Genomic DNA, 115085 nt, shown 5'->3' with positions numbered 1-115085 from the left:
TCATCGACGGCTTCTGGTTCGGCCTGTCGAAGCGCTCCTGGCAGTTCAGCTGAGAGCCCGCCCCACGGCATACCGGCTGGTGACGGGCGCCCACGCCGACCTGTCGCTTCGGCGTCGCTGACCCCGGAGCAGTCGGGAACTCACCGGTAACCCCCTCCGTTCTCATCGTGTGGGGCCCCACACTCGCGACCGCGGCTCGGAACCTCCCCTGACTTCGAGCCGTGGTCGCCCCTTCAGGGAGTCCCCGGGACCGGCCCCCTGACTCCGGCCCCGGGGTCGTCCTGAGACCGGGTCGGGGACAACCCCGAGGGCACCCCGGAACCTCGGTGGAACCGTGTGAATGCCTACCCCGTCCCACGCGCGCGGCACGTAGAGTGGCCGTACGCCAGCGGGCGCGACACCGGACCCCAGCAACTCACCCCGGGGCCCCGTCGCCGCGCCGACGCATCCCTTATGCCGCTGTGCGCGTGAGGACTTCGGTCGCGTCGCCGACGTGGCCGGCTCAGAGGGAAGGACCCCGTTCGAGATGACCGACCAGCCCGCCGCCCAGGCCGCCCAGGCCGCGCAGGTGCAGCAGCTCGCGCCGCCGACTGCTGACGCCTTCATCCTCACGGCCCCGGCCCCCTCGGCGCCCGTCGCCGAGACCGCCGCCCCCAAGATGGCACCGGCCGTGCCCGAGGCCGCCCTGCCCGGCCTCGACGCCAAGGTCGACACCTACCTCGACTCGCTCCTCAAGGCGGCCTCGCGCTCGCCCGAGTGGGAGGCCAAGGCGACCGACGTGCGCATGATGGGCAACGACGAGGTGAAGTTCGCCGCCGAGAGCAGCAACCGCATGCTCCAGATGCCGGTCAAGGCGCTCAACGAGGGCGGCCTGTCGGGCAACTCCAAGGTGGGCAAGACCCTGCTCGACCTGCGCGAGACCGTCGAGGACCTCGACCCCGGTCAGGCCACCGGCGCGAAGAAGTTCCTCGGCATGATCCCCTTCGGCGACAAGGTCACCGACTACTTCCGCAAGTACCAGTCGGCGCAGAGCCACCTCGACGGCATCCTCCACGCGCTCCAGTCCGGCCAGGACGAGCTCGTCAAGGACAACGTCGCGCTCAACCTCGAGAAGAAGACCCTGTGGGAGTCGATGGGCCGGCTCAACCAGTACGTCTACGTCGCCGAGCGGCTCGACGCCAAGCTGGCCGCCCAGGTCGCGACGCTCGAGGCGACCGACCCCGAGAAGGCGAAGGCGCTGCGCGAGGACGTCCTCTTCTACGTGCGCCAGAAGCACCAGGACCTGCTGACCCAGCTCGCGGTGTCGATCCAGAACTACCTCGCGATCGACATCATCATCAAGAACAACATCGAGCTCATCAAGGGCGTCGACCGGGCGACGACGACGACGGTGTCGGCGCTGCGCACCGCCGTCATCGTCGCGCAGGCCCTCAACAACCAGCAGCTCGTCCTCGACCAGATCACGGCGCTCAACACGACGACCTCGGGCATCATCGAGCGCACGTCCGAGGCGCTCAAGCAGAACTCCGCCCGCATCCAGGAGCAGTCGGCGAGCGCGACGCTGTCGATCGAGTCGCTCCAGAAGGCCTTCGCCAACATCTACGAGACGATGGACACCATCGACCAGTTCAAGGTGCGAGCCCTCGACAACATGGCCGCGACGATCGGCACCCTCGAGACCGAGGTGGCCAAGTCGCGCACCTACCTCGAGCGGGTCGCCACGCAGGACGCGCGCCGCGCCGACAACGTCGCCCCCGGCCTGCTCGACCTCGGCACCGGTCGGTGAGGGGGCGGGTCGCCGACGGGGCGGCCGCTCGGCGAGGATGGACGGGTGCGGCACGGACGCCGGCAACACACCCGGTCCGGCACCAGAAGTAGAGGGGAATCGACGTGGGGATCCGGTCGTGGTTCGGGTTGGACAAGCCCGAGGCACCGGAGCCGCCGCGCCCCGGCCCGCCGACGACCGAGCAGCTGCTCGGCGCCCTCGACGCGATCGAGCAGCAGGCCCGTGACGGCAAGGTCCCCGGCGTCGTGCTCTCCCGGCTGCTGCGGGTGACCGGCATCGTGCGCCAGACCCTCCCCCGCCTCACCACCCTCGGCATCGGCAGCGCCCAGGGGTTCAGCGTCATGGCGACCGCCACCGACTACCTGCCGGTCGCGATCGGCAACTACCTGCGCCTGCCCCGCGACTGGGCCGACAGCCGGCCGATCGCCGGCGGCAAGAGCTCGGTCATGCTGCTCGTCGACCAGCTCGACCTGCTCGGCACGACGATGGACAAGGTGTACGACGCCGTGTGCCGCGCCGACGCCGAGGCGATCATCGTGCACGGGGCGTTCCTCGAGCAGAAGTTCGGGCAGGCCTCGAGGGGAGGGGTGCTCGGGCTCGGGCCCGACGCCGTGCAGGCCGCGCCACCCCCTTCCAGCGCATCCGCCAGCACGCCGACCAGCACCGCCACCGCCACACCCATTAGCCCCTCTCCCCTCGCCCCGCCGGAGTGACGCATGAGCCGACCGACGAGTTCTGACCGATGAGCGCCAGGTCCCGCCTCGCCGAGAGCCTCGACGACCTCAGCGACATCGCCGCCGAGGCCGGGCTCGACCCCGCTGCCGCGCGCGACGAGGGCCTCCGGGTCGCCGCCGCCCTCGCCGAGTCGGTGCCCGGCGCGGCGACGGAGTGGGCCCGCGTGGCGCACCCCGGCGTCACCGACCTCCGCCGGGTCAACGAGGCGTTCTTCGACGCGGCCTCGAGCGCGCGGCGCTGGCGCGGCGCCCCGACCGACCTGCTCGAGGCCCTCGTCGCGTCGCGCAGCGGCCTCGCGGTCGAGTACGCCGAGGCCCTCACTGAGGTCGCCTCGTCGGCGGTCATGCTCGGCACCGCCCCGATCTGGGTCATCGCCAACGCCTCCGTCGCCTCTGCGGCCTACCTCGACGCGGCCCAGGGCGGAGTGCTCCACTCCGCCCCGCTGGGTGGAGGGTTCTCCGGGGGCCTGCTCGACGGCATACGCCCGCTGCCCGCGGGAGCACTCGGGCTGCCCGACGTGCTGCGCCCGAACCTCCCCAGCCTGCTCGACCCTTCACTGGACCCACGGGTGGATCCGCCTGCAGCGCAGGGCGATCCGCCCGCTCCCGGCGCCCAGGCCACCGCTGGCGGCGCCACCCCCGCTCCCGAGCCCGAGAAGCCGGCCGAGCCCGAGAAGTCCGTCGAGGAGCTGCTCGCCGAGCTCGACGCGATGATCGGGCTGGCGCGGGTCAAGAAGGAGATCCACCGCCAGGTCGCGCTGCTGACCGTCGAGAAGATGCGCACCCACGCGGGCCTCAAGGCGCCGCGGATGAGCCGGCACCTGATCTTCGTCGGCAACCCCGGCACCGGAAAGACGACCGTCGCGCGGCTCATCGGCTCCATCTACCGGGCGCTCGAGCTGCTCCCGCAGGGCCAGCTCGTCGAGGTCGACCGCAGCGAGCTCGTCGCCGGCTACGTCGGGCAGACCGCGATGAAGACGGCCGAGGTCTGCGCGCGGGCCACGGGCGGTGTGCTCTTCATCGACGAGGCCTACGCCCTGACCGGCGACCAGTACGCCGAGGAGGCGGTCAACACCCTCGTCAAGGAGATGGAGGACCGCCGCGAGGAGCTCGTCGTCATCGTCGCCGGCTACCCCGACCCGATGGTCCGCTTCATCGGCCAGAACCCCGGCCTGGCAAGCCGGTTCACGACGACGATCGAGTTCGACGACTACACCGACGAGGAGCTGCTCGCCATCCTCGACTCGATCGCGGCCGGCTCCGACTACGAGCTGACGCCCGAGGCGCGCACCCGCGTGGGCCACATCCTCCAGGCCACCCCGCGCACCTCGGCCTTCGGCAACGGCCGCTTCTCGCGCAACCTCTTCGAGCAGGCGGTCGGGCGGCACGCGTGGCGGCTCAAGGACGCCACGGAACCCACCCGCGACGACCTGCGTCTGCTCACTGCCGACGACTTCACGGAGCAGCCCGACGAGCCCGTCGAGACCGAGGTGCTCGAACCGCCCGACGAGTCGGATCCGGTGCCGCTCAGGGCAGACCCTGATAGCCCGGAGCCGGCCGATGGGGCAGGCTCGGACGAGCAGACCGCCACGAGCGAGGACACGCGATGACGAGCGCACCGACGAGCCGACCGACGACGAACATCCCCGTCGCGATCCCCGCAGGCGCGCCGTCGGGCGCCCCGGCCCCCGGCACCGGTCCGCGCACGATCGCGGGCAGCATCCCGGGTGCCCGCTCGATCGCCTCGCGCCTGCTGCACGGCACCCCGGGCCGGATGCGCCTCTACATGGCCCTCGGCGTCGTCGCGGCCATCGTGCTCGGAGCCGTCAGCGCCAACGCGCTGCTCTCGTCGCAGGCCGCCGTCGAGCGGGCCGCCAACAACACCGCGCAGGTCGTGCGGGCCCAGTCGATCCACGTCGACCTGCTGCGTGCCGACGCCGTCGCGACCAACGCCTTCCTCATCGGCGGGCTCGAGACGCCGGAGTCTCGCACGCGCTACCAGGACGCCATGTCGCGCGTCGCGACCGGCGTCGCCGAGGCCGCGGCCGCCCAGCCCGCCGACGGCGCCGCCCTCGGCGCCCTCTCGCAGCAGGTGCAGACGTATGCCGCCCTCGTCGAGCAGGCCCGCACCAACAACCGCCTCGGTCTGCCCGTCGGTGCGCAGTACCTCACGCAGGCGAGCGCCGGACTGCGGGCAGACGCCATCCCCATCATCGACGCGGTCGTCGCGGCCAACGAGCAGCGGGCCCGCGACGAGTTCGACCGGAGCAACTCGAGCCTCCAGCTCGCGGTCGGGCTGCTCGCCCTCATCGGGATCGTCGCGATCGCCGTCTGGCTCGCCAGGCGCACGCACCGCTACCTCAACGGGCGCCTGACCGGTGCCATCGTGCTGCTCCTCGTCGCCCTCGTCTTCACCCTCGTGCAGGTGGCCGGGGTCGGGTCGGCCACGCGAGCCGTCGCCGACGGGGACTTCGGGCAGACGGTGACGCTGGCCGAGGCGACGACGAGCGCCAACGACGCCCGAGCCAACGAGAGCCTCACCCTCATCCGACGCGGCTCGGGCCAGGCCAACGAGAAGTCGTGGCAGGCCGACGACACCGCTGTGCGTGCTGCGCTCGCCGAGGTCACAGATTCGTCGCCCCTGACTTCGCAGTGGAGCGACTACGCCACGGTGCACGCAGAGGTGCGCCAGCTCGACGATAACGGTCAGTGGGACAAGGCGGTCGCGATGTCGACCGACCCCAGCATGAAGGGGTCCGACGGCACCTTCACGGCTTTCGACACCGCCGTGACCCAGGCGCGCGACGCAGCCGGCAAGGCCGCCGTCGAGCGCCTCGACGGCCTGGCGCGCACGGCACCGATCGCGGCCCTCGCCGTCGCCCTGGCAGCCCTGCTGGCCGCCTGGCTCGTCGTGCGTGGCATCGGACAGCGGATCGAGGAGTACCGATGAGCACCCGTCACGCCGGCACGGCCATTTCCACGGACAGGGCCAAGCGCCCGCCCCTTGCCAGGCCGCGCCACCGCGCACGCCTCCGCCTCGCGGGCGTCCTCGCTGCTCTGTGCGTCAGCGCGCTGGGCGCCTGCTCGAGCGTCACCTACGAGCCCACGGCACTGCCCACCAAGGTGACGCCGAAGCCGAGCCCGTCGACGTCCGGCACCCCCGCGCCGGCCTGCTCCAACGCGACCCAGTCCTACGACCCGCTCGGCAGCATCCCCACCCGGAGCGAGATCAGCGACGCGAAGGTCAACAAGATCCTCAAGCGCGGCTACCTCATCGTCGGGGTCTCCGCCGACACCTACCTCTTCGGCGCCCGCGACCCCTTCACGTCCCAGATCACCGGCTTCGACATCGACATGGCCAAGGCCGTCGCGACGAGCCTCTTCGGCAGCCCCAAGCTCCAGCCGCGTGTCATCACCGCCGCCGAGCGATTTCCGCTGCTTCAGGACGGCTCGCTCGACATGGTCGCCCGCAACATGACGATGACGTGCGACCGGTGGACGAAGATCGGCTTCTCCGCCGAGTACTACCGCGCCGGCCAGAAGGTGCTCATCTCCAAGAGCCTCCTCAAGACGAACAAGGATGCGGCGTCGTGGGGTCTCGCCGACCTCACGGGCAAGCGCGTCTGCGCCCCGACCGGCACGACGTCGCTGACCAAGCTGCAGAGCGTCGAGGGCCCGATCCCCGTCACGGCCTCGAACCACACCGGGTGCCTCGTCCTGCTCCAGCAGGGCAAGGTCGACGCCATCACCGGCGACGACATCGTGCTCGCCGGGCTGGCTGCCCAGGACCCCAACACGCTCATCACGAGCGCCAAGGCGATCACCGTCGAGCCCTACGGTCTCGGCTTCAACAAGGACGACGTCTACCTCATCCGCTACGTCAACCGGGCGCTCGCCGACCTCGTCGCCGACGGGCAGTGGAAGGCGATCTACAACCGCTGGCTCGCCGAGCGGATCGGCCCGGCCCCCGCTCCCCCGACCCCCGTCTACGGGCGCTGATGACGGCCGCCCCCCAGAGCACTCCCGACCAGCCCGGCGTCGCAGCCCCGACGGCGCCCGGCGCGCTCGGCGTGCCCGTCCAGGCGGGCGAGGCGCAGACCTATCTCAACGCCCTGCGGCTCTGGGTCGCCCAGCGCCGGGCCGACCTCGGTGAGGTCGACCGTGCACTGCTGCGCCTCTCGCCGGCCGAGCAGTCGTCGATCACGACCGACCTCACCGTCGCCCTGACCTTCTGGAAGGCGGTCAGCGACCGCCTGACGCTCCTCGAGACGACCTTCGACGGCGGCCGGGTCGGCCCCAAGGAGGCCGAGCGGCTCTCGACCCTCATCCACGGCCGGCTCGACTCGAACACCTCCGAGCACCTCTCGCTCCCCTCGAGCGGGTCGCTCGCGGTGAGCCTGCCCGAGGCCTGCCGGCTGCTCGACTCCCTGACCCGCACGCTCCAGGCCCGCGCGTCGCTGGCGCCGGGGGCCGCCGAGGCGTCGCAGCGCATCACCGTGGCCCGGGCCGGGGTCGAGCGCATCCGCGACCAGCTGCCGCTCGTGCCACTGGGGACGCAGCGGGACGAGGCCGCCGACAAGCTCGCGCGCCTCGACCGGCGCATCGAGGACCTGCTCTCGCGGGCCCGGCGCGGCGCCGACGTCGGCGGGGTCATCGGGCCCCTCGAGATCGACATCGCCGTGCTCGAGCGCGACCTCATCGTCGCGGCCGCCGAGCGTGCCTCGGCCGCCCGCAGCCGGGTGCGCACCCAGCAGCAGATCGAGGAGCTCGACGCACGTGCCGCCGCGATCCGCGCCCTCGAGCGCGCCTGCGTCGAGGCGATCACGCCCGCGCCCCACCTCGCCATCCCCAACGTGCGCGCGCTGGGACCGGTGCCGCAGGCGGCAGCCGAGCTCGCGGCATACCGCGACCGGCTCGAAAGGGTGTCGCGGGCGCTCGACCTCGCCCATGAGCGGTATGCCGCCGGGCTGGCCGAGCGCGACGAGGTCGTCGGGCTCGCGGGCGCGCTGTCGGCGATGGCCGCGTCGGCGCGCGTGCCTGCCGAGCTGGAGCCCGACCTCACCGACCTGCGCCGCAGGCTCGACCAGACGCTCGCGCAGGCACCCCTGCCTCTCGTGCGGGCCCGCGCCCTCGCGGCCGCCTACCAGTCCTATCTCGACGTCGCCACGCGTTCCACGCCCCGCCCCCAGAAGGGTCGCCCATGAAGTGCACCCAGCCCGGCTGCTCCGGCACCATCGTCGACGGCTACTGCGACGTCTGCGGCATGGCCGCCAGCACCGCGTCGACCGGCACGGCGGCGAGCGCCGCTTTCGCCGGACCGGCAGCGACCGCCGACCCGCCGTCGATCGCCACGGCAGCCCACCCCGCCGCCCGCGTGACGGCAGGGCCGAGCATCCCCGAGGGCGGCGCGTGCCTCCAGCCCGGCTGCACCGGCACGATCGACGCCGGCTACTGCAACGTCTGCGGCACCCCGGCCGACCAGCAGGCCCCCGCGGCTCTCGCGACCAACGGATCGGCCGGCGACCCGGGCGACGCGCCCGGAGCCGGGCCGGAGCTCTCCACGCGCTCCTCTGCGTCGAGCAACCTCGCGTCGGCGGCGATGGGCTCCAAGCGCGCCCGTGAGCTCGGCTCGGTCGCGACCCGCCGCACCGGCGGCTCGCAGCGACTGCGCTCCGCCCGCCTCGGCGGTGGCATCACGACCGTGCGCCCCGCCCCCGAGATCGACGCCGCCAAGGCGCTGCTCGCCAACCCGTCGGTCCCGGAGAACAAGCGCTTCTGCCCCAAGTGCGGCGAGCCGGTCGGGCGCGGGCGCGACGGCAAGCCCGGGCGCTCGACGGGCTTCTGCGCCAAGTGCCGCTTCCCGTTCTCGTTCGACCCGAAGCTGCAGCCGGGCGAGCTCGTCGCCGGGCAGTACGAGGTCGCGGGGTGCCTCGCGCACGGCGGCCTCGGCTGGATCTACCTCGCCCGCGACAAGAACGTCTCCGACCGCTGGGTCGTCCTCAAGGGCCTGCTCAACTCGGCCGACCCCGACGCGCTCGCGGCTGCGATCGCCGAGCAGCGCTTCCTCGCCCAGGTGAGCCACCCGAGCATCGTCGAGATCTACAACTTCGTCACCCACGACGACGCGGGCTACATCGTCATGGAGTACGTCGGCGGCACCTCGCTCAAGTCGATCCTCAAGCAGCGGATGCAGCACACCGGCCGCTACGACCCGCTGCCCGTCGACCAGGCGCTCGCGTACATCCTCGAGATCCTGCCCGCCTTCCAGTACCTCCACGACCTCGGACTCGTCTACTGCGACTTCAAGCCCGACAACATCATCCAGGTCGGCGACGAGGTCAAGCTCATCGACCTCGGTGGCGTGCGGCGCAGCGACGACGACGACTCGGCGATCTTCGGCACGGTCGGCTACCAGGCCCCCGAGGTGGCCGAGCTCGGTGTCTCGGTGGCGTCCGACATCTACACGATCGGGCGCACCCTCGTCGTGCTGACGATGGAGTTCCGCGGCTACCAGACGACCTACCTCAACGTCCTGCCGGCGCAGGACACCGTGCCGGTGTTCCAGCGCTACGACTCCTTCTACAGGCTCGTCGCCAAGGCCTGCGCGCCGAACCGCGACGACCGCTTCGTCTCCGCCGACGAGCTGCGCTCGCAGATGGTCGGCGTGCTGCGCGAGGTCGTCGCCCTCGACCAGGGCTCGGGCGCCGCCGCGACGACCGTCTCCTCGCTCCTGTTCGACGTGCCGACACCGGGCACCGAGCCCGACGACTGGCGCAACCTGCCCTCGCTGCGGCGCGACCCGCACGACGCGATGGTCGGGTGGCTCCAGACCGTCAACGGCACCCCGGCCGAGCGCCTCGAGCGCCTCATGACGCCACCGAAGAACTCGACCGAGGTGCTGCTCGAGCGGGCGCGCACCGCGCTCGACGCCGGCAAGCGCGACATCGCCGAGGCCACCGCGAGCGAGCTGCTCCGCGCCGACCCGTGGGAGTGGCGAGCCGTCTGGATCCAGGGGCTCGCCGCCCTCGAGCGCGGCGACGCCCGCGGCGCCCAGGCGTCGTTCAACGCCGTCTACGGTCAGGTGCCCGGCGAGCTCGCACCCAAGCTCGCCCTCGCCCACGCGTGCGAGAAGGCTGGTGACGAGGCCGTGGCCGAGAACCTCTACATCGCCTGCGCCCGCACCGACGCGACCTACGTGCCGATGGCGGCCTTCGGCCTCGCCCGCATCCGCGCCGCCCGCCGCGACGTCGACGGTGCGGTCGCGGCTTACCGCCTCGTGCCGGCCCAGTCGAGCGCCTTCCGCACGGCGCGAGCGGGTCTCGCCGAGCTGCTGACCCGCTCGAACCGCGGGCTGCCCGACCTCGCCGAGGCGATGCGCACGCTCGAGGACACCTCGCTCACGGCGCGGCGCAAGGCCGAGGTGACGACCCTCATCTACCGCGAGGCCCTCGCGACCGTCGAGTCGAGCGGCAACAAGGCCGACGTGCGCATCGGCGAGCACAAGGCGACGCCGACGAGCCTTCGCCTCGGCCTCGAGGAATCGCTCCGCGAGCTCGCCAAGCGCACCCCCGAGCTCGGCGAGCGAGTGTCGCTCGTCGACGAAGCCAACGCCATCCGACCCTGGAGCCTCTGGTGACCGACACCCCGACGGGCGCGCCTGCGTCCGCCCCGCTGCCCGCCGCCGCCTCCGAGGCGACCCAGCCCGGCGAGCGCAGCTGCCCGGTGTGCGGCGCGGCCAATCCCGCCGAGGCGAGCTTCTGCGAGGCGTGCGGCAACGACCTCAACGCGCCCGGAGCCACGCTGCCCCCGTCCGGGCTGCCGCAGGCGAGCCTCTTCCCGCAGGCGGTCGCCCCCGCCGGTATGCCGTCCGGCGGGCCTTCTCCGGCGGCCGCGGGCGGGCCGGTGGCACAGGCGGGTGCGGCCGGTCAGGCAGGACAGGCCGCTCCTGTCTCGCACGACGGCGCGGGGGCAGCTGCTGACGGACTGGTCGCGGTCGCGACGCCGCAGACCGCCCCGGCGGGCGAGGAGTCGCCGCTCGACGTCGGGTGGACCGGCCCGGTGCCGTCGGCGGCCGTCGGCGGCGCAGACGCGGGCGATGACACGCTGTGCCAGGCCTGCGGGCTCGGCCACATCGTCGACGGCTACTGCGACCACTGTGGCACGCCGCCCCCGGACCCGCGTTTCCACGTCACGGACGCAGCGGCCACCTGGGTCGGTGGCGTCTGCGACATCGGCAAACGGCATACGCGGAACGAGGACGCCATGGCGTTGCGAGCCGCCGAGCCGGCCGGGTCACGCGCGGTGCTCGTCGTCTGTGACGGCGTCTCGATGGCGACGGACTCCCACATCGCATCGCTCGCGGCCGCCCAGGCGGCACGGGGCGTGCTCGACCAGCCGTTCCCCAAGGGCGCCGGAACCCCCGACGCCTGGGCCGCGGCGGCGGGCCGGGCGCTCACCCTCGCGGTCCACGAGGCGAACGCCGCGGTGAGCGTCACCGTCGACGACGACGTGCCCAACCCGCCGTCGTGCACCTTCGCGGCCGCCGTCGTCGAGGACGGCATCATCGTCGCGGGCAACGTCGGCGACAGCCGCGTCTACTGGTTCCCCGACGCCGACGCCGAGCCCGCGGCCCAGCTCGGGCGTGACGACTCCTTCGCCCAGGAGGAGATGACCAACGGCGTGTCGCGGGTCGCGGCGGAGTCGGGCCCGCACGCGCACTCCATCACCCGCTGGCTCGGCAAGGACTCGCCCGACGACCTGACGCCGCACCTGACGACCCTGACCCCGACGAGCGGCTGGCTCATGGTCTGCTCCGACGGCCTGTGGAACTACTGCTCAGAGGCCGAGGACCTGCGGAACCTGTTGCGCGAGAGGGCAGCCCGCGTCGGCGAGGAGCCCGTGGTGCTCGCCCAGTCGCTCGTCGACTTCGCCAACGAGCAGGGGGGCCGCGACAACATCACGGTTGCTCTTGCGAGACTGGCTGGACAAGGATCGAATGACACGCACGGGGCTGCCGAGACGGCCGCCCCCGAGGAAGGGGCTCCGATCAATGGCTGACTTCACCGCTGAGGTGTTCCAGAACGAGTTCCTGCCCGATGGCGGCACCGACCTGCACGCCATCGTCCGCGTGACCTCGACCGGCGCCTCGGCTGCGGGCTCGGGCACGGCTCCGATCGCCCCGGGCTCCGCGGCGGAGGTCATCCTCATCGACACGTCCGGCTCGATGGGCCGGCGCGGGGTCCAGGCCGCCGGCGAGGCGGCCAAGGCGGCGCTCGCCGAGATCACCGACGGCACGCTCTTCTCGATCGTCTCGGGCAACGGCACCGCGCAGATCATCTACCCCTACAGCCACCAGGGCGCGCTCGTGCCGATGTCGTCGCACACGCGCGGCGAGGCCACGCGCGCGATCGAGGGGCTGCGTGCCCAAGGCGGCACGGCGATGGGCACGTGGCTGACGCTGGCGCGCCAGATCTTCGCGACGGTCCCACACGTGACGAAGCGGCACGCGATCCTGCTCACCGACGGCGTCAACGAGGGCGAGACGCCGCAGTCGCTGGCCGCCGCGGTGCAGAGCTGCATCGGCGTCTTCCAGTGCGACTGCCGCGGTGTCGGCGATCAGTGGCGGGTCGAGGAGGTGCGCGGCATCGCGTCGGCGCTGCTCGGCACCGTCGACCTCATCCCGGCGCCGGAGGAGATGGCGGCGGAGTTCGAGGCGATGATGCGCGCATCGATGGCACGCGGCGTCGCGAACGCCGAGCTGCGCGTCTGGGTGCCGCAGGGCGCCGAGCTGCTCTTCGTCAAGCAGGTGTCACCGACCCTCGAGGACCTCTCGAGCCGGCGCACCGAGGTCAACCCGCTGACCGGGGCCTACCCGACCGGCGCCTGGTCCGACGAGAGCCGCGACTACCACGTCGCCGTGCGCCTGCCCGCCCGCACGCTGGGGCAGGAGCAGCTGGCGGCGCGGGTGCAGATCACGCTCGGCGGCGAGCCGGTCACGCAGGCTCTCGTCAAGGCCCGGTGGAGCAACGACGAGGCCCTGACGACGCGCATCGATCCCGCGGTGGCCGCCTACACCGGGCAGGCCGAGCTCGCGCAGATGATCCAGGACGGCCTCGCCGCCAAGGCGTCCGGCCAGGACGAGGTCGCGACGGCCAAGCTGGGCCGCGCGGTCCAGCTCGCGAGCGCCACCGGCAACGAGGAGATGACGACGCGCCTGCGCAAGGTCGTCGAGATCGACGACGCTGACACCGGCACGGTGCGCCTCAAGAAGGGGGTCACCAAGATCGACGAGATGTCGCTCGACACGGCCTCGACGAAGACGAGCCGGGTGCGCCGGTGAGTGCGGTCTGCCCCAACGGGCACACGTCGGAGTCCGAGGACTACTGCGACACCTGTGGCTCCCCCATCGACCTGTCGGCGCAGCCCGCTGCGTCGCCCGTCGGGGTGTCTGGGACGGCTGGGACGTCTGGGACGGCTGGACCGGCGGTGCCGTCCGGCTCCGCGACCGCGTCCGGGGCTGCGGCCGGCTCTCCGTCCGGGTCATCGCTCGACCTCGAGCCGCCGCCCGGCTCCGGGGCTGCTGGTGGGGCTGCCGGTGCGGCCGAGGGTGGCGGCGGCGCCGCGGGTGCGGCCGCCGGGCCCACGACCCTCGAGTGCCCCAACTGCCACACCGAGAACGCCGACGGCGCCCTCTTCTGCGAGGCCTGCGGCTACGACTTCACGACCGGCGCGATGCCGCGCGACCCCTCGGCTCCGAGCGACGAGGGCGAGGCGTCCGACGGTGCGGGTGCGTCGGGGTCGGCGGGCGCGGCGGGTGCGGCCGGCGGCGGAGGGCCGTCGACCACCTTCGAGTGGCTGGCCGAGGTCTGGATCGACCCGGACTGGTACAAGACCCAGGAGGCCGAGGACCCCTGCCCCTCCCCGGGCCTGCCGGTCATCGTGCCCCTGCGCAGCAAGAGCGTCCTGCTCGGCCGCGTCTCGACGAGCCGCAACACCCACCCCGAGCTCGACCTGTCGTCCGACCCCGGCGTCAGCCGCCGTCACGCCCAGCTCACGACCGACGGCTCGCGCTGGTTCGTCGAGGACCTCGGCTCGTCCAACGGCACCTATGTCGCCCCCGCGGCGGGACCGCTGCCCGAGAAGGCGATCGCCGTCGGGCCGCGCACCGAGCTGAGCGACGACGACCGGCTCTACGTCGGGGCGTGGACCCGCATCGTCGTGCGCAAGGCGACCCCTGACGAGGTCGAGGCCTACGCCTGAGCCCGCTCCGGTTTGACGCTCGCCGGCACCTACGGATGGCTGGGCCTTTGGGCGGCGGGTGGTCGGGAGCGGCGTGGAGCGTCGGCGCCTGTCCCAGCCCATCGTTTCCTGCCGTATGCCGTTGGCGCCGCCGATGCCGCTCCCGATCACCCGGCGCCCTCCCGAACACCCTCCCCAACGCACGGCACCCGCTCAACGGCATACGGACCGCCACGACCACGGGTGTTGGTGCTCGGCTGAGCATGCGGTGGGTCAGGGGTGACAAGTCGTGGCGGTCCGTCGGTTCGCTGCACCTCGATGATCACAACTTGAACTCCACCTGAAGCCTGACGACAGGGTCGGGCAGCGCCCCCTAGGGTGACGGGTGTGAGCGAACGGCCGCCCCTCCACACCGCCGTCGACCTCCCCCAGATCATCGTCGTCACCGGCGTCATGGCAGCGGGCAAGTCGACGGTCTCCCAGCTGCTCGCCGAGCGGTTCTCGCGTGCCGTGCACCTGCGCGGCGACGAGTTCCGGCGGGTGGTCGTGCGCGGACGCGTCGACATGTCGCCCTACGGCGACCCGGAGGCCGAGCGCCAGCTCGCCCTGCGCCACACGATCACGGCACACTCTGCCAACCTCTATGCCGAGGCCGGCTTCACGGTCGTCGTTCAGGACCTCTTCGTCGGTGCGACGCTCCAGCCCTTCCTCGACCAGCTGCGCGCGCGTCCCCTCAGCCTCGTCATGCTCGCCCCCGATGTCGGAACCGTCATGCAGCGCGAGGCCGAGCGCGTCAAGGTCGGCTACGGCGACCTGTGGTCGATCCGCGACTTCGACCACAAGGTGCGCACCGAGACGCCCCACATCGGCCTGTGGCTCGACAGCTCGCAGCAGACACCCGACGAGACCGTCGAGGAGATCGTCGCGCGGCTCGCCGAGGCGAGGATCGCCTGACCGTGGCACACGGCACGACCTTGCACCCCACCCTCAGCATCGGGCAGGTCGCCGAGCGCACGGGCGTCGCGACGTCGGCCCTGCGCTACTGGGAGGAGCTCGGCCTCATCACCTCGGATCGCACGACCGGCAACCAGCGCCGCTACGACCGCGCCACCATCCGCCGGGTGTCGTTCATCCGCGCGGCCCAACGCGTCGGCCTGTCCCTCGACGAGATCGCCACGGCCCTCGCGAGGCTCCCGCAGTCACGCACGCCGACGGCCGGCGACTGGGCACGGCTCTCGCGATCCTGGCGGCGTCGCCTCGACGAGCAGATCCACAGCATCGAGCGGCTACGCGACCAGCTCGACTCGTGCATCGGGTGCGGCTGCCTCAGCCTGCGCACCTGCGCCCTCAGCAACCCCGACGACACCCTAGCCGCGCGCGGGCCGGGCCCCGTCCTCCTCGAGCCCTGAGCGGCTCTCTTACCGACCTCCCACCGACTTCCCACCGACGCCGTATGCCGCGTGGCCCGAAGTGTCCTGATTGGTCGAACCTGCCCCGCCCGGCTCGGGAGAGGAGGAGCATGAGACCCACACCGTTGGGGGCGGGGCGATGGGGTTCTACAGGGGAGGGGCGATGGCTGGACACCGCGTACCGGTCGGGCGGCGAGTCCTCCACCGGGCAGCCGCATCGCTCCTGCTCGCGGTGCTGTGGTTCGCGTGGACCCCGGTACGCGGGGCCAGCGCCTCGGCTGCGGACGCCACCGGGGTGGCGTGCGCCGTCGCGCAGGTCTTGGTCGAGGACGGGCTCCCTCAACGAGCCCTGCGGGTCATAGCCCAGGCACGGCTGACACCACCTCTCGACGGTTCGGCGTGTGCAGAGGCCTTCGCCAAGGCCAATGCGGCGGTCCAGGCCTCGCTCGCGAAGTCCGCTGCGGCCAAGAAGTCGCTCGACAAGGGCAAGTACGAAGCTGCCAAGGCAACCGCCACCGAGGCGCTGGCCAGCGACCGCGAGAACACCGCTGCGACAACCGTGCACACCTCCGCGCAGGCGGCGATCGACGGTCACCTGGGCGAGTCGGGGCCTCAGACACTGCTCGACCAGTGGGACTCCTTCTTCGAGAGCCAGCTGAAGCCGCTGGCCGCCCTGCTGGTCCCGTTCCTCGGCGTCCTCGCGGTCCTGCTGGTGCTCGCCCGGCTCCTCGTCCTGGCTCCGCGTCGGTGGAGGCCGTTGGATGACCTGTCCGCGCGCTCCACGCGAGGCTGGGTTCTCGTGACCGGGCTGGCGGGGTTGCTGACGGGCGCAGGCCTTCTCTCGATCAGCCTGTCCGATGTGGCCGAGCTGCCGCTGACGCCGGTGGACGGTGGAGTCGTCTTCGGCCTCGCGATTGTCGTTGGCGCGCTCGCCGTCTTCATCGCCGGCCCGATGCTCCGAGACCCACGAGGTGCCGACGATGAGGCGAGACGATTCCCTTCGCTACCCGTGCTCATCGGCGCCGGGGCAGTGCTCGTGGCTGCCGCCGCGGTCGCCCTGGTCCTCACCGCCACGACCGGGACGCAGCTGTCGGCCGAAGGTGACGCTGCGGGAGTCCTCGCGGTAGGCATCCTCACGTCGTGCCTCGGCGCGACCCTGCTCGCGTGGTGGCTGGCGACGCGGATCAGGCTGACGGTCTCCGTGACCGGACCGGAGGACAAGGCAAGTGCTGCCGACGTGGGCGCTGTCGTCGCGCTGCTCGGTGAGCTCGGCGCGGAGAAGCCACAAGGCCTCGAGGTGCCACGGGGGGCCGATGTCACCGCCCTCGAGGGTGCCTTCGCCGACCTCCCCGACAACGCGGTGCTCAAGGCCCTGAAGTCCTTCATTCGCGGCGTCTCAGGGGTGACCCCGTGGTCGGTGGCACTCGAGGGCCCTGCCGAGCAACGGGCGATCTCGATCTCTCGCAACGGTCGCTCCGTCCGATCCGCGCTCATCTGCCCCGACCAGATCCTTCCACCTGCTCCGCGGGAGGACGCCGGCGGCCAGCCGGCCAAGGCCGCGGCATCCGCGAGCAGCACCGGCAGCGTTGCCGCGCAGGTCGGTCCAGATCCGGGCATCACCTTCTCCGCATCGTTCGTCCTCGCGACGCTGGCACGCGACCACCCGAGCATGGCGCAGGGGCTCGCAGGTGCGACGGACTGGCGCAGCATCGGCCTGCAGTTCCTCGGAACCGTTCCCGGTCTACCGATCGAGCAGAAGCGGGCCCGGCTGGCGCTGGCGGTCGACGCCGACCCGGCCAACCTCTCGGCGGCGCTCGCCTACCGCCACGCACTCGACCGCAGCTCGACGTCCTACGACGACCTCGTTGCGTACCGCGACTGGTTGCTCCGCTTCGACGAGACCCTTGCAGACGCCGAAGGCACCTCCCACCTGGGCCTGCGCCTCCGCGCGAGGTACACCCGGGCGGTCATCGCACTCAATGCGGTGTATGCACCTGATGGTGCATTAGGGGCGGCCCGGACGCTTGCCCAGGAGTTGGTGCGCAGCGCGCTGGACTCGCTTGAGAACCTCCAGACCGAGACCACGACGGATGCCGATCTGCAGGGTTTGAACAAGCAGTTCGCCCATGATGTGACAGGCATCCGCTACCTCGTCGGCCTCGATGCCGAACGCCCCGAGCCCACAAGTCTCTTCGGGATGTACAACCTCGCCTGCACCTTGGCCTCCCGCAATGACGTCGTCTGGACACCCACCGTGGTCAACCTGGATGACGACGAGGACGCGGTCGTCCTCCTGCGACGCGCCAGCGGAATGCCGGATCTGCGGGACTGGATGAACGACGACCCACAGCTTGATGCCTTCCGGAAGCGTGAGGGCTACCGCCGCGCCTTCCTCAAGGCTCCCCGGACCGACCTATTGGCGGTGGAACCGCTGTCCACCTTCGCCGCTGCCCTCAAGGCCAACGGTCTGGTGCAACCGCGCATCATCGCGTCCACGGACCGGCGGGAGCTGGCTCTCGTGCTCGGGACCACGACGGGCGTCGCAGACCACCTCGTCGACGTGTGCACGCTCCACGAGAGCCTGCAGACCACGCTGCTCGTGCCCGGGGACCCCGACGCACCGGCCAGCCGGCCACTCGCCCGGTGGGCGGTGGAGATAGTGGCCGAGCTCGAGAAGCGCGGGCTTGCGTCGACACCCGCCCTGCGCCGCTGCACGTCCGAGGAGCAGGAGGATGTGGCGTCCACAGTGGCAGAAGCCGTCCTGCTCCGGTGCTCGCCGACAAAGGACGACGACGTCGCCGCGCTGGACCTGAACCTGCCCACCTACCTGCAGGAGTGGATCGTCCTCGTCACGGCGATCGCATGACTTCCCCCCGTCGGCCAACTCGGCACGTCGGGCCTGACCAACCCCGCCTCGACGGGCACGTGGTCGTCGTCACCGGCGGCAGCACGGGGCTCGGCTACTTCACGTCCGAGCACCTCGCCCGGCTCGGCGCGTCAGTCATCATCGCGGCGCGCGACGCCGACCGCGCGGAGAGCGCGAGGCGCAGCATCGAGCTGCACGTCCCGGGCGCGCAGGTCCAGCACGTGCCCCTCGACCTCGCGCACCTCGACTCGGTGCACGATGCCGGAGAGCGGCTGGCCGCCCTGCCGCGCATCGACGCCCTCGTCGCCAACGCCGCCGTCGTCGCACTCCCCGACTGGTCGAAGCCGAGGGCGGAGCGGGGTCACCGCGCACTGACGACCGCCGACGGCCTCGAGCTGCACTGGGGCACCAACCATCTCGGCCACTTCGCCCTCATCGCTCACCTGCTGCCCGCCCTGATCGCATCGGGCGGCCGGGTCGTCCATGTCGGGAGCGTCATCCACTCGCGCGTGCGCCAGCCGGCCGACTCCGTACCCCGACCGGACGAGGCGCAGTCCGACCTTGCGAAGTACGCCCGCTCCAAGCTCGCCGTCATGACGTTCGGCTTCGAGCTCGCTCGCCGCCTCGAGGCTCAGCGCAGTAGGAGTGCACAGCGCGCGAGCTCGGTCGTCGCCCACCCCGGCACGGCCGTCGACACGCTGTCGCCGGCCCGCGCGATCGCGGTGAACCAGCCCGCCGTCAACCCGGTCACGCGCACGCTCGTTCGCTCCTTCGCGCACGGAAAGCACCGTGGCGCAATGCCGCTCGTCACCGCAGCCGCGTCTCCGGAGGCCCGCAACGGTGACTACTGGGGCCCGTCGGGCTGGCAGCAGCTGCGGGGTCGGCCCGCCCGGCTCAGCCCGCACGCCGCTGCGCTGGACGCCGAGGTCGCCGGCCGGCTCATCACGCGGTCAGAGGAGCTGGCGGGCATCCGTCTGCCCCTCTGACCGCAGCGCTTTCCGAGGCGCGCCCGGGTCAGGGCGCGCGGTCCGCGGGGTCGGCGGGCACCGCGGCGTCAGGGGCCGGCGCGCCCGAGCCGCCGGTCGGGCCAGGCGCCCCACCACCGACTCCAGCCATCTCCGGTATGCCGTCCGGCGGGCTCCCAGCACCGTCCTCACGCACCGACGGGGGGCCTCCCGCAGCCGCGCCCTGCACGCCGAACTCCTCGTCGAGGTCAGCTGCAGCGCCGGCGAACTGGGCGGCATACAGCGTCGCGTAAGCGCCTCCGCGGGCGAGCAGCTCGGCGTGCGAGCCCTGCTCGACGATGCGGCCCTCCTCCATGACGAGGATGAGGTCGGCGTCGCGGATGGTCGAGAGGCGGTGCGCGATGACGAAGCTCGTGCGGTCTGACCGGAGCGCCGCCATGGCGTGCTGCACGAGCAGCTCGGTGCGGGTGTCGACCGAGCTCGTCGCCTCGTCGAGGATGAGCAGCGCGGGGTCGGAGAGGAACGCGCGGGCGATGGTGATGAGCTGCTTCTCGCCGGCGGAGATGTTGGACGCCTCGTCGTCGAGCACCGTGTCGTAGCCGTCGGGCAGCGAGTGCACGAAGCGGTCGACGTAGGTGGCCCGGGCGGCCTCGAGCACCTCTGCGTCGGTGGCCCCCGGGCGGCCGTAGGCGATGTTGTCGCGGATCGTCCCGCCGAAGAGCCACGTGTCCTGGAGCACCATGCCGATGCGCGCGCGCAGGTCGTGACGCGTCAGCTCGCGGATGTCGACGCCGTCGAGGGTGATGCGGCCCGAGCTCAGCTCGTAGAACCGCATGATGAGGTTGACGAGCGTCGTCTTGCCGGCACCGGTCGGACCGACGATGGCGACCGTCTGCCCCGGGCTGACCGACAGGTCGAGGTGCTCGATGAGCGGCTTCTCGGGGGTGTAGGAGAAGGACACGTCCTCGAAGGCCACAGCACCGTGGGGGTCCTCGATGCGCGCGGGCTCGGCGACGTCGGCCTCCTGCTCCGGGGCGTCGAGCACCTCGAAGACCCGCTCCGCCGACGCGACACCGGACTGCAGCACGTTCGCCATGGAGGCGACCTGGGTCAGCGGCTGGGTGAACTGGCGGGAGTACTGGATGAAGGCCTGCACGTCGCCGAGGCTCATCGTGCCGCTCGCGACCCGAAGGCCGCCGACCACGGCGATGGCGACGTAGTTGAGGTTCCCGACGAACATCATGACCGGCATGATGAGGCCGCTGATGAACTGCGCCCCGAACGCGGCTCCGAAGAGCTCGTCGTTCTTGACCTTGAAGTCGTCGGCGGTCTCCTGCTGGCGGCCGTAGACCTTGACGAGGCCGTGACCGGTGAAGGTCTCCTCGACGATGCCGTTGAGCTCACCGGTGTTGCGCCACTGCTGGACGAAGAGCTTCTGAGAGCGCTTCGCGATGAGCGTCGTCACGATGATCGAGATCGGGATGCTGACGAGGGCGATGAGCGCGAGCGACCACGAGATCCAGAACATGATGCCGAGCACGGCGACGACGGTGAGCAGCGAGTTGAGCAGCTGCGAGAGCGTCTGCTGCAGCGACTGCCCGACGTTGTCGATGTCGTTGGTGACCCGGCTGAGGATCTCGCCGCGCGGCTGGTTGTCGAAGTAGGGCAGCGGCAGCCGGTTGAGCTTGGCCTCGACCTCCTGGCGCAGGTCGAACATCGTCTGCTGGAGCACGCCCTGCAGGATCCAGCCCTGGACCCACATGAGGAAGGACGCCGCGACGAAGAGGCTCATGACGAGCAGCAGGACGCTCGCGAGCGCGCTGAAGTCGATGCCCTGCCCCGGCACGAAGTTGACGTTGCTCAGCAGGTCGGCGAGCTGGTCCTGCCCCTTGGCCCGAAGGCCCTCGATGACCTGCGTCTTGCTGGCGCCGGCAGGCATCTGCCCACCGACGACCCCGGCGAAGATGAGGTCGGTGGCGCGGCCGAGGATCTTGGGGCCGATCGAGCTGAGTGCGACACTGACGACGGCGAAGACGAGGACGACGACGACCTTGACGCGGTGCGGCCGCAGCCGCCCGAGCAGTCGCTTGGCCGACGGCCCGAAGTCGAGCGACTTCTCGGCCGGCTGGCCCATCGTCATGTGCGGCGGGCCGCCACGACGGGCCGGGCCGCGACGCGCCTCGGCTGCCTTCTCCTCCGCTGTCTTGACTCCCTCGGACATCAGGCTGCCACCTCCGCGCTGCGCTGCGACTCGACGATCTCCTGGTAGGTCTCACAGGTGTCGAGCAGCTCTTCGTGTGTGCCCTGGCCGACGATGCGGCCGTCCTCGAGCACGATGACGTGGTCGGCGTCGACGATCGTCGAGACCCGCTGGGCGACGATGACGACGGTGCTGTTGGCCGTGGCCGGGCGCAGGGCCCGGCGCAGCCGCGCATCGGTCGACAGGTCGAGCGCCGAGAACGAGTCGTCGAAGAGGTAGATGTCCGGCCGCTTGACGATGGCCCGGGCGATCGCGAGTCGCTGCCGCTGACCGCCGGAGACGTTGGTGCCGCCCTGGGCGATCGGGGCCTCGAGGCCACCCATCGCCTGGACGAACTCCTGCGCCTGCGCGATGCGCAGGGCGTCCCACAGCTCGGCGTCGGTCGCCTCGGAGTCGCCGTAGCGAAGGTTGCTGGCGACGGTGCCGCTGAAGAGGTAGGGCTTCTGCGGCACGAGCCCGATCCGGCTCCACAGGTCGTCGAGCGCGACGTCGCGCACATCGACGCCGCCGACGGAGACGACCCCGCTCGAGGCGTCGAAGAGGCGCGGCACGAGGCCCAGCAGTGTCGTCTTGCCGGCACCGGTCGAGCCGATGATCGCCGTCATGCGTCCCGGCGCGGCCTCGAAGGTCACGTCGTGCAGCACTGCGGACTCGGCGCCGGGGTAGTGGAAGTCGACCGCCGTGAAGGCCAGACCGGCCGCGCCGACGGGCAGTCGCGCGGGGCGGGCCGGCTCGACGACGGTGGTCTCGGTGTCGAGCACCTCCTCGAGACGCCCGGCCGAGACCGACGCGCGGGGGATCATCGTCGCCATGAAGGTCGCCATCATGACGGCCATGAGGATCTGTACGAGGTAGGACAGGAAGGCCGTCAGCTCGCCGATCTGCATGTCACCCGTCGCGATGCGGTGGGCTCCGAACCACATGACGGCGACCGTCGACAGGTTGAAGATGAGCATGACGATCGGGAAGACGAGCGCCATGAGCCGTCCGACCCTCAGGCCGGCGTTCGTCAGCTGACCGTTGGCCTCGGCGAACCGAGCCTCCTCGTGCTCCTCGCGGACGAAGGCCCGCACGACGCGGATGCCGGTGATCTGCTCGCGCATGACCCGGTTCACCCCGTCGAGCGAGGTCTGCATGCGGCCGAACCAGGGCACCATCCGCGAGATGACGAGCCCGACGCAGAGGCCGAGCAGCGGCACGGCGACCGCGACGAGCCACGACAGCCCGACGTCCTCGCGCAGCGCCATGATGATGCCGCCGACCATCATGATCGGCGTCGTGACGAGCAGGGTGAAGGCCATGAACGTCACCATCTGCACCTGGGTGACGTCGTTCGTGTTGCGCGAGATGAGGGTCGGCGCCCCGAAGCGGGTGACCTCCTGCGCCGAGAAGCCCACGACCGTGCCGAAGACGTTGCCACGGATGTCGCGCCCCATCCCCATGGCCACCTTGGCCGCGAGGTAGGTCGCGACGACGGCCGCGGAGATCTGCACGAGGCTGACGGCGAGCATGATCGCGCCGTGGCTGATGATGAAGCCGGTGTCGCCCTTGGCGACCCCTTCGTCGATGATCTGCCCGTTGAGGCTGGGCAGGTAGAGCGAGGCCATCGTGCTGACGAACTGCGCCAGCACGATGAACACGATCTGGCCCTGGTAGGGGCGCAGATGGGTGCGCAGCAACCGCATCAGCATGAGGGCGCCTTTCGTCGGGTGAACGTGAGCGAGGCTAGGGACTCACGTGGGGTGAGGGTCAACTGGTTTGTCGCGCGCGGGCTCGTCATGACGGCCTCCGGTCGCGGGCGTATGCCGTCCGGTCGGGCAGCGGCGTCGCGAGCCCTCGCGGGTCGCCACCGAGCTGCTCGTAGAGCTCCGCGATGCCGAGCCCGGACTCCGCGGTGCGCGGCCGGCAGACGAGACCGAAGAGCACCGTGTCGACGATCTCCTCGGGGCTCAGCACCTGGCCGTCGGCGATGCCGGGGTGGCTGCCGGAGAAGGTGAGCAGGCGCAGCCGGTGCACGAGGTCGGCCGCGGGCACGACGAGGTGGTCCTCGTCGTGGACGAGCAGAGCGTGGATCGAGTCGAGCAGCGGCTGGTGGGCGGCGGCGTGGTCGTCGTCGTGCTGGTCGTCGTGGCCGAGCTCGCTGCGCAGGTGCCGCCCGGCCTCGTAGCAGGCGAGGTGCGGCCCGCGGTTGGGCGGCTCGGTGAGCCCGAGGGCGGCCATGAGGCCGAAGACCTCGGTGAAGCGCGCCTGCATGATGCGGGTGAAGTCGACGAGCCGTTCACGCAGCGAACCCTCGGGGTCGATGGAGGTGATCCGTCGCCGCACCGGCGCGGGGCAGAAGGCCGCCTGCACGGCCTCGCGCTCCAGGGCCTCCTTGGTCGCGAAGACGCGGAAGATCGTGCCCTCCGCGACGCCGGCCTCCTGCGCGATTTCGCTCGTCGTCGGCTTGCGCCCCTCGCGGTGCGCGAGCTCGACGAAGACGTCGACGAGGGCGTCGCGCCGGTCGTCGCGGCTCATGGGGGCGGCCCGGCCGGAGCGTTCGCGGCGCTCCACAGGGTCGGTTCGGGTCGGCACGCCCTCCATCATGAATGAGTGAGCGCTCACTCACAACTCCCTTGTCGAACCAGCCCACCTCACCTCCTCCTCGCCCACCCCCGATTCGAGGTGATCCTGACCCCCACGTCCCTGCCGCCATCACCTCGAATCAGGGACAAGGCCCCGCCCGTTCGAGGTGATCCTGACCCCCACGTCCCTGCCAGCATCACCTCGAAGCAGGGACAAGGCCCCGCCGGTTCGAGGTGATCCTGGCACCCACGTGGCCCCCGGCATCACCTCGAATCGGGGGTGGGTGCGGGCGTGCGGGCGTGCGGGGCTACTGGAGGAGGCCGTCGGCGACGAGGTCGCGCAGCTGGGGCACGATCTCGGCGCGCACCTCACCCTCATCGAGCCCGAGCAGCCCCGCGATCGCGTCCAGTGCCGCCCGCGCCGTGAGCGTGCCGTCGGCCACGCCGAGGTATGCCGCGAGCACCGTCCCAGCGCGGACCACCCGTCGCAGCCCTCCGCCCTGACGCACGAGGATGACGCTCGGGTCGTCGGCGCCGGGTCGGCCGTGCCGCTCCTCGGTGACGTCGGGGGCGCACGACCATGCGACGGCGAGCACCTCGTCGTCGGAGTGCTCGGCGAGCCAGGTGCGCGCTCGCAGCCCGGCATCGACGGCCGGCCCCATCGGTGCGGCCACGGCACCGGGCGCCTCGTCGAGCGACCGCCACGTCGCACGGTCGGTCTCGGGTCGTTGCAGGGTGACGACGCCGAAGCCGACCGTCTCGACGCCGCGCGAGGCGAAGTCGGCCAGCCAGGCGGCATACATCCTCGAGTGCTCGGGGCTCCCCGGGAGCGAGCCGCCGTCACGCGACCACAGCTCGGCGTACTCCGCCGGGTCCTGCGAGTCGCGCTGCACGACCCAGGCGTCGAGGGCGACGCCGTCGCGGGCCTGCTCGTCGAGCCAGTCGGACCAGACGTCGCGCCAGGTACGACCGGCCGGCACCTCCCAGTTGCCGAGGAACTGGGCGACCCCGCCGGGCTCGAGCACGCTGCCGACCTGGCGCACGAGGGCGCGCACGATCGCGTCGCCTGCCCGGCCGCCGTCACGGTACTCGTAGAGCGGCACGTCGTCGGTGCGCGGGGTGATGACGAAGGGCGGGTTGCTCACGACGAGCGAGAACGACTCTCCCGCAACGGGTTCGAGCAGGTCACCCTGTCTGAGGTCGAGGTCGACGCCCGCGAGCGCAGCGGTGAAGGCGGCAAACGCGAGGGCTCGCTCGGAGATGTCGGTGGCGACGATGCTGTCGCAGTGCGACGACAGGTGCAGCGCCTGCACCCCGCTCCCGACGCCGAGGTCGAGAGCCCGGCGGGCTGGGCGTCGGATCGTCCACGAGGCCAGCGTCGTCGACGCTCCGCCGATGCCGAGCACGTGATCCTCAGGCAGCGCCTGGCCCGTCGACACCTCGGAGAGGTCGGAGGCGACCCACCACTCGTGTGCGTCGTCGGCATACGGCCGCAGGTCGCACGTGGCACTGCCCCAGCCGTCGGCGGGCTCGGCGGGCTCGCCCGCTCCGCCGCCCGCCACGAGGCCGAGCGCGCGTGCCCCGTCGAGGCCGAGCGTGGGCAGCGCGGATGCGAGGGCCCGAGTCGGCACCGGCCGCCCGAGCGTGAAGAGGCGGATGAGCACTCCGCAGGCGTCCTGCGCCCCGTCAGTCGCGAGGAGGGCCGGCAGAGCCTGCTCGCGGTGCAGCGCAGCCGAGGCGACCGGACCGAGGCGCTCGGCGACCCCGTCGAGGGTGAAGTCGGCAGCCGTCAGGTCGGCGCGCAACAGGGCGATGAGCCCGGCGTCGACGACCGGCGTGGTGCGTGCGCTCACGGCGTCAGATCCTTCGGGCGGAGAGGACGACGGGGCGCAGGCCGGGCGGCGCTCAGGACGTCTCGGCCGGCGTCACACCGGCAGCGAGGGCGCTCGCGACGTCGGGGTGGATCTCGAACACCTTGTCGAGGCCCGTGATCGCGAAGACCTTGAGCACGCGGTCGTCGGTGCCGACGAGGCGCATGGAGCCGCCGCGCGTGCGAGCGAGCTTGAGCCGTCCGACGAGCACGCCGAGGCCGGTCGAGTCGAGGAAGCTGACGTCGGTGAGGTCGACGACGAGGTCGGTGCGACCCGCCTGGATCTGCTCGTCGAGCTTCTCGCGGACCAGCGGCGCCGTGTAGACGTCGATCTCACCACCGAGATGGACCACGGTGCGATCGCCGTGGTCGGCTCGGCTGATCGAGAGATCCACCTGTCGTCCCTTCGTTTGCCCACGTGTCTGCTGGAGGTGCCTGCAGAGCCGGCCTGCTCGGATCGAGCGCAGGGGGCTCTGGAGGAGCCGTCCTTGGCCTGAACCGCGGGGTAACATGCCCCGCTCGACGGTTACCGTACCCCGACGGCATACGGTTGCTCCACATGGAATGCTCGGCCCGCTCCACCCGCGTCACGGCCACCGCGCCGGCGGCCGTGATGGATGGTGCGCAGGGGGCGGGAGGCACCCTGCGAGGCGGGACGTCCGACCCGCACGCACTGCTCCGCACCCTCGTCGGCGAGCACCCGGAGCGCCTCGTCCACGTCCACGAGGTGCCCGCGCGCTCTGCCGTCCACGCCGACTGGCCGACGTGGGTCGACCCGACGCTCCTCGGGGCGCTGCTGGGGTCGGGGATCGAGCGGCCGTGGGCCCACCAGGTCGAGGTCGCCGAGGCGGCGCACGCGGGGCGCCATGTCGTCGTCAGCACGGGCACCGCGTCGGGCAAGAGCCTCGGCTACCTGCTGCCCATCCTCAGCGACCTCGTCGCCGGCGCCTCGGCGCCCAACGGCCGCGGCGCGACGGCGCTCTACCTCTCCCCCACCAAGGCTCTGGCCGCCGACCAGCTGAGCCGCGTCGCGGGCCTCGCCCTGCCCGGCGTGCGCCCGGCGACCTACGACGGCGACACCCCGACCGACGAGCGCCGCTGGATCCGCGACCACGCGAACCTCGTGCTGACCAACCCCGACCTGCTCCACCACTCCCTCCTGCCGCGGCACGACCGGTGGAGCTCGTTCCTGCGGGCGCTGCGCTACGTCGTCATCGACGAGTGCCACGTCTACAAGGGCGTCTTCGGCGCCCACATCGCGGCCGTCCTGCGCCGGCTGCGCCGCATCGCCGCCCGCTACAAGGCCAGCCCCACCTTCGTCTTCGCATCGGCCACCGTGGCCGAGCCCGAGGCCCACGCGAGCCGCCTCCTCGGTATGCCGGTCAGCGCGGTCACGCGTGACGGATCCCCCCGCGCCCCAATGACGTTCGCGCTCTGGGAGCCCCCGCTCGTGCGAGGTGAGGACGGTGAACCACGCCGCGTCAGCACGATCACCGAGACCGGCGAGCTGCTCGCGGGGTGCGTGCGCGAGCAGGTGCAGACCGTCGCGTTCGCCCGCTCGCGTGCCGGCGTCGAGGTCGTCGCGTCGATCGCCAGGGAGCGGGTGCCGGTGACCGCGGAAGCCGGCATCGCGGCATACCGCGGCGGCTACCTGCCCGAGGAGCGGCGCGAGCTCGAGCGGGCGCTGCGCAGCAAGGAGCTGCTGGGGCTCGCCGCCACGAACGCGCTCGAGCTCGGCGTCGACGTCAGCGGCCTCGACGCGGTGCTGCTTGCCGGCTGGCCGGGCACGCTGTCATCGCTGTGGCAGCAAGCCGGTCGCGCGGGCCGGTCCGGAGGGCGCTCGCTCGCCGTCTTCGTCGCCGCCGACGACCCGCTCGACACGTTCCTCGTGCACCACCCCGAGGCGATCTTCGGGCGCGGCGTCGAGGCGACGGTCGTCGACCCCGACAACCCCCACGTGCTGGCGCCGCACCTCGCCGCGGCTGCAGCGGAGCTGCCGCTCACCGAGGCCGACCTCGAGCTCTTCGGGGGCCAGACCCGGAGGCTGCTCGAGGCCCTCGTCGCGCGCGGGATCCTGCGCCACCGGCCGCGCGGGTGGTTCTGGGCACGCGAGGACCGGCCCGCCGACCACCTCTCGCTGCGCGGCGCCGGCGAGCCGGTGCGCATCATCGAGACCCGCACCGGGCGCGTCGTCGGCACGGTCGACGAGTCCTCGGCCCACGCGCAGGTCCACACGGGCGCGGTGCACCTGCACCAGGGGCAGACCTGGGTCGTGACCGAGCTCGACCTCGACGACCACGCGGCCTTCGCCGTGCGCGGTGACCCCGGCTGGACGACGCAGGCCCAGTCGGTCAGCGACTTCGACATCGGCCGCGAGCTCGAGCACGAGCAGTGGGGGCCGCTGCGCTGCTCCTTCGGCCAGGTGACGGTGCGCGGCCAGGTCGTGTCGTTCCTGCGTCGCCTGCCGGGCGGCGAGGTCATCGGCGAGCACCCCCTCGACCTGCCCGAGCGCACCCTCGCCACGCGCGCCGTGTGGTGGACGATGCCCGTCGCGGAGCTCGCGGCGGCCGGGGTGGACGAGGCCGGCATACCGGGGGCGGCGCACGCGGCCGAGCACGCGGCGATCGGGATGCTGCCCCTCTTCGCCACTGCCGACCGGTGGGACATCGGCGGCGTCTCGACGGCCATGCACCCTGACACGGGCCTGCCGACGATCCTCATCTACGACGGGCACCCGGGCGGCGCGGGCTTCGCCGAGCGTGGCTTCCGGCGGGTGCGCGAGTGGCTCGGCGCGACGCGAGCGGCGATCGCGGCCTGCGAGTGCGCGGCGGGCTGCCCCTCGTGCATCCAGTCGCCGAAGTGCGGCAACGGCAACGAGCCGCTCGACAAGGCCGGCGCGATCGCGCTGCTCGACCTCACCCTGCGCCATGCTGGGGCGAGCCGGGACGCGGAAGGGAGCTCGTCGTGACGCACCGCAGCAGACCCCCCAGCCGTCGACAGAGCGATCCGCCTACGGGGCGACGCCCCACCCCTGATCGAGAGAGCGATTCGTCGGCCGAACCGGCAACCGAGCCCCCCGATCGAGAGAGCGATCCGCCCGCGCGGCGACGCCGCGACGTGGTGGCCGAGCTGCGAGAGCAGGCCGAGCGTGCGATCCGCCGGGAGCGCGCGGCACGGTCGGCGCCCGAGGTCGTCGTGCGCGGCACGCTCCAGCGGGCCGCGGTCGAGACGCGCCCGCTCGTCCTCGCCGCCGACGACGGCACGACATGGGAGCTGCTCTTCCCGCCGAGCTGGCAGGTCGAGGTGCAGGAGGGCGCCCGCGTGACGGTCCACGGCGACCGGGCGACAGACGTCAGGACGACGACGATGGTGGGGCCGCTGCTCCGGGTCCGCACGCTGTCGACTGACTGACCGACCGACGGGCTGGCCGAGTGGTTGGCCCGCCGACCGGACCAGCCGGCCCGGCGATGGCGCTGTGGCGGGCACTCGTCGGCCCACACTCTGAGACATAAGCGTGCGTTATTTGACCAGTAACGCCATGCTATTCAAAACTCCCAGTCATCCGATAGGAGAGCAGCCGCTCGCCCCGGACGACCGGCACCCGCCGGCCCCCGCCCGACGTCCTCGAAGTCACCGAGATCCAGGAGCCCACCATGCGACGCCCCCTCATCGCCCTCACCGCCGTAGCCGCCTCGGGGACCCTCGCCCTGTCGGCGTGCGCCGGCGGCTCGAGCGACGTCGTCGCCCAGCCCGGCTCCACCGCCGCGGGAGCGGCAGCGACGAGCACCGTCAACCTCTACGCGTATGCCGTCCCGAAGGTCGCCTTCGACGTGCTGATCCCCGCCTTCCAGAAGACCGACGCCGGCAAGGGAGTGCAGTTCCAGCAGAGCTACGGCGCCTCGGGCGACCAGAGCCGCAAGGTCGCCGCCGGCGCCGAGGCCGACTTCGTCAACTTCTCGGTCGAGCCCGACGTCACGCGCCTCGTCGACGCCGGCCTCGTCGATGCGAACTGGAATGCCAATGAGCACAAGGGAATTCCCTTCGGCTCGGTCGTGACCATCGTCGTGCGCAAGGGCAACCCCAAGGGCATCAAGGACTGGGACGACCTGCTCAAGCCCGGTGTCGAGGTCGTCACGCCCAACCCGTTCTCATCGGGCTCGGCGAAGTGGAACCTCCTCGCGCCGTATGCCGCGAAGAGCGACGGCGGCACCAACAAGGCCGCCGGTCTCGCCTACATCACCTCCCTCGTCAAGGACCACGTCAAGGTCCAGCCGAAGTCGGGCCGCGAGGCCACCGAGACGTTCCTGCAGGGCAGCGGCGACGTGCTGCTCAGCTACGAGAACGAGGCGCTCTTCATCGAGAAGAACGGCGACCCGGTCGAGCACGTCACCCCGCCGCAGACGTTCAAGATCGAGAACCCGGCCGCCGTCCTCAAGGGCAGCAAGAGCCTGGCTGCCGCCACGGCGTTCAACACCTACCTCTACACGCCCGAGGCACAGAAGCTCATCGCCGAGGCCGGCTTCCGCCCGGTCGACGCGACCGTCGCAGCCGAGTACACCTCGAAGTTCCCGGCGCCGGCGAAGCTGTGGACCATCGCCGACCTCGGCGGCTGGAAGTCGGTCGACGGCAGCCTCTTCAAGAAGGACGTCGGTGACATCGCCAAGATCTACGACCAGGCGACGCAGTGACCTCGAACGCCATCGACAGCAGGGGGGCCGAGCACTCGGCCTCCCCGCTGTCGCGTCCGGGGTCGAGCGGCCGCGACGCGTCCGAGACGACCACTGACGGCGCCGGTGAGGGCGGGCGCTCCCGAGGGTCCGCAACCCCCGGCACCACGCCGAAGCGCAGACGCGTCGGCACCGTGCGCCCGCTCGGCATCGGCATCGTCACGCTCTGGCTGAGCGTCATCGTCCTGCTCCCCCTCGCGGCGCTCACCGTCGCTGCCTTCTCGGAGGGCTGGGCCGGCTTCTGGGACGCGGTCACCGCGCCGGCAGCCATCGCCGCCCTCTGGGTGACCGTGCTCGTGTCGGCGATCGTCGCCGTCGTCAACGCCGTCACCGGCACGCTCATCGCGTGGGTCCTCGTGCGCGACGACTTCCGGGGCAAGCGCTTCGTCAACGCCATCATCGACCTGCCCTTCGCGCTGCCGACGATCGTGGCGAGCATCGTGCTGCTCTCGCTCTACGGCCCGAACAGCCCGATCGACGTGCACCTCAACGCCACTCGGTGGGGCCTCATCGTCGCGCTGCTCTTCGTCACGCTGCCCTTCGTCGTGAGGTCGGTGCAGCCCGTGCTCATCGAGGCCGACCGCGAGGTCGAGGAGGCGGCAGCCTCGCTCGGGGCGTCGAGCTGGACGACCTTCCGGCGCGTCGTCCTGCCCACCCTGGCCCCCGCCATCCTCAGCGGCACGGGCCTGGCCTTCGCCCGGGCGATCGGCGAGTACGGCTCGGTCGTGCTCATCGGCGGCAACATCCCCCGCGAGACGCAGGTCGCCTCGCAGTACATCCAGCAGCAGATCGAGATCGACCGACCGGTCAACGCCGCCGCGGTGTCGGTGGCGCTGCTCGCCATCGCCTTCGCGACGTTGCTCGTGCTGCGGGTCGTCGCGAGCCGCACGCAACGCCGAGAGGAGCGTGACGCATGAGAGTCGGCACCGGCACCCGCATCACCCTTCGCGTCGTCGCGCTCGGCTACCTCTTCGTCCTCGTCGCCGTGCCGATCGGGGTCATCCTCTGGCGCGCCTTCGAGCCGGGCCTCGCGACCTTCATCGCCTCGATCAGCACGCCGGCCGCGATCTCCGCGCTCAACCTGTCGCTGCTCATCATCGCGATCGTCGTGCCGCTCAACGTCGTCTTCGGCGTCGTCACGGCGCTCGCGCTCGTGCGTGGCCGGTTCCGCGGTCGCGGACTGCTCCAGGCGGTCGTCGACCTGCCCTTCGCGGTGTCACCGATCGTCGTCGGCGTCTCGCTCATCATGCTCTGGGGTGTGAACGGCTGGTTCGGCGCGATCGACCGGGCCGGCTTCCAGGTCATCTTCGGCCTGCCCGGCATGGTGCTCGCGACGATCTTCGTCACGCTGCCCTTCGTCGTGCGTGAGGTCGAGCCGGTCCTCCACGAGATCGGCACGGAGCAGGAGCAGGCGGCCTCCACGCTCGGCGCCGACCGCTGGCAGACCTTCTGGCGCATCACGCTTCCCGCGATCCGCTGGGGCCTGACCTACGGTGTCGTGCTCACGGTCGCCCGGGCGCTCGGCGAGTTCGGCGCGGTCATCATGGTCTCCTCCGGCTTCCCCGGCGTCTCGCAGACGCTGACGCTGCTCGTGCACGCTCGCTACATCGACGACCACAACACCTACGGCGCGTATGCCGCCGCCACCCTCCTCATGGGCATCGCTCTCCTCGTGCTGCTGCTCATGACCCTGCTCGACCGCAAGAGGAGCGACCGATGATCACCGTGACCGCAGCCCGCAAGCACTACGGCTCGTTCCTGGCCCTCGACGACGTCGACATCGACATCCCGAGCGGCTCGCTGACCGCCCTGCTCGGGCCGAGCGGGTCGGGCAAGTCGACCCTGCTGCGCGCCATCGCCGGCCTCGAGGGCCTCGACGGGGGCACCGTGACCATCGACGGCCGCGACGTCACCGCCGAGCCGCCGCAGCGGCGCGGCATCGGGTTCGTCTTCCAGCACTACGCGGCGTTCAAGCACATGACCGTGCGCGACAACGTCGCCTTCGGCCTGACGATCCGCAAGCGACCCAAGGCCGAGATCGCCAAGAAGGTCGACGACCTGCTCGAGATCGTCGGGCTCGACGGCTTCCAGCACCGCTATCCCGCGCAGCTCTCGGGCGGCCAGCGTCAGCGGATGGCCCTGGCCCGAGCGCTCGCGGTAGATCCTCAGGTGCTGCTCCTCGATGAGCCCTTCGGGGCGCTCGACGCCAAGGTGCGCACCGACCTGCGCCAGTGGCTCCGGCGGCTGCACGACGAGGTCCACGTGACGACCGTGCTCGTCACGCACGACCAGGAGGAGGCGCTCGACGTCGCCGACCGCATCGCGGTGCTCAACCACGGTCGCATCGAGCAGGTCGGCGACCCCGTGACGCTCTACGAACGCCCGGCCAACGACTTCGTCATGGGCTTCCTCGGCTCGGTGGCGACCCTCGGCGGGCAGCTCGTGCGCCCGCACGACATCGTCCTCGATCGCGACCGCACTACTGCGCTCGCCCTCGACGCCAAGGTGGCCGACTCCCCCGGCGTCATCACGGCGACCGTCGAGCGTGTCGTGCCGCTCGGCTTCGAGGTCCGCATCGACCTGCGGGCCGACTCGGGTGAGCGCTTCGCGGCCCAGATCACCCGCCGCGATGCGGCCGAGCTCGGCTTGCACGAGGGCGAGACGATCCACGCCCGCGCCACGAGCCGCTCGACAGTCGTCGACCACGACCCAGCCCTCGCCATCTGACCCGATCGAGGAGAGCCCCCCAATCGAAAGAGCACTTCGTCGGCACTCAAGGCCCGACGAAGTGCTCTCTCGATTGGGTGAGAGGGGTCGTCTGCCGGCAGTCGCGGCGCGCTTTGTGGGCGCAGCACGAGGGCGTATGCGTCAGGTGACCGATGGCGGCCAGCGCTGGGTCCGCCATTCGTCCCAGGTCGCGCAGCCGTCGGGTGGGACGTCGACGGCTTCGCTGCCGTCGAGCTCCCCCGGCGTCGGGACCTCGAACAGTGCCGCCCACGCGGCGAGCTCCTCGTCGGAGATCAGCCAGGTCGTGTGCGGTGCCTTCGCCTGGCGCTCGTCGAGGGACCTGCGCTGCTCAGCCGGTGAGAGCTCTACGTAGCGCATCACCACCGCGGCGCCGCGATCTGCCGCAGCCTGCCGCAGGGCCGACCGCTCGTCTCGGCTCCACAGCCCGTAGTCGATGACGACGTTGCAGCCGAGCTCGAGGACGCGCAGCCCGATCTCGATGAGCCGTCCCTCGATCACGTCGGACTCACACGGCGGGTTCTCGTGCCCGTAGAGGGCCTTGATCCACTCGTCCTTGGTGAGACGCAGGGCCTCGTGCTCGGTCTCGATCCGCTTCGCCGCAGTGGTCTTGCCGGTGCCCGGGAGGCCCACCATCAGGAACATCGTCGGTCGCCGCATCATCACCCTCCGTTCGGACTCCACCGTGGCACGCGGGCGAAAGCCGTGGGTGGGAGCCGTGGGACCCATCGTGCGGCAGACTGCGGTGCGTGGACATCTCTGCCCGTGTGGACTACGCCGTGAGGGCGATGCTGATCCTCGCGGAGGCGGAGTCCAGCGGATCCGGCCCCGTGAGCATCGACGCCCTGGCGACACAGCAGGAGCTGCCGAGGAAGTTCCTCGAGGCGATCTTCGCCGATCTGCGGCGCAACGACCTCGTCCTCAGCCGCCGCGGGGCCCGCGGGGGCTACGTGCTCGGTCGGCCGGCGAGTGAGATCAACGTCGGTGACGTCTTCCGTGCGGTCGACGGACCCCTCGCGGAAGTGCGCGGCCTGCGTCCGCACGAAACGGCATACCAGGGCGTGGCCGAGCACCTGCCCAGCCTGTGGGTGGCGGTGCGCGCGAGCCTGCGGGAGGTCCTCGACGAGACGTCGCTGGCCGACCTGCGCACCGGCAACCTGCCCGACCGCGTGCAGCAGCTGCTCAACGCCCCGGACGCCTGGGAGAACCGCTGACGGGCGAGGCCGCCGTACCGGAGCGCCTCAAGGACCGACTCGAGGACCGCATCAAGGAACCGGGGACTGCTGCCCGGCCCGCGCTCGGGCGATGGCCGGCTCGGGCCACGACGACGACCTCGCCACCACTGTCACCGAGACCGCGGTGCCACTGACCGAGCAGGCTTGCAGCGCAGTGCCGTTCATGGTCGCCATCCGCGCGACGACGGCACAGGCCTCCGCCGCGGATGCACCGTCGCGCAGGTGCTGGGCTCCGGCGATGGCGGCGAGGTCAGCCCCGAGCCGCGCCTGATGGCTTGCTCGCACGGCACCGGCGAGCATGAGCGCACCCGCGCTCAACACGACGATCACCCCGATGACCGCGATGACGATGACGGACGCACTGCCGCGATCTCGCGCGGCCGCCCTCACGGGTCGCTCCCCGACTCGCGGGGTGCCGTCGCCCGGGCGACGAGCCCCCAAGACGGCAGGACGCCGCCCCAGCCACCCGAGCGCACCTCGACAGTGACGGTGACGGTGGCGCTGTCTGAGGCCAGTGCCACGCTCGCCCCGGCTGGAGCTGCCGACAGCGCCGTCGCCCGCACCGCACCAGCGCTGTCGCCCCGCGCAGCCGAGCGGGCCGCCAGACGTGCTGCGTCGACGCACCTGATCTGGTCGATGCCGGCGGTGACTCCCGCGAGGCACATGGCGAGGACGAGCACCGCTGCCGGGATCGCGACAGCCAGCTCGGCCGTCACCATCCCGGCGTCGGAAGCATCGCCAGCGCGCGCCTCGGGTCGCCCCGCCTCCCCGCACCCTCTGCAGTGCGGGGAGGCGACACGGCCGCCCGGAGGACCGAGACGGCGTGTCGTGCAGGCGACCCCAGACCCGTAATGCGTCAACCCGCAAGCCCCAAGGCGCTCTGCACGAGGCCGGCGAGGGCGCCTCGCACTGCATCCGACCGCACCACCCCCAGCAGCACGAGGGCGAAGGTGCAGGCCGCCATGATGCCCACGGCATACTCCGCGGTCGTCATGCCCGCCTCGGCCCGGCGGAGGATGCGACGCCACGTGCGGCGCGACGTTCTCGTCCAGTCACCACCCCGAGGCCGGATGACCCGTGACGTGATGTTGCGATGTGTCATGTCGAGTTCTCTTTCTTCTCAATGGTCCTCGCGTGTGTCGCGAGGAAGGGAGCACGGACCGGCGACGCGAGGCCGGTCAACCGACGAGGAGCTGGCCGCCCAGCGCCACGACGAGCGGGACGACCGCTGTCAGGCAGAACGCCGGCAGCAGGACGAGCCCGAGGGGCGCGACGAGACGCACGCCGACCTGGGCGGCAGCCACCTCGAGACGGTCGAGCTCGGCGCGGTGCAGGTCGTCCGAAGCAGCCGTGAGCAGCGGACCGGGAGGCACGCCGCCGGCGTGCGCGAGGGAGACCACGCGGGCGGCTGCAGCCCACGCCGGCCCGACCGAGGCCCAGGCCTCCGCCTCGGACGCGCCCCACTGGAGGGCGGTCGCCACCTGTCGCAGGTCCGAGCCCACCGGGTCGGCGCTGGTCTGCGCCACGGCGGTGAGCACCTGCCACGTCGGCAGGCCGGTGCGGTAGGCGAGAGCGAGCAGCGCCATCGCCGCGGCAACCTCGTCGGCATCACGATGCTCGGCTCGGCCACGGCCGGAACGCCGTGCCCGAGGGCCCACCCAGCGCCGCTCGCCGTGGTCGTCAGCAGGCGCCCCTCCGCGGAGACCACGTCCACGCACCGAGGTGACGTCCTGGGCAGTCGCGCCCTGGGCGGTCACGCCCTGCTCAGTCGCGCTGTGCGCAGTCACGTCCCGGGCGGTCGCGTCCCGGGCAGTCGCGCTGCGTGCGGCCGCGCCCTGGGCGGTCACGCCCTGTGCGCCGGAGCCGTCGACATCGAGGTGCTGCACGTCGGCGTCGACGCGGGTCGGCAGCACGAGCACTGCCCCCGCCAGGAGCACCGCGACGCAGATCACCGGCCACGTCATGATGCCACCGCCTTGCGAATCATGCGGCGGCACCAGAGTCGTCCGACGACGATGAGCGCCACACCGAGCACGGCACTGACCGCCCCGATGCGCGACCCCAGGTAGAGGCTCGCCGGGTCGATGCCGCAGGCGAGCCCGAAGGCCGGGCCGGTGAGGGGCAGCACGGTCAGGACCGTCACCGTGGCACGCGGGCCGGCGACGGCCACGCGCACCTTGCGCTGCCTCGCTCGTGCCTCACGCAATCCGACCGCAGCGCGCTCGACCGCCACCGCGAGCGGTGCGCCGTGACGCTCCGACAGGGCCCAGGCCGACGCGACGAAGGCGATCTCCGGCGCCCTCGTGAGCCGCGCCCAGTCGGACCACACGGTTGCGAGCGCACCACCGCGCGCGGCTGCCGCAGTGAGCGACCCGGTCAGGCGGTCGAGCTCGCTGTCGCCTCGGCGACGCCCTGGCGCCTGCCCGGTGTCGAGCGCGCCGCTCGACGTCGCCTCGGCCGCGAGGGCGAGGGCGCGCGTCGGGGGCAGGCCCATCGTGAGCGCCGGAGCCATCGAGTCGAGCAGGACGAGCACCCCGTCGAGAAGGTGCTCGCGGTCGCGCCGCAGCCGCCACCGGCGATAGAGCAGGAGCGGATCCTCGTGCCACACAGACGAATTGAGCCCGTGCGATCGGCCTGAGGAGTCTCCACCGACAGCCTCCAGCCCGGCGAGCACCGCTCGCTCCGTCCCCACGCGGCGGGGCCAGGCGAGAACGGAGCCCGCGACGAGCAGTCCGATGAGCACGGCAGGTGGCCAGACCCCCCGCATGCTGGCGCCGGCCTGCGCCAGTGCCTCACCGATCGGCATCGAGACCCCTACCCGAGGTCCACGAGAGCCCCTCGGCACCCCGCGCGCCTTCACCCCGCGCGCCTTCACCCCGCGCGCCGGCACGGCGGGCCTCGGCACCGGGCGCCTCGGTGACAGGCGCCTCGGCACCCACCAAGTCATCGGCGCCTAAGTCGCCAACAAGCACCTCGAGTGAGCCGTCGGACAGGCCGAGACGCGCGCTCAGCACCGGCCAGGCCGGTCCGGCAACCGGCACCGACGAACCGCCACGCCAGTCGAGCGCCGGCACGACGACCGGCCCGCCCGCCTGTCGCAGCACGGCCGCGACGGAGCTCAGGCGACGAGCCGACCCGTCGCGCACGACGTGCAGCACGACATCGAGGGCAGCCGCCGCCTGGGCCCGCACCGCCTCGGGGCCGAGCCCTGCCAGCGCGCCGAGCGCCTCGAGGCGGGCCAGGACGTCAGCCGGCGCGTTCGCATGGATCGTGCCGCAGCCACCCTCGTGGCCGGTGTTGAGGGCGGCGAGCAGCTCGCGCACCTCGGCCCCACGGACCTCCCCGACGACGATGCGGTCGGGGCGCATGCGCAGCGACTGCCGCACGAGGGTGGTCAGGGTGATCTCTCCGACACCCTCGACGTTGGCGGGCCGCGCCTCGAGCCGAACGACGTGAGGGTGGTCGACCGCGAGCTCGCGCACGTCCTCGACGAGCAGCAGCCGGTCGCCCCGGTCGGCGCACCCGAGGAGCGATGCGAGCAGCGTCGTCTTGCCCGCGCCGGTGCCACCGGAGACGAGGAACGCGAGTCGTCGGCGCACCAGCGCCTCGAGCACCCGCAGCCACTCCGGCGGGAACATCCCACGCTCGCCGAGCTCCCCGAGCGACGCCTGCTCTCGGGACGGCACCCGGATCGTGATGTGCGCCCCGTCCGCGACCAGCGGCGGCAGGATCGCGTGCAACCGCGCCCCCGACGGCAGCTGGCCATCGACCCAGGGGCTCGCCTCGTCGAGCCGCCGACCGGCCGCTCCCGCGAGGCGCACGGCCAGCAGCCGCGCATCGTCGCTGCCCAGTCGTTCGCCGGTCCACTCCATGCCGTCGCCGCGGTCGACCCACACCCGACCGTCGCCGTTGACGGCCACGTCGGTGACGTGTGGCTCGGACAGGAAGGGGTCGAGCACGCCCGCGCCGAGGACCCGTGAGGCCATCGACCGCCGGGAGTCGTCGACTCGCCGGGCGCCCAGGGCGCCCACCTCCTCACGGGCCACGGCGGAGACTGCCTCGACGTCGGGACCGACCCCGTCGCGCACGCGTTGCCAGACGGCAGGACTGAGGCTCATGCCGCGTCCAGCTGGGACACGAGGCGCAGCAGCAACCGGTCGGCCATCTCCACGACCGAACCACGCCCCCGCGCTCCCGGTGGGCACCCGGCCGCCAGGTCGGCGCGCAGGTGCCGGTCGTCGGCGACAGCGCCGACGACAGGCACGTCGAGGTGGTCCATGAGCAGGTCGAGGAGCTGCTCGTCGACCCGCCCGCCGCGCAGCACGACCCACGGCTCCAGAGGCGGCACGAGCGGCCCGGGGCTCGCACTGCTCGGTCTCAGCCGCACGCCGTCGAGCGCCTGGCGCACGAGCGGCACCGCGGCGGCCGCTGAGGCCACCTGCGCCACGTCGGTGCCCACGGTGAGGACCACGACATCGATCTCGTCGGCCAGCGCCTCCAGCACCCTCTCGTCGCGCGGGCAGTCGAGCACGACGACGTCGGTCGCCTCACGAAGCCCCGCCACGACGTCACAGGCCCGCTCGAGCCACGCCTCGACGTCTTCCAGCCGGTATGCCGCCCCGCCCGGCGCGAGGGCCCCACCGGGCCCCAGCGCTCCGCCCGGCCCCAGCGCCCCATCGGGCCCCAGCGCTCCGCCATGCCCCAGCGCCCCACCCACCGGCGCCAGCCCGTCCGCCACGGCGTCTGCCGCGCCGAAGGTGAGCGCCGCAGCGCCGCGGGCCGCCGGCAGCATCCGCACCAGCCGACGCCCGTCCACGACACCCGCAACGTCGGCGAGGTCGGGCCAGCGCCACCCTTCGTCCTGCTCGATGCCGAGCACGACGTCGAGGCGCCCCGACAGCCGGTCGAGGTCGACGGCGACGCACGACCGCCCGGCGGCTGCGGCTCGCACGGCCACGGCCGCCGCAAGCGTCGTGGACCCGGTCCCACCGGTGGCCGGCACGAAGGCGATGACGTTTCCCATGCGCCCACCGTCACCCAGCCGCGGGCCCCCGCCGAGCGGCATACCGCCCTCGGTGGACAACCCGGCCGCGGCCTCGGGGAGGTGTGGACAGCTGCCCGCTCCGGGCGACCCAGCGTCCCAGCACGAGCGCCCCGCCGCATCAGACCCCGGATAGGGCGGTGGCCTCCGTCAGGGGGGGAGACGGAGGCCACCTCACGATCCTGGCGCCGGGGGGAGTGCCATTCTCGTGGCGCTCAACCCAGAAGGGGAGCGCGCTTTCAATCCTTGACCCCTCGATCCTGTAATGCAAACCGACATGTCCGACCGAGGGTGATTTGACACTTATTGTCAGTTGTGCGGGCCACACCAGACGGGCGACAAGGGGTGTGCCTGCCACATCCGCGGGCGCACAGGCTGAAGGCCCGCAGGACGGTGTCCTGCGGGCCTCCAAGAGAAGGAGCGAGCTACCAAGCGTGCATTCTCGATGTGTCGCCCCGGGTTTCGTGCCCGGGGGTGGACTGTTCCAAGTGAACTGCTCTCGCGTGGGTACTCGGTGCCTTCTCGGGACTTCTGCCTTGCTGGGATCCGTCCCTACGCCTCTCGGCGATGTGGCTCCTAACCCCGTTCTACAGCACGCGCTCGGCGTGGCGACAGACCCCGTCACCCCTCTGTGGGCAGAAAGTGTCCACCATGGTGGACACCACGCTCAGCCCCCGCTCAGCCGCCATGCAGCCACGGCGCAGCCTCAGCCCAGCCGCCCCGCCCGGACGGCGTCGCTGATCCGCTCCCCCTCCGCGACACCGCGCACGAGCGCCTCGCCGGCCTGAGTGAGCCACAGACCCACCCCCGACGCGGTCCCCGTGCCGTATGCCGTGAGCGCCCCGAGGTAGGCCGGCCCGCCGTTCGCGACGTGGCCGGCCTCAGGCACGGACACCCCGGTCGGGTCGAGCCCGAGAGCCTGCACGAGCACGCGCTCCATGGCACGGGCGACGAGGCCGTTGCCGTGGACGAAGGGACGGATCGACACGATCTCGGCATGCACGATCGACGAGATCACTGCCGCCGGAACCCGATTCGCAGCCGACGCCCCGGCCAGCACGAGCTCCGACAGCCCCGCGAGCCGGCTCGAGACGATGGTCGGCGCAGGCGCGGGCCCGAGGTCCACGAACTCGTCGGACGTCTCGTCACCGACCCGCGGCCGCCCGAGCGTGTCGGCACTCCCCAGCGCACTCCCAACGCCAGGCCCGCCCCCGGCGAGCGGGCCGGCCTCTGCCCCCGCGACGTGCCCGGCGAGCGGCGCACCTGCCGCAACGTGCAGTCGGGCGAGCGCCTGGAGCGGCGCCGTGCGCACGAGCGCCACGACCCGCTCCGTCTCGGCGGTGGCGGCGACGGCTCCCTTGAGCGTGGCGATGCCCGCGTCGAGCTCGTCGGGCCACGGGCGGGCCCCGCTCATCAGCTCGCGCACCAGCTCCACCGGCAGGTCGGCGCCGTCGAGCGCGGCACTTGCCCGCGCGCCGCGCACCCGCGACTCGGCGGCCGCCTCGGGAATCCGGCGGCGCAGCGCCTCGTGGAAGCGCAGCCGCGTTCCCGCCTCACGGGCCCGCTCGGCCACCTCGGCCACACCGGGAAGGTCGGTGAGCGCGGTCAGCTGCTGGAGCAGGGCGGTCTGGCTGGGCGTCGTGTCGGGCACCGAACCACCCTAATGGGGTGCTGTCTCCCCGCTCCTGACGCGTGGTTGGGGTGGGAGGCTGTTGGCCGAGCCGTCGGTCGGTGAACACCACATCACCCTGAGGCCTGATCTCTACGCCTAGATCGTGTCCCGACCGGCAGGTAGGTCGCCCGTTGAGCGCTGATGGGATGTCGTGCCCCACCTGGTGGTGAGCACTGATCCATTAGGTCGCGGCCCGGGCGGTCTCGGCTCGTTGCACGTGGTCCCGATCGAGGTGAAGGAGGTGGTCGCGTTGATCTTCGTCGGCAACGACTGGGCCGAGGATCACCACGACGTCCTTGTCATGAACGAGGCGGGCAAGAAGCTCGCCGCCAGGCGACTGCCCGAGGGAGTGGCCGGGGTCAGCGCCTTCCACGCGCTGCTCGCCGAGCACGCCGAGGACCCGCGGGAGGTGATGGTCGGGATCGAAACCGACCACGGCCTGTGGGTCGCGTCGCTGGTCGCGGCGGGGTACCGGGTGTACGCGGTCAACCCCAAGGCCGTGTCCCGCTACCGGGACCGCCACCACGTCGGCGGCGGCAAGTCCGACACCGGGGACGCGAAGGTGCTGGCCGACCTGGTGCGCACCGACGCCCACAACCATCGGGTCGTGGCCGGCGACAGCGACCAGGTGCAGGGGATCAAGGTCCTGGCCCGAGCCCAGCAGTCACTGGTGTGGCTACGCACCCGAGAGACCAACCGGCTGCGAAACGCCCTGCGGGACTTCTACCCCGCCGCGTTGGCGGCGTTCGAGGACCTGCACGACCGCGACGCCCTCGCGGTCCTGAGCCGGGCCCCCGATCCCGAAACCGCCGCGCGGCTGACCCGCCCCAAGCTGAGGGCGGCCCTGCGCGCCGGTGGCCGGCGACGCAACCTCGACACCGTCACCGAGCGGATCCACGCGGTGCTGCGCACCGAGCAGCTCCACGCGCCCGAGGCCGTCGCAGCGGCCTACGCGAGCGTGGTCACCGCCCAGGTCGCGATCATCACCGCGGTCAACACCCAGCTCACCGAGCTCGAGGCGCAACTGGAACGCCGTTTTGAGCAGCACCCGGACGCCGACATCCTTCTCTCGCTGCCAGGCCTGAGTGACGTCCTCGGCGCCCGGGTGCTCGGCGAGTTCGGGGATGACCCCGAACGGTTCACCGACGCCAAGTCTCGCAGGAACTACGCCGGGACCTCCCCGATCACGATCGCCTCGGGCAAGAAGCGAGCCGTCCTGGCCCGACACGCGCGCAACACGCGGCTCTACGACGCCATCGACCAGTGGGCCTTCTGCTCCCTGCAACCCAGCCTCGGCGCCCGCGCCTACTACGACCAACGCCGCGCCGCCGGCGACACCCACCACCAAGCGCTCCGAGCCCTCGGCAACCACTGGGTCGGCATCCTGCACGGCTGCCTCATCCACCGAACCCCCTACGACGAACACACCGCCTGGGGACACCGCCAACCCTTGGCCGCTTGACACGCTACGAACCTGGGATATCTAGGCGCGCCCGCGAGTGCCTCCTGACTGCGACGATGAGAACGTGGTCACTTCGGAGGTGCTCGACTGGCTGCTCACCGGTGACGCGGCCGCGGCCTACCTCGCGACCCGCGACCTCCTGGGCCGGGACGACGCCGGCCTCCAGGACCGGATCGCGACCGAAGGGGTGGGCGCGGCGCTCCTCGCCGCTCGTGGAGCGAACGGGCACTGGGGGCGGGGGTTCTACCAGCCGAAGTGGACGTCGAGCCACTACACGCTGCTGCACCTCAAGGAGATCGGGCTCTCCCCCGCTCACCCTGCGCCCCGCGAGACGGTGCAGGTCATCCTCGCGACCGAGAAGCGCCCCGACGGCGGGGTCGGCCCGGCGGGTCCTCCGACGCCCAGCGACGCCTGCGTCAACGGGATGGCGCTGGGCTACGCGAGCTGGTTCGGCGCAACGGAGGACCTGCTGCGGTCGATCGTCGACTTCCTGCTCGCCGAGCGGGTCGCCGACGGCGGGTTCAACTGTCGGCACAACCGGCCCCGCGCCCACGTCACGCACTCGTCGATGCACACGACCGTCTGCGTCATGGAGGGCGTGACCACCTACCTCCGCTCGGGCAGGCACTATCGCCGGGACGAGCTCGCGGAGGCCGTGTCGTCGTCGGCGGAGTTCCTTCTTCGGCACCGGCTGCTCCGAAGTGAGCGCACCGGGCAGGTCATCAGTCCTGAGTTCAGCCGCCTGCATTTCCCCGCGCGTTGGCACTACGACGTCCTGCGCGGACTGGATTGCCTTGCGGCTGCTGGCGTTTCGCGCGACGAGCGCATGGACGAAGCGTTGACGCTCGTCCGGCGCAGGCGTCGCCCGGACGGTCGCTGGAGCGGCAACCGCTCCTACCCCGGGGTGACCTACGTCCCGGTCGAGCGGCCGGGTGAGCCGAATCCGTGGCTGACCGTGATCGCCGAGCGCGTGCTCCTCGCGTATCCTGACTGACATGAGTTCGACCGTCGCACCGACCCGCGCGTGGTGGCTGCCCAGCTGAGGCGGCCATCCCGACGAACCCAGTTCGAGCCGCCCACGGGCGGCTCTTCGCATGTGCGACGACGGTCTCTCCCGTGGGCCCCACCTACCAGGAGAGCATCGTGCCCACACGAACCACCATCCCCACCGAGCCCACCACCAGCGAGAGCGCCACGTATGCCGCCGCGCTCGACCGCAGCCGCGTGCTCGACGCGCTCATCGACGAACAGGCCGCCGACGACCCCACCCGCTTCCGCATGCTCACGGGTGACCGCCCGACGGGGCCGCTGCACATCGGTCACTACCTCGCCAGCCTCCGCAACCGGGTCCGCCTGCAGGACAAGGGGGTCGAGTCCTTCGTCGTCATCGCCGACTACCAGGTCATCACCGACCGTGACTCCGTCGGCGAGATCGGCGCCAACGTGCAGGGCCTCGTCCTCGACTACCTCGCTGCCGGTCTCGACCCCGAGCGCTCGACGATCTTCACCCACAGCGCGGTGCCGGCCCTCAACCAGCTGATGCTGCCGTTCCTCTCCCTCGTCACCGACGCGGAGCTGCGCCGGAACCCGACGGTCAAGGACGAGCTCGCGCTCTCGGGCGAGCGCCCGCTCTCGGGCCTGCTGCTCACCTATCCCGTGCACCAGGCGGCCGACATCCTCTTCTGCCACAGCCGCATCGTGCCGGTCGGCCGCGACCAGCTCCCCCACCTCGAGCAGACCCGAGCCATCGCGCGCCGCTTCAACAGCCGGTATGCCGCCGGGCACAGTGTGTTCCCCGAGCCCGAGGCGCTGCTCAGCGACGTTCCCCTCCTGCTCGGGACCGACGGCACGAAGATGGCCAAGAGCAGGGGCAACGTCATCAACCTGCGCGACAGCGCCGACGAGACCGCCGCGCGAGTGCGACTGGCGCGCACCGACTCCGAGCGACGCATCACCTTCGAGCCCGACCGCCGTCCCGAGGTCGCCAACCTGCTCACCATCGCCGCCCTCTTCCTCGAGCGCTCGCCGGCGGCCCTGGCCGACGAGATCGGCGACGGTGGCGCACAAGCGCTCAAGCACGCCGTCACCGAGGCCGTCAACGACTCCCTCGCGGGGCACCGAGCCCGCCGGGCCGACCTCGCCCGCGACCCGGCATACGTCACGGCGGTGCTGCACGAGGGCAACCGGCGCGCCAACGCGGTCGCCGAGCGCACCCTCGCCACGGTGCGGGCGCTCATGGGGATGAGCTACTGAACCCGCCGCCAGCGGGCCGCCACCGGGCAGCCACCGCCCACTGCCCGGCCCGACGCCACCCCCCACTCCGCCACACGGCATACCGCTCGTCGGCGGACGCGGACCGTTCGTCAGGCTACTGACGGGTAGCGACGAGACCTGCCTCACTCGACTCTTGAAGGGCGACCTACGCTGCGTTTGAGTTGGTCATCTGGACGTCGAGGGCGCCGAGCGCAGCTCGACGCCGCCACGACCACCACGACCCCCATGACCCCCGCGCACCACTGTCGATGCGAAAGGTGAACACCGTGAGCGAAGAGACGCTCGACAACCTCGTCCACGAGGGCCAGACCTTCCCCCCGCCCCCCGCGTTCGCCGCCCAGGCGAACGGCGCGGCCGACCTCTACGACCAGGCCGCCGCCGACCACGAGGGTTTCTGGGCGGAGCAGGCCCGGACCTACCTCACGTGGAGCACCCCGTTCACGCAGTCGCTCGACTGGAGCAACCCGCCCTTCGCGAAGTGGTTCGCCGACGGCGAGCTCAACGCGTGCGTCAACGCCGTCGACCGGCACGTCGCTCAGGGCCGGGGCGACAAGGTCGCGATCCACTTCGTCGGTGAGCCCGAGGGCGACACCCGCGACATCACCTACTCCGACCTGCACGCCGAGGTGCAGCGCGCCGCCAACGCCCTCGCCGACCTCGGCGTCGGCAAGGGCGACACGGTCGCGATCTACCTGCCGATGATCCCCGAGGCCGCGGTCGCCATGCTCGCGTGCGCCCGGCTCGGCGCGCCCCACTCGGTCGTCTTCGGCGGCTTCTCCGCCGAGGCCCTGCACTCGCGCATCAACGACGCCGAGGCGAAGGTCGTCATCACGTCCGACGGTGGCTACCGTCGCGGCGCGCCCTCGGCCCTCAAGCCGGCCGTCGACGCCGCGCTCGACCACGGCGACACGTCCGTCGAGCACGTGCTCGTGGTCAGGCGCACCGGCCAGGACACGGCGTGGAACGACCGCGACGTCTGGTGGCACGAGGCGCTCGAGCGGGCCGCCCCGACCCACGAGGCGCAGCCCTTCGAGGCCGAGCACCCGCTCTTCATCCTCTACACCTCGGGCACGACCGGGAAGCCGAAGGGCATCTTCCACACGACCGGCGGCTACCTCACGCAGGCGGCCTACACGAACGCCGTCGTCCACGACGTCCACCGCGACACCGACGTCTACTGGTGCACCGCTGACATCGGCTGGGTGACCGGCCACTCCTACATCGTCTACGGGCCGCTCACCAACGGCGTCACGCAGGTGATGTACGAAGGCACGCCCGACACCCCGCACCAGGGCCGCTGGTGGGAGATCATCCAGGACCTCAAGGTCACGATCCTCTACACGGCCCCGACCGCCGTGCGCACCTTCATGAAGTGGGGCGCCGACATCCCGGCGAAGTTCGACATGAGCTCGCTGCGCCTGCTCGGCTCGGTCGGCGAGCCGATCAACCCCGAGGCGTGGCTCTGGTACCACAAGCACATCGGCGGCGGCCGCGCCCCGATCGTCGACACGTGGTGGCAGACCGAGACCGGCGCCATCATGATCAGCCCGCTCCCCGGCGTGACGACCCTCGAGCCCGGCTCGGCGCAGAAGCCGATCCCCGGCATCAGCGCCGAGATCCTCGACGACGAGGGCAAGCCGTTCACGACGCCCGAGCAGGTCGGCTACCTCGTGCTGACGAAGCCGTGGCCGTCGATGCTGCGCGGCATCTGGGGCGACCCGGAGCGCTACAAGGAGACCTACTGGTCGCGTTTCGGCGAGAAGTACTACTTCGCCGGTGACGGCGCCAAGTACGACGCCGACGGCAACATCTGGCTGCTCGGCCGCGTCGACGACGTCATGAACGTCTCGGGCCACCGCCTCTCGACGGCCGAGATCGAGTCGGCGCTCGTGTCGCACCCGAAGGTCGCCGAGGCCGCGGTCGTCGGCGCCAACGACGAGACGACCGGACAGGCCGTGTGCGCGTTCGTCATCCTGCGCCAAGAGTTCGTCGAGGAGGCCGACGAGCCGGGTGAGGGCAAGGACCTCGTGCAGGAGCTTCGCAACCACGTGGCCAAGGAGATCGGCCCGATCGCCAAGCCGCGCTCCATCATGATCGTGGGCGAGCTGCCCAAGACCCGCTCCGGCAAGATCATGCGCCGCCTCCTGCGCGACGTCGCCGAGGGCCGCGAGGTCGGCGACGTGACGACCCTCGCCGACAGCTCGGTCATGGACCTCATCAAGACGGGCATGACGAAGGGCTGAGCCCGCTCCCCCCGCCGCCGAGCCGCCACCACGACGTATGCCGCCCTCCCCCGCTGCGGGGTGGGCGGCATACGTCGGTGGGGGTGCTTGGTGTCAGACGGCCTTGTTGGCCTTGATATCCCACCGGATGACCTGCTCGGGGCCCATGTTGCCGTCCGCCTGCTGCATCCAGTAGGAGTAGCTGATCTTGGCGAAGGCGAGGCTGAACTCGTCCTGGGGAGCCTCGTCGCCCGCCTTCGAGCTGTAGGCCGTGACGAGCACGTCCTCGAGCGAGAGCCGCAGGAAGAGCGCGGGGCTCTCCTGCTCGATGGGCTTCACTCCTTCGAGGACTGCGGTCTTCATGTGCTTGCCGCTCATGACTCCCAGAAAGAGCTTCGGCGACGCCTGGCTGAGCCAGGTGGAGACCCTGAGGTCAGTGACGGTGGCCTTGCCGGACATGGCTCCGGGCCCACTCGTGATGGCGGCTGCTGCTGACGCGCCCCAGGAGAAGTCGAGCACGTCGATCCAGTCGGGGTGGTCGCTGTCCTTGCTCTCGCCCGGGATGCCGTCGATGTTGAGGAAGTAGTTGGCCGTGCCACCTCCGCTGAGGGCGGTGACCGACGAGCCGGTCAGCGAGTCCGCTGCCGCTGCCGCGGAGCTGCTCACCCCCGAGAGTGCGATGCCCCCACCGAGTGCGCCGAGACCGACGGCGCCCCCCTTGAGCAGGTTGCGTCGGGTGGCCTGGAAGGTCGGTGGGCTGTCACTCATCGTCGTGCTCCTTCGTGGACGACGCCGGCAGTCGCCGGGTGTTTCGAACCGTAGCCACCGGCCTGCGTCACGGTCGTCGATTCACTCGATCTGGCGATGCACACCGGGGCACGCCGGGGCACTTCGGTCCGCAAGCGACACGGCAAGACGTATGCCGTTCGCCCACGTCCCGCGGGCGGCCGACGCTAGCGTGTGGCCAGGGGCTTCGCGTCCGGCGTGCCCGACGAACCTCGGAGGAGCCTGACGTGAGCGACACCTACAGCGGCAACCGACCCTTCGGCGTCACCGTCCTGTCCGTGATGACGTTCCTCCTCGGCGTCATGGACGTCATCGTCGGGCTGCTCTTCGTCTTCACCCGCAACAACGCCGAGGTCAGGGCATCCGCGCAGACCACGTCCGAGGTGCTGCTCATCTCGGGAGTCGTCTACCTCGTCTTCGGCCTCATCTACTTGGCTGTGTCCCGGGGGCTCTGGAACGGCAGCAACGGGTCGCGCATCGTCGTCAACGTCGTCTCGGTCATCAACCTGGCCGCCGGCATCTGGCTGCTCACGCAGTCGGCGGGCTCGACGCGCCTGCAGGCGGCCATCTCGATCCTGCTCGCGGTCATCCTGCTGCTCATCGTCAACAGCGGCCGCGCCAAGGCCTACTTCCTCGCCCGCTGAGACGTCGCGTGAGCACCACGCGCAGGTGCCCCTCACCTCGAGGAGGTGGGGGGCACCCGTGTCACGAGTCCGCGCGAGCGGCCGTCACGTCGCGGTGATCACGTTGCGGTGATCACCGGACGACGATCACTTCTTGACGAGGCGGATCTGCAGGGCCTCGATGCGCAGTGACAGCCCGGTCGTGCCGGCCGTCGCTCCGTTGGACACCCAGCTCATCCAGCCCTTGTTCTGGACCTGAACCCGGTACTGGATGTTGTACGCCGTGGCGAGATTGCCGGTCAGCTTGAGCTGGATGGCCTCCATCCGCAGCGACCGCCCGACCGTGCCGATGATCGCGCCCGGAGCCTGGTAGCCCATCCACCCGAGGTTCTGCACGTGGGCGTTGCCGACGACCGACCCGGTGGTCGTCGTGTTGGTGTCCGTGATCTTCAGCGCCTCGGCCCGCAGCGACTTGCCCACGGTGCCGGCCATCTGGCCGGTCGACACGGTCGGCTGCCAACCGATGGTCTGCACCTGAGCCGCATACCGGAGCACGGGGACGTTGCTGCCGTAGGCGTGGGCGAGGTAGGACGCGCGCTGGGTGGCCCACGTCTTGAGCAGGGAGACCTCGCCGGACCACGTCGACAGGATCGGCGTGTGCCCGCCGTTGAAGGCGATCACCGACGTCTTGCCGAGGATGTTCGGCCAGACGACGTAGTTGTGGGCCGCCGACTGCGTGAGCAGCGTCTTGTAGCCGTCGGTCTTCGAGGGCACGGCGTTGACGAGGGGCTTGAGCGTCTCGTAGGTCGTGTTGGCCTGCGCCGCGAACGACTGGTTGCGGAAGAGCTGCGTCCACCAGTCGAAGCCGCCGTTGCCGGTGATCGTCATGAGCTCGTTCTTGACGTAGTCCTCGGTCGGGTTGCCGCCGCGGTTCGTGCTCGCGTAGTTGCCGAGAGAGATGTCGTAGTCCCAGACCGGTCCGGCGTGGAGCTTGTCGGTCGGTCCGTCCTTGTAGAAGTAGACGCTCGAGGACGAGACGTCCGGGTTCTCCACGAACTCCGAGATGAAGTAGTACTTGATGAACGAGTCGACATCGATGAGGGCGCTGATCTTTGTCCAGTCCGGGTTGCTCGAGTAGAGCAGTCCCTCGAGGGTGTTGATCGTGCTCTGCACGTCGGCCCAGCCGGCCTGGGTGTCGGCGTCCAGCACGACGCCAGGGTCGTTCTTGAAGCCGACGTAGGAGTCCTTGAGCACGAAGATCGACTTGCTCTTCGCGGCGTTGAAGTGGAACGGCTCCGAGCCGCCGTAGTGGTTGTCCATCTCGAGGAGCACGCCCTGTGGGCTGGTAAGGGCAACGTGGCTGTCCGGCTTCAACGGGTCGTACTTGGTGACGGTGATCTTGTCGGTCAACAGGTAGCTGCCGAGGTCCTTGCCGTCCACGACGAGGTCGATGAAGCGCGACTCCGGAGTGGCATACATCCCGAACTGCGCCGCGAGATCCATCGTCGTCTTGTTGCGCATCAGGGACGCATCCGTGCGGTTGGCGATGAGGATCCACGTCTTGCCCGGGAGCATGCCGAGCAGGGCGACCTTCTTGTCGAACTTCAGCTGGTAGGACTTCTTGTCGAGCGTCCACGTGAAGTTTCCATGGCCCTTGATGGTGGGGCAGCCGACACCGTCCGGCGCGAGGTCAGTCGGCAGCGTCGTGCACTTCAACGGCTGCGGCGGCGTAGCCGTACCGTCGGCGATGTCGACCTGGCTGGCGACGGGAACGTCCTTGTTGGCGTGGATGTAGCTCAGTGAGTCCTTCGCAGGCAGGTCCGTGAGCGTCACGTAGACGGTCGGAAGATCCGTGATCGTCTGGGGCGGCGTCGGCACCACGGCGGATGCAGCGACGGCAGGTGTCACCAGGGCCAGCGACGCGAAGAGCGACAGGCTCGCAATTCGTAGTTTTCGCATATTGACAGAATTGCAGTCCGGCTCTGGGGCCGGATCATTTTGTGAAGACTGGAACACCCGCCCTCAAGGCGCGAATATGCTATTTCGGCATTTATCATGAAATGCCACACGAGAACTTTCAACAATCTCAGCATAACCACACTTCAGCCTGTTTGATCGCTGGGACATTGCTGAATTCAGGCTGGATGTCCCCTCCACGCGGGGCGAGAGCGGGGCAGGATGGCGCCATGACATCCACGGGAGACGACAACGCCCACCTGGCGGTGCTCATCGATGCCGACAACGCCGACCCCGGCACCGCCCAGGGGCTGCTCGCCGAGATCTCGACGTTCGGGGTGGCCAGCGTGAAGCGCATCTACGGCGACTGGACCACGCCGCAGCTGGGTCGGTGGAAGGCGGCGCTGCTCGACCACTCGATCCAGCCCATCCAGCAGTTCGCCTACACCTCGGGCAAGAACGCGACGGACAGCGCGATGATCATCGACGCCATGGACCTGCTCTACACGGGCACGTTCAGCGGCTTCTGCCTCGTGTCGAGCGACAGCGACTTCACGCGGCTCGCCTCCCGCATCCGGGAGTCGGGCAAACGGGTCTACGGCTTCGGGGAGCGCAAGACCCCGCGGCCGTTCGTCACGGCCTGCGACCAGTTCATCTACACAGAGATCTTCAAGGAGACGGGGGATGCCCCGAGCGCCCCGCCGAGCACCAAGACCGGGGCCGAGCTGAGGTCGGACGCCCGACTCGTCAACCAGCTGCGCGCCGCCGTGGCGGCCGGTTCGGGGGAGAACGGGCAGGCCTCACTGGGTGCCGTGGGCAACATCCTCCTCAAGCAGTCACCCGACTTCGACCCGCGCCTCTACGGCTACGCCAAGCTGAGCGACCTCTTCGAGGCGGTCGGGCTCTTCGTCGTCGACCGGGGTCCCGGAGGCGCGTACGTCTCAGACGCCCGCCGCAAGAAATGAGTAGACGCGACGTCGAAGGAGGGCCAATTCCCCCTGCGGGTCGTGCGAAGGCACGCTGAACCTCTAGCGTCAGGTCTGTGAGCGACGAGACGAACAGCACGGGCACCACGGACGACAGCACCACGGACGGTGTCAACGGCGAGACGACCGAGGCGCCGGGCCGTGCCAGCTTCGCCGATCTGGGGCTCGACGAGCGAATCCTCAAGAGCCTCAAAGAGCTCGGCTACGAGCACCCGTCGCCGATCCAGGAGGCGACGATCCCCGCGCTGCTCGAGGGGCGACACGTCGTCGGCCTCGCGCAGACCGGCACCGGCAAGACCGCCGCCTTCGCCCTGCCGATCCTCAGCCAGCTCGACCTCAAGCAGAAGTCGCCGCAGGCGCTCGTGCTGGCTCCCACCCGCGAGCTCGCCCTGCAGGTGTGTGAGGCCTTCGAGCGGTATGCCGCCCGGATGCCCGGCGTTCACGTGCTGCCCGTCTACGGCGGCCAGGCCTACGGCGTGCAGCTCAGCGCGCTCCGACGCGGAGTGCACATCGTCGTCGGCACGCCCGGTCGCATCATGGACCACCTCGAGAAGGGCACGCTCGACCTGCGCGAGCTGCGCTTCCTCGTGCTCGACGAGGCCGACGAGATGCTCAAGATGGGTTTCGCCGACGATGTCGAGACGATCCTCGCCGACACCCCGGACGACAAGCACGTCGCGCTCTTCTCCGCGACGATGCCCTCGCAGATCCGGCGCATCTCGAAGAAGTACCTCGACGACCCCGTCGAGGTGACGGTCAAGGCGACCCGCTCCACGACGCCCAACATCACGCAGCGGTACCTCACGGTGTCCTACCCGCAGAAGGTCGACGCCCTGACGCGCATCCTCGAGGTCGAGAACTTCGAGGGGATGATTGTCTTCGTCCGCACGAAGAACGAGACCGAGACCCTCGCAGAGAAGCTCCGTGCCCGCGGCTTCTCGGCGACGGCCATCAACGGCGACATCGCCCAGAACCAGCGTGAGCGCACCGTCGACCAGCTGAAGTCGGGCAAGCTCGACATCCTCGTCGCGACCGACGTGGCCGCCCGAGGGCTCGACGTCGAGCGGATCAGCCACGTCGTCAACTACGACATCCCGACCGACACCGAGTCCTACGTGCACCGCATCGGTCGCACCGGCCGCGCCGGCCGCAGCGGCGACGCCATCTCCTTCGTGACCCCGCGAGAGCGCCACCTGCTCAAGGCGATCGAGAAGGCGACGCGCCAGACGCTGACCCCGATGAGCATGCCCAGTGTCGAGGACATCAACGCCACGCGCCTCACCCGCTTCGACGACGCGATCACGGCCGCCCTCGCGACCGACAAGGTCGAGTTCTTCCGCGACGTCATCGGGCACTACGTCACCGAGCACAACGTCCCCGAGGTCGATGTAGCCGCGGCCCTCGCCGTCGTGCTGCAGGGTGACGAGCCGATGCTGCTCGCCCCCGAGCCGGAGCGTCCGGCGCGGCGCAGCTTCGACCGCGACGACCGGTCGCACGGTGACCGAGGTGACCGAGGTGACCGAGGTGACCGTCGTGACCGGGGCGATCGCGGTGGCTACGGCGACCGCCCGCAGCGCGGTGAGCGCCGTGACGGCCCGCAGCGAGGCTCCCGCGGTGGGCCGAGTGTGCCGCTCGCGCCCTACCGCATCGCCGTGGGCAAGCGGCAGAAGGTCGAGCCCCGCCAGATCGTCGGCGCCATCGCCAACGAGGGCGGCCTCGGGCGTCAGGACTTCGGGCACATCGACATCCGCACCGACCACTCGATCGTCGAGCTGCCCGCGGACCTGCCTGCGGGGACTCTCGAGCGCCTCCGCGGCACCCGCATCTCAGGCCAGCTCATCGAGCTCACCCCCGACCGCGGCCCTCGCGCCGGAGGGGCGAAGCGCCCGACCCGCGACTGATCCGCACGCAGGATCGGCCCGGGGCGCGGTCCTGTCGCCGTTGACGCCACGCCCGGGGGCAGTGGACCCAGGCCCGATCGTCCTTGGGCAGCCCGAGGCCGTTCAGCGCACCGTCCCGCATGTCATCCGAGAGCGGGGGCCGCTCGGGGAGCAGCGCGGTCGGGCTCCCAGCCGAAGAGGGTGCGCAGCTCGCGGTTCCACCGGTTGGCGGGCAGCTCCGGCCGCAGCAGCGCCATCCCCGCGCAGTACTTGCTGACCGCGATGGGCCGCTGACCCAGCCGCCACAGCACCGCGTCGGCAATGGCGGAGGCACCGACGGTCTTCGACTCGATCAGCACCGTAGCCGTCGAGCCGTGACACTCCCGGCCACCGCCTGCGAAGTAGAGGTCGACATCGCACGTCACGCGGCTGCCGCCCGTCAGGTCGACGAGAGTCGAACGGCTGTAGGCAGAGGTGACCACCTCCGCGAGGTCGGCGACGACCTCCGTGTCGTCCAGGTGCATCGTCGCGAACTCGCGAGCGGCGGGGGTGAGGACGTGGCGATGCTCCGCCGAATAGGGCATGCGCTTCTTGACCGTCTCTCCGCGCCCACCCTGAAGCTTGACCTCGAGCAGGCAGTCGCCAGAGTCGAGGTAGGTCCTCGTGCGCAGCTTGAACCGACGTCGGCGCCCGTAGGCATGCTGCCGGTAGGCCGTCAGAATGTCGGTGTCGAAGTAGATGGACTCGTACTGGAAGACGCGGAGCCGGTCGATGTCGAGGACCGCCAGCCGGGGACCGATGGCCCCGATGAACCGCTGGAACACGTCCAGACTGACGACGTACTTGTGGTCGACCCTTACCTGCAGGTCAGCCTTGTCGGTGACCTCCTCCAACGAGATGCCGGGCAGCTGCCCGACGGTGTCGCTGAGACACTCGCGCGCCGGCGTCATCGGTGTCATCCAGGCGACGTCTGCGGTGCACCCGGTGACGTGGTGGCGTGGGAGCCATTGCTCGCCGCGACGGGAGATCGGTTGCGCAGGGACGCCCGGGTGACGAGTGCGTCGAGAGACTGTGCGGGGGTCTGGGCCAGTGCCTGACGGCCCGGGCTCGGACGGCAAGGGCGAACTCCCTCTCGGAAGCGGACGTCCACCACGGTCAGGTCCCGCACGAAGTCCAGCTCCTGCACGATGAAGTGACGGACGTCGGCTCCGAGCCGCTGCTCGAGCTCGGTGCGTAGCTCACGCTCGTCCGCGATGGCGGCGTCGATCGTCACGAGCTGGCGGCGACTCTTCGCGAGGAGGGCGGGGTGGTCGGCGACGAACATGACGACGACGAGTACGACACACACGGTTGGCGTCAGGTAGGGGGTTCCGGGATGCAGCCCAGCCACGAGACCCAGCGCAAGCGCGATGAAGTAGTAGGCGATCTCCTCCTGGGTGATGGAGTCCGATCGCAGCCTGATGATCGACAGGATGCCGAAGAGGCCGAGACCGAGGCTGGCACCCACGGATGCGTCGGCCAGCGCGGCTGTGACCGTCAGGATCCCCATGTTGAGCGCGATGTAGGAGAGCAGCAGGTCGCGTCGCTGATGACGACGGACATAGATGGTGACGACCACCGTTATGGCGACCACGTCGGCAAGGGCGGGAACGAGGAAGGAAGGCATGTTGCTCCTTCGGTTACGGCGTGCACACCTGAATCAGATTCACGTTAGGGGAGGGGCACGGCGCCCCGCACCGTTTCCCCAGCATTCGCACAACGTTCACCCAATGAGGGAGGCCTCGTCGCCCACCACCGCGCCGAGTCGAGGCAGGCCTGTGGCCCCGCCGGTGGGGGCGGGGTCTCGGGGCGGGGCAGCTAGCGGTGCCAGGTGACGGCGGTGGTGGTGACGGTCGCGGTCATGCCGCGCTCGTGGACGACGGTGTGGTGGCGCCCGCAGAGCAGGGCCCCGTTGGCGAGGTCGGTGCGGCCACCATCGGCCCAGTGCGTCACGTGGTGAGCGTCGCACCACTGCGGGGGCACGGTGCAGCCCGGGAAGGTGCAGCCACCGTCACGGCGGGTCAGCGCCCGCCGCTGCGCCGGGGTGAAGTACCGCTCGGTGTAGCCCTGGTCCAGGACCTGCGAGCGGCCGCCGAGGACCATCGGGATGATCGCTGCCTCGCACGCGAGGCGGCGCACCGTCGCCGGTGACAGGACCGCGTCGTTGTCGCACACCCCGGCCCCGCGCAGCCGCTCCAGCAGCGCCTCCATCGTCATCGTCACGACCAGCTGGGTGCGCGGAGTGCGGGTCACGCCCTCCGGCGCCGCGACACCCCGGCCCACGATCTCCAGCAGCGCGTCGGCGCGGCGGGTCTCCGGCCGGCGCGGGTCGGCCGTGGTGTCCCCGCCCCAGTCGAGGTCAGGGCGGGGCCGGGCCAGCGGGTCGATCGCGGCCTCGATGACCGCGGCCGCCTCCGGGTCCAGCCGCAGCAGGTAGTCGATGAACCCGGCCGTCTCACCGATCTTCTTGAACGCCCGACCGGCCCGCATCGCCCGGTCCTCGTCGGCCAGGTCTGCCGGCGGCCGCATCGAGGCACGGCCGTGCGCGGCCACCCGCGCCAGCTCCCGCGCCGAGAGCACGTCACTGACCTCGACCATCGCGTCCACGACCGCCTGCAGGTGCTCCGGATCCGCGATCCGGGCCAGATCGGCGTGGAACCGCACGATCATCGCCGCCTGCGCGACCGAGGTCGCACCCGAGGTCACCTTCGCCGCGAGCGCGGCCCACCGCGGCTCGGTCATCGCCGCCGCGACCTTCGCCACCCCCGGCGCCTCCCGCGGGTCCAGCGTCGGGGCCTGCGTGCGCAACCAGTCCGCCGCCGACAACCCCTCCGCCGCCGCCAGCCCCCGCGAGTGCGCCTCACCCGCCGAGACCGCCGTGATCACCTGCGCCGCGTCACGCACCCGCTGCGCCAGCCCGACCGCCTCACCCACCTGCTCTTGCGACAACCCCCACGTCGGACACCGCTCCGCGGCCAGCCGCAGCGCCTCGTCAGCGAACCGGAGCACGCCGACCAGGCCCCTGTCCTCCACGAGCTCGCTGACCTCCATGACTTCACCCTAGACTCGACCACTGACAACGCATGACACCGTCACATGAAGGAGCCCCATGGCCAAGCCCGCCACCACCACCAAGCCCGTCACCACCACCACCGCCACCACCGCTGCCCCTCCGCGCGCCCTCACGGCCGCCGAGGCACGCGCCGCAGCGCACACCATCGAACGCGCCAAGGTGCTCTCCGTGCGCCTCAGCGCCGAGGAGTTCGAGCAGCTCACCGAGGTCGCGACCGAGATCGGCGTCGGCCCCTCGACGCTCGCCCGCACCCTCATCCGTCGCGGCCTGACGCCCAGCACCACCGACATCACCGAGTCACCGCTCGAGCGCGCCTACCTCCAGCGCCTGCCCCAGCAGCCCTCCGACATCGAGGAGCTCACGGCGAGAGTCGCCGCCCTCGAGGCCTGGGTCGCGAGCCACTCCAACCACGACGCCACCTGAGCTCACCCGGCACCCAGCCATGCGGCATACCGCGCCTCACGACTGCCCCAGCCTCACGGCATACCGGGCCCCACGGCATACCGGGCCGGACGGCATACCGAAGGGGTGCCGTGCTCACGCACCGGCGTGGAAAGGACTCAGCCGCCCACCACCCCGACGGTCCAGCGCGCCATCGTGCCGAGCTCGTCCTCCATGGGCTGGGCCATCTGCCTCGCGCGAGCATCACCTCCGTCAGGCGTGCACTCCCCACAAGAGGACTCGGGAACGCAACGAAATGTGGCCAGTCGTCGCCAGATCGGCCGTCGCGGTGGCATCCTGCACTCAAGAGCTACACGAAGGCGTGACTGTCGATCCGTCCCGACCTCGCGGTGATCACGTGGCCCGGCCGGACTCGGCGTCACGCGTGCGAGGGAGGCCCTGATGGACCGTGGCCGTGACGCCAAGGTGGAGGTGGCGCCGATGCGCGCCCAGGGCCGCCTGCGGGGTTTCCTGCTCTTCGGGCGCTGGCCCGACGACACCGTCGAGTGGACCCAGGTTCTCCTCCTCGCCGTGCGCATGGCGGCCGTCCCCCACATGCTGCCGCCCGGCAGCACCGTCTTCCGGGTCACCGAGGCCGTGCCCGACGACTCCCCCGAGCACGTCGTCGGGCTCGTCATCGCCGAGGGGCAGCTCATCGGCGAGCACCCTTTGCAGCCGGGGCAGTTCGCGACCGAGCAGCCGCCCGGGCTCGCCGTGCTCCACCCGCCCGCGAGCACGCACGCGTCGGTGCCGGAGTACGAGACGGCGTCGGGGTGCCTCTTCCTCCCCGGGCTCCCCCACCTCGGGCTGTCGCACCGGGCCGCGTGGATCGAGGCCGACGCGCACGGCACCGTGACGCGGCTGGCCGCGCGTGATGGCATCGACCCCGGCGACGACGTGGACACCGCAGCCCTCTCGCTGCTCATCGCGTCCTGAGCGGGCTCGTCCCCCACCGGGGTATGCCGTCCGGCTCGTCGCGAGACTCCCCGCCCGTCACGTGTGGCTGAGAGGTGCGAGCACCATGCGATCACCCAGGCGCCACGTCGAGGGTCGCCCGGACGCAGAACTCGTTGTAGGCGAAGACCCGACCGAGCCGCCTCGGGAACGGGAAGCTGTAGCTGCGCCTTGGTGTGAGGCCCACCGAGCGGCAGATCCGCTCGATGTCCTCGCTCGTCGTGAACTGCACGTGGGTCGGATCGGTGTGGTAGCCGGCCTCCTGCGGGCAGATGATGAAGACCGCGCCGCCGGGGCGGAGGTAGGGCAGGTAGGTCTGCAGCAGCTTGCGGCCAAGGTCCGCGTCCATGTGCTCGAGGACGTGCGCGACAAGAAGCCCGTCGAACGACGCGGGCCTCGCCTCGTCGCTGGCGAGGAACTCTCCGTCCGTCATGGCGCGCAGGCCGGCGCGCCTGGCCAGCTCCACGGAGTGCGGATTGTGGTCGACCCCCAGTGAGCCTGGGCTCAGGGCCGACAGGTTGCGGCCGATCCCGCAGCCGAGGTCGAGCGTGCGGCCGAGGCGCTGACGCCTGACGTTGATCCGGTAGGGCAGCTGCACGGGAAGGATCCGCTTCCACCAGACGTGCCGCTGGGCGCGCAACCGCTCGGCATACTCGGGCGTCTCGGTGCTGCCGATCACGGTGTCCGCCTTCTCGGGCCTCAAGAGCATCCACGCTACTCCGTGGCCGAAGTCACTGCACGCCGTTGCCCCACAGGGGAATGCGGGCGGGGGCGAGGTAGTTAGTTGAATCGTGAAGCAGCTACGTATCGTCGTGTCCAGCACCCGTCCCGGCCGCATCGGCCCCAAGGTCGCCGAGTGGGTCGCCGCGCAGGCTCCCTCCACGGAGTGGGAGGTCGAGCTCGTCGACCTGTCGACCCTCCCGTTCTTCGACGAGGAGGACATGCCCAAGAACGGCAACTACGCCAAGCCGCACACCCTGGCCTGGGCCTCCACGGTCTTTGAGTCTGACGCCATCGTGGTCGTGACCCCGCAGTACAACCGCAGCTTCCCGGCGCCGATCAAGAACGCCATCGACTACCTCTTCGCCGAGTGGGACGCCAAGCCCGTCGCCCTCGTCGGCTACGGCTGGACCGGCGCCGTCGACGCGACCGCCGACCTCACCAAGGTGCTCGGCCACGTCAAGGCCGACGTCGTCGGCTCGACAGGCCTCGTCTTCACCCAGGACGTCAACCCCGACGGCGAGCTCACCGTGGGCGACGAGCGTCGGGGAGAGCTGGCCGCGCTGTTCGACGCCCTCGCGTCGCGCGCTGACGAGCCCGTCGGCGCCACCGCCTGACCGCTCACCTCAACCGCTGAGGTATGCCGTCCGCGTCCACCGCGGGCGGCAAACCTCTTTGCCCGAGGTCCGGGCAGCTTACCGCTGCCACGTCGACACATTGGGCCGCGACGCATCGGGTGAGGGAACGGCCAGCAACTTTGGCCTCAGGTGACCATGGACGCTGCAAAAACACGTCGCGAAGGATCGCTTCGGGCATGATCGCGGGGTGACGGCCAATTCAGCCCACGCGTCGGCGGGACACGGGCAACTCGCGGGTGGCCTAGAAGGGACACCTGACACGGCCCAAGAGATCTCGGCGGGACGAAACAGCGCTCTGCCTCTGGTGTTGCGACGTAGCCTTCCAGGGGTACTGATCCTTGCCATGACCCTTGTGTCACTGAAGCCCATCTCGGACCCTGACACCTTCTGGCACCTTGCAGCTGGCGACTATTTGCGGGCGACTTGGTCCTTCAATGGCCCCGACCCGTGGAGCGCGCAGTCGACGCAAACGTGGCGACTGCATGAGTGGCTGGCTGAAATCCTGATGAGTTGGGCCCAGCAGGCCGGTGGACTTCCGGCCGTGGCGTGGCTCCTCCCCATGGGGGCGGCCGCGATACTCCTGGTCTTGTGGGCCACCCTGAGAAAGCGCGCTTCGCTTCTTGTCACCTCACTTGTGATGACTTGCACGTTCCTCGCGATGAGCAACAGTTTCAGTCTGCGACCTCATTTGGTCACCTTCGCCCTGACGATCGTCGTCACCAACGCGTGGCTGGACACGGCCAAGGACCTGAAACCGAGATGGTGGCTGATACTTCTGTCCTGGGTCTGGGCTTGCAGCCATGGGATGTGGTTTGTCGGGCCCATGATCGGCTGCGCCGCCCTACTCGGAATGCTCTTCGATCGAGTCACCACTTTCCGGGACTGTTGGCGACTTGCCTCGATCCCTGTGGCGTCGGTGCTGGCCGCGGCGGTCACCCCGGTCGGACCCGCTCTGCTCATGAGCCCACTTGAGGTGAGGGGCTTCACGCAGTTCATTGAAGAGTGGCGACCTCCCTCGCTGGGAGACATCGGATTCGTCGCCTTTCTTGTCTTGGTAGCTGCATGCCTCTTGCCATGGCTGCGCTCTCTACACAAAGCACCGTGGACGGACATCCTCCTGCTCACGCTCGCTACCGGATTGGCCTTGGCATATGTCCGCACTGTGCCCGTGGGTGCGGCGATCGTAGCTCCGATGACCGCGGCGGTCCTCCAGCGGGCTTCCGGTCTCCCCAGAGAAGCCCAAAGCCGCCAAGAAGTCTCCTTGACGGTCGGTCTAGTTGTTCTGGGGCTATCCGTCGCCGCGGTTCTGAGCCCAGCACGCGCCTCTCTTCCGCAGGGCGGCGCAAACAACCTCAATACCCCCCTCGATTCGTTGCCGAGTGGAACTGTCCTGTGCAATGAGTACGCTCTGGGCGGCTGGCTGATTTGGCGGCACCCGCAGCTGAAGCCGGCTATCGACGGCCGGACCGAGGTCTACTCGCTCGACACCTTCACGTCATACATAGACTTTCAGAAGGGCGGGCGGGGGTGGGAGAGTTACCCTCAGCGAACGGGATGCACTTACGCCCTTCTGGGTGTTGCCCTCCCTCCAGCTCAGGGCTTGGTGAAGCAGGAAGGGTGGAAAGTTGTAGCCCGCAGCGCCGATTACGTGCTCCTTAGCGCGCCGACGCAGCGGTGAGCACACTCGCCGGGCACGCCGTGGACGAGGTGCGGCGTCGGGTCCAGCAGGAGATCCACGGCCACCGCGGCCGTAAGAAAGACCCGCTCTTTCGGACCGGAACATCCTGCACGCCGGCGCCGAGCACCTCACCGAACGCCAGCAGGGCCGGATCGCCGCAGCGATCGCGGCCGACGCGCCACGACGAGGTGTGGGTCGCCTACCAATGCGCCCATCAGGTCCGCTCCGCCCACCACAAGCGAGCCACGCCGCCGGCCGCGTCGTCGCCGAGAAGATCCTCGACTCGTTTCGGTCGTGCCCGATCCCGGAGATCGCCCGCTCGGCCGCACGTTGTCCCAGTGGCGTGGGGCGTTCCTGGCCAACTTCACAACCGGCGGCGCGAACAACGGCGGCACCGAAGCGATCAACGGCCTCATCGAGCTCCACCGACGCGTCGCCCGAGGCTTCCGCAACCGCATGCCGGCTCGGGACAGGTCCAGGTCCGCTTGCGCCATAGCACCCGCACGGGACGCCCGAAGCAGGGCGCGTCGATCAGCTCGACCTCACGCCGGCCGTGGCTGAGCGCCACCACCCCGCACGCCGGGCACCCCATCGGCCCCGGCGGGGACTCCACCCGCACCCGAAGATGCTCCTCGGCCTGAACCACCTCCACCACGTGCAGCCCCTCCAGGCCCACCAACAGATCGCAGTTGCCGCAGTACACGGTCGGGGAAGAGCAGCGCCCAGCAGAGCACGCCGTAGGCTCGGTCATCGTCGAGGTCCTCGCGGAGAAGAAGCTTGGTCGCTACTGATCCTGAGGGCCTCGACCCCTCCCTCGGCGCATCACGAGACCGGGCGTGTCACCGCCGCTCCCACCTCAGGTCCCAAGAGCCCGATTAGTGTGTCAATCTCTCGCAGCCCGCGCACCCCTGACCAGCACAAACGCCAGCAGACCCGACAGATCACGGCCGACCTGTGCAAGTCAGGCCAACGCCGGCGACCATGCCGGCCGCAGCGGAGTGAAGTTGGTCCTACGGTTTGAGGAGAACCTGGCGCGCGGGTCGCGATGCGGCCATGATTCGACTGTGTTGACACACGGCCAACCGACGCGGTCGGCGAGGGGAACCAAGGAACCGTTTCGTCGCCTCAGTGTGGCACTATCGGTCTTCCTGTTGACGCAAGGAATCTTTGCGCTCTGTTTCGTCATGGCAAGTGACGGAGAGTACGCCAATTTTGTCGCCAGGTGGGACGGTGTGCAGTATTCGCGAATCGCGCGAGATGGTTACCCAATCGGTGACCCAACAGATCCAGTTTGGGCTTTTTATCCGCTGTACCCGTCGCTCGTCAAGCTCTTCTCCTTGGCCACCACGATCAGCCCCTCGATCTCCGCGCCGATCGTCAGTGTGTTGGCGGCTGCCGCAGCAGTGGTATGTCTGTTTCACCTCTTAGAGCGATCTCTCGATCGAGCCAGCGCAATCGTCGTCGTTGCACTTCTGTGCACTTGGATGGCCGCGCCAGTCATGCAGATGGATTATACAGAGTCGCTTGCGCTGCTCCTGCTGGTCTTGGCCACTGATCTTCTCTTGCGCAGGAACTACGCCGGCTTGATGCTGGTTCTAGTTTTCCTGTCGCTGTGTAGGCCGATTCTTATCCCATTTGCGTTCATGGGAGCGGGCCACGGCCTCGTGCTGCTCCGTAGAGGAGTGACCGACGCTCGCTGGTTAACGCCCATTTTGGTATCCGTCTGTGTGGCCTTGGCCGGCGTCTGGCCGGTGACAGCGGGTTATCTCTCGGGCGAACCCAATGTCTATCTGAATGCAATGGCATCTTGGGCGGCGCCGGGGGAGCCGCGATCATGGGCAGCAATGGCAATCAACTATGGGGCGCCAGGGTGGATCCTTATGGCGATCCTGACGCTCACTCTCGTTTGGGCAGCAGCCCGCTTGGTCCCACGCGCATTCCCTGTCGAGTTGAGGGCTTGGATGGTGGCCTACCCGTTGTATATCGCGATCGCGACATACATGTCGGGAAGCATTGTCCGCTACCTCATATTCGGATTCCCGGCCGCCGTCATGTTTTCGCCCCTCGCCTCAAAGGGTCCGAAGGGCATCTTCGTGCTTGGGATAATGGGCATCGCGGGATTCGCCCTCGGCATCTACTGGATCACCCACTTTGTGGGGGGTGACGCTGGGCCGATTCCTTAGCCCGGATCGTTCACGTGTCGTGATCTGACACGAGCCCGGGACGCGCGAAAGTGCCTGTCACACAACGAGATACTGGACTTCTCGACGGTTCAGTAAGCTCGATGGGAAGGCACTTCGCAGGTGGAGCATACGACCTGGTCATCCGGGTTGTCCGTCACGGCCAACGGGACCGGGGTGCTCGGGCACGCGGGCAGTGTCGCCACGCGGCTCCTCGCGGACCGGGTCGGGCTGACCCAGCAGCTGTCGCCGGCGACCGCCCGGGTCGGCTTCCGCCCGGTGTCGCGGTCCTGCTAGCCGACGGCGGGGAGGCCATTGCCGACATCGACGTGTTGCGCCACCAAGGCGCGGTGCTGGGGCCGGTCGCGTCAGCGCCGACGGCGTGGCGGGCACTGGACGAGCTGACCCCCGCCGCGATCCGACGGATCGAGACGGCCCGGGCACGGGTGCGCCGGCACGTCTGGTCCCAGCTGCAGACGGCCGGCGGAGTCCCGGCCTCGAGGGTCGCCGACACCGACCTCGGCGATGTCGTCGTGCTCGACGTGGACGCCACCTTGGTCACCGCGCACAGCGAGAAGGAGGCGGCAGCGGCCACGTTCAAAGGCGGCTACGGCCTGAGTTGGCTCAATCGCTTAGTGCGTGACTTTCCTGGCTTGGATCGCGTCGAGGATGGCCTGCTGGTCGGCGGGGTGGAAGGTCTGCTGCGTTCCGTTGATCGCGATGGTCGCTGAGCGCAGCGGCCGCAGCTGCTTGATGACGTTGCGGATCGCGAGCCCGATCCGGGCCTGCGCCTCTCGGGAGATCGCCAACGCGGTGAACACGATGGTCAGGTGCGCCTCGATCGCGTCCCGGGTACGGTGGAACGTCGGCCGGGCGCGCAGGTCGGTCTTGCTCATCCGGAAGGGCTGCTCGACGTGCCACAGGTCGTGGTAGGAGCCGATCACCTCGCCGGCGGGCATGTCGTGGGCGGGGATGTTGCTGACGTAGCCCTTCTTATCCCGAGTTCGGCATAACAAGGGTTATGCCGATGTCGGGGTTATGCCGACTAACAGGGGATCGCTTGCATTGTCGCTGCTGAGCGCGTTGTGGTGGCTTGGATTGTCGGCATAATCGCGGGGCCTTCCTGCGGGACGGGAGGCTGGCCTTCCTGACTCAAGGAAGGAGTTGCCCGCATGAGCGGTGAGGGTGTGGAAGGTCCCGACGGGCGGCGGGTGTCTGTCGAGGAGGCGTTGAGGGAGTTCGGCGACTTCCTGACCGTTGGCAAGGCGGTGGCGGTGTCCACGAGGGAGTGCTACCTGCGTCACGTTCGGACGTTCCTGTCCGAACTGGCGAACCGGCCGGGTGTCGTTGACCTGCAGGCCGTTTCGGCAGTGCGCGTGAGGTCGTATGTGACGGATCGTGCTGACCGGTACGCGCCTGAGTCGTTGAAGCTGATCGCTACCGCGGTCAGGTCGTTCCTGAGGTTCGCGTGGATGTCCGGATGGACGGACAGTGACCTGACCGGCGCCGTCGGGACGGTGGTGACCCACCGGTCGGGCAAGTTGCCCGAGGCGCTTACTGCCGAGCAGCTGCGGCGGTTGCTGGCCAGCCCGGATCGCCGGACGCTCACGGGCGTTCGGGACTACGCGCTGCTGTTGCTGCTGTCCCGGCTGGGGCTGCGCGCGGGTGAGGCCGCCGGGTTGCGACTGGACGACATCGATTGGCACGCGGGGACCTTCACCGCGACGGTCAAGGGCGGGGGCAGGCTGACCCTGCCGATCCCGCACGACGTCGGCCAAGCCCTCGTCGACTACCTGCAGCGGCGCGCGACGACTGTCGGGTACCGCGAGGTGTTCCTGCAGGTCCGCGGCGAGCCCAAGCCGATGACCAGGTGCGCGGTGACCGAGGTCGTGTCCCGGCATGCCGCTGCCGCAGGACTGGGGACGGTACACGCCCACCGGCTGCGCCACTCCGCGGCCCGCGCCGTGCTTGCCGCGGGCGGCACGCTGGTCGAGGTCGGTGAGCTGCTCGGCCACAGCACCGCCCAGGTCACCATGACCTACGCGTCGTTCGACCTGAACTCGTTGGCGGTGCTGGCCCGGCCGTGGCCGACGGAGACCGGCGATGACTGACGACCTGACCGTTCTGGTCGGCGAGTACATGGCCTTCCGCGCGGCGCGGGGGTTCCAGCCGAACCCGAAGGTCGAACACCTGCTCACCCAGTTCGTCGCCTCCCTGCCCCCATCCGCCGCCGACCGAGGCGAGGGCCGGTTGTTCACGAACGGTCAGGCCCTGACGTGGTCACACGCGCCGGTCGGAGGGTCCCCGGGGTGGCTCTCAGACCGGCTGTCCGCCGTCCGGCAGTTCGCGACTTTCCTGGCTGGGTCCGGCCTGCCGGTCGACGTGCCGGCCGTCCGTCAAGGAGTCGGCGGGTCCCGGCGCGCGACGCCATACCTGTACACCGGCGCGGACATCCGAGCGCTGATGACGGCCGCCGATGACCTGTTCACGCCGCTCAAGGCGGCCACCTTGAAGACCTTGACCGGGCTGCTGGCGGTCACGGGGATGCGGATCGGGGAGGCGCTCCGGCTCACCATTGGCGAGCTCAACCTGGACGAGGGGATCATCGTCATCACGCAGGCCAAGTACGGCCGGCAACGCGTCGTCCTGCTCGAGGAGACCTCCCGTCAAGCGATCACCGGCTACCTGCACCTGCCGGTGCGCCACCGGCTCGGGACCGCGCCGGACCGACCAGTCTTCGTCACGTTCAAGGGCAGCGCCCTGGCCTACCGGACCGCGCAGGGCGCCTTCCACCAGATGACCCAGCGCGTCGCCCTGCCACCACGGGCTGGGGCCCGGCCACGCCAGCACGACCTGCGCCACGCGTTCGCGACCCAGTCCATGATCGACGCGTACCGACAAGGACGCGACCCCGCCAGGACGCTGGCCCTGTTGTCGGTCTGGCTCGGGCACGCCAACCCGGCGGACACCTACTGGTACCTGCAAGCGGCGCCCGAGGTCGCAGCCCTCGCGGCCCTACGGCTCGAGCCCGGCCTCGACGATCACGAGCTCGAAAGCGAGGAGCCGTGATGGCCGTCACGACTCTGCTCGCGCCGGTGCTGCACGAGTACTTCACCGCGTACCTGATCACCCAGCGCGCCATGAGCGATGCGACGATCCGCACCTACCGCGACACGTGGCGGCTCTTCCTGCGTTACCTGGCCGAGGCCCGTCACGTGCCCGCTCACCAGCTCGCTGTCACCGACGTCGACGCCGCTTCAGTGCTCGCGTTCCTTGAGTACCTGGAAACCTCGCGGGGCAACAGCGCGGCGACCAGGAACCTGCGGCTGGCCGCGATCAAGTCCGTGATGGCGTTCCACGCCACCAGGTCGCCCGAGCATTTGGACGCCGCCGCCCGGATCCACGCCATCCCGGTCAAGAAGAAACCCAAGCCGCAGCCGACGTTCCTGACCAACCTCGAGGCCCAGGCGCTGCTGGACGCGATCGGCACCGACACCTGGACCGGTCGAAGGGACCGGGCGATGTTCACCCTCGCCGCGCAAACCGGGCTGCGGCTCAGCGAGCTCACCGGACTGCGCACCGTCAGCCTCCACCTCGGCGCCGGCCCCCATGTCGCCTGCACCGGCAAGGGCCGCAAGAGGCGCACCACACCACTGACAACAGCGACCGCCGCCGTGCTGACCGGGTACCTCCACGAACGGCAGGCACGTCCAGGTGACGCGCTCTTCCCGACGACACAGGGCCGAGCACTGTCGCCTGACGCGGTGCAGCAACGACTCTCGCTATACGTGGCCAAAGCCCATGCCAGCTGTCCCGAACTGGCCGGCAAGCACGTCACGGTCCACACTCTGCGGCACACGGCGGCCATGCGATTCCTCGAGGCAGGGATCGATGCCGCCGTCATCGCCCTGTGGCTCGGTCATGAGTCCATCGCGACGACAAGCATGTACCTGCACGCCGACCTGAACATCAAACGGGCCGCGCTCGAACGCACTCGGCATCCCGACATACCCGCAGGCGAGTACCACCCGGACGACCCGCTGCTCGCCTGGCTCAAGAGCCTGTGATTATGCCGATGACCACAACTCGGCCACGGCCGCCACCAACGATCCTGAGCCCTCTGTCGGCATAACCCCGACATCGGCATAACCCTTGAGCCCGACCAGCGAGCGGGCCCGGGCCAGGGACGCCTCGTCGAGGCTCCGGGCGCCGCGTGCGGTCTTGACGAACCGCGGGGTGCGGGCGCTCTTCTGCCCGTCGATGACCGCCCGGGCCCGGTTCTCCTGCAGGGTCAGGGTCTTGCCGTCGCGGACCGCCCGCTTCTGGGAGTAGGCCCACACCGCCCGCCACGAGCCGGAATGCGCGGTTGGGTCCCACACCGGCTCGGCCCGCAGCCGCGGGTTGTTCTCGCTCTTGTGCCCGGTCTTGGAGGTGATCGTGTCGATGAGCTGCCCGTCGGTGAACGCGTCGCCGTGCCAACGGAAGTGGCTGGCGAGGTCGATCGGGGCCTTCGTGACGCGGGAGCCGACGATGAACCGCAGGTTCGCCTCGTCGAGCTCGCGCAGGTTGCTCGCGGACAGCATTCCCGCGTCGGCGACCACGACCATGTCGGCCAGCCGGTGGCGGGCCTGGAACTGCCGGATGATCGGGATGATCGTGGCCGTCTCGGCGCGATTGCCCTCGAAGCAGCCGATCTCGAGCGGGAACCCGCCACGGTCGACCAGCAGGCCGACGACGACTTGCGGGTCGACCCGGCGCTCCTTCGAGTAGCCGACCTTGCGCAGGTCGTCCTCCTCCTCCGCCTCGAAGTAGAGCGTCGTGACGTCGTATAGAACGAGGGAGATGTCGCCGCTGGCGCTGGCGTGAGCGAAGCACGCCGCGGCGACCTGGTCGCGGTAGTTGCCGATCCCGGCTCGGGCGAGGGTGCGTTTCATCGTCGCGTAGCTCGCCGGCGCCCGGCCCAGGTCATTCAGCACCCGTCCGGAGTCGAGCAGCGAGGTCGACTCGACGACCCGGGCGAGCACCAGGTCGCGGAACACCGCGTCCCCGAGCGCGTCGAACCCCAGGTCCGTGAAAACCGTTGTGAGAGCGTCGAACAGGACCCGCGAGTCGGTGCCCACGACCCGACCCGGGCCGTCACGGCCGACCACCGACGGGGGCTCCTGCCCTGCCGTGAACAGGGCGGGCTCTCCGGCCGGCGCGGCCAGCCCCTGCACCGAGGCGTTGAAGGAGTGCGAGCCCAAAGCGCTGCGCTACCGGCTGCTGCACGTGCCCGCCCGGCTCACCCGCGGCGGCCGAGCCCGCCGGCTCCGGATCCCACAAACCTGCCCTGGGCCAAGCAGATCGCGGCCACCTTCAAGCGGATCACGGCGATCCCGGCACCGACCTGAGTGATCGACCCCGACCCCCGACCCTCGACCACAGCACGTCCCGGAGACCCGCACCGCAGCGCCACGCGGCACTCCCGCACGCCTCCCGCCCGGTCACCACGCAACGAGCCCCCACCACCCACCTCGCGACAAGCCCACCGCCCATGAATGACCGGGGCTAACAGCGCCGACGCGTCGGCGATGCCCTGCTCACTGGCGACTGATCCCCTCTACGCTTGAGGAGGTGTCACCGAGCGGGCAAGGTACACGAGGGTCCCCGAACTTCGCGGAAGTGGGTGGTCTACCCGGGGAATCAACGACCCGCTCGGTGTGATGAACAGGCCACAATCACTATTGATGGATCCCAATGCAACGCTTGAAGACACGGCCCACGACAGCTCGCGGCAGAGCCTGCTCAAGCGTGATCGCCAAGTGACCGCGGGTCAGAGCACCGCCGAGGGCAACGCCTCCACACTCCCTCGCTGGTTGCGAGTGAGCTTGATCGGCGTACTGGTGGTCTTTGTGGCGATACGCGTGGTGGAGCCCTTACGCGACCCCGACAGCTTCTGGCACATCGCGGCGGGCGCTCGTCTGGCGCACACATGGGACTTCGTGACGACGGACCCATGGAGCGCCTCGAGCACCCAGCCCTGGATCCTCAACCAGTGGCTTCCCGAGCTCGCCATGAGCGCTGCCTATCGACTTGGCGGCTATGCGGCTGTGGTGTGGCTCTTCATCATCGCCAGCGTCGGCGTCCTGCTCGTGGTGTGGGCGACATGTCGCGCACGGTCATCGATGCTGACGGCGGCGGTGATCACGATGGCCGCCTTCTTCGCCCTCTCGGCGAGCCTGTCACCCCGACCGCAGCTGGCGAGCTTCGCGCTCGCTGCGGTGACCACCCACGCTTGGCTTCGATCGATCGACGACCACCGGCCCCGATGGTGGCTCATCCCTCTGACGTGGCTCTGGGCATGCTCCCACGGCCTGTGGTTCCTCTCCGCCGGCATCGGCAGTGCCGCTGTGCTCGGGCTCTGGGCTGGGCGGGGGGTCAGGGGGCGAGACCTGACCCGCCTAGCGCTCGTCGTCCTGGGCAGCTTGTCCGTGGGGGCGTTGACACCCGTCGGCCCCCGGCTGCTGGCCTCACCCTTTCAAGTCCACGAGGTCACGCAGTTCATCACTGAGTGGCAGCCTCCCGCACGCACGGACCCTCATCTCCTAGTCACCCTGGCTCTGTTGGTCCTCGCGACGGTGGGAGCGTGGAGGCCGCCGCGGTCGCGCCGATGGGCGCACCTGCTGTTGTGCCTCATGGCGCTCGCCCTTGCCCTGACCTACGTGCGAACCATCGGTCTAGCAGCCGTGATTGCCGCACCCATGGCAGCCGGGGCGCTGCACGGCCTGACCGGCATGGCCAGGGAGCGAGTAGCACGCACCGAGATCCTGGTCACGACTGGCTTAGTTCTGCTCGCGCTCGGAGTGGCCGGGCTGACGGCTGCGGTGCGGGCACAGGACTCAGGGCTGGGCCCGGAGGCGATGGGGCCCGCTCTCTCGAAGCTTCCCGGGGGCACAGTGGTCTGCAACGACCTGCTGTACGGCGGCTGGCTCATCCTCGAGCACCCGGACCTGCGACCTACGATGGACAGTCGTTTCGAGATCTACTCGGTCGATCAGATCGAGGCCTATCGAGACTTCATCTCGGGCGGCAGCAACTGGAGACAGTATGTCGCCAGCACGGGCTGCGCTTACGCACTTCTCAAGGCTGACTCGCCTGCGCTGCAAGTGGTCTCAGGGGCCGGATGGCGAACTGAGGCCACCACGAAGGACTTGGTGCTTATGGCCCGCAGCTGACCCCATTTCCCGGGGGCAAATCAAAGGTTTCCCCCACTAAAGGCCTCCACCATTCGAATAACTCCGGGCCCGATGATGACGATGATGAGCGCCGGGAAGATGCACAGCAGCATGGGGAAGAGAATCTTGATCGTCACCTTCTGGGCGCGCTCCTCCGCCTTCTGCTTCCGCTCGAGCCGGAAGGCAGCGGTCTGTTCACGCAGCACGGCGCCGATGGGGAGGCCGAGCCGGTCTGCCTGGACGAGGGCCGATGTGAAGTTCCGCACCTCTGGGGTCGCGATGCGGTCGCCGAGGGCCGCGAAGGCCTCTCCTCGCGACTTGCCGATCTGGATCTCGGAGAGAACTCGCGCGAACTCTCCGGCGATGGGGCCGTCGATGTTTCGCGAGACCTGCACAAGTGCCGCGTCGAAGCCCTGCCCCGCCTCCACGCAGACAGTGAGCATATCCAGCGCCTCCGCGAGTCCTTTGGCCGTTTCCTCTTGTCGTCGTAGAGCGGCGTTGTAGAGCAGCAAGTCGGGCAGGAAGAAGAAGGCGGTGCCCAGTACGGCTGCGTAGAACAGTCCCTTGAGCGACAGCCCGCCGAAGACGATGCCGAGGAGCAGCCCGATGAGCAGGGCTGCGCCCTTGGTGCCCATGACACGCTCCACCGTCCACGGAGATGGGTTGCCGGCTCGATCGAGGCCACGGGCCAGACGTTCGCCCACGTCCCTGGGAGACAGCGCAAAGGCCAGGCGACGGGTTCTGTTGAGGATCGGCGCAACCAGCCGATCGCTCGCCGGAAGCTCAGTTCGCACGACCGAGCGGTCACCGACCGACTCGTCGATCAGGGAAAGTGACTTGGCGACGCCGGTCGGCCCACTCGAACTGGCGAAGAGAAGCAGCACCGCTGCCAGGAGTCCAAGAGCTATCAGCATCGCCGCGACATAGATGACATTCATGGCTTCACACCTCGATCTTCACGACTCGGCGCATCCAGAAGATCCCGATCACCATCAAGATACCCACGCCGATGAGCATGACCAGTCCGAGCGTGCGCGTCCAAAGGAGGCTCACGTACTCGTAGTTCACCAGCGTCATGTAGAAGAACATCGCGATGGGAAGCGCAATGAGGATGTAGGCGGAGAGACGGCCCTCGGCGGACAGCGTGGACACGAGGCGCCGTAAGGAATCCCGGTCCCGCAGGGTCTTCGAGGTGGTGGTCAGGGTATCGGCGAGGTTTCCGCCCACGTCGCGTTGGATACGGATGGCCATGACCGTCCAACGCATCGCCACGCTTCCCATACGATCCGCCATGTGTTCGAGCGCGTCAGAGACGTCGGTGCCGATACGCGTCTCCGCAAGGGCGCGAGAGAACTCCTTTGCCGCCGGCTCCGCGGCGTCGCGCGCCACCGCGTCGAGCGCCTGGGGGAGCCCAAAGCCGCTCCGGAGACTCGTAGCGACGAGCGTGAGGACATCCGGCAGCACACGCTCGAACTTCTTCGCCCGTCGACTGGCCATCGACCGCAGAACAACTCGCGGTATGAGGAGCCCAAGGAGTGCGCCGATCACGATCGCAATGAGGAGCCCGAGCCCCGAGGCATCCCGCATGAGGACGAAGGCGAGCGCGACGCAGACGATGGTTGAGACACCCTGCAGGATGAACCACTCTCCCGCCCGGAAGGGGAGGTCCGCACGCTCGATGAGCGCCATTGTTCCCTTGGTGGAGGTGCGCCGCTTCATCACCTGGTCGCCGAAGGCCACCAGCTGCTCCGTGATTGGCGTTGACCGAGGCTGGCGGTCTGCTCGCGATCGGCGACTGCCCACCACGTAGCTCTCGATGGAGGCGACCCGGGCCTCACGCCTCGTCTGAAGTGTGGGGACCATCATCGTCGCAGTCACGGTGAAGAGCGCCAAGGCAACGAGTGCCGCGGCTACCCAGATGAGCCACGGTTGCACCTTCTCGAGTGGCAACGGACCACCCGGGGGCAACGCCACGGCGGCCGCACCAGAGTCGGTCGGGGTCGGCTTAGGGGTGGGAGTGGCCGCGGCAGCTGCCGTCACGGTCCGAGCGAAGTTGAAGTTCGTCCCTCCGGCCGTGCCGGACAGGGCGAGCTCGTGGGCCCCGGCCAGCTTGCTGTCCGACTGGACAGTGAACTGCACCTGCGAGTCCAGCGCCTTGGCGGACTGCTGGAACGCTGCTGCGACCGCTGCGGTGTCACCCGCAGGTACGAGAGAACCACCATTCGCCTTAGTGAAGGCGCGCAGGGATGTGACGGCGTCCGGGTCCGTGGTCTTGAACTGGACCACGTCGGTTCGCACCCCGGCGTTCTTCAAGGCCGCAGTGGTCTTGGCCAATGCCGCATCCCGGTTGTTGGCCACCGTGTCGGCTCCGTCGCTGAGCAGGACGATGCTGCGATCGCCCTTCTTCCCCAAGGCCTTGACGGCGCTCTGCATGCCCGCATACAGGCTGGTGTTGCCACGAGCCTCCAAACCGTCGACGACACGCTGAACTGCGGCCCTGTCAGCCGTAGGGGCCAGGTCGACTCCGGCCGTGTCTGCGAAGGTCGCCACCCCGACGAGGACGTCATCGGGAACGGACTTGAGGTACTGCGCCATCGCCGTGCGGACCGTCTGCATTCCCGACGTCCCCATGGAGCCGCTGGTGTCGATGACGATCATTGCGCGCCGTTCGAGCTTGGGCGCCTGCTTGATCGAGACGGGCGCGGCCTTGCCGTCAATGGTCGCCTTGAGCGAGCCGGGGTCGACAAGCGTCGGAGACTTGCTGCGCAGAGTCAGTACACCCGTGACACCACTCTCGTTGGCGGTGACATCGCTCATGCCGATCGTCACCGGCTCGTCCGCATACGCCATCAGCGGAGCCCCCCCGAAGAGGAGCAGGCCCGCAACCAGCCCGATTGCGACGATAAGGCGTTTCAAGTTCACAGGTATGTCCGTGCGAAGAGCGAGTTCGGCAGCTCTACACCCAGATCAGCAAGGTCCTGCGAGAACTTGGGGCGGATGCCGGTCGGCACCAGACCTCCGCGGAAGCGCCCGGTGTCGTCGCGGCCCGCGGAGTAGTCGAACGTATATATGTCCTGAAGAGTGACGACGTCCGTCTCCATCCCGACGACCTCAGTCACGGCGACGATGCGACGTGTCCCGTCTTTGAGTCGCGACTGCTGGATGATCAGATCCAGTGCACCGGACACCTGCTCACGGATCGCGCGTACCGGCAGCTCGATCCCGGCCATGAGCACCATGGTCTCCAGGCGCGACAGGCTGTCGCGAGGGCTGTTGGCGTGGATGGTCGTCAGGGATCCGTCGTGACCGGTGTTCATTGCCTGGAGCATGTCGAGTGCGGCACCGTCGCGGACCTCACCGACGATGATCCGATCGGGCCGCATGCGCAGGCTGTTTCTGACGAGCTCGCGAATCGAGATCGCCCCGCGTCCCTCGATGTTTGCAGGCCTCGCCTCGAGACGAAGAACGTGCTCTTGGTGAAGCTGGAGCTCGGCAGCGTCCTCAATCGTGATGATGCGCTCGTCGTGCGGCAGAAAGGCGCTGAGCACGTTGAGCGATGTCGTTTTGCCCGAACCTGTGCCTCCCGAGATGATGATGTTGCGACGCCCTAGGACACACGCTCTGAAGAAGTCGCGTACCTGCGTTGACATCGTGCCGAAGCTGATGAGGTCGCGGTCAGTGAAGGGATCTGCCGCGAACTTTCGGATAGTGAGTATCGCCCCGTCGAGCGCGATGGGAGCGACGACCGCGTTCACGCGTGAACCATCAGGCAGTCGGGCATCCACCAATGGGCTCGACTCGTCGATCCTGCGGCCAACCCGGGAGACGATCTTGTCGATCGTTCGACGCAGATGGGCCTCGTCCGAGAATCGGGCGTCCACAGGGAAGATCCGGCCATCGCGCTCGATAAAGATGCTGTCAGCGCCGTTGACCATGATCTCAGTGACCTCTGCGTCGCGAAGGTACGGCTCGAGCGGCCCGTGACCCAAGATGTCGTCGGAGACGTCCTGCGCGATCTTCGACCGGTCCGCATGCGACAGCGGGGTCTGCTCCGCCTCGATCACCTGTTGCAGGGTCGCGCGCACCTGGCCGGCGAGCTCGGCCTCTGACAGGTGCGGGTCGTAGAGACGCGGTCCCAGCGACTCCAGCAGTGCCTGGTGCACGCGCTCCTTGACGCCCGCAAAGGGGTCGCCGCCTCTGCGGCGGGCGGCCCCGGACTCGGACCCATTGCGAACTGCGACCGGGCCCTGGCCAAAGGTTGCCTGCTGCTGCCGCGCCTGCTCCAGCCGGTCGGCCAGGTTGCTCATCGCTTGCTCCTCAGCAGACCAAAGCTGCGCTTGGCACCATTCGGCAAGGTCTCCCCGAAGCGCTGGCGGATCTGGATGTCGGCGAGCTCCCTGATCGCGACAGCAACGGGGCCTCGAGCGTCGTCGAGCACGATGGGCACGCCCCGGTTGATCGATGAGGGGACGCTGAGGCTGTTGGGCACGCTGGCCGCGATCGACTCCTTGAGGGCCGACTCAACATCGTCGGGCTTGAGCCCAACCTTGGTGTCCGCTCGGTTGAGCACGATGCATCGCGCGTCCTTGGCCTCGCCCAGCGTGTCGAGAGTGTTGATGGCAATGCGCAAATTCTTGATCGCAGGAATGTCCAAGGTCGCGATGAGAACGGTGAGGTCGCTGAGATCGAAGGCCGCGAGCACGTGCTCCGTGAAGGACGGGGGAGTGTCGACGAGAACGTAGTCGTAAGCCGTTCGCGCCATTCGCAACAGCTCCACGACGACGTGCGAGGGAACGCGGTCCGCGTCCGCTGGATCGGGTGGCGCGGCAATCACATGGAGTCCGCTGCTCTCGTGCGTAGTAACGACGGAAGCAATGCCTTGTACGTCGAGGTGTCCGCTCATCGCAACGACGTCTCGGACCGAGCTGTGAGGGGTGAGCTGCAGGCTGATCGCCACATCACCGAACATGAGGTCCAGGTCAACCAGAAGTGTCCTTGCCCCGGTGGAGGCCAGGTACGCGGCGAGGTTGGTAGACAGGGTCGTCTTTCCGACACCCCCCTTGGCCGAGAAGATGGTGATCACCTTCCCGTCACGACCAGCCGCGGCCGGGTTGTGACCGGCCAGCTGCACCGTCAGCGCTTCACTTCGACGGACGGCATCGGCCAAGGCTGGCAGGTCATCGGCCTGAACCACCTCCCGGACGCCACTGCGAAGGGCCTGGGCCAAGGCGTTCACGTCCAGGCGGTGTCGCAGGAGGATCACACCCAGCTCTGGACGGTCGACCCTCTCCTGCTCGGCGAGGTCACAGGCCGACTCCAGTGGGATATCGGGACCGATGACGACTAGCGTGTGCGAGCCGTCCTCGCCCAACGCGCGACTGATTCGAGGGCCGGCTTGAATCTGTTCGACACCACTCCCCAACGCGAACGCGTACGTCTCAAGGGCCCCCGGGTCGTGGTCCCATAGGATCGTCATGACCCGCCCACCACGGAGTTCAGGTCGGTGACCTGCTGGTTCTTGTCAATCTTCACGTCAGAGCCGCGGAGCCCGGCGTAGAGCTTGCGGTTGTTGACGCCGTGGACCAACACAGGGGCATCACCGGGTGCCACGGCGACCGTGACGAGGAAGCTCGCTGCCTGCGTCTCCGGGGTTGTTCCATCGGTCTTGGTGGGTGCGGCCAAAGGAGTCTCCCCCATGCCGATGACGAGCAGGTCGGGCAGCAGGACGCTGGTCCCGTTGATGTCGTTCTCGTTGATGAGCTTGGCCTCAGGCGTGTCTCGAAGATCCTTGATCTTGTACGACTGGTAGATCGCGATGTGCGAACCGGGCGTGACGAACTTCCCCACCCTCGCAGGGTCGCTCAACTCGACGGACATTGCCAGCATTCCGGAGGGCACCTCGATCGCCTTGGCACCGACCGGGGTCGATCCAAACCTCGCAGACAGGAGTATCTCGCCAGGCTGGATGTCAGAGAGCGCGAGGAGGTTGTTGTTGTCGGCGTCGATGGTCGTCAAGGCCCCCGCAGGCACGGCAGAGGCCGCAACCTGGGTCTGCCCGATGAGGTCCGTGCGCTGCGCGTCCTTGAGCGATGTACCTGCAGGGACCAGCTTCTTTGAGACCCACACCTGCGTGGGCTGCGCGGCCGCTATGGCTCGCTGGTCAGCACTCTGCGCATACATGATGACGAGAACTGCGCCACCGACGGCCAAGACGATGGCCACGAGAATGGCGAGAATGCGTCGATTCATCAACAAGTTCTTTCTTGTTATCCGGCCGGAAGGACGGTGAATGCCCCGAAGTCGTTTCCAGGGCTAGGCGGGGCAATCGAGGTCGCGTCTAGAGAACCCTTCACGTACCAACCGGAGAGACAGCGAACCGAGCCAGTACACGGAAGGGAACCCGTCCGGACGCTGACGCGTTCGGACGCAGGGCCGCCACCGACCTTGTAGCCGCTGAGGTAGAAGTTGGCCCAACCCGCAATATGGTAGTAGGCCTTCGCTCCACCCGCTCCTGGACCACCTAGACACGCACCCGGACCAGTCGGTGGCGGCCCGGTGGGCACAGACATAGATTGAAGTATGCAGTCATAGACTGGAATCTGGATGACCTTGCCGTAGAGCGACGAAAGAGCACTCTCGCATGCGTTCGTAGCATTGTTTCCGTTGAGAATATTCACCCAATTGTCAGTCGTTATGTCCGCAACACAAGTAGATGGCGCCGTCGGGCTGACATATCCAAATCCTCCAGGGGTATCTTTGCCATTTACCTGACAGAAGTCGTCTGGATTTGGCGGCGTCGGTGGATTCGGAATGGCCAGATTTATGACTATCTCCTGCGAAGCACTAGGCATTGGAGGCTGACCCGATCCTCCATACCCAGGAAACGCGCCTACAGGGAGACTGTTCACGTAGGAGGTGCCACCATTCGTCATGGTGTTCCACTCGCAACTCGAGATCGTTATTGAGACGGAGCCGGTGCGCACGCCTGGCGGCCCCCATGCCGCTCGAGCGCAGGCCGACACCGTCATGGGAGAACCCGGTCCACCCACGAGCGCTTGAGAGAAGGCCGGGGGCAGAACAGTGGAGCCGTTGTGTTCGGTTTGAGTGTAAACCTCCACAAATGGTATCCCCGCTCCCGCGCCCCGCAACCATGCCGGAACAGCAGGGCACTTACTCAATTGACTCGGCACGGCATCGCTTCCCACCGATTCACAGGTAGGCATGTTGGGGAATGACAAGCCTGTGGGCGTGCGAGCACACTGACCTTTGGTCATCGTTGGAGAGACATCTGTCAGTAATTGAGATGCCTGGTCGGCGCCAGCGTTGGCATTGATGAGAGGATTTAGCGATGCCGGCGTAACCAGGGGATCACAGTCGGAGGCTTTCTTGGCACAGATCGACGCCAAACTCAGTGATGCGGCATCGGCACTGTTCTGCAGTTCGCGACGCTCGACCCAGAAGCCTCCAATGTCAACGGTAAGTGCCAACATGCCGATGACGACCCCACCGGCAAGCAGAACCGCGAATAGGGTCGCCACCGCACCCTTGTCACGACGGGCATCCGACGCATACCCGAGTCGCAACCTCACCCACCGCATTTCATCACCGCCTGCGCCGACAACTTTGTTGGGAGTGAACTTCCCGCCCCAAAGAGATTCAGTGCTGGCTTCAAGAGCCGCCACTCCGCGGTAGCTTCAACGAGAACCGTCGCTGAATCGCTTGGTGCAGGCGTTGGGCAAACGGTGGGGTTTGGGACGGTTAGGCCGTTAACTCCGATCGCCGCGGCTGATGCGCGGGCTTGAACGGCCGTAACCGGCGTTCCGGTGATAACGGCGGCACGGGCACCTTCACGAGCAGCGTTCGTTAACTCGATCTTCGTGAAGAACGCGGTGCCGAAATCGACTATTCCGGCGATGATCAGGAATACCAGGGGGAGCAGGATGGCGAACTCCACGGCAGTCGCTCCACGGTCTCCGCTTCTGGTGCAGCGGCCTGCAACAGAACGCAGGCAGAGACTGCCCATCCTCACCCTCCCAACAACCTGATCGCGAACGGCCTGTCGTCGGGTGCGCCCCCCTCCCCCGAGGAGCACACCCGACCACAGCTCAGACGGAGGTGGCGACCTTGTTGAAAAGGCTGCTGAGGTTCGTGCCCAGCAGGGCCACAGCGACGATGATCACGATCGCGATGAGGGCGATCATCAGCCCGTACTCGACAGCGGTCGCACCCTTGTCGCTTCGGAGCGTCTGAAGCTTGGCAGCAAGTCTGGTCATTGAAGTTCTCTTTTCGTCCCCGGGGAGCCACCCTCTGTCGCTCCCACGACGGCGACAGTACGAGGTGTCTCCCCGCCCTGTCTGCCGAATGGTTGAATCTGACAGTTCCGACACGTGTACTGGGCGACTGTCTCGGCCAGTGGGCGTGGGGAACCGGCCGTCACTCCTCAGATCGAGGTAGCGACCGAGTTGAAGAGGCTGCTCAAGTTGGTCCCCAACAGCGCCACTGCAACGATGATCACAACAGCGATGAGCGCAACCATGAGGCCGTACTCCACCGCCGTCGCACCCTTCTCGCGCCGACTCCGCCTCAGGCTGGCTCCAAGCGACGTCATGTTCTGCATCCTTCGCGTCCAGGGCCACCCGATGTGCGCCATGCACCCCCCACGGCACAACCTACGACCTCGGCGGCGTCCGCGTTGGGGAGTCGAAGATATTTGGCCTCAACCGTTCCCCGCGCCGCCGCGTAGACGCGAACGGCCCGGTCAGACCTTGGTTGCGGCGTCGTTGAAGAAGTTGCTGAGATTGGTGCCGAGCATGATGACGGCTGCGATGATGACGATGGCGACGAGCGACGCCATGAGTGCGTACTCGACCGCTGTCGCACCGCCCTCCCGCACTGCCCACTGGGCACGGCGTACGATCCTCCGAGTGTTCATAGGAGCACCCTAGGGAGCGCCACACCGGGTGTCCGCGTTTTGCCGACTCCACCTCCACCGTCGGACATGATGGACCGTGATGTCAGGCCGACGCAGCTTCGAGGCGGGGGGCGGGGCCTCCGTCGGTGGCGACCCGCACCGGCCTCCCCTCGCCGCGTCCCTCGTGTCCCTCGTGCGCCGGGTAGACGCCAAGGTCACGCGCAAGCGTGTGCAGGTCTGGGCGCTGGCGAGTGCGACCGTCTTCGTTGCCGCATTGGTCACAGCGTGGTTGACGATCCCGGAACTCGCCGCATTTCCGGACTTTGCTGCCCGCTGGTCCGCGGGTCGTCTCGTTGTGACCGGACAGGGATCGGCACTCTACGACTTGGCTCGTCAGGCAGAGGTGCAGCGCAACGGCACCGGTACCGATCAGTTCTCCTGGTTCGTCTCCCCGCCCTTCGTCGCAGTCTTGTTCGCCCCGTTGTCGCTCTTGCCCTACTGGCTCGCCTGCCTCGTCTGGTTGGCGATCTCAACGAGTGCGCTGTGGCTCTCGGTCAGGCTCCTGCGGCCCTGGGCACCGGCCGTTCTCGCCGACAACTGGCGCACGACGACGCTGGTCATCTGGACGTCGTATCCCGTGCTACAGGTGCTCTTCGTAGGTCAGGACACCACGCTGGTACTCCTTGCGGTGGCGGCCGGGGTGCACCTGTTGTCCCGGGATAGGGCGTATCAGGCTGGCGCCTGCCTGGGCTTGGGGCTCGTCAAACCGCACCTGATCTTCCTCGTTCCGGTGCTCTTGGTTCTCAGGCGTCAGCCACGCGCTCTGGCAGGATTCATCGCCGTCGCAGTGGTTTTCACGGTCGTATCGCTCGTGATGATGGGCCCCGGTGGCATCTCTAGGTGGCTTGCAGTGGTCTCGTCGGGTGACTACTCGAAGGCGGTGCAACAGGGGTTCGCCTGGAAGGGGGTCAACGTCTCCGCTCTTCTCACGGGGCTTGCGCCGGCTGACTTCGGTCGTTGGTGGCAACTGCTCGCAACCCTCACGGGTCTGGCAGCATGCGTGCCAGCCTTGCGAGCCGTGACGATCCGACGAGATGCGAGTCAGCAATTCGCCTGGGCACTCGTGTTGGCCACGACGGTGATCGCAGCGCCCCACGTCCTCGTCTACGACCTCGTGCTGATCATCCCGGTCGTGTTTGCGCTGGCCTGGACGGGCTGGGATGCCGTCACGCGTCTCACGCTCGTTGGCATGACTGCTGCCCTGTGGCTGGCGGCGCCCATCCAGCTCCTCCTCGCGGGATCGTCCTGGCCGGTCACGTCCCTTGGAGCCCCCTGGGCCGCGCTCGGCGCGTTTCTCCTCTGGTACCGGCTCCTGCGCCGACCTTCAGACGCTGCGTTGCCCCCGGAGAGAGGTTCTCGATGAGGACGACACGACAGGCCGGGCTCGTAGGGCTCGATCGATGGTTGGTCCCCGCCGTGCTCGTCATCGTCATCGCGTTTCTGTCGATCACTGTGGTCGTGGGGTCAGACGCGTTCTGGCTCGTCGCTCTTGGCGACACGATCATCCGTGACGGCCAGGTTCCCGTCGGTCTGCCCTTCGCCGTGGCGGACTCGACTGGGTGGGTCAACGTCCCGGTCCTGGGTGAGGTGATGTTCTCCCTCGCGAATCGCCTGGGTCCCGTCGGACTCCCCATGCTTCAGCTAGCTGCAGATGCCACGGCCCTCGGCCTCGTCGCGGTCGGGGCACGACGGCTGGGTGCGGGGCGCGGGCCGACTGCAGGAGCCGTGTCACTGGTGGTCATCGGGGCTCTCCCCGCGTTCGGAGTCGTGCGGTCACAGCTGTACTCCCTCGTGCCCTTCGCGCTCCTGCTGCTCCTCTTGCGCACCGAATACAGACGCCCCACGGCCCGGATCTGGCTGGCGCTTCCACTGCTCGCGATCTGGGGAAACCTGCACGGAGCGGTGCTGGTGGGGCTGGCGGTCACCGGTGCCTACCTCCTCTTCGCGCGCCTGCGCACGGATCCGTGGACAGCCTTCGGTGTGGGGCTCGGAGCCCTTGCCGCTCTCTTCTTCACTCCGGCTCATATCCAGACCGGCGCCTACTATTACGGGGTCCTCACGAACGAGGCCGCCAGTCGACGCTCCGAGCTCTGGGCGACACCTCAGCTGACACAGCCGTTCGACGTCCTCCTTGTCGGTGCGGCTGCCGTCCTTGCAGTCTCGGCGGTCCGCCAGCGCCTGCCGGCTTGGGAGTACGTGGTTCTGGCAGGCCTGGGAGTCGGAACCCTCTTGGCCGCACGCCACGGCGTGTGGCTCCTGCTCTTCAGCGCGCCACTCGCCGCCAGCGCTTGGAGCGTCCGAAGTCGGAGAAGTCGCACCACCCCGCCGCAGTCGCTCCGACCTGCAACCGTTGCCATCACCGCAGCAGTCGTGGCTGCGGGATGCGGGCTCGTCCTGTGGCTCCGGACGCCTGCGTTCGACGCGCATCTACCCGTCGTAGTGGCTGTCGACCAGCGCGCCCAGGGCCGTACGGTTCTGGCAACCGAGCCGCTCGCCGAGTCGTTGGCTGCTGCGGGCACCCGCGTCTGGGCCGCCAACCCGATCGATGCCTTCTCACGCGGGGACCAATCCGCCTTTCTCGATTTCCTGGCCGGAGTGGGTAATCAATCCAGTCCGGCTCTCGACTCGGCATCGCTCGTCGTCGCACCCACGGGCTCCGATGCGTCCCGGCTCGCGGCGCAGGCTGGCTTCGACACGGTCCAACAGATCGGTGGCTACGACCTTATGGAGCGCCCTGCGCGGCCCTAGGGCTGTGGCAGGTTGACTCCGACGTTGACCTCAGTGTCACTGGATCGTGCCCTCACATCGGTGATGTACGGCAGCTTCACTCTCTGCTGGTATCGGCTTAGGTCCTCGAGTGCGCCAGGCACCTGAATGTCCAGCGTGGTCTGTCCGGGGGAAATCGTTGCCACTCCGGTGAGCTTTCCGGTCTCCCCCGCAGCGAGATGCAGCTGTCCGAGGATCGACCCTCCTCGCTCGAGGGTAAAGGTCTGAGGCGCCTCAGGACCTGCGGTCAGTGTCACCTCGGCCTCGACCTGCACGGCCGCATCGGACATGTTGCTCAGCTGCAGCGCGGGCGTGGGGCCCATCGGGAATCTGACCGGGTCCGACTCATCGGTGCGCCAGACGCCGGACAACGAGACGACGAGAGGGTTGAGCACCTGAGCGCGGCTTCGCTCGACGCCACCTTTGCCGATCTTCGAGGTCAGGGCTCGCGTGTTCGGCCTCAGGTCATAAGCGATGAAGGTCCCCGCCGGCATCGTGGCTACGGGCTGGCCCAACAGGCTGGCCAGCGCCGACGAGAGCGCGGGCTGTCTCTTGGGCAAGCTGTCATGTGTGACAACCGCGCAATATCCGACCGCGCTCAGATCGTCGAGCAAGCGAGTGGCGTCCTTCATCGGTAGACCCAGCTGCCAGTCTGCTGGAGCCGTCCCCTTAATGGCTCCGAAGCTCCACCTCAAATCGTGAGACGCCAAACCGAGTGACTGGATCTCCGCAACGCTCTCGTCGAGGACTTCCGGGAACTGGACCACCGGCAGCACGAAGATCGGGCACCCAGCTCCCACAGTCCGCTCCAAGGAGTCGTCGAAGCGCTGGAGCTCGCTGAGATGGGCGCGCTGTTCGGCGTAATCGGGGGCCCGACCAGGGTTGGTCTGGTCCAAGACCCCGACCACGAGCACCGCCGCCGCAAGAGGCCAGGCCACCCATCGTCCGCGCAACCTCCCTAGGTGCGTCAGCCAGAGACCGACACCGAGGTAGCCAATCGCCGCGATGAAGAGGAACAGCCTGGACCACGTCCGGATCTGCGGCGTGAAGAAGAGCGCAAACCAGGAGCCGAGCCCCCCCTTGGTGTAGAACGCGAATGCCACCAAGAGCACGACCGCCATCGCCGCCAGCAGCGGCCCCTTCCAGCCAGATCTGGACTTGAGAATGCCGGCTCCCGCGACACCGAGGATGCCCACCACCCCCGCAAGCGCGATGAGTCCGAGAGCCGCCGACTCTCCCTGGGTCTCCGTCACAACGTTGTATGAGTCGGTCAGCTTGCCGAAGAACGGGATCCGGTGTCCGTTCCACGGCAGGACGAGGTCCATCAGGCGGCCCGCCCAGCGATCTGAGTCGGCAACCGAGCGGGAAAAGGCCATCCCCCCGGTCACTTCGTCCCGACCGGCCCGTTGCCGGGCAAACCACAGACTGACCGCGGCAGGGATGACCATGATCACCGCGGGGATGGCAAGCCGGCCGACCTCACGCAGGTCAGGCCCCCTGAACTGTCGCAGCACCGCGACAGCCGCCAGGATGAGAGCGGTGAAGGCCACGTAGTAGACGTCGCCCAGCCCGAGCAGCACCAACATCGACACCGTTGCCGTCAATCGTCGAACAGCGTGTCGACGATGTGAGCTCGTCAGAACGGCTCGCGTGGGCAGAATGCGATGGCCACGGGCTGTCTCGATGATGAGGTAGATGGCAAAGGGCACCGCCCAGTAGGCGGCAAGAAACAGGTGTACGAACCGCTCCTGCTGCCCAGGAACCACCGAGAAGAGCACCCCCAGGGCCACGGCCGCTGGTCGACCGACTCCGTACTTGCGGCACAACCAGTACATGGCGAGCGCAGACAGTGGGAAGCATGCGAAGTAGTACATGGCTAAGACCGTGAAGGGGTCCGAGACGATGTGCCCCAAGGCGCTCAGCACCCAGATGTGAATGTCATCAACGGTCGACGCCCACCCCGTGTTGAGCGAGAAGGGGGCACCAAAGAGAGGGTTGTCGCCGTAGGGGCCGTGCTCGATGTATGTGCGTACCAGCGTGGCCATCCATGGGGCGTCGCCCGAACGTCCCAACGGGGTACCGGGTCGCCACTCCCACAGGCGGGTGGCCTGTGTCATCGCCAGAAGGCTCAGGACAAAGGTCGCAAACGGGCCGCTTGCACGACGAAGTGCTCCGAGAACCCGCCAGGAGGCCCCAGTGGATCCCGCTTTGTTCACCTCGCACCCCTCCGATCCCGCCGACACGGCGTTGGCCTATCGCGCACCGTATCCGACTCGCAGTGCCTCGCTCGGAGTTCGCAGGACCCCAACTACCTCGAGGTCAAACCCAGAACACGCCACGATTGGGCGATGCCTCGTCGCAGTGGAGATGGTGGAATCGTCGGCCTCCCCCTCGGCTGGCCCGCGCCGCGCGAGCAGGCGGGCAGCCGCCGGGGCTGGCCACCTGGACCGTCCAATCGAGGCGCCCTGGGGCGCGCTCGAGCAGTCCCCGAGCCCACGGCTTCTGCAACCTCACAGCGTGCATTCCCACCACGGCAGAATCGTCCACCCTGAGGGGATGGCGGCCGCCCCAGCGCAATCGAAGCGTTGAGGCATCAGAATATAGGCCCATGAGTTGAGGACCGCCGTTAGGCTCGGCCAGGTGGGAGAGCACGTGTGACGCTGGTCATGGGCTCGATCAGCCGTTACCAGGAACTCCCGCTCAAAGCATTCAAGCAAGAGAAAGACATTTCGTGATGCGTGGTAAGGAGATGTCGGGAGGAGTTGTGGACTCGTTCCGACATTGGGGGTCCAAGGCGATTGCACCTACCGTTTCGGCGCGACCGTACTGGTGGATCCTGCCATTGCTTATCTATACGATATTCAGAGCCATCAACGTCCTCATGATCTCGCTGGCAAGCCAGTCAGAGGTTATCCCCGCCTCGCAGGACCTCGAAAGCTTGGGCTATTTCGTGACAAAGGCGGGGCCCGCGCCCCCAGGATATCTGACGACTGTTACCAATTGGGATGGTCAGTGGTACTGGCAGATCGCCGAGTACGGCTACCCAGATCGGCTGCCGCGCAACTCGTCGGGTCAGGTGATTCAGAACGAGTTCGCCTTCTTCCCGCTCTTCCCCATTCTCGCTCGAGCGCTGATGTCAGCCTCAGGCCTCAGTTTTCCGATCGTCGCAACAACAATGTCGATCCTTCTCGGGGCCGTCTGCACCCTGCTGCTCTACAGGATCGTTCTCCGCAACCAGTCTGACACGCTGGGGGCACTAATCGCGGCCACCTGCCTGTCCGCCTTCACGTGTGCTCCAGTCTTTCTTATCGCCTACACCGATCCACTTGCCCTGACATTCGTCCTTTTGATTCTAGCGGCAGTACTACGCCGGAAGCTCGCGTGGGCGGCGCTACTACTCATGGCCCTGGCATTTACGCGGAACATCGTCGCGGCTTTCGCCTTCTTCTTTGCCGTGCTCGCTCTCATCGAATGGCGGCGGAGACGTGGCCAGCAGCGGTTCGTCGGCTACATGCTCTTGTCCGCGTGGTCAGCCTCCTTGACTCTCGCGTGGCCCACTGTCGTCGCCCTCAAGACCGGAGAAGCTGGCGCGTACCTAGTCAGCCAGCAGGCTTGGGTCACGGATATCGCACTTATTGCCCCGATGCGGTTCATCCAACGCTATGCAGATGTTCTTGGCGGGCCACTCACGGCTACAGTCTTGGCCATCGCCTGGATCGCGCTCGTCCTTCGACTTGTGACGATCGGCCAGCCGGACACCACCCTTCGAATGTGGAGCCTGACCTACTCTGCATACATCCTCATGGCGACGAACTGGAGTCCCAACGGGCTGCGCTACTACCTCCTAGCGCTTCCCGTGTGTTGGCCCCTGGCAACCACAGAACTCTCGTCTCGACGCGCAAGGGTTGCAGGTACGGCCGCGCTCGCGCTCCTCGGACTGCTAACGCAGTGGTGGTGGATCCGCTACGTCCTGACGCACTCGGTCGAAGGAATGAGCATCCCCTAGGTCCAAGCGTCACTCACCTGCTGCTCCTGCGAAACAGTCCACGACGCTTCGCAGCCGTGACAGATCTGAGCTTCTCTTCGTCGCGCACCTGCTGCAACATCGTCCGCGGCTTTGGAGGTGGCCAAGTCTGCGCGCGCGGGTCGGTGGTGTCCAGGTAGTACGCCGTCCAGCCGTAGTCATCGCGGTAGCGCAACTTGCCGTCGCCGACGTAATACCAGCCCTCAGGCTTCTCGCTCATGCTCCCCCCCGGGACGAACCGCGGGCACCATGCCCTCTGCAGCCCAAGATACGGCCCGTCTCTGCTCCGCGACCAGACCCGTCGCGCACGACGTCGGCAGTCCGTCGGATGGCCGGGGTCGACTCGGAACCACGCAAGTGAAACCGGCCCTCTCGTCCTGGAACTTAGCCGCAGCGACACTCCATGGAGTCTCAAGCTCACATGCCGCCTCCCCAGCCGGGTGAGCAGGAACCGGCCGCAGCGCCTCGACGATGATGACCACTTGAGCTGACTGGTAGTGGCCGGGAGATCTGCCTGCCCGCCGGAACCACGGGACGGGCCACTCAAGTTACTTGGCTCGCGTGCGGCCCAACGCTCCTTACGCTGGGCCCATGCTCCCGCGGCCCACTCAAGCGTTGCCCTCATGATGCGACGCCTCCGGACCGCCCACCTTGGTTCCAGCGCCTCGCGGCTCACGCAGCGCCTCGACATGTTATTGACCCCTCAGCGCGTGCGTGTCTACCCACTGATCCTCTTCCTGGGGTTCGGAATCGCCCTTGTGATCTCGTGGTTCGTCGCGAGTGGACGTCTCCCCCTCCCGGACTTTGCCGCCCGCTGGACGGCCGGACGCATGCTGCTCGACGGAGCGGACGACCTCTATTCGCCAGCGGCGCAAGCACGAGTGCAGACACAGCTCCTGGGGGCAACGAGCCTGTCGTGGTTCGTCTCGCCCCCATTCGTTGCGGTGATGTTCGTACCGTTCGCACTGCTGCCCTACCCCGTCGCCTGCGTGGTGTGGACGCTGATCTCGGCGGCGGCTCTCGCCCTCGCGCTCCGGATCTCGTTGGCGATTCTCCCGTCGGGAGACCGCCCGCGTGCGCTGGTGATCGCTGTGCCGATGGTTGGCAGCTACCCCGTCCTCGAGCTGCTCGGAGGTGGCCAGGACAGCTCACTCGTGCTGCTCTTCGTCGTGGCGTCGCTTCGCTGGCTCGCGAACGGGCGGGCCGTCTCTGCGGGGCTTGTGTTCGCGCTCGGCCTGATGAAGCCGCAACTGATCTTCATGGCTCCGATCGCCCTGCTGCTGCTGCGCCAGTGGCGTGCGATCGGCTCGTTCCTCATCGGCGCCGTTGTCTTGGTCGCCATCGGAATCGCCGCAGTCGGGCTGCCGCAGAACCTGGCATGGCTGGACATCTCGACGTCGCCGCTCTACGCCGAGGCTGTTCAACGGGGCCAGGCCTGGAAGTCGGTGAGCGTGCCTGGCTGGCTGCTGTCTGCGCTCCCCCCTGATGTGGGGCACTGGGGTGAGCTGCTGGCCTACGCCGCGGGAGTCGTGCTGGTGCTCGTCAGCATTGCGAGCCTCTCCAGAGGGCGACCTTCAGCCTCCCAGCTGTGGGCATTTGCAGGACTGACCACCGCCATAGCCTCGCCCCATTTCATGGTCTATGACCTCGTTCTGATCTTCCCTGCCGTTCTTGTCCTCATGGAACACCTGTGGTCTGCGGACACGCGCGTGCTCCTCGCGGCCGCCTTTGTCCTGCTGTGGCTCGTCGCGCCTCTACACGTGCTGACGACCAGCCTCCCGTGGCCCCTGACGCTGATCGGCGCTCCATGGACGGCGGGTGTGCTCCTGACACTCTGGATCCGCTTCCGACGGCACTGCGTTGGGGAACGACCACCGCTGCAACAGACGGTCTGACGAGGTGGAGGATGCCGGCGCAAAGGCGCCCTCGCACACCTCCCGATAGGATCGACCACGGCTCACAGCACCGCTGCCCGTGGCCATGGTGTGCCGGGAAGTCTGGTCGGCGTCCCATGACCCCTGTGCCTCGAAGGAACCGCCCGTGAGCGAGAACCCCAGCCCGAGCAAGGCGACCCGGCTCCTCAGCCGTGGCACTTGGCGCGAGGCGAGCTACGTCGCTGACCTGCTGCGCACCGAGACGGTTGGCGGCGCGATCCTCCTCCTTGCCGCCGTCGCGGCTCTGGTCTGGGCCAACTCGCCCTGGCGGGACGCCTACGCGACTCTTCGCGACACCGTGGTGGGGCCCTCCTCCCTGCACTTCGACCTGAGCCTCGGCACATGGGCCGCCGACGGCCTGCTCGCCGTCTTCTTCCTCGTCGCCGGCATCGAGCTCAAGCGAGAGTTCGTCGCGGGCGACCTCTCCGACCGGCGCAAGGCGGCCCTGCCCGTCGCCGCGGCGGTATGCGGCGTGTTGCTGCCCGCTGTCCTCTTCGTCGTGACGGTGCTCGCCCTCACGAGAGGCGACAGCAGCGCCGACGTGGGGGGCATGCTGCGCGGCTGGGCCATCCCCACCGCCACCGACATCGCCTTCGCCCTGGCGGTGCTCGCGGTAATCGGCACGCACCTGCCCAGCTCGCTGCGCTCGTTCCTGCTGACGCTGGCCGTCGTCGACGACCTCATCGCCATCACCATCATCGCCGTCTTCTACACCGAGACGGTGAAGTTCCTCTGGCTGCTGGCGGCGGTCGTCCCGCTGGCGGCGTGGCGCCTGCTGCTCAAGCGGAAGCTGACCAACCCCCTCCTCCTCGCGATCCCCGCTCTGCTCGCCTGGATGTTCGTCCACAACAGCGGCGTCCACGCGACCGTGGCCGGCGTCCTCCTCGGGCTCCTCGTCCCGGTGCACCGTGAGGCCGAGGACGACCCCAACCGCCACTCCCTCGCCGAGCGCCTCGAGCACAGGATCCGACCGTTCTCCGCCGGTTTCGCCGTCCCGGTCTTCGCGTTCTTCGCTGCCGGAGTCACCGTCGTCGGGGGCGGATTCGCCGGCGCGGTCACCGACCCCGTTGCGATCGGCGTGGTCGTCGGCCTCGTCGCCGGCAAGGCCATCGGCGTCTTCGGTGGCACCTGGGCCGTGGCCCGCTTCACCCGCGCCGAGCTCGACGAGGACCTCAGCTGGACCGATGTGTTCGGCCTGTCGGTGCTCGCCGGAGTCGGCTTCACCGTCAGTCTGCTCGTCGGCGAGCTCGCCTTCGGCGGTGGCTCCGAGCGCGACGACCACGTCAAGCTCGCCGTCCTCGCCGGCAGCCTCATCGCCGCGCTGCTCGCCACCGGAGTGCTGCGGTTGCGCAATACGCACTACCGCGACGTGCACGCCCGAGAGACCGAGGACCGCGACCTCGACGGCATCCCCGACGTCTACGAGCAACCCCGCTGACCGGCCGCGCGCGCCCCCGGACACCTCAACCCACCCGGCCGCCCCGATCCGTGCGTGTCTGGGTAAGAGCAGCACAGTAGGGTGGCATCGGCAGCGCACCGGCGCGGCCCACGGCATGATCGAGGAAGTGAGCCCATGAGCACGGATCCCCGGCCGGAGCGGACGCTGGGTCAGTTGGTCGCCTCGGCGACCGAGGACATCTCCGCACTCATCCGGAGCGAGATCGCGCTCGCCAAGGCTGAGATCGCCGTCCAGGCGAAGAAGGGCGGCGTCGCCGCGGGTCTGCTCGCAGGCGCCGCTGTCGTGCTCTTCTACTCGGTCTACTTCATCTTCATCACGCTCGCCGAGGGCATTCAAGCGATGGGGCTGCCCCGCTGGGCCAGCTTCCTCATCGTCACCGTCCTCATGCTCCTCGTCGCGGCGGTCCTCGGCTGGCTCGGTGTCCGCAAGATGAAGACGGTGCAGCCTTCGCCCGACAAGGCGATCGCCTCGACCCAGCAGAGCGTCGCAGGCATCAAGGCCGCGCTCGCCAACCCCGGCACCGTCGTGCCGGCGCCGCCGCCATCGTGGGACCCGCGCGTCGCGAAGGCGATGTCGAATCGCCCGACGGCCTCCGTCAGCGCGACGCGGGCCACGCCGCCGGCGACACCCGCCTCCTCGGCCGACACGACGGTCATCGACACCACCGGCACGACGGGCAAGCCCGACCCGTCGCGCGACGCCTGACCCGCACGACCCCGCCGCACCCATGCCCGTCGACTCTGCCTTCGTCAACATCGACGGCCCCTGGGAGCACCGCTACATCTCGGCCAACGGTGCACGCTTCCACGTCGCCGAGCTGGGTGAGGGCCCGCTCGTCCTGCTCCTCCACGGCTTCCCGCAGTTCTGGTATGCGTGGCGCCACCAGATGGTCGCGCTCGCTGCCGCCGGCTACCGCGCCGCCGCCCTCGACCTGCGCGGCTACGGCGGCTCCGACAAGCCGCCTCGCGGCTACGACACCTACATGGCGACCCTCGACGCCGCGAGCGTCATCCGCACCCTCGGTGAGAAGGAAGCGGTCATCGTCGGCCAGGGCCTCGGCGGATGGATCGCGTGGTCCATGCCGAGCCTGCGGCCCGACGTCACGCGCGCCATCGCGTCACTCTCGATGCCGCACCCGCGCATCATGCGTCATGCCAGCTGGTCGGACCACAAGCAGCGCCGTGCCTCGCAGTGGATCGCCGGCCTGCAGAAACCTTTCGTCCCCGAGCGTCAGATGACCGAGTCGCACGACTATGTCGGGCGGCTCCTCACGTCGTGGGCCTCACCCTTCGGCACCTTCCCGACGGACGAGGACATCGCCCGCTACGGCGACGCGATGATGATCCCCTTCGTCGCCCACTCCGCCGCGGAGCACTACCGCTGGATCGGCCGGTCCGCCGTGCGCCCCGACGGCCCCCTCTTCATGCGACGCATCCGCCACGCGATCCGCGTGCCCGTCCTCCAGCTGCAGGGCGCCGACGACGGCTGCGTCCTCCTCGAGCCGACCTACGGCTCGGGCGCCTTCGTGCCCGGCGACTACCGCCACATCAAGATCGACAGGGCCGGCCACTTCCTCGGCGAAGAGGCCCCTGAGCAGGTCAACGCCGCGCTGGTCTCCTGGCTCGACTCCCTTGCCTGACAACGACATCGAGCTCCCTGACGCCGGTGGCGTCACGTGGTCGCTGTGCATCCGCGACCACTCCGGTATGCCGCTGGCCTGGGTCTCGCCCGACGCCTCCCTCCGCACGGCCTCCGTCGGCAAGGTCCTGCTGCTGCTCGAGACGGCTCGTGCCATCTCCGCCGGGGAGCTGTCACCGGACGAGCCGCTCACCCGCTCGCTCGACGAGTGGGTGGGTGACTCGGGCCTCTGGCACACACTGTCGATCGAGACCCTGCCGCTCGTCGACGTCGCCGCCCTCGTCGGTGCGCTCTCCGACAACCTCGCGACCAACGTGCTGCTGCGCCGGGTGGGCCTCGCCGAGGTGGCCGCCCGCGCCACCGCGCTCGGGCTGAGGGCGACGGCCCTGCACGACCGGGTGCGCGACGACCGCACGGCCGAGCACCCGGCGACCCTCAGCACGGGCAGCGCCGGCGAGCTGAGCGCCCTCGCCCACCGCATCGCGACGGGCACCGCCACGGGTCCCGACTCAGACCGGCGGGTGCGTCAGTGGCTCTCCGCGAACGTCGACCAGTCAATGGTCGGGCTGCCGCTCGTCGACCAGGCCGGCATCGACCCCATCGCCCACCACGACTCGCTCGATCTCGAGCCGGCGCTGTGGAACAAGACCGGCACCGATGCCGGAGTCCGCGCCGATGTCGGCACCCTCACCGTTAGCGGCCGCACGGTCAGCTGGGCCGCGATCGCCAACTGGGAGCCGGCCGTCGGCACCTCCCTCGAGCACCTCACCGTGTGGTCCGTGCTCCGCGGGATGCGCCTCGTCGGCGACCACGTGCTGCGCCTCGCGACCTCCTGAGAAGCTGCTTGCGGCAAGGGATCAGGTAGTCGCTTACACCGAGATCTTGGGGCCGGATGGGGGCTCGAAGGGTCGAGCCAAGCGAGGCCTGGGAAAGCACCTCAAGGTTTGATCCCCCGTAGCCACTTCTTCTCATCAGACATTGCCAGATCTGGAGGATCGCAGCAGAGTTCTTTGCGCGCACGAGGTTTGGTGTGTCCACACTCACCTGGCGACTTCGCCAAACGCCCGACAGACAGATTCTGCGGTGGCTACTGTCCGAGTAGTCGTCCGGGGGCTCGGCTGACGACGCCCTTGGGGCGATGCCCCGGAGGACTACAACTCACGCAGTGGAGCAACATCACATGAGAAGAACATTGAGGGCTTTGGGGACCCTGGCCACGAGCGCCGTGCTTTTGGCACTTGGCAGCCACGCCGCTTTCGCAGACCAGGTCACCAACACCATCGACTCAACACCGGACACTGCATTGGAGATCAGGAACGTCGTCGCAGGGACTTCTTCCTCGGTCGGCTTCCAGATCCTCGAGGGGCAGACCGGCGGGGTGACCGACCCGACAGGCGACAGACAAGGGTGCAATGCGGCCGGGAACGCGCCCGTGACCGTAAACCTGTCCGTTCCCAGCGGTGTGATGGCGGGCACCACTACGCTCTCCTTCACCGACTGCGGCGTGGTGCAGAACGTCAACTTTGCCATCCCCACGAGCACTATTCCGGGTGACTACAACGTCTCGGTCGCCAGCGTCAGCGGCGGCAAAGCCAACAGTCTCTTCAACAGCGCACCCGCCTCATTCACCTTGCGCGTTGGGGCACCGGCACCGACTGACACGACGCCTCCGTCCATCACCCCGACCGTGATAGGTACGGCTGGCGCCAACGGCTGGTACACGTCAGACGTCACCGTCTCGTGGTTGGTCGTCGACAACGAGTCCGCCATCACGTCGAGCAGTGGCTGCGATGCCGTCACAATCAGCACGGAGACGACTGGCCAGACCCTCACGTGCGCGGCGACGAGCGCGGGAGGCACCACCTCGAAGTCCGTCACCATCAAGTTGGACAAGACCGGTCCTTCGGCCGCCTTGGCCGTCACCGCCGGCGACGCCGGCGAGAACGGCTGGTACACCTCTGACGTCACCGTCTCGACCAGCGGCACAGACAGCATCAGCGGACCAGTCACCTGCACGCCCGACCAGACCCAGACCAGCGAGACGACAGGCCAGGAGTTCAACGGGTCCTGCACCAACGACGCCGGACTGACCACCAACGCGGCCCCTCTGACCGTCAAGCTCGACAAGACCGGTCCCTCCGCCGCCCTGGCCGTCACCGCCGGCGACGCCGGCGAGAACGGCTGGTACACCTCCGACGTGACCGTCTCGACCAGCGGCTCGGACACGATCAGTGGACCAGTCACCTGTACTTCGGACCAGACCCAGACCACCGAGACGGCTGGTCAGGTGTTCAACGGCTCCTGCACCAACGACGCCGGACTGACCACCAACGCGGCCCCTCTGACCGTCAAGCTCGACAAGACCGGTCCCTCCGCCGCCCTGGCCGTCACCGCCGGCGACGCCGGCGAGAACGGCTGGTACACCTCCGACGTGACCGTCTCGACCAGCGGCTCGGACACGATCAGTGGACCAGTCACCTGTACTTCGGACCAGACCCAGACCACCGAGACGGCTGGTCAGGTGTTCAACGGCTCCTGCACCAACGACGCCGGACTGAGCACCAACGCGGCCTCACTGACCGTCAAGCTCGACAAGACCCTCCCCGGGGTCTTGTGGACGGGTGGCCCGGCGGCCGGCGGGACGTACTACTTCGGGTTCGTGCCGTCCCCTCCGACCTGCTCCGCCACTGACGGGCTATCTGGACCGGCGGACTGTGCGGTGAGCGGCTACAGCGCAGCAGTCGGAGGCCACACCATGACTGCCACTGCGCACGACAACGCTGGGAACACCGGAACGGACACGCGCAACTACACCGTCAGCGCTTGGACCCTGAAGGGCTTCTACCAGCCCGTCGACATGAACGGCGCGCTCAACATGGTCAAGGCGGGTTCCACCGTGCCCCTGAAGTTCGAGGTCTTCGCCGGCTCCACCGAGCTCACGGATACCGCTGTGGTCGACACGTTCAAGTGGGGAGAAGTCCCATGCACTGACTTCAGCGGCGCGGTCCAGGATGACATCGAGCAGTACACGAGCGGGCAGACCGTGCTTCGCTACGACACCACGGGCGGTCAGTTCATCCAGAACTGGCAGACCCCCAAGAAGGCTGGCAGCTGCTACAAGGTCGTCATGAAGACCGACGACGGAAGCTCGATTTCGGCGAACTTCAAGCTGAAGTAGGCGATACGAGACGGAAGGCCCGGGCCACTAAGCCCGGGCCTTCCGCACGCCGCGAGTGATGGGCCCGGCCGTCAGCGGAGGACAAGTGTCAGCCCATCCGGCCCATCCACTCGATCAGTCGTCCTCGTAGCCGTCGTCGTCGAAGGGCGGTGACAGCGGCAGCACGAGGGCGAAGGTCGCCCCGCCGCCTGGCGTGTGCGACACGTCGAGGCGGCCGCCGTGCGACCGCACGATCTGGGTGACGAGCGCAAGCCCCAGGCCGACCCGCCGCGACCCATCTCCGCGCCGGTCGCGAGCAAAGCGCTGCGTCAGCCGGGCGATGTCGTCGGGGTCGACGCCGGTGCCGTGGTCGGCCACCCGGGCCCACGCCCAGTCATCCTCCTGCTGGACCGTGACCTCCACCGTGCCACCCTCGGGCGAGTGCGAGATGGCGTTGTCGACCAGCGCGAGCACCGCCCGGCGCAGGCTCGTCGCGACGCCGTCGACGACGACGGGAGCCCGCTCGGCGGAGACCGGCCACGTGAGCGCGACCCCGGCCTCGGCGGCATACGGCTCGAGGGAGCGCGCGACGCCCTCTGCGACCGCGACGAGGTCAACGGCGTCGGTGGCCGTGCCCGACTGCTCCAGCTGCGCTGACAGCAGCAGGTCGGAGACGACGTCGCCCATGACCTTCGTGTCAGCGACGAGCTGGTCGACCTGAGCACGGGTCACCTCGTCGTCCGGCTTGAGGTGACGGCGCAGCATCTGTGCTCGAATGCTGATGACCGACAAAGGAGTTCGCAGCTCGTGGCTCGCGTCGGCGACGAACTGCCGCTGCAGGTCGAGCGCATGGGCGAGGGGACGCACCGCACGCCGCCCGGCGATGAGACCCGTTGCGGCGGCGAGCAGCACGCCGAGGATGCCGGCCACGGCCATCGACGTGAAGAGGCGGCTCTCCTCGGAGTCGTGCAGCCGCATGTCATAGACGGCGATGAAGGTCGTGTCCTCGCGCTGGGCGATCGCAGCGGGCCATTTCGTGCCGTCGGCCTCGACCGTCGTCGACTGCACGACGTCCTCGCCCGACACCGCCATCCCCGCCGTCGCTGCCAGGATCGAGCGCGGGGTGCCGGCGGTGGCCTTGGTGCCGGTGGCGCCGTGCTCGATGATCCACGTGCCAGGTGGTGCATCGACGACGTCGTCGGCCGCCGTCGCCGCCACCGTCACCCGGTCGCGGATGCTTGCGAGCTGCTGCCGGTCATAGACGACACCGGCGGCGATGACGGCGAGCAGGACGACGACCGCCGTGGTCGCGCCGACGCGCAAAGCGATGGAGCGAGAGGCCGTGCGCACCGGGTCGTCGACACCGGCACGGCCCCGCGCGCCGGCCCCGCGCGCGGCCGCTCCGTGCGAGCTAGCTCCGCGCGAGCTCGCGCGGTGCGCGCCCACCCGGCGCGACCCGGTCACGACTGGCCCAGCCGGTAGCCGACACCGTGGACGGTCTCGACGACGCCGCGGCCGAGCTTGCGACGCAGGTAGTGCACATAGGTGTCGACGGCTCCGAGGGTGTCGGCCCGGCCGAAGACGGTGTCGAGCAGCTCGTTCCGGGTGAAGACCCGTGACGGCCGGCGCGCCAGCGTCTCGAGCAGCAGCGCCTCCTGACGCGAGAGCAGCACCTCCTCGTCGCCGCCCACCACCCGCTGCTCCCCCACGACGAGCCGCCGGCCACCGGTCACCGCGAGCTCGGTCGCACCGGCGCCGAGCGGCCGCAGCAGCGCCCGCAGGCGGGCGAGCAGCTCGTCGACGTCGAAGGGCTTGACGAGGTAGTCCTGCGCACCGGCGTCGAGGCCCTCCACCCGGTCGGCGACGGTGCCCCGTGCCGTGAGCAGCAGCACCGGGGCGGCCATCCCCTTCGAGCGCAGTCGGCTCACGAGGTCGACCCCCTCGATGACCGGCAGCCCGCGGTCGACGACGAGGACGTCCCACTGCTCGACGAGCCCACGGTGCAGGCCCGCCTGTCCGTCACGAACGGTCGTCACGGCATACCCCTCCTCGGTGAGCAGCTCGGTGAGCATCGACGAGAGGTCGGCGTCGTCCTCGACGAGGAGCAGGCGGCGCGCGGGCGACGCGAGGGGGTCCAGCGGGTCCATGGCTTTCACGGTGCCTTCTCGCTCTCACAAGTCTCTGAGATCCGATGACGACGATCAGTGTCGTGTCCAACACCATGTCATCCCCTCGGGTCGCGCGCTCACAGCCCGCCGACCGTGTCCGAGTTGCGCTCCGCCGCGGCCGGGAGCACCGCCGCTGGCGCGCCAGGGTCGCCGACCTGCTCGAGGCCACCGCGCTGCTGACGCTCGTGCTCGTCGTCGTGCAGTTCTTCCTCGGCGGCGGCAGCCACGCGCTCCTTGACGGCAGCGCCGGTGACCGCCTCGTCGGCGTCGGCCGCATCGTCGGCCTCGTCGCGATGAACCTGCTCCTCCTCCAGCTCCTCCTCGCCGCCCGCGTGCCGTGGGTCGACCGTGCCTACGGCATGGACCGCGCGCTCAAGGCGCACCGCGTGCTCGGCCGCATCACCGTGCCGCTCGTCATCGTGCACATCGGAGCCATCGTGCTCGGGTATGCCGTGCGCGACGGCTCCGGTGGCTTCGGCGGCGCGGTCAGCCAGTTCCTCACCCTCGTCACCGGTGGCGACGACCTGCTCATGGCGACCGTCGCCACCGTGCTGCTCGTCGTCATCGCCGTGACGTCGGTGAGCATCGCCCGCAGGCGCCTCTCCTACGAGTGGTGGCACGCCGTCCACCTCACCGCGTATGCCGCCGTGATCCTCGCCGTGCCCCACGAGCTGTCGATCGGCTCGGACTTCACCGCCTCGTCGTGGGCGACCGCCTACTGGTGGGCCCTCTTCATCGTCGTCGCTGCGAGCGTGCTGTGGTGGCGCCTCCTGCTGCCGGTCCTGCGCAGCCTGCGCCACGACCTGCGCGTCGCCAAGGTCGTCCACGAGAGTGACGACGTCTGGTCGGTCACCGTGCAGGGCCGCGCCCTGTCGCACCTGCCGGTCAAGGCGGGCCAGTTCCTCAACTGGCGCTTCGTCACCCCCGGCCTCTTCCTCGCCGCGCACCCCTGGTCGGTGTCGCGCCGGCCCGACGGTCACACCCTGCGCATCACGGTGCGCGGCCTCGGTGACCACTCGGCCGCCCTCGCCCACCTCCGCCGCGGCACCCGCGTCCTCGTCGAAGGGCCCTACGGCGCCTTCACGACCGAGTCACGCACCCGACGCCGAGTTCTGCTCATCGCCGCCGGCATCGGCGTCACCCCCGTGCGCGCCATCCTCGAGGAGCTCGTCGTCGAGCGTCATGCCGCGGCCGGCGACGTCACCGTGCTCTACCGCGCCAACGACGCCTCGCAGATGCCCCTCGTCGACGAGATCGCGCGTCTCGCCCACACCGGTGGTCACGACCTCGTGCCCCTCCTCGGCCCGCCCGCCAACGGGTCGTGGCTGCCGCCCGCCGGTGACGGCACCGGCGAGGGCAAGGGCAAGGGCCGCCGCGAGATGGTCCGCTCCGACGCCGAGCGACTGCGCGCCCTCGTGCCCGACGTCGCCCGCCACGAGGTCTACCTCTGCGGCCCCGGTCCGTGGATGGATCTGGTGCGCAAGGGACTTCACCAGGCGGGCGTGCCCGAGAAGCACATCCACGACGAGAGGTTCAGCTGGTGAGGAAGACGACTTCTGTCATCGTCGGCGTCACGAGCGCCGTCGCGCTCGGCGCCTCCTGGGCAGCCGGCCTGACGCCCGCGAAGCCCGCCCTCAGCGGGGTCCACCTCGTGGCGGCGGCTCCGCCCACGACCTCGGGCACGCCGTCGGCCAAGGCGTCACCCAGCGCCAAGGCGAGCGCCGCACCCCCGCCCAAGAGCTCACGCACCTCCTCCGGTGGGCGCACGGCGACCCCGAACCCGACGCACAAGGCCGCGCCTGCCCCTGCCCCGGCACCCGCCTCGGGCACGGTCCTCGGCGGCGCTGCCTCCACGCCCTTCGGCACGGTCCAGGTCAAGGTCAGCTACACCGGCACGAAGATCACCAATGTGCGCGCCGTGCAGCTCACCGACAGCTCGCAGCACTCCGTCTCGATCAGCGCGTATGCCGCCCCGATCCTCCGTCAGGAGGCGCTCTCCAAGCAGTCGGCGCAGATCGACGTCGTCAGCGGTGCGACCTACACGAGCGAGGGCTACATCCAGAGCCTCCAGTCCGCCATCGACGCCGCCCACCTCGGCTGAGCCAGCGGCACCAGGCGTCCCTCCCGCGCCCGGTGCCGCTCGTCGGAGCTGGGCACTCGAGCCTCCATGTCGAGTGCCCAGTTCTCGACGCCCTCCCCGTCGAGCGCTTGGTTCTCGACGGTCACGCGACTGCGGTATGCCGTGGGGCCCGCTCCTGCTGGAACGGGCCCCACGGCATACGGGCTGGGTCGGCGGACGGGTCAGGACGTGGCGGCCTTGACGGCGAGCACGGGGCAGTCGGCCTCGAGCAGGATGGTCTGCGCCTGGCTGCCCATGATGAGCTTGCCGACGGGCGTGCGGCGGCGCAGCCCGATGACGATGAGCTCGGCGTTCGTCTGCTGTGCGACGTCGAGCACCTGGTCACCGGGGTCGCGTGCCTCGATCTGCTGCGTCACCTCGAACTCGACACCCGAGTCGCTGAGCTGCTGCTGCACCGACTCCCATTCCCCGGCCGAGGCGTGCCTCCGGTCGACGAGGGCGTCGCCGCGGCTCGCGTTGACGACGACGAGGCGTCGACCACGCAGCCGCGCCTCCTCGATGGCGCGACCGAGCGCGGCACGGCCCTCGGGTGAGGGGACGTATCCCACGACGATCGGCATGTCAGAGGCCTTCCTGGTTGGCGTGCGCGTGGAGCGGCTGGTCGTCGACGACGAGGCCGTGCGGGCCGTTGTCGCTGTCTCCACCGCGGCGCTTGCGGACCGCGCGAACGACGGGCGGCACGACGAGCAGGAGGGCGATGACGACGTAGACGACCTGCGAGAACGCCGTGTTGTAGAGGCCGCTCAGCTCTCCGTTGCTGATCTGCAGCGCCCTGCGCATCTGCTCCTCGGCGACCGGGCCGAGGATGATGGCGATGATGGCCGGCACGACCGGCAGGCCGTAGCGCCGCATGAAGAAGCCGAGCGCGCCGATGATGATGAGCAGCCACAGGTCGAAGGTCGAGTTGTTGGCGGCATACGCCCCGATGCTGGCGAAGAAGAGGATGCCCGCGTAGAGATACGGACGCGGGATGCGCAGCAGCTTGGCCCAGACCCCCGCGAGCGGCAGGTTGAGCGCGAGCAGGATCGTGTTGCCGATGAAGAGGCTCGCGATGAGTCCCCAGACGAGCTCGGGCTGGGTGTCGAGCAGGCGTGGCCCGGGCTGGATGCCGTAGCTCTGGAAGGCCCCGAGCATGATCGCCGCGGTCGCCGTCGTGGGGATGCCGAGCGTCAGCAGCGGCACGAGGCCACCGGCGGCCGAGGCGTTGTTGGTGGCCTCGGGTCCCGCGACACCCTCGATGGCACCCTTGCCGAACTCCTCGGGGTGCTTCGTCAGCTTCTTCTCCATCGCGTAGGACAGGAAGGTCGGGATCTCGGCTCCGCCGGCTGGCACCGCTCCGAAGGGGAAGCCGATCGCCGTGCCGCGCAGCCAGGGCTTCCACGAGCGCGACCAGTCTTTGCGGTTCATCGAGGCGCCGTCGAACTTCACGATCTCGAGCGGGGAGCGACGCAGGTGGGCCGCGACCCAGAGCGCCTCACCGACGGCGAAGAGACCGACCGCGACGACGACGACGTCGATGCCGTCGGCGAGCTCGGGGATGCCGAGCGTCAGCCGCTGCTGACCCGATGTCGGGTCGATGCCGACAAGGCCGATGAGCAGGCCGATGCCGAGGGAGGCGAGCCCACGCACCTTCGACGAGCCGAGCACCGTCGTCACCGCGATGAAGGCGAGCACCATGACGGCGAAGTAGTCGGGCGCACCCATCTGCACCGCGAGCTTGACGATGACGGGGGCGAGCAGGGCCAGGCCGAGCGTGCCGATCGTGCCGGCGATGAAGGAGCCGATCGCGGCCGTGGCGAGGGCGGCCGCTGCTCGACCCTTCTTGGCCATGAGGTTGCCCTCGATGGCGGTGATGACCGAGGCGCTCTCACCCGGCGTGTTGAGCAGGATCGAGGTCGTCGACCCTCCGTACATACCGCCGTAGTAGATGCCCGCGAACATGATGAACGCCTGCGTCGGCTCGAGCGTGTAGGTGAGCGGGAGGAGCAGCGCGATCGTCATGGCCGGACCGATGCCCGGGAGCACGCCGATGGCCGTGCCGAGCAGCACGCCGAGGAAGGCGTAGAGCAGGTTGATCGGCGTCAGTGCCGTGCCGAAGCCCTCGATGAGGGAGTTGATGCCGTCCATCAGAGGATTCCCTTCAGGAGTCCGACGGGGAGCTTGATCCCGAGGCCGGCGTAGAAGAGGTACCAGGAGCCGACCGACATGACGAGCGAGATGATGGCGTTGCGCACGTAGTGTCGGCTGCCCAGCGCATACGTCGTGCCGAAGAAGAGGATCGCTCCGGAGAGCGGCCAGCCGATCCGCTCGATGAGCAGGGCGTTGGCGACGAAGGCGCCTGCCAGCAGGCCGATGGTGCGCCAGTCGCTGCCGTGCGAGAGGTCGACGTCCTCGCCACCCTCCTGCTCACCGCGACCGCCGCGGGCGATGTCGACGGCGAGCAGGATCGCCATGAGGACGAGCAGGCCACCCACGAGCATCGGCACCGTCTTGGCACCGACGGGGCCCTTCGACGAGGCGAGGTCGGTGAGGCTCATCGCGTCGGTGATCGCCCAGACCCCGAGGGCCAGGAGGAGCACGGCGACGCCGTACTCGGAGTAGTTCTTCGACGTCGAGTCACGGGTGGCGTCAGGCACCCGGTCCGGGGGGACCGGGGGCAGCGAGGCCCCCGGCCCACCCGTGGTCCCCGAGGGGACCACCGTGTCCTTGCCGGTGCTCATGACGTCAGGCCGAGTTCCTGGAGCACGCCCGCCACGCTCTCGTTCTGAGCAGTGAGGAAGGTCTTGAACTCGTCGCCCGTCTGGAACGCGTCGGTCCAGCCCTGGTCGGCGAGCGTCTTCTTCCACTGCTCCGAGGCGTGCATCTTCGTCAGCAGGTCGACGTACTGCGCGGTCTTCTCGGTCGAGAGGCCGGGGGGCGCCACGATGCCGCGCCAGTTGGTGAACTCCATGTCGACGCCGAGGCTCTTGAGGGTCGGGGCGTCGACGCCCTTGACCGGCTCGGCGCTCGTCACCGCGAGGATCTTGACGTCGCCGTTCTTGGCCTGCTCGGCGACCTCGCTGATGCCCGTCGCGGCGAAGGCGACCTTGTTGCCGAGCACTCCGGTGAGCAGCTCGCCGCCACCGTCGTAGGCGACGTAGTTGACGTCCTTCGGGGTCACGCCGACGGCCTTGGCGAGCAGCATCGGCGTCAGGTGGTCGGGGCCGCCGGGGTTGGAGGCGCCACCGACGGGCACCTTGCCCGGGTCGGCCTTCCAGGCGGCGACGAGCTGGTCGAGGGTCGTGTAGGGCGAGTCACCCGGCACGACGATGGCCTCGGACTCCTCGATGAGCTTGGCGATCGGCACCGTCTCGTTCAGGGTGGCCTTCGACTTGTTGGTGTAGACGGCGCCGACGACGCCGAGCCCCATCTGCATGAGGATGTCGTCGGCGCCCTTCTCGTTGACGAGGCGCTGCAGGCCGACGGTGCCACCCGCGCCGGCAGCGTTGAAGACCTCGATCGTGCTGGCGAGCTTGGCGTCCTGCATGGCCTTGGCCGCGGCACGCGCCGTCTGGTCGTAGCCGCTGCCCGGGGAGTTGGGAACGAGGATGCGCAGGCCCGTGACGGGGCCGGAGGCCGCCGTGGAACCGCCCGTCGACGACTCCGCGTCGGCGCTGACGCCGCAGGCGGAGAGGGCCAGGCCCGCGGCCAGGACGGCCGAGGTGAGGGTGAGCGAGGTCCGGAAACGCACTGGAGACTCCTTTGTCCGAGGTGGGCACTGGCCCTTGGTGTGGTCGTCAGCGTGTCGACCGCTGGGCCGGGTGTCACCGTTCGGAGCGCAAACTCCATTTTGTTCATTTTGCTCACGCGCTGGCGTTGGCTGCTCGCGGACCGAACACCCATGATGTCGTCATGGACGCGGCGTGGCGATCTCGGCTGCGGCTCCCCAGGTGGACCCTGGCGGGCCGGATGCTCGCCATGCAGCTCGCCATCATGTGCGTCGTCTTCATCGGGGTCGCCGCCGTCTCGCTGGCGCAGTCCGACGCCCGCTTCCGCGACACCGAGGGTCGTCGGGCGCAGGCGGTCGCCGAGAGCCTCGCCGGCACGGCGGGCCTGCGCGAGGCGGTCGAGTCCCAGCGCCCGGGCTTCATCAGCCGGGCCCAGACCGTCGCGGAGGAGAGCCGCACCTTCTCCGGGTCGACCAAGGTCGCCGTCGCGGCACCGGATCGGCGGATCGTCGTCTCCACCGACCCGTTGCCGCGTGCGAATCCCGTTCTGCTGCAATACACTCCGTCCTTCAAGGGTCGGGGCTGGGTAGGCACGGAGGACGACACGGGCGCGGCGCTGGCGACGGCTCCCATCATCAGCCCGACCACCCGCGAGACCGTCGGCGTGGTGGCCGTCAGCCGCGCCTACCCCTCCGTCATGGAGAACCTCGCGGCGGCCCTGCCGAGCCTGTTCACCTACCTCGGCATCGCCGGTGCGCTCGGGGTCGCCGGCTCGCTGCTGCTCTCGCGCCGGGTGAAGCGCCAGACCCTCGGCCTCGAGCCGCGCGAGATCACCGGGCTCGTCGAGCAGCGGGAGGCCCTCCTCCACGGCATCAAGGAGGGCATGGTCGCCGTCGGGCTCGACCGCCGCATCACGATGGTCAACGACGAGGCGGCGCACCTGCTCGGCATCCCGCAGACCGCCACCGGTCGGGCCATCTCCGACGTCGACCCCTCGGGTCGCCTCGACGAGATCTTCGACGACGCCGACGCGACGACCGACCGTGTCATGCCCTTCCGTGGGCGGGTGCTGACCATCAACCGGATGCCGGTGCTCAGCCACGGACGGCACATCGGCTGGGTCGTGACACTACGCGACCGCACCGAGATGCTCGAGCTCCAGCGCGAGCTCGACCTCACCCGCGACACGACCGATGCCCTGCGAGCCCAGGCCCACGAGTTCAGCAACCGCATGCACGTCGTGAGCGGCCTCATCGAGCTCGGAGAGTACGACGAGGCGCGCGGCTACGTCCGCCACATCGCCGACACCCAGATGCGCCTCACCCGGAGCATCACCTCGCACGTCGCGGACCCCGCGGTGGCCGCCCTGCTCATCGCCAAGTCGAGCCAGGCCGACGAGCGTCACGTCGAGCTCGTCCTCGCCGAGACGACCGACGTCGATCGCCTCGACGAGCGGATGGCGACCGACGTCAACACGGTGCTCGGCAACCTCATCGACAACGCCCTCGACGCCTCCGCCGACGCTCCTGACCCCGTCGTCACCGTCGAGGTGGTGCAGGACGAGCGCCAGGTGCGGATCACCGTGCGCGACACCGGGCCCGGGGTCGACCGCGACCTCGGGCAGCGCGTCTTCCGCAAGGGCGTCAGCACCAAGGAGGCGCCGCCGGGTGACCGGCGCGGCATCGGGCTGGCCCTCGTGCGGATGATCTGCCGCAAGCGCGGGGGCGACGTCACCGTGAGCCACGACGACGGTGCCGTCTTCGTGGCGACCCTCCCGCTCGACCCGGTGACGGTGGCGCGATGATCCGGGTGCTCGTCGTCGACGACGACTTCATGGTGGCGAAGGTGCACTCGAGCGTCGTGGCCCGGCAGGCGGGCTTCCAGGTCGTCGGCATCGTGCACTCCGGGGCGGCGGCGCTCGAGGCCGTGCGCTCGACCCGTCCCGACCTCGTCCTGCTCGACGTATACCTGCCCGACATGAGCGGCCTCGACGTGCTGCGCCGCCTGCGGGAGCCGCCCTTCGGCGAGCTCGACGTCATCGTCATCAGCGCGGCGCGCGACCTCGACTCGGTGCGACGGGCCATGCGCGGCGGTGTCTTCCACTACCTCGTCAAGCCGTTCGAGATCGACGCCCTGCGCCAGCGGCTCGTCGAGTTCGCCGAGCACCGGGCCGAGCTCGCGGAGCTGCGCAGTGTCGGGCAGGTGGGTCAGGACGACGTCGACCGCGCCTTCCGCAGCCAGGCGACCCGCACGACACGGCGCCTGCCCAAGAGCATCAGCCGCGACACCATCGAGCTCGTCGAGCGTGCGCTCTCCGAGGCCGGTGAGGAGGGGATGTCGGCGATGGAGTGCGCCGACGCGACGGGCCTGTCCCGCAGCAGCACCCGTCGCTATCTCGACCACCTCGTCGATGTCGGCGCCGCCGAGACCCTGCGTCCGCGCTACGGCGCCGCCGGCCGACCGGAGCGCCGCTACCGCAGCGTCCCCGCCTGACCAGACCCCCCAGGTCGAGCGGCCACTTCGCCGGGCCGGGGCTGTCAACGAGCGTCGAGGCGCCCCCCGATGGCCTCGAGAGCGACGTCGCGTGCGGCGAGCACATGCTCCTCCGCCCGCGCCCGAGCCGACTCGGGGTCCCGCCCGACGATGGCCGCGAGGATCGCGCGGTGCTCCGCGAGCGCCGCTGAACGCCGTTCCTGGCTCTGGTTGGTGAAGGCCCGGTAGCGCGACATGTGCCCGTCGACCTGCTCGTGCAGCCGCCCCGCCCACCCGTGCCGCGCCACCGCGGCGATCGCAAGATGGAACTCGTGCCCGGCGCGCATCGCGTCCTCCGCGTCGCCGACGTGCCGCGCGTTGCGCTCGACGAGATCGCCCAGCCGCGCGGCCTCCGCATCGGTCACCCGTCGGGCGGCCTCCGCGGCCATCACCCCCTCGAGGGCGGCTCGCACCCCGTAGAGCTCCTCGATGTCCTCGGTGCTGAGCGGCCGCACCACCATGCCTCCGGTGGGCAGCTGGTCGAGCAGGTCCTCGGCGAGCAGCAGTCGCAGCGCCTCCCGCAGGGGCGTCCGGCTGACCTGCAGCTCGGCCGCGAGCTCGGGCTCGTAGAGCCGCTGCCCCGGCTCGAGCTCGAGGTCGAGGATGCGCCGGCGCAGCTCGGTGTAGACGAGCTGGCCCCCGGAGGCACGCCTCATTCGTTCCATCTCCCGCCCCTCTCTTGCATACATGTATACAAGTATGCTTCCATGGCACCAGTCTTGCACGACCCACCCAACAAGAGGAGCAGGCGTGGTCATCGAGTCCGTCCGCAGCGCCACCGCCCCACCCCCACCACCACCTCCACCAGCGGGCATGGTGGTCCGACCCGACACGCTGCGCGCGCTCGTCACCGAGCTGCTCACTGCTCGCGGCGTGCCGGAGCACGACGCCGCCCTCCTCGCCGACACGCTCGTCATGGCCGAGCTGTGGGGCCACGCCTCGCACGGCGTGCTTCGCCTGCCGTGGTATGCCGCCCGCCTGGCCTCAGGTGCCATGGCCGCGGTCACCGACGTCGAGACGATCACCGACTCCGGGGCCGTGCTCGTGCTCGACGGGCACGACGGCATCGGACAGGTCGTCACGCGCCGGGCCGTCGACCTCGGCGTCGAGCGAGCCCGGCATCACGGGATCGCCGGTGTGGCCGTGCGCCACTCCGGCCACTTCGGCACGGCGGCCTACTTCACCCGGGTCGCCGCCGAGGCCGGTTGCGTCGCGATCCTCGTGACCAACGCGAGCCCCGCCATGGCGCCCTGGGGTGGCCGCCGCAAGAGCATCGGCACCAACCCCTGGTCCATCGCCGCACCCGCCGGTCGCCATGGCGTCGTCGTCATGGACCTCGCCAACACCGCCGTCGCCCGCGGCAAGGTCTACCTCGCCAGTGAGCGCGGCGGCGACATCCCGCAGGGGTGGGCGGCCGATGCCGAGGGCAACGCCACCACCGACCCGGCAGCCGCGCTCGCAGGGCTCATCCTCCCGATGGCCGGCCCGAAGGGCTACGTCATCTCCTTCATGATGGACGTGCTCGCCGGCGTGCTCACCGGCAGCGCCTTCGGGCCAGAGGTCGTCGGCCCCTACGACCCGGACCGGCGCAGCGGCGCGGGCCATCTGCTCATCGTCATCGACGTCGCCGCGATGAGCAGCACGACTGAGTTCGCCTCTCGCATGGAGGAGCTCGTCGATGCGACGAAGTCCGGTGAGCTCGCGTCGTGGGCCGACGAGATCCTCGTCCCCGGCGAGCTCGAGGACCGCAGCCGCGACGCGAACGAGCGCGACGGCATACACCTCGCTGCCACCACGTGGGCGAGCCTCGCCGCCCTCGCCGCCGAGAGCGGCACCCCCCTCCCCCGCACCGATGCCCCACACCCGCCCCACCAGACCCAGGAGGTCCACCCGTGATCGCGCTCACCGTGTCGCTTCACGTCGTCCCTGAGCGGCTCGACGACTTCGTCGACGCGATCACCACGAACGCCCGGCTCAGCTTCACCGACGAGCCCGGCTGCCTGCACTTCGACGTGTGCCAGGACCTCGACGACCCGCACCACTTCATCCTCCACGAGCTGTATGCCGACCAGGACGCCGTCGCCGCCCACCGCGCCGCACCTCACTTCGCCGACTGGCGCCGAGCCGCCGACCGTTGCGTCGTGCCGGGCAGCCAGGTCAACACCCTCTCTCGCGTGCACGCTCACCACGCGGGAGGTGCGTCATGAGGATCCTCGTCCTGCCGGGCGACGGCATCGGGCCCGAGATCACGGCCGCGACCCTCGCGGTTCTCGAGGCGGCCGACACGCGCTTCGGGCTCTGCCTGCAGACGGAGGTGCGCCAGATCGGCCTGGCCGCGCTGGCCGACGAGGGCACGACCCTCGCCGACGACGTGCTCGCGCGGGTCGCCGAGGTCGACGGCACGATCCTCGGCCCGGTCTCCCACTACGACTACCCGCCGCGCGCCGAGGGCGGCATCAACCCGTCGGCCGAGCTGCGCACTCGCTTCGAGCTCTACGCCAACGTCCGACCGTGCCGCTCGGTCGACGACCTCAGCGTTCTGCGCCACCCCATGGACCTCGTCATCGTGCGAGAGAACACCGAGGGCTTCTACTCCGACCGCAGCATGTATGCCGGGTCGGGCGAGTTCATGCCCGACGCCGACTCCGCCTTCTCCCTGCGCAAGATCACTGCCAAGGCCTCGGCGCGCGTGGCCCGAGCGGCCTTCGAGATCGCCCGCACGAGAAGGAAGCTCGTCACCGCGGTGCACAAGGCCAACGTCGTCAAGCTCTCCGACGGCCTCTTCCTCCGCGAGGTGCGTCGTGTCGCGTCGGACTATCCCGACGTCGAGCTGCGCGAGCTCATCGTCGATGCGGCGGCCGCTCGGCTCATCCGTGACCCCGGCAGCTTCGACGTCATCGTCACCACCAACATGTTCGGCGACATCCTCAGCGACGAGGCGTCCGAGCTCTGCGGCAGCCTCGGTCTCGGTGGCGCCATCAACGCGAGCGACGACATCTGCGTGGCCCAGGCGCAGCACGGCTCGGCGCCCGACATCGCCGGTCGCGGCATCGCCAACCCCGTGTCGCTCATCCGGTCAGCCGCGATGCTGCTCGACTGGCACGGTGCCCGGTCGGGGCGCACCGAGCTCGTCGCCGCAGCGGCAGCGATCGAGGCGGCCGTCACCACCGTCGTGTCGGACCCCAGCACCCGCACCCCCGACCTCGGCGGGAGCCGGAGCACCGATGAGGTCGCCGCGGCGATCGCCCGGTCCGTGTCGCACGCAGTGTCGGACGCCACCCTGCCGCAGGTCGCCCTTCGAGAGGACAGCCATGCCTGACCAGCCCACCCCGCCCAGCCTGCTCATCCGACCCGACCGGGTCACGCCCTTCGACCGCGGCAACGGGGTCGTCACCATCCCCTACGTCGGCAAGTGGAACTGCGAGAGCAACCACGTCACGACGGGCCGGACCCGGTTCGCCGCGGGCACGGGTCTGCCGCTGCACAGCCACAACGTCGAGGAGTCCGTCCTCGTGCTGGAGGGCGAGGCCGTCGCCGAGATCGGCGACGACTCCTTCGACCTCGTCGCCGGCGAGGCCACCTGGGTGCCCGCAGGGGTGCCGCACCGCTTCTGGAACCGTGGCTCGGGCACCATGAGCATCTACTGGGTCTACGGCGGGCGCGACGTCACGCGCACGATGACCGCGACCGGAGAGACCTTCGAGCACCTCTCCGACAGCGATCGCGGCGGGTTGAGCGCATCATGATCGTCACCGTCGATCCCACGAACGGGTCTGTGCTCCAGTCCTATCCGGCGATGACCGCAGATGACATCGAGGCCGTCGTCGATGCTGGGGCCCTCGCCGCGCGGGCCTGGGGCCTCGTGCCCGTCGCAGAACGCCTGCCGGCGGTGCGCCGGCTGGCCGCGGTGCTGCGCGATCGCGCTGACGACCTGGCGGGCCTCGTCACGAGTGAGATGGGCAAGCCCCTGGTCGAGGCACGCGGCGAGGTCGCCAAGTCCGCTCTCACGGCCGAGTTCTACGCCGACCACGGGGCCGCCATGCTCGCGGACCGCGCCGTGCACCTGGGCGATGCCGGCGGGGTCTCGGCCTGGGTCTCCCACGAGCCGATGGGCCTCGTGCTCGCCGTCATGCCCTGGAACTTCCCTGTGTGGCAGGTCATGCGGGCAGCGATCCCGACGATCGCGGCCGGCAACGGGCTGCTGCTCAAGCACTCGCCGAACGTCACCGGCTCGGCCCTCGCCATGATCGAGGTCTTCGAGCAGGCTGGGCTGCCGGCCTCCCTCGTCAGCGCGCTCGTCGTCGCGGAGCCCGAGGTGCCCGACGTCGTTGGGGGCCTCATCGCCGACGACCGCATCGCCGCGGTCACGCTCACCGGAAGCAACGGAGCCGGCGAGATGGTCGGCGCCGCAGCCGGGCGGGCGACGAAGCCGTCTGTGCTCGAGCTCGGAGGGTCCGATGCCTTCGTCGTGCTGGCCGATGCCGACGTCGAGGCAGCCGCGCGCGCCGGGGTGAGGGCCCGGTTCACCAACGCCGGCCAGAGCTGCGTCTGCGCCAAGCGCTTCATCGTCGACGAGGCAGTGGCCGACGAGTTCATCGAGCGCTTCGTCGACGGCGTCCGTGCGCTCAGCGTCGGCGACCCGACCCACCCGACGACCGACGTCGGCCCGCTCGCCCGGGCCGACCTGCGCGACGCCCTGCAACGGCAGGTCGACTCCTCCGTCGCCCTCGGGGCGACCCTCGCCGTCGGAGGTCGGAGCCTGCCGGGGCCGGGCTGGTTCTACGAGCCGACGGTCCTGCTCGGCACCGGGCCGGGCATGCCGGTCTTCGACGAGGAGACCTTCGGGCCGGTCGCGGCCGTGGCCGTGGCCCGCGACGAGGGCCACGCGGTCGCGCTCGCCGACCACACGGCATACGGCCTCGGCCTCAGTGTGTGGAGCGCGTCGACCGAGCGGGCGGTGGGGGTCGCTCGTCGGGTCACGTCGGGAGCGGCCTTCGTCAACGCGACCGTGGCCTCCGACCCGAGGGTGCCGTTCGGGGGCACGAAGCGCAGTGGTCACGGGCGCGAGCTCGCCGATGCGGGTCTGCTCGCCTTCACCAACGAGCGCACCTACTGGGTCGCCGCCCCCTCCTGACCCCGCTGCCGCAGTCGAGTGCCCACCTTCCCGCGGGTCCCCACACGTCGAGTGCCCACTTCCATCGGCCGCAGAGTCGAGTGCCCATCATCCGACGCAGCTTCCCGTCGGGAAGTGGGCACTCGACCCCAGCGACCCGTCGGGAAGTGGGCACTCGACCCCAGCGACCCGTCGGGAAGTGGGCACTCGAACCGGGCTGGGGTCAGCCGGCGATGCAGGCTCCGGTGTCGACCTCACGGGAGGCCTTGACGCCGGCCTCGAGCACGGGCTTCGCCTCGCCCAGGGTGAGGGCGTAGCCCGTGCCGGCGTCCTCGAGCGACTTCGCGAAGATGACGCCGACGACGCGCCCGCGCGGGTCGAGCAACGGCCCACCCGAGTTGCCCGGCTGGACCGTCGTGGCGAGCGAGTAGATCTCACGGACGACCGGCTGGTCGCCGTAGATGTCGCGGCCCCGGGCGTCGAGCACGGCTCGCACCCGTGCCGACACGACGCGGAAGGGCCCGTCGAGGGGGAAGCCCGGCACCGCCGCGGACGCGCCCCGCTCGAGCTCGGAGCCGAGCGCGAGCGCCGGCGGCGTCAGCCCCGGAACGTCGATGACGGCGAGGTCGCGCTCGGGGTCGAACACGACGACGCGGCCGCGCAGCAGCTCGTCGCCGCCCTCGACGCGCACCTCGCTCGACCCGGCGACCACGTGGGCGTTCGTCACGACGCGACCCGGGGCGAGCACCCAGCCGGTGCCCTCCTGGCCGCGCTGGCACGACGTCGAGACGGTCGTCACCTTGACGACGGAGCGGCCCGCCTCACGCACCGCTGCCGAGCGCGCCACGGCGGGGTCGGGGTCCTGCACCGGCGTGATCGGCTCGGGCACGAGACCGCCGAAGACCTGCGGAAAGCCTTGGCTCGACAGGAATCCGCGGAAGCCGGCGAAGATCTCGCCGGTCTGCTCCGGCACGAGGGTGTTGACGACCCGCAGCACCTTGGAGTCCGACATCGCCTTGGAGAGGGTCGGGTTGCCCGCGGTGCGCAGGGCCCCGCCGATGAACCACACGATGAGGGTCGCGGCGAGCGTCACGACGACCGCACCGAGCACCGCGTCGACCCGCCGCAGCGAGGACTGCCCGACCCGGCGCCGGATCGACCCGCCGACGAGCCCGCCGAGGAACTGCCCCAGCCAGCCGAAGGCGATCACCGCGCCGAGCAGGATGATGACCCGGGTGCGCGTGTCCTGCCCCGTGGGCCCCCACCGCTCGAGCAGCGCCGGCATCTGCCACACGGCGAGCAGCGCGAAGACGAAGAATCCGACGAGCGAGAAGACGCTCTGGATGAGCCCCTGGCGGTAGCCCGAGACGCCGTAGCCCACGAGCAGGACGATGAGGGCGATGTCGAGCAGCGTGCTGCCGGTCATCAGCGACCTCCTCCCAGGTAGCGCGAGGGCAGGGGTCGCTGCAGGGCGGGGTCCCACGGCTGGGACCGGCCGCCGAGCTCGAGGAGGCTGCTCAGCAGGCCGGCCGTGAAGCCCCAGAGCAGCAGGTCGCCGAGCTCGAAGGCGGCCCCCACGTAGCCCGACGGGTGCGACACGGAGAAGCGGTGCCCGGGGTCGACGAGGTGTGCCACGGGGACCGAGAGCACGTCGTGCACCTCGGCCGGGTCGCGCACGCCGATCGGAGACGGCGCCGACCACCAGCCGAGCACCGGCGCGACGACGAAGTTGGCGGGAGACAGGAAGAGCGACGGCAGCACCGCGAGCACGTCGACACCCGACGGGTCGAGACCGACCTCCTCCTCCGCCTCGCGCAGGGCAGTGGCGACGAGGTCGTCGTCCTCGAGGTCGCGCGCCCCTCCGGGGAAGGCGATCTGGGCCGGCTGGGTGCGCATCGTGTGCGAGCGCTCGATGAGGACGACGTGCTCGCCCTCGTCGGTCGCACCCGCCGGTGGCGGCCCGAAGAGGATGAGGACCGCCGACTCCCGCGCCCCCTCGTCCGGAGGCAGGAACCTCGAGAACCATTCCGGCGGAGTGGAACTCACGCGCTCGGCGAGCTCGTGCAGCCAGTCGGGGCGGGGTGCCTCACCCGCCCCGAGCGACGGGGAGGGGTCGATGGAACCCGAGCGGCCGGCATACGCGATGCCACTCACGACCTGCGTCACGCGGGCGCCGTCACTTCGGGGCCAGCTCGTACTTGAGCAGCTTCGCCGCGCGCTCGGGGTCGGTCTCGCCGATGCCGTAGCTCGGGCACCAGCGCGCCACCGGGCAGGCGCCGCAGGCGGGCTTCTTCGCGTGGCACGTGCGGCGGCCGTGGAAGATGACGACGTGGCTGAGCATCGTCCAGTCCTTGCGCATGAAGAGCCGGCCGACCTCGTGCTCGACCTTGACGGGGTCCTCCTCCTCGGTCCAGCCGAAGCGGCGGGCGAGGCGACCGAAGTGCGTGTCGACGGTGATGCCGGGGATGTCGAAGGCGTTGCCGAGCACGACGTTCGCGGTCTTGCGCCCGACCCCCGGCAGGGTCACGAGGTCCTTGAGGCGGGGCGGCACCTCCCCGTCAAAGCGCTCGACGAGCGCGATGCCGAGCTTGATGAGCGAGTCGGTCTTCGCGCGGTAGAAGCCGGTCGGCTGGACGATCGTCTCGAGCTCGGCGCGGTCGGCGTTCGCGTAGTCGGCGGCCGTGCGGTACTTCGCGAAGACGACCGGCGTCACCTTGTTGACCCCGACATCGGTCGTCTGCGCCGACAGGATCGTCGCGACGAGCAGCTCGAGGGGCGTCGAGAAGTCGAGCTCGCAGTGCGCATACGGGTAGCGCTCGTGCAGCGAGCGGTACATGCGGCGGGCGCGACGCACCCGCGCGACGGGCGACTCGTCGGCGGTCACGACGGCTCGGGCAGACACAGACGACACTGTATGCCGCCACCCTGAGTCACGCTCACACGTCCCGGCGGCCGGGTGGCGGGGGCTGCGGGGCGGCGGCTCGCGGGCGGCGAGCCGGCGGCCCGGGAACGGCTGGCGTCGAGGGTTGCGGGTGAACGCGCGAGCGGCTGGGTACGGGGCTCCTGCACGGAAAAGGAGCACGACATGACCACAGGGACCCGACCGGGGAGCCGCGCCACAAGCGCCGCCTCGCCCCCGGACGACGACGATCTCGAGCAGCTGCTCGGCCGGCTGGCGGAGGCCGACCTGGCTCGCGCGCCCGAGGCGGAGGTCGCCGACGCGCTCGAGCAGATGGTCGGGCACGAGGAGTTCCCATGCCTGGGAGCGAAGTCCGTCTTCCGTCGGGGCAGCGTCTGCCACGTGGTTCTCGACGACATGTCCGGCGCCGGTGTGCCGGAGGAGCTGCTGGCCCGTCTCGGCGAGTTCGCCCGCGGCATCGAGGGCGAGGACGGCTTCCACTCCTTCATCGCGACCTTCCGTGGGCCCGTCCCCGCAGACGAGGCCGCCTTCGAGCGGGCCCTGTTCGACCTCCTCCAGCGGCTGCACGACGCCGACGACGACGCGTGGGCGCCGGGGGTCGGCTCCGACCCCAACGACCCGCACTTCGCCTTCAGCGTCGGGGGCACCGCCTACTTCATCGTCGGCCTGCACCCGGCGGCCTCGCGCGTCGCCCGACGGGCGCCGCTGCCGACGCTCGTCTTCAACCCGCACGAGCAGTTCGAGCAGCTGCGCGAGGAGGGCCGCTTCGAGCGGATGCGGGGCACGATCCGCAGGCGGGACGAGGACCTCCAGGGCAACATCAACCCGATGGTGGCCGACCACGGTGAGGCGACGGAGGCGATGCAGTACTCCGGCCGGGCGCACGGCTCCGACTGGGAGCCGCCCCTCGAGGTGCACGACACTGGTGACGCCCAGGGCGACCCGGGCGGTCCGGGCGGGCACGGCGGGCACACTGATGAAGCCGACGACACCGACAACCCCCAGGGGACCTGAATGGAACTGACCCGCCTCGCGCCCCAGACCGGCGCCGGCTTCCTGCTGCGCGCCGGCCAGAGCCTCACGGTCGTCGACCCGACCGGGGGCCAGGTGAGCGACTTCTACTGTGTGCTCGCCGACGACCACGACGAGTGGCTGTCGTCCGGTCGCACGATCGACTACGCGAACTCCACTCTCGTGACGACCGGCACGGTGCTCTACAGCAACCGCAGCACCGAGATGGCCGTCGTCGTCGACGACACCTGCGGACGGCACGACTTCCTCCTGACGCCGTGCAGCCAGCAGACCTTCGACCTTCTCTATCCGGAGTTCGAGGGGGCCTACCACCCGAGCTGCTTCGAGAACCTCGCGACGTCGATGGGCCCGCTCGGTGTCGACCCGGACGGCATCGGCACGACGCTCAACATCTTCATGAACGTCTGGGCCGAGAGAGACGGCGAGCTGCACATCGACCCTCCGACCTCCGTCGCGGGTGACCGCTTCGTGCTCGAGGCCCGGGCCGACCTCGTCGTCGGGCTGACGGCCTGCTCGGCCGAGAAGTCCAACAACGGGGTGTGCAAGCCGATCGACTACCGGATCGACGGCTGAACACCCGCTGGACGTGCGCTGTGCAGCCGCTGTCCAGCGCCTGCCCCAGGGGCTGAGGGCGATCCGCCCCGCCGAGGGATGCGCCAGAGCCGAGCGGTCGCGTGCCCTCCATGGCACACTGACCCCGTGGATCTCGATGTGGTGAGGCGCGCGCCCCTGTTCAAGGCCTTGGACGACGAGGCGGCTGCAGCACTGCAGTCGCAGATGAGTCGCTCCCGGATGGAGCGCGGCGACGTGCTCTTCCACGAGGGCGACCGGGGCGACACGCTCTACGTCATCGCCGAGGGCAAGATCAAGCTCGGCCGCACGAGCCCGGACGGGCGCGAGAACCTCGTCGCGATCCTCGGCCCCGGCGAGATGTTCGGCGAGCTCAGCCTCTTCGACCCCGGCCCCCGCACGATGACCGCGACCGCCATCGCCGAGACGCAGCTGCTCGGCCTCGGCAACGACTCCCTCACCGGCCTGCTCTCCGGCCGCCCCGAGGTCTCGAAGTCGCTGCTGGCCGCGCTCGCCCAGCGGCTGCGCCGCACCAACGCCCACCTCGCCGACCTCGTCTTCACCGACGTGCCCGGTCGCGTCGCCAAGGCCCTCCTCGAGCTGTCGGAGCGCTTCGGGCGCCCGGTCGAGGGCGGCGTCATGGTCTCGCACGACCTCACCCAGGAGGAGCTCGCGCAGCTCGTCGGCGCCTCGCGCGAGACGGTCAACAAGGCGCT

General features: G+C 69.7%; 103 protein-coding genes and 3 pseudogenes (2 of these 106 only partly in view). 61 read left to right on the top strand and 45 right to left on the bottom strand.

Going from position 1 to position 115085, the window contains the following annotated elements:
- From FHX52_RS22450 to FHX52_RS22380, 15 genes are all read left to right on the top strand, one after another.
- Positions 1 to 53, top strand: partial view of a dioxygenase family protein gene (locus tag FHX52_RS22450; RefSeq protein WP_141824546.1) — the end only. Its footprint begins 739 nt before the window's first position; 53 of the gene's 792 nt are visible here — the last part of the coding sequence; its start codon lies beyond the left edge, outside the window; it ends in the stop codon at positions 51 to 53.
- A 473-nt stretch (positions 54 to 526) separates the two neighbouring features.
- Positions 527 to 1786, top strand: a complete 1260-nt coding sequence (locus tag FHX52_RS22445) for a toxic anion resistance protein (RefSeq protein ID WP_141824545.1) — start codon at positions 527 to 529, stop codon at positions 1784 to 1786.
- A 104-nt stretch (positions 1787 to 1890) separates the two neighbouring features.
- The gene (locus FHX52_RS22440; RefSeq protein WP_141824544.1) at positions 1891 to 2499 is read left to right on the top strand and encodes a hypothetical protein; all 609 of its coding nucleotides are present in this window, start codon (positions 1891 to 1893) and stop codon (positions 2497 to 2499) included.
- Positions 2500 to 2528: 29 nt separating this feature from the next.
- Positions 2529 to 4130, top strand: a complete 1602-nt coding sequence (locus FHX52_RS22435) for an AAA family ATPase (RefSeq protein WP_141824543.1) — start codon at positions 2529 to 2531, stop codon at positions 4128 to 4130.
- Positions 4127 to 5470 (top strand): hypothetical protein, encoded by a 1344-nt coding sequence (locus FHX52_RS22430; protein WP_141824542.1) that lies wholly within the window; start codon positions 4127 to 4129, stop codon positions 5468 to 5470. The genes FHX52_RS22435 and FHX52_RS22430 overlap by 4 nt, the downstream gene beginning before the upstream one ends.
- Positions 5467 to 6519 carry a glutamate ABC transporter substrate-binding protein gene (locus FHX52_RS22425; RefSeq protein ID WP_141824541.1) on the top strand — a complete coding sequence of 351 codons (1053 nt, stop codon included), beginning with the start codon at positions 5467 to 5469 and terminating at the stop codon, positions 6517 to 6519. Before FHX52_RS22430 ends, FHX52_RS22425 begins: the two co-directional genes overlap by 4 nt.
- On the top strand, positions 6519 to 7724 hold the full coding sequence (locus tag FHX52_RS22420; RefSeq protein WP_141824540.1) for a coiled-coil domain-containing protein: 1206 nt from the start codon (positions 6519 to 6521) through the stop codon (positions 7722 to 7724). Before FHX52_RS22425 ends, FHX52_RS22420 begins: the two co-directional genes overlap by 1 nt.
- Entirely contained in the window at positions 7721 to 10156 is a 2436-nt protein-coding gene (locus FHX52_RS22415; RefSeq protein WP_141824539.1) for a serine/threonine-protein kinase, read from the top strand. Before FHX52_RS22420 ends, FHX52_RS22415 begins: the two co-directional genes overlap by 4 nt.
- Positions 10153 to 11577: a PP2C family protein-serine/threonine phosphatase gene (locus FHX52_RS22410; RefSeq protein ID WP_246070334.1), complete on the top strand. Its 1425-nt coding sequence runs from the start codon at positions 10153 to 10155 to the stop codon at positions 11575 to 11577. Before FHX52_RS22415 ends, FHX52_RS22410 begins: the two co-directional genes overlap by 4 nt.
- Positions 11570 to 12859 carry a vWA domain-containing protein gene (locus tag FHX52_RS22405; protein ID WP_141824538.1) on the top strand — a complete coding sequence of 430 codons (1290 nt, stop codon included), beginning with the start codon at positions 11570 to 11572 and terminating at the stop codon, positions 12857 to 12859. Before FHX52_RS22410 ends, FHX52_RS22405 begins: the two co-directional genes overlap by 8 nt.
- Positions 12856 to 13779 (top strand): FHA domain-containing protein, encoded by a 924-nt coding sequence (locus tag FHX52_RS22400; protein WP_141824537.1) that lies wholly within the window; start codon positions 12856 to 12858, stop codon positions 13777 to 13779. Before FHX52_RS22405 ends, FHX52_RS22400 begins: the two co-directional genes overlap by 4 nt.
- Positions 13780 to 14145: 366 nt before the next feature.
- Entirely contained in the window at positions 14146 to 14712 is a 567-nt protein-coding gene (locus FHX52_RS22395) for an AAA family ATPase (RefSeq protein ID WP_141824536.1), read from the top strand.
- A gap of 2 nt (positions 14713 to 14714) precedes the next feature.
- Entirely contained in the window at positions 14715 to 15167 is a 453-nt protein-coding gene (gene soxR / locus FHX52_RS22390) for a redox-sensitive transcriptional activator SoxR (RefSeq protein ID WP_246070333.1), read from the top strand.
- 163 nt (positions 15168 to 15330) lie between these two features.
- Positions 15331 to 18033, top strand: a complete 2703-nt coding sequence (locus FHX52_RS22385; RefSeq protein WP_141824535.1) for a hypothetical protein — start codon at positions 15331 to 15333, stop codon at positions 18031 to 18033.
- Positions 18030 to 19019, top strand: coding sequence for an SDR family NAD(P)-dependent oxidoreductase (locus FHX52_RS22380; RefSeq protein WP_141824534.1), 990 nt, complete (start codon positions 18030 to 18032; stop codon positions 19017 to 19019). Before FHX52_RS22385 ends, FHX52_RS22380 begins: the two co-directional genes overlap by 4 nt.
- 28 nt (positions 19020 to 19047) lie before the next feature.
- Here FHX52_RS22380 and FHX52_RS22375 read toward each other — a convergent pair whose 3' ends face one another.
- The 5 genes from FHX52_RS22375 to FHX52_RS22355 form a co-directional block, all read right to left on the bottom strand.
- Positions 19048 to 21219: an ABC transporter ATP-binding protein gene (locus FHX52_RS22375; protein ID WP_141824533.1), complete on the bottom strand. Its 2172-nt coding sequence runs from the start codon at positions 21217 to 21219 to the stop codon at positions 19048 to 19050.
- Positions 21219 to 22949 (bottom strand): ABC transporter ATP-binding protein, encoded by a 1731-nt coding sequence (locus tag FHX52_RS22370; RefSeq protein ID WP_141824532.1) that lies wholly within the window; start codon positions 22947 to 22949, stop codon positions 21219 to 21221. The genes FHX52_RS22375 and FHX52_RS22370 overlap by 1 nt, the downstream gene beginning before the upstream one ends.
- Positions 22950 to 23034: 85 nt before the next feature.
- Positions 23035 to 23862: a TetR/AcrR family transcriptional regulator gene (locus FHX52_RS22365; RefSeq protein ID WP_246070332.1), complete on the bottom strand. Its 828-nt coding sequence runs from the start codon at positions 23860 to 23862 to the stop codon at positions 23035 to 23037.
- Between the two features lie 268 nt (positions 23863 to 24130).
- Positions 24131 to 25675: a DUF7059 domain-containing protein gene (locus FHX52_RS22360; protein WP_141824531.1), complete on the bottom strand. Its 1545-nt coding sequence runs from the start codon at positions 25673 to 25675 to the stop codon at positions 24131 to 24133.
- Positions 25676 to 25727: 52 nt separating this feature from the next.
- On the bottom strand, positions 25728 to 26087 hold the full coding sequence (locus tag FHX52_RS22355) for an anti-sigma factor antagonist (RefSeq protein ID WP_141824530.1): 360 nt from the start codon (positions 26085 to 26087) through the stop codon (positions 25728 to 25730).
- 218 nt (positions 26088 to 26305) lie between these two features.
- On the opposite strand from FHX52_RS22355, the gene FHX52_RS22350 reads away from it, so the two are divergent.
- The 6 genes from FHX52_RS22350 (at position 26306) to FHX52_RS22325 (ending at position 33146) form a co-directional block, all read left to right on the top strand.
- Positions 26306 to 28660: a DEAD/DEAH box helicase gene (locus FHX52_RS22350; protein ID WP_141824840.1), complete on the top strand. Its 2355-nt coding sequence runs from the start codon at positions 26306 to 26308 to the stop codon at positions 28658 to 28660.
- 152 nt (positions 28661 to 28812) lie between these two features.
- Positions 28813 to 29103 carry a DUF5818 domain-containing protein gene (locus FHX52_RS22345; protein WP_141824529.1) on the top strand — a complete coding sequence of 97 codons (291 nt, stop codon included), beginning with the start codon at positions 28813 to 28815 and terminating at the stop codon, positions 29101 to 29103.
- Between the two features lie 242 nt (positions 29104 to 29345).
- Complete coding sequence (locus tag FHX52_RS22340) at positions 29346 to 30380, top strand: sulfate ABC transporter substrate-binding protein (protein WP_141824528.1); 1035 nt, start codon at positions 29346 to 29348, stop codon at positions 30378 to 30380.
- The gene (gene cysT, locus FHX52_RS22335) at positions 30377 to 31336 is read left to right on the top strand and encodes a sulfate ABC transporter permease subunit CysT (RefSeq protein WP_246070331.1); all 960 of its coding nucleotides are present in this window, start codon (positions 30377 to 30379) and stop codon (positions 31334 to 31336) included. Before FHX52_RS22340 ends, cysT begins: the two co-directional genes overlap by 4 nt.
- A complete protein-coding gene (gene cysW, locus FHX52_RS22330; protein WP_141824527.1) occupies positions 31333 to 32139 on the top strand; it encodes a sulfate ABC transporter permease subunit CysW in 807 nt (268 codons plus the stop codon). The genes cysT and cysW overlap by 4 nt, the downstream gene beginning before the upstream one ends.
- Positions 32136 to 33146 (top strand): sulfate/molybdate ABC transporter ATP-binding protein, encoded by a 1011-nt coding sequence (locus FHX52_RS22325; RefSeq protein WP_141824526.1) that lies wholly within the window; start codon positions 32136 to 32138, stop codon positions 33144 to 33146. Before cysW ends, FHX52_RS22325 begins: the two co-directional genes overlap by 4 nt.
- A gap of 141 nt (positions 33147 to 33287) precedes the next feature.
- Here the strand turns inward: FHX52_RS22325 and FHX52_RS22320 are convergent, their stop codons facing one another.
- Positions 33288 to 33827: a P-loop nucleotide/nucleoside kinase family protein gene (locus FHX52_RS22320; RefSeq protein ID WP_141824525.1), complete on the bottom strand. Its 540-nt coding sequence runs from the start codon at positions 33825 to 33827 to the stop codon at positions 33288 to 33290.
- An 86-nt stretch (positions 33828 to 33913) separates the two neighbouring features.
- Between FHX52_RS22320 and FHX52_RS22315 the strand changes: the two genes are divergently transcribed.
- On the top strand, positions 33914 to 34378 hold the full coding sequence (locus FHX52_RS22315) for an RrF2 family transcriptional regulator (protein WP_141824524.1): 465 nt from the start codon (positions 33914 to 33916) through the stop codon (positions 34376 to 34378).
- Positions 34379 to 34429: 51 nt separating this feature from the next.
- On the opposite strand, the gene FHX52_RS24025 is transcribed toward FHX52_RS22315, so the two are convergent.
- The 8 genes from FHX52_RS24025 to FHX52_RS22275 all read right to left on the bottom strand — a co-directional run bounded on the left by FHX52_RS24025 (position 34430) and on the right by FHX52_RS22275 (position 41091).
- Entirely contained in the window at positions 34430 to 34789 is a 360-nt protein-coding gene (locus FHX52_RS24025; RefSeq protein ID WP_185747435.1) for an Rv3654c family TadE-like protein, read from the bottom strand.
- Positions 34786 to 35118 carry a TadE family type IV pilus minor pilin gene (locus tag FHX52_RS22305; protein ID WP_141824522.1) on the bottom strand — a complete coding sequence of 111 codons (333 nt, stop codon included), beginning with the start codon at positions 35116 to 35118 and terminating at the stop codon, positions 34786 to 34788. The genes FHX52_RS24025 and FHX52_RS22305 overlap by 4 nt, the downstream gene beginning before the upstream one ends.
- A 137-nt stretch (positions 35119 to 35255) precedes the next feature.
- On the bottom strand, positions 35256 to 35501 hold the full coding sequence (locus FHX52_RS24620; RefSeq protein WP_141824521.1) for a DUF4244 domain-containing protein: 246 nt from the start codon (positions 35499 to 35501) through the stop codon (positions 35256 to 35258).
- A gap of 76 nt (positions 35502 to 35577) precedes the next feature.
- Positions 35578 to 36363: a type II secretion system F family protein gene (locus FHX52_RS22295; protein ID WP_141824520.1), complete on the bottom strand. Its 786-nt coding sequence runs from the start codon at positions 36361 to 36363 to the stop codon at positions 35578 to 35580.
- The gene (locus tag FHX52_RS22290; protein WP_185747434.1) at positions 36360 to 37205 is read right to left on the bottom strand and encodes a type II secretion system F family protein; all 846 of its coding nucleotides are present in this window, start codon (positions 37203 to 37205) and stop codon (positions 36360 to 36362) included. The genes FHX52_RS22295 and FHX52_RS22290 overlap by 4 nt, the downstream gene beginning before the upstream one ends.
- Positions 37192 to 38517: a TadA family conjugal transfer-associated ATPase gene (locus FHX52_RS22285; protein WP_141824518.1), complete on the bottom strand. Its 1326-nt coding sequence runs from the start codon at positions 38515 to 38517 to the stop codon at positions 37192 to 37194. Before FHX52_RS22285 ends, FHX52_RS22290 begins: the two co-directional genes overlap by 14 nt.
- Positions 38514 to 39422, bottom strand: a complete 909-nt coding sequence (locus FHX52_RS22280) for a CpaE-like family protein (RefSeq protein WP_141824517.1) — start codon at positions 39420 to 39422, stop codon at positions 38514 to 38516. Before FHX52_RS22280 ends, FHX52_RS22285 begins: the two co-directional genes overlap by 4 nt.
- A 724-nt stretch (positions 39423 to 40146) precedes the next feature.
- Positions 40147 to 41091 (bottom strand): Fic family protein, encoded by a 945-nt coding sequence (locus tag FHX52_RS22275; RefSeq protein WP_141824516.1) that lies wholly within the window; start codon positions 41089 to 41091, stop codon positions 40147 to 40149.
- A gap of 271 nt (positions 41092 to 41362) precedes the next feature.
- Between FHX52_RS22275 and FHX52_RS22270 the strand changes: the two genes are divergently transcribed.
- The 4 genes from FHX52_RS22270 to acs all read left to right on the top strand — a co-directional run bounded on the left by FHX52_RS22270 (position 41363) and on the right by acs (position 47091).
- Entirely contained in the window at positions 41363 to 42574 is a 1212-nt protein-coding gene (locus FHX52_RS22270) for an IS110 family RNA-guided transposase (protein ID WP_141824838.1), read from the top strand.
- Positions 42575 to 42638: 64 nt separating this feature from the next.
- A complete protein-coding gene (locus tag FHX52_RS22265) occupies positions 42639 to 43568 on the top strand; it encodes a hypothetical protein (protein WP_141824515.1) in 930 nt (309 codons plus the stop codon).
- A gap of 149 nt (positions 43569 to 43717) precedes the next feature.
- Positions 43718 to 44827, top strand: a complete 1110-nt coding sequence (trpS, locus tag FHX52_RS22260; RefSeq protein WP_246070330.1) for a tryptophan--tRNA ligase — start codon at positions 43718 to 43720, stop codon at positions 44825 to 44827.
- A gap of 269 nt (positions 44828 to 45096) precedes the next feature.
- Positions 45097 to 47091 (top strand): acetate--CoA ligase, encoded by a 1995-nt coding sequence (gene acs / locus FHX52_RS22255; RefSeq protein ID WP_141824514.1) that lies wholly within the window; start codon positions 45097 to 45099, stop codon positions 47089 to 47091.
- A gap of 93 nt (positions 47092 to 47184) precedes the next feature.
- Here the strand turns inward: acs and FHX52_RS22250 are convergent, their stop codons facing one another.
- Positions 47185 to 47838: an Hcp family type VI secretion system effector gene (locus FHX52_RS22250; protein WP_141824513.1), complete on the bottom strand. Its 654-nt coding sequence runs from the start codon at positions 47836 to 47838 to the stop codon at positions 47185 to 47187.
- Between the two features lie 245 nt (positions 47839 to 48083).
- Between FHX52_RS22250 and FHX52_RS22245 the strand changes: the two genes are divergently transcribed.
- Positions 48084 to 48500, top strand: a complete 417-nt coding sequence (locus FHX52_RS22245; RefSeq protein ID WP_141824512.1) for a hypothetical protein — start codon at positions 48084 to 48086, stop codon at positions 48498 to 48500.
- Between the two features lie 126 nt (positions 48501 to 48626).
- Here FHX52_RS22245 and FHX52_RS22240 read toward each other — a convergent pair whose 3' ends face one another.
- The gene (locus tag FHX52_RS22240) at positions 48627 to 50438 is read right to left on the bottom strand and encodes a CotH kinase family protein (RefSeq protein WP_141824511.1); all 1812 of its coding nucleotides are present in this window, start codon (positions 50436 to 50438) and stop codon (positions 48627 to 48629) included.
- Positions 50439 to 50665: 227 nt separating this feature from the next.
- Between FHX52_RS22240 and FHX52_RS22235 the strand changes: the two genes are divergently transcribed.
- Together FHX52_RS22235 and FHX52_RS22230 are read left to right on the top strand one after the other, a co-directional pair.
- Entirely contained in the window at positions 50666 to 51400 is a 735-nt protein-coding gene (locus tag FHX52_RS22235) for an NYN domain-containing protein (RefSeq protein ID WP_141824510.1), read from the top strand.
- Between the two features lie 77 nt (positions 51401 to 51477).
- Positions 51478 to 53322, top strand: a complete 1845-nt coding sequence (locus FHX52_RS22230; RefSeq protein WP_141824509.1) for a DEAD/DEAH box helicase — start codon at positions 51478 to 51480, stop codon at positions 53320 to 53322.
- A 122-nt stretch (positions 53323 to 53444) separates the two neighbouring features.
- Here the strand turns inward: FHX52_RS22230 and FHX52_RS22225 are convergent, their stop codons facing one another.
- The 3 genes from FHX52_RS22225 to FHX52_RS22215 all read right to left on the bottom strand — a co-directional run bounded on the left by FHX52_RS22225 (position 53445) and on the right by FHX52_RS22215 (position 56391).
- Complete coding sequence (locus FHX52_RS22225; RefSeq protein ID WP_141824508.1) at positions 53445 to 54260, bottom strand: VTC domain-containing protein; 816 nt, start codon at positions 54258 to 54260, stop codon at positions 53445 to 53447.
- Complete coding sequence (locus tag FHX52_RS22220) at positions 54257 to 54967, bottom strand: DUF4956 domain-containing protein (RefSeq protein WP_141824507.1); 711 nt, start codon at positions 54965 to 54967, stop codon at positions 54257 to 54259. Before FHX52_RS22220 ends, FHX52_RS22225 begins: the two co-directional genes overlap by 4 nt.
- Before the next feature lie 191 nt (positions 54968 to 55158).
- Complete coding sequence (locus tag FHX52_RS22215) at positions 55159 to 56391, bottom strand: HNH endonuclease signature motif containing protein (protein WP_141824506.1); 1233 nt, start codon at positions 56389 to 56391, stop codon at positions 55159 to 55161.
- A 58-nt stretch (positions 56392 to 56449) separates the two neighbouring features.
- Here FHX52_RS22215 and FHX52_RS22210 point away from each other — a divergent pair, with 58 nt between their 5' ends.
- Both FHX52_RS22210 and FHX52_RS22205 read left to right on the top strand, forming a co-directional pair.
- Positions 56450 to 56836: a hypothetical protein gene (locus FHX52_RS22210; RefSeq protein WP_141824505.1), complete on the top strand. Its 387-nt coding sequence runs from the start codon at positions 56450 to 56452 to the stop codon at positions 56834 to 56836.
- A 420-nt stretch (positions 56837 to 57256) separates the two neighbouring features.
- Complete coding sequence (locus tag FHX52_RS22205; protein WP_141824504.1) at positions 57257 to 57790, top strand: peptidase; 534 nt, start codon at positions 57257 to 57259, stop codon at positions 57788 to 57790.
- 91 nt (positions 57791 to 57881) lie between these two features.
- On the opposite strand, the gene FHX52_RS22200 is transcribed toward FHX52_RS22205, so the two are convergent.
- Positions 57882 to 58517, bottom strand: a complete 636-nt coding sequence (locus FHX52_RS22200) for a class I SAM-dependent methyltransferase (protein ID WP_185747433.1) — start codon at positions 58515 to 58517, stop codon at positions 57882 to 57884.
- Positions 58518 to 58599: 82 nt separating this feature from the next.
- Between FHX52_RS22200 and FHX52_RS22195 the strand changes: the two genes are divergently transcribed.
- From FHX52_RS22195 to FHX52_RS24795, 3 genes and pseudogenes are all read left to right on the top strand, one after another.
- Positions 58600 to 59145 (top strand): NADPH-dependent FMN reductase, encoded by a 546-nt coding sequence (locus FHX52_RS22195; protein WP_246070329.1) that lies wholly within the window; start codon positions 58600 to 58602, stop codon positions 59143 to 59145.
- A 364-nt stretch (positions 59146 to 59509) separates the two neighbouring features.
- Entirely contained in the window at positions 59510 to 60844 is a 1335-nt protein-coding gene (locus FHX52_RS22190) for a hypothetical protein (RefSeq protein ID WP_221630685.1), read from the top strand.
- A 17-nt stretch (positions 60845 to 60861) separates the two neighbouring features.
- Positions 60862 to 61297: pseudogene (locus tag FHX52_RS24795) on the top strand (ISL3 family transposase); the annotation flags it as partial.
- Here the strand turns inward: FHX52_RS24795 and FHX52_RS22180 are convergent.
- Positions 61257 to 61436, bottom strand: a complete 180-nt coding sequence (locus FHX52_RS22180) for a transposase family protein (RefSeq protein ID WP_246070378.1) — start codon at positions 61434 to 61436, stop codon at positions 61257 to 61259. The pseudogene FHX52_RS24795 and the gene FHX52_RS22180 sit on opposite strands and share 41 nt — an antisense overlap.
- Positions 61437 to 61974: 538 nt before the next feature.
- Here FHX52_RS22180 and FHX52_RS22175 point away from each other — a divergent pair.
- Complete coding sequence (locus tag FHX52_RS22175; RefSeq protein WP_185747432.1) at positions 61975 to 63027, top strand: hypothetical protein; 1053 nt, start codon at positions 61975 to 61977, stop codon at positions 63025 to 63027.
- Between the two features lie 120 nt (positions 63028 to 63147).
- The gene (locus FHX52_RS24190) at positions 63148 to 63321 is read left to right on the top strand and encodes a hypothetical protein (protein ID WP_221630684.1); all 174 of its coding nucleotides are present in this window, start codon (positions 63148 to 63150) and stop codon (positions 63319 to 63321) included.
- A gap of 335 nt (positions 63322 to 63656) precedes the next feature.
- Here the strand turns inward: FHX52_RS24190 and FHX52_RS22165 are convergent.
- Positions 63657 to 64016, bottom strand: a pseudogene (locus FHX52_RS22165) (IS1634 family transposase); the annotation flags it as partial.
- A gap of 180 nt (positions 64017 to 64196) precedes the next feature.
- Here FHX52_RS22165 and FHX52_RS22160 point away from each other — a divergent pair.
- From FHX52_RS22160 to FHX52_RS22150, 3 genes are read left to right on the top strand one after another with little or no spacing between them, the layout of a single operon-like run.
- Positions 64197 to 65135, top strand: a complete 939-nt coding sequence (locus FHX52_RS22160) for a tyrosine-type recombinase/integrase (RefSeq protein WP_141824498.1) — start codon at positions 64197 to 64199, stop codon at positions 65133 to 65135.
- Positions 65128 to 66093 carry a tyrosine-type recombinase/integrase gene (locus FHX52_RS22155; RefSeq protein ID WP_141824497.1) on the top strand — a complete coding sequence of 322 codons (966 nt, stop codon included), beginning with the start codon at positions 65128 to 65130 and terminating at the stop codon, positions 66091 to 66093. Before FHX52_RS22160 ends, FHX52_RS22155 begins: the two co-directional genes overlap by 8 nt.
- Positions 66093 to 67091, top strand: coding sequence for a tyrosine-type recombinase/integrase (locus FHX52_RS22150; RefSeq protein WP_141824496.1), 999 nt, complete (start codon positions 66093 to 66095; stop codon positions 67089 to 67091). Before FHX52_RS22155 ends, FHX52_RS22150 begins: the two co-directional genes overlap by 1 nt.
- A gap of 12 nt (positions 67092 to 67103) precedes the next feature.
- Here FHX52_RS22150 and FHX52_RS22145 read toward each other — a convergent pair.
- A pseudogene (locus FHX52_RS22145) lies at positions 67104 to 68156 on the bottom strand (IS1634 family transposase); the annotation flags it as partial.
- 594 nt (positions 68157 to 68750) lie between these two features.
- Here FHX52_RS22145 and FHX52_RS22140 point away from each other — a divergent pair.
- Positions 68751 to 70238 carry a hypothetical protein gene (locus FHX52_RS22140; protein WP_141824495.1) on the top strand — a complete coding sequence of 496 codons (1488 nt, stop codon included), beginning with the start codon at positions 68751 to 68753 and terminating at the stop codon, positions 70236 to 70238.
- Positions 70239 to 70258: 20 nt separating this feature from the next.
- Here FHX52_RS22140 and FHX52_RS22135 read toward each other — a convergent pair whose 3' ends face one another.
- From FHX52_RS22135 to FHX52_RS22090, 10 genes are all read right to left on the bottom strand, one after another.
- The gene (locus tag FHX52_RS22135; protein ID WP_141824494.1) at positions 70259 to 71176 is read right to left on the bottom strand and encodes a type II secretion system F family protein; all 918 of its coding nucleotides are present in this window, start codon (positions 71174 to 71176) and stop codon (positions 70259 to 70261) included.
- A gap of 4 nt (positions 71177 to 71180) precedes the next feature.
- Positions 71181 to 73160: a type II secretion system F family protein gene (locus tag FHX52_RS22130; protein WP_246070328.1), complete on the bottom strand. Its 1980-nt coding sequence runs from the start codon at positions 73158 to 73160 to the stop codon at positions 71181 to 71183.
- Entirely contained in the window at positions 73157 to 74545 is a 1389-nt protein-coding gene (locus tag FHX52_RS22125; RefSeq protein WP_141824492.1) for a TadA family conjugal transfer-associated ATPase, read from the bottom strand. The genes FHX52_RS22130 and FHX52_RS22125 overlap by 4 nt, the downstream gene beginning before the upstream one ends.
- Complete coding sequence (locus tag FHX52_RS22120; protein WP_141824491.1) at positions 74542 to 75714, bottom strand: CpaE/TadZ family protein; 1173 nt, start codon at positions 75712 to 75714, stop codon at positions 74542 to 74544. Before FHX52_RS22120 ends, FHX52_RS22125 begins: the two co-directional genes overlap by 4 nt.
- On the bottom strand, positions 75711 to 76487 hold the full coding sequence (gene cpaB / locus FHX52_RS22115) for a Flp pilus assembly protein CpaB (RefSeq protein WP_141824490.1): 777 nt from the start codon (positions 76485 to 76487) through the stop codon (positions 75711 to 75713). Before cpaB ends, FHX52_RS22120 begins: the two co-directional genes overlap by 4 nt.
- A gap of 17 nt (positions 76488 to 76504) precedes the next feature.
- Positions 76505 to 77836, bottom strand: coding sequence for a pilus assembly protein TadG-related protein (locus FHX52_RS24790; protein ID WP_141824489.1), 1332 nt, complete (start codon positions 77834 to 77836; stop codon positions 76505 to 76507).
- Positions 77824 to 78192, bottom strand: coding sequence for a TadE family protein (locus tag FHX52_RS22105; protein ID WP_185747430.1), 369 nt, complete (start codon positions 78190 to 78192; stop codon positions 77824 to 77826). Before FHX52_RS22105 ends, FHX52_RS24790 begins: the two co-directional genes overlap by 13 nt.
- A gap of 151 nt (positions 78193 to 78343) precedes the next feature.
- On the bottom strand, positions 78344 to 78511 hold the full coding sequence (locus FHX52_RS22100) for a Flp family type IVb pilin (RefSeq protein WP_141824487.1): 168 nt from the start codon (positions 78509 to 78511) through the stop codon (positions 78344 to 78346).
- 167 nt (positions 78512 to 78678) lie between these two features.
- The gene (locus FHX52_RS22095) at positions 78679 to 78846 is read right to left on the bottom strand and encodes a Flp family type IVb pilin (RefSeq protein WP_141824486.1); all 168 of its coding nucleotides are present in this window, start codon (positions 78844 to 78846) and stop codon (positions 78679 to 78681) included.
- A 150-nt stretch (positions 78847 to 78996) separates the two neighbouring features.
- Positions 78997 to 79170, bottom strand: coding sequence for a Flp family type IVb pilin (locus FHX52_RS22090; RefSeq protein WP_141824485.1), 174 nt, complete (start codon positions 79168 to 79170; stop codon positions 78997 to 78999).
- 163 nt (positions 79171 to 79333) lie between these two features.
- On the opposite strand from FHX52_RS22090, the gene FHX52_RS22085 reads away from it, so the two are divergent.
- Complete coding sequence (locus FHX52_RS22085; protein ID WP_185747429.1) at positions 79334 to 80572, top strand: glycosyltransferase family 87 protein; 1239 nt, start codon at positions 79334 to 79336, stop codon at positions 80570 to 80572.
- Positions 80569 to 81957, top strand: coding sequence for a hypothetical protein (locus tag FHX52_RS22080; protein ID WP_141824483.1), 1389 nt, complete (start codon positions 80569 to 80571; stop codon positions 81955 to 81957). The genes FHX52_RS22085 and FHX52_RS22080 overlap by 4 nt, the downstream gene beginning before the upstream one ends.
- Here the strand turns inward: FHX52_RS22080 and FHX52_RS22075 are convergent.
- Positions 81954 to 84020 (bottom strand): DUF6311 domain-containing protein, encoded by a 2067-nt coding sequence (locus tag FHX52_RS22075; protein WP_141824482.1) that lies wholly within the window; start codon positions 84018 to 84020, stop codon positions 81954 to 81956. The two genes, FHX52_RS22080 and FHX52_RS22075, sit on opposite strands and share 4 nt — an antisense overlap.
- A 686-nt stretch (positions 84021 to 84706) precedes the next feature.
- Between FHX52_RS22075 and FHX52_RS22070 the strand changes: the two genes are divergently transcribed.
- Positions 84707 to 85981: a hypothetical protein gene (locus tag FHX52_RS22070; RefSeq protein WP_141824481.1), complete on the top strand. Its 1275-nt coding sequence runs from the start codon at positions 84707 to 84709 to the stop codon at positions 85979 to 85981.
- A 13-nt stretch (positions 85982 to 85994) separates the two neighbouring features.
- Here FHX52_RS22070 and FHX52_RS22065 read toward each other — a convergent pair whose 3' ends face one another.
- A complete protein-coding gene (locus tag FHX52_RS22065) occupies positions 85995 to 86219 on the bottom strand; it encodes a hypothetical protein (protein ID WP_141824480.1) in 225 nt (74 codons plus the stop codon).
- Between the two features lie 403 nt (positions 86220 to 86622).
- On the opposite strand from FHX52_RS22065, the gene FHX52_RS22060 reads away from it, so the two are divergent.
- From FHX52_RS22060 to FHX52_RS22035, 6 genes are all read left to right on the top strand, one after another.
- Positions 86623 to 87894, top strand: a complete 1272-nt coding sequence (locus FHX52_RS22060) for a glycosyltransferase family 87 protein (protein ID WP_141824479.1) — start codon at positions 86623 to 86625, stop codon at positions 87892 to 87894.
- Positions 87895 to 88039: 145 nt separating this feature from the next.
- Positions 88040 to 89371, top strand: a complete 1332-nt coding sequence (gene nhaA, locus FHX52_RS22055) for a Na+/H+ antiporter NhaA (RefSeq protein WP_246070327.1) — start codon at positions 88040 to 88042, stop codon at positions 89369 to 89371.
- A 135-nt stretch (positions 89372 to 89506) separates the two neighbouring features.
- Entirely contained in the window at positions 89507 to 90097 is a 591-nt protein-coding gene (locus FHX52_RS22050) for a phage holin family protein (RefSeq protein WP_141824477.1), read from the top strand.
- Positions 90098 to 90119: 22 nt separating this feature from the next.
- Positions 90120 to 91031: an alpha/beta fold hydrolase gene (locus tag FHX52_RS22045; protein ID WP_141824476.1), complete on the top strand. Its 912-nt coding sequence runs from the start codon at positions 90120 to 90122 to the stop codon at positions 91029 to 91031.
- The gene (locus tag FHX52_RS22040; protein ID WP_246070326.1) at positions 91024 to 91866 is read left to right on the top strand and encodes a serine hydrolase; all 843 of its coding nucleotides are present in this window, start codon (positions 91024 to 91026) and stop codon (positions 91864 to 91866) included. Before FHX52_RS22045 ends, FHX52_RS22040 begins: the two co-directional genes overlap by 8 nt.
- 365 nt (positions 91867 to 92231) lie before the next feature.
- Positions 92232 to 94208: a PxKF domain-containing protein gene (locus tag FHX52_RS22035; RefSeq protein ID WP_185747428.1), complete on the top strand. Its 1977-nt coding sequence runs from the start codon at positions 92232 to 92234 to the stop codon at positions 94206 to 94208.
- A gap of 114 nt (positions 94209 to 94322) precedes the next feature.
- Here the strand turns inward: FHX52_RS22035 and FHX52_RS22030 are convergent, their stop codons facing one another.
- Both FHX52_RS22030 and FHX52_RS22025 read right to left on the bottom strand, forming a co-directional pair.
- Complete coding sequence (locus FHX52_RS22030; protein ID WP_246070325.1) at positions 94323 to 95651, bottom strand: sensor histidine kinase; 1329 nt, start codon at positions 95649 to 95651, stop codon at positions 94323 to 94325.
- Positions 95648 to 96334, bottom strand: a complete 687-nt coding sequence (locus FHX52_RS22025; RefSeq protein WP_141824474.1) for a response regulator transcription factor — start codon at positions 96332 to 96334, stop codon at positions 95648 to 95650. Before FHX52_RS22025 ends, FHX52_RS22030 begins: the two co-directional genes overlap by 4 nt.
- Before the next feature lie 62 nt (positions 96335 to 96396).
- Here FHX52_RS22025 and FHX52_RS22020 point away from each other — a divergent pair, with 62 nt between their 5' ends.
- Positions 96397 to 97899 carry a ferredoxin reductase family protein gene (locus FHX52_RS22020; RefSeq protein ID WP_246070324.1) on the top strand — a complete coding sequence of 501 codons (1503 nt, stop codon included), beginning with the start codon at positions 96397 to 96399 and terminating at the stop codon, positions 97897 to 97899.
- Entirely contained in the window at positions 97896 to 98456 is a 561-nt protein-coding gene (locus FHX52_RS22015; protein WP_141824473.1) for an FMN-binding protein, read from the top strand. Before FHX52_RS22020 ends, FHX52_RS22015 begins: the two co-directional genes overlap by 4 nt.
- A gap of 200 nt (positions 98457 to 98656) precedes the next feature.
- On the opposite strand, the gene FHX52_RS22010 is transcribed toward FHX52_RS22015, so the two are convergent.
- The 4 genes from FHX52_RS22010 to FHX52_RS21995 are packed head-to-tail and all read right to left on the bottom strand — an operon-like array spanning position 98657 to position 102225.
- Positions 98657 to 99055 carry a universal stress protein gene (locus FHX52_RS22010; RefSeq protein ID WP_141824472.1) on the bottom strand — a complete coding sequence of 133 codons (399 nt, stop codon included), beginning with the start codon at positions 99053 to 99055 and terminating at the stop codon, positions 98657 to 98659.
- Between the two features lies 1 nt (position 99056).
- Positions 99057 to 100622 carry a tripartite tricarboxylate transporter permease gene (locus tag FHX52_RS22005; protein WP_141824471.1) on the bottom strand — a complete coding sequence of 522 codons (1566 nt, stop codon included), beginning with the start codon at positions 100620 to 100622 and terminating at the stop codon, positions 99057 to 99059.
- The gene (locus tag FHX52_RS22000) at positions 100622 to 101215 is read right to left on the bottom strand and encodes a tripartite tricarboxylate transporter TctB family protein (protein WP_141824470.1); all 594 of its coding nucleotides are present in this window, start codon (positions 101213 to 101215) and stop codon (positions 100622 to 100624) included. The genes FHX52_RS22005 and FHX52_RS22000 overlap by 1 nt, the downstream gene beginning before the upstream one ends.
- Positions 101212 to 102225 carry a Bug family tripartite tricarboxylate transporter substrate binding protein gene (locus FHX52_RS21995; protein WP_141824469.1) on the bottom strand — a complete coding sequence of 338 codons (1014 nt, stop codon included), beginning with the start codon at positions 102223 to 102225 and terminating at the stop codon, positions 101212 to 101214. The genes FHX52_RS22000 and FHX52_RS21995 overlap by 4 nt, the downstream gene beginning before the upstream one ends.
- 227 nt (positions 102226 to 102452) lie before the next feature.
- Between FHX52_RS21995 and FHX52_RS21990 the strand changes: the two genes are divergently transcribed.
- Entirely contained in the window at positions 102453 to 104006 is a 1554-nt protein-coding gene (locus FHX52_RS21990; protein ID WP_221630683.1) for a sensor histidine kinase, read from the top strand.
- Positions 104003 to 104695 (top strand): response regulator, encoded by a 693-nt coding sequence (locus tag FHX52_RS21985; RefSeq protein WP_141824467.1) that lies wholly within the window; start codon positions 104003 to 104005, stop codon positions 104693 to 104695. The genes FHX52_RS21990 and FHX52_RS21985 overlap by 4 nt, the downstream gene beginning before the upstream one ends.
- Positions 104696 to 104739: 44 nt before the next feature.
- Here FHX52_RS21985 and FHX52_RS21980 read toward each other — a convergent pair whose 3' ends face one another.
- Positions 104740 to 105390, bottom strand: coding sequence for a GntR family transcriptional regulator (locus FHX52_RS21980; RefSeq protein ID WP_246070323.1), 651 nt, complete (start codon positions 105388 to 105390; stop codon positions 104740 to 104742).
- 94 nt (positions 105391 to 105484) lie between these two features.
- On the opposite strand from FHX52_RS21980, the gene FHX52_RS21975 reads away from it, so the two are divergent.
- The 5 genes from FHX52_RS21975 to FHX52_RS21955 are packed head-to-tail and all read left to right on the top strand — an operon-like array spanning position 105485 to position 109868.
- Positions 105485 to 106630 (top strand): Ldh family oxidoreductase, encoded by a 1146-nt coding sequence (locus FHX52_RS21975; protein ID WP_246070322.1) that lies wholly within the window; start codon positions 105485 to 105487, stop codon positions 106628 to 106630.
- Positions 106627 to 106941, top strand: coding sequence for a putative quinol monooxygenase (locus FHX52_RS21970; RefSeq protein ID WP_141824465.1), 315 nt, complete (start codon positions 106627 to 106629; stop codon positions 106939 to 106941). Before FHX52_RS21975 ends, FHX52_RS21970 begins: the two co-directional genes overlap by 4 nt.
- Entirely contained in the window at positions 106938 to 108053 is a 1116-nt protein-coding gene (locus FHX52_RS21965; RefSeq protein WP_141824464.1) for an isocitrate/isopropylmalate dehydrogenase family protein, read from the top strand. The genes FHX52_RS21970 and FHX52_RS21965 overlap by 4 nt, the downstream gene beginning before the upstream one ends.
- Positions 108046 to 108480: a cupin domain-containing protein gene (locus tag FHX52_RS21960; RefSeq protein ID WP_141824463.1), complete on the top strand. Its 435-nt coding sequence runs from the start codon at positions 108046 to 108048 to the stop codon at positions 108478 to 108480. The genes FHX52_RS21965 and FHX52_RS21960 overlap by 8 nt, the downstream gene beginning before the upstream one ends.
- Positions 108477 to 109868: an aldehyde dehydrogenase family protein gene (locus FHX52_RS21955; protein WP_141824462.1), complete on the top strand. Its 1392-nt coding sequence runs from the start codon at positions 108477 to 108479 to the stop codon at positions 109866 to 109868. Before FHX52_RS21960 ends, FHX52_RS21955 begins: the two co-directional genes overlap by 4 nt.
- Before the next feature lie 202 nt (positions 109869 to 110070).
- Here FHX52_RS21955 and FHX52_RS21950 read toward each other — a convergent pair whose 3' ends face one another.
- From FHX52_RS21950 to nth, 3 genes are read right to left on the bottom strand one after another with little or no spacing between them, the layout of a single operon-like run.
- Positions 110071 to 111273: a MarP family serine protease gene (locus tag FHX52_RS21950; RefSeq protein WP_141824461.1), complete on the bottom strand. Its 1203-nt coding sequence runs from the start codon at positions 111271 to 111273 to the stop codon at positions 110071 to 110073.
- The gene (locus FHX52_RS21945) at positions 111273 to 112013 is read right to left on the bottom strand and encodes an NUDIX hydrolase (protein WP_141824460.1); all 741 of its coding nucleotides are present in this window, start codon (positions 112011 to 112013) and stop codon (positions 111273 to 111275) included. Before FHX52_RS21945 ends, FHX52_RS21950 begins: the two co-directional genes overlap by 1 nt.
- Positions 112014 to 112023: 10 nt before the next feature.
- On the bottom strand, positions 112024 to 112683 hold the full coding sequence (gene nth, locus FHX52_RS21940; RefSeq protein WP_246070377.1) for an endonuclease III: 660 nt from the start codon (positions 112681 to 112683) through the stop codon (positions 112024 to 112026).
- A gap of 249 nt (positions 112684 to 112932) precedes the next feature.
- On the opposite strand from nth, the gene gntA reads away from it, so the two are divergent.
- From gntA to FHX52_RS21925, 3 genes are all read left to right on the top strand, one after another.
- Positions 112933 to 113781, top strand: coding sequence for a guanitoxin biosynthesis heme-dependent pre-guanitoxin N-hydroxylase GntA (gntA, locus tag FHX52_RS21935; protein ID WP_221630682.1), 849 nt, complete (start codon positions 112933 to 112935; stop codon positions 113779 to 113781).
- Positions 113782 to 114372, top strand: a complete 591-nt coding sequence (locus FHX52_RS21930; protein ID WP_141824459.1) for a DUF1989 domain-containing protein — start codon at positions 113782 to 113784, stop codon at positions 114370 to 114372. It begins immediately after the preceding gene.
- Between the two features lie 126 nt (positions 114373 to 114498).
- A protein-coding gene (locus FHX52_RS21925) for a Crp/Fnr family transcriptional regulator (protein ID WP_141824458.1) crosses the window boundary here: on the top strand, positions 114499 to 115085 show its 5' portion. 91 nt of this gene lie beyond the right edge of the window; only the first 587 of its 678 coding nucleotides appear in the window; it begins with the start codon at positions 114499 to 114501; its stop codon lies off the right edge, out of view.

Origin of the sequence: Humibacillus xanthopallidus, assembly GCF_006717145.1 — a bacterium.
GTDB classification, from domain to species: domain Bacteria; phylum Actinomycetota; class Actinomycetes; order Actinomycetales; family Dermatophilaceae; genus Humibacillus; species Humibacillus xanthopallidus.
Note: the sequence above shows the minus strand (reverse complement) of the source record. Positions and strands in the feature narration are given on the sequence as shown.

Coding starts and splice junctions, on each gene's coding strand:
- FHX52_RS22095 (WP_141824486.1), bottom strand. CDS start 78,846: ATGACGTCGCTTGGAGCCAGCCTGAGGCGGAGTCGGCGCGAGAAGGGT.
- FHX52_RS22305 (WP_141824522.1), bottom strand. CDS start 35,118: ATGGTGACGGCCGAGCTGGCTGTCGCGATCCCGGCAGCGGTGCTCGTC.
- FHX52_RS21965 (WP_141824464.1), top strand. CDS start 106,938: ATGAGGATCCTCGTCCTGCCGGGCGACGGCATCGGGCCCGAGATCACG.
- FHX52_RS22190 (WP_221630685.1), top strand. CDS start 59,510: ATGACCCTTGTGTCACTGAAGCCCATCTCGGACCCTGACACCTTCTGG.
- FHX52_RS22060 (WP_141824479.1), top strand. CDS start 86,623: ATGATGCGACGCCTCCGGACCGCCCACCTTGGTTCCAGCGCCTCGCGG.
- FHX52_RS22120 (WP_141824491.1), bottom strand. CDS start 75,714: ATGACGATCCTATGGGACCACGACCCGGGGGCCCTTGAGACGTACGCG.
- FHX52_RS22320 (WP_141824525.1), bottom strand. CDS start 33,827: ATGATGCGGCGACCGACGATGTTCCTGATGGTGGGCCTCCCGGGCACC.
- FHX52_RS22065 (WP_141824480.1), bottom strand. CDS start 86,219: ATGAGCGAGAAGCCTGAGGGCTGGTATTACGTCGGCGACGGCAAGTTG.
- FHX52_RS22240 (WP_141824511.1), bottom strand. CDS start 50,438: ATGCGAAAACTACGAATTGCGAGCCTGTCGCTCTTCGCGTCGCTGGCC.
- FHX52_RS22010 (WP_141824472.1), bottom strand. CDS start 99,055: ATGCCGATCGTCGTGGGATACGTCCCCTCACCCGAGGGCCGTGCCGCG.
- FHX52_RS22125 (WP_141824492.1), bottom strand. CDS start 74,545: ATGAGCAACCTGGCCGACCGGCTGGAGCAGGCGCGGCAGCAGCAGGCA.
- FHX52_RS22210 (WP_141824505.1), top strand. CDS start 56,450: ATGGCCAAGCCCGCCACCACCACCAAGCCCGTCACCACCACCACCGCC.
- FHX52_RS22340 (WP_141824528.1), top strand. CDS start 29,346: ATGCGACGCCCCCTCATCGCCCTCACCGCCGTAGCCGCCTCGGGGACC.
- FHX52_RS22005 (WP_141824471.1), bottom strand. CDS start 100,622: ATGGACGGCATCAACTCCCTCATCGAGGGCTTCGGCACGGCACTGACG.
- FHX52_RS21980 (WP_246070323.1), bottom strand. CDS start 105,390: ATGAGGCGTGCCTCCGGGGGCCAGCTCGTCTACACCGAGCTGCGCCGG.
- FHX52_RS22445 (WP_141824545.1), top strand. CDS start 527: ATGACCGACCAGCCCGCCGCCCAGGCCGCCCAGGCCGCGCAGGTGCAG.
- FHX52_RS22280 (WP_141824517.1), bottom strand. CDS start 39,422: ATGGGAAACGTCATCGCCTTCGTGCCGGCCACCGGTGGGACCGGGTCC.
- FHX52_RS22425 (WP_141824541.1), top strand. CDS start 5,467: ATGAGCACCCGTCACGCCGGCACGGCCATTTCCACGGACAGGGCCAAG.
- FHX52_RS22140 (WP_141824495.1), top strand. CDS start 68,751: ATGGATCCCAATGCAACGCTTGAAGACACGGCCCACGACAGCTCGCGG.
- cpaB (WP_141824490.1), bottom strand. CDS start 76,487: ATGAATCGACGCATTCTCGCCATTCTCGTGGCCATCGTCTTGGCCGTC.
- FHX52_RS22025 (WP_141824474.1), bottom strand. CDS start 96,334: ATGGACCCGCTGGACCCCCTCGCGTCGCCCGCGCGCCGCCTGCTCCTC.
- FHX52_RS21930 (WP_141824459.1), top strand. CDS start 113,782: ATGGAACTGACCCGCCTCGCGCCCCAGACCGGCGCCGGCTTCCTGCTG.
- FHX52_RS22250 (WP_141824513.1), bottom strand. CDS start 47,838: ATGAGTGACAGCCCACCGACCTTCCAGGCCACCCGACGCAACCTGCTC.
- FHX52_RS22180 (WP_246070378.1), bottom strand. CDS start 61,436: ATGGGGTGCCCGGCGTGCGGGGTGGTGGCGCTCAGCCACGGCCGGCGT.
- FHX52_RS22235 (WP_141824510.1), top strand. CDS start 50,666: ATGACATCCACGGGAGACGACAACGCCCACCTGGCGGTGCTCATCGAT.
- FHX52_RS22090 (WP_141824485.1), bottom strand. CDS start 79,170: ATGAACACTCGGAGGATCGTACGCCGTGCCCAGTGGGCAGTGCGGGAG.
- FHX52_RS22385 (WP_141824535.1), top strand. CDS start 15,331: ATGGCTGGACACCGCGTACCGGTCGGGCGGCGAGTCCTCCACCGGGCA.
- FHX52_RS22200 (WP_185747433.1), bottom strand. CDS start 58,517: ATGCTCTTGAGGCCCGAGAAGGCGGACACCGTGATCGGCAGCACCGAG.
- FHX52_RS22405 (WP_141824538.1), top strand. CDS start 11,570: ATGGCTGACTTCACCGCTGAGGTGTTCCAGAACGAGTTCCTGCCCGAT.
- FHX52_RS22080 (WP_141824483.1), top strand. CDS start 80,569: ATGAGGACGACACGACAGGCCGGGCTCGTAGGGCTCGATCGATGGTTG.
- FHX52_RS22220 (WP_141824507.1), bottom strand. CDS start 54,967: ATGCCTTCCTTCCTCGTTCCCGCCCTTGCCGACGTGGTCGCCATAACG.
- FHX52_RS22215 (WP_141824506.1), bottom strand. CDS start 56,391: ATGGAGGTCAGCGAGCTCGTGGAGGACAGGGGCCTGGTCGGCGTGCTC.
- FHX52_RS22160 (WP_141824498.1), top strand. CDS start 64,197: ATGAGCGGTGAGGGTGTGGAAGGTCCCGACGGGCGGCGGGTGTCTGTC.
- FHX52_RS22000 (WP_141824470.1), bottom strand. CDS start 101,215: ATGAGCACCGGCAAGGACACGGTGGTCCCCTCGGGGACCACGGGTGGG.
- FHX52_RS22075 (WP_141824482.1), bottom strand. CDS start 84,020: ATGGCCACGCTGGTACGCACATACATCGAGCACGGCCCCTACGGCGAC.
- FHX52_RS21960 (WP_141824463.1), top strand. CDS start 108,046: ATGCCTGACCAGCCCACCCCGCCCAGCCTGCTCATCCGACCCGACCGG.
- FHX52_RS22420 (WP_141824540.1), top strand. CDS start 6,519: ATGACGGCCGCCCCCCAGAGCACTCCCGACCAGCCCGGCGTCGCAGCC.
- FHX52_RS24790 (WP_141824489.1), bottom strand. CDS start 77,836: ATGCGGTGGGTGAGGTTGCGACTCGGGTATGCGTCGGATGCCCGTCGT.
- FHX52_RS22205 (WP_141824504.1), top strand. CDS start 57,257: ATGGACCGTGGCCGTGACGCCAAGGTGGAGGTGGCGCCGATGCGCGCC.
- FHX52_RS22225 (WP_141824508.1), bottom strand. CDS start 54,260: ATGACACCGATGACGCCGGCGCGCGAGTGTCTCAGCGACACCGTCGGG.
- FHX52_RS24620 (WP_141824521.1), bottom strand. CDS start 35,501: ATGACACATCGCAACATCACGTCACGGGTCATCCGGCCTCGGGGTGGT.
- cysW (WP_141824527.1), top strand. CDS start 31,333: ATGAGAGTCGGCACCGGCACCCGCATCACCCTTCGCGTCGTCGCGCTC.
- FHX52_RS22045 (WP_141824476.1), top strand. CDS start 90,120: ATGCCCGTCGACTCTGCCTTCGTCAACATCGACGGCCCCTGGGAGCAC.
- FHX52_RS22380 (WP_141824534.1), top strand. CDS start 18,030: ATGACTTCCCCCCGTCGGCCAACTCGGCACGTCGGGCCTGACCAACCC.
- FHX52_RS22430 (WP_141824542.1), top strand. CDS start 4,127: ATGACGAGCGCACCGACGAGCCGACCGACGACGAACATCCCCGTCGCG.
- FHX52_RS22100 (WP_141824487.1), bottom strand. CDS start 78,511: ATGACCAGACTTGCTGCCAAGCTTCAGACGCTCCGAAGCGACAAGGGT.
- gntA (WP_221630682.1), top strand. CDS start 112,933: ATGACCACAGGGACCCGACCGGGGAGCCGCGCCACAAGCGCCGCCTCG.
- FHX52_RS22435 (WP_141824543.1), top strand. CDS start 2,529: ATGAGCGCCAGGTCCCGCCTCGCCGAGAGCCTCGACGACCTCAGCGAC.
- FHX52_RS21985 (WP_141824467.1), top strand. CDS start 104,003: ATGATCCGGGTGCTCGTCGTCGACGACGACTTCATGGTGGCGAAGGTG.
- FHX52_RS22135 (WP_141824494.1), bottom strand. CDS start 71,176: ATGAATGTCATCTATGTCGCGGCGATGCTGATAGCTCTTGGACTCCTG.
- FHX52_RS21950 (WP_141824461.1), bottom strand. CDS start 111,273: ATGACCGGCAGCACGCTGCTCGACATCGCCCTCATCGTCCTGCTCGTG.
- acs (WP_141824514.1), top strand. CDS start 45,097: ATGCGAAAGGTGAACACCGTGAGCGAAGAGACGCTCGACAACCTCGTC.
- FHX52_RS22325 (WP_141824526.1), top strand. CDS start 32,136: ATGATCACCGTGACCGCAGCCCGCAAGCACTACGGCTCGTTCCTGGCC.
- FHX52_RS21990 (WP_221630683.1), top strand. CDS start 102,453: ATGCAGCTCGCCATCATGTGCGTCGTCTTCATCGGGGTCGCCGCCGTC.
- FHX52_RS21955 (WP_141824462.1), top strand. CDS start 108,477: ATGATCGTCACCGTCGATCCCACGAACGGGTCTGTGCTCCAGTCCTAT.
- FHX52_RS22370 (WP_141824532.1), bottom strand. CDS start 22,949: ATGCTGATGCGGTTGCTGCGCACCCATCTGCGCCCCTACCAGGGCCAG.
- nth (WP_246070377.1), bottom strand. CDS start 112,683: ATGTACCGCTCGCTGCACGAGCGCTACCCGTATGCGCACTGCGAGCTC.
- FHX52_RS22285 (WP_141824518.1), bottom strand. CDS start 38,517: ATGAGCCTCAGTCCTGCCGTCTGGCAACGCGTGCGCGACGGGGTCGGT.
- FHX52_RS22295 (WP_141824520.1), bottom strand. CDS start 36,363: ATGACGTGGCCGGTGATCTGCGTCGCGGTGCTCCTGGCGGGGGCAGTG.
- FHX52_RS22050 (WP_141824477.1), top strand. CDS start 89,507: ATGAGCACGGATCCCCGGCCGGAGCGGACGCTGGGTCAGTTGGTCGCC.
- FHX52_RS22290 (WP_185747434.1), bottom strand. CDS start 37,205: ATGCCGATCGGTGAGGCACTGGCGCAGGCCGGCGCCAGCATGCGGGGG.
- FHX52_RS22350 (WP_141824840.1), top strand. CDS start 26,306: ATGGATGGTGCGCAGGGGGCGGGAGGCACCCTGCGAGGCGGGACGTCC.
- FHX52_RS22155 (WP_141824497.1), top strand. CDS start 65,128: ATGACTGACGACCTGACCGTTCTGGTCGGCGAGTACATGGCCTTCCGC.
- FHX52_RS22150 (WP_141824496.1), top strand. CDS start 66,093: ATGGCCGTCACGACTCTGCTCGCGCCGGTGCTGCACGAGTACTTCACC.
- FHX52_RS22375 (WP_141824533.1), bottom strand. CDS start 21,219: ATGTCCGAGGGAGTCAAGACAGCGGAGGAGAAGGCAGCCGAGGCGCGT.
- FHX52_RS22415 (WP_141824539.1), top strand. CDS start 7,721: ATGAAGTGCACCCAGCCCGGCTGCTCCGGCACCATCGTCGACGGCTAC.